Annotated in this window: 108 protein-coding genes, 1 pseudogene and 1 riboswitch (2 of these 110 running past the window's edge); of the genes and pseudogenes, 51 read left to right on the top strand and 58 right to left on the bottom strand. The window is 62.2% G+C overall.

Annotated features, from left to right (window positions below; all coding sequences use genetic code 11):
* Positions 1-723, bottom strand: partial view of a sulfite exporter TauE/SafE family protein gene (locus tag D7S89_RS18940; RefSeq protein ID WP_121279813.1) — the 5' portion only. It extends 27 nt beyond the left edge of the window; only the first 723 of its 750 coding nucleotides appear in the window; it begins with the start codon at positions 721-723; the stop codon falls past the left edge of the window.
* A gap of 338 nt (positions 724-1061) precedes the next feature.
* Between D7S89_RS18940 and D7S89_RS18935 the strand changes: the two genes are divergently transcribed.
* Entirely contained in the window at positions 1062-3140 is a 2079-nt protein-coding gene (locus D7S89_RS18935) for a putative bifunctional diguanylate cyclase/phosphodiesterase (RefSeq protein ID WP_121279810.1), read from the top strand.
* A 435-nt stretch (positions 3141-3575) separates the two neighbouring features.
* Positions 3576-4610 carry a helix-turn-helix domain-containing protein gene (locus tag D7S89_RS18930; RefSeq protein ID WP_245983061.1) on the top strand — a complete coding sequence of 345 codons (1035 nt, stop codon included), beginning with the start codon at positions 3576-3578 and terminating at the stop codon, positions 4608-4610.
* 81 nt (positions 4611-4691) lie between these two features.
* Here D7S89_RS18930 and D7S89_RS18925 read toward each other — a convergent pair whose 3' ends face one another.
* The 7 genes from D7S89_RS18925 to D7S89_RS18895 form a co-directional block, all read right to left on the bottom strand.
* Positions 4692-5078 (bottom strand): nuclear transport factor 2 family protein, encoded by a 387-nt coding sequence (locus tag D7S89_RS18925; RefSeq protein WP_245983060.1) that lies wholly within the window; start codon positions 5076-5078, stop codon positions 4692-4694.
* An 89-nt stretch (positions 5079-5167) separates the two neighbouring features.
* Positions 5168-5491, bottom strand: a complete 324-nt coding sequence (fdxA, locus tag D7S89_RS18920) for a ferredoxin FdxA (protein WP_121279804.1) — start codon at positions 5489-5491, stop codon at positions 5168-5170.
* Positions 5492-5518: 27 nt separating this feature from the next.
* On the bottom strand, positions 5519-6763 hold the full coding sequence (locus D7S89_RS18915; RefSeq protein ID WP_121279802.1) for an ATP-grasp domain-containing protein: 1245 nt from the start codon (positions 6761-6763) through the stop codon (positions 5519-5521).
* A 38-nt stretch (positions 6764-6801) separates the two neighbouring features.
* Entirely contained in the window at positions 6802-8124 is a 1323-nt protein-coding gene (locus D7S89_RS18910) for an ATP-grasp domain-containing protein (protein ID WP_121279801.1), read from the bottom strand.
* A gap of 2 nt (positions 8125-8126) precedes the next feature.
* On the bottom strand, positions 8127-9455 hold the full coding sequence (locus D7S89_RS18905; RefSeq protein WP_121279799.1) for an ATP-grasp domain-containing protein: 1329 nt from the start codon (positions 9453-9455) through the stop codon (positions 8127-8129).
* Between the two features lie 13 nt (positions 9456-9468).
* A complete protein-coding gene (locus D7S89_RS18900) occupies positions 9469-10221 on the bottom strand; it encodes a hypothetical protein (protein ID WP_121279797.1) in 753 nt (250 codons plus the stop codon).
* Positions 10222-10281: 60 nt separating this feature from the next.
* Positions 10282-10584, bottom strand: a complete 303-nt coding sequence (locus tag D7S89_RS18895) for a 2Fe-2S iron-sulfur cluster-binding protein (RefSeq protein WP_121279795.1) — start codon at positions 10582-10584, stop codon at positions 10282-10284.
* Positions 10585-10984: 400 nt separating this feature from the next.
* On the opposite strand from D7S89_RS18895, the gene D7S89_RS18890 reads away from it, so the two are divergent.
* The 4 genes from D7S89_RS18890 to D7S89_RS18875 all read left to right on the top strand — a co-directional run bounded on the left by D7S89_RS18890 (position 10985) and on the right by D7S89_RS18875 (position 15201).
* The gene (locus D7S89_RS18890; RefSeq protein WP_121279928.1) at positions 10985-11938 is read left to right on the top strand and encodes an iron-containing redox enzyme family protein; all 954 of its coding nucleotides are present in this window, start codon (positions 10985-10987) and stop codon (positions 11936-11938) included.
* Between the two features lie 77 nt (positions 11939-12015).
* Positions 12016-13251, top strand: a complete 1236-nt coding sequence (locus D7S89_RS18885; RefSeq protein WP_121279926.1) for an MFS transporter — start codon at positions 12016-12018, stop codon at positions 13249-13251.
* A 46-nt stretch (positions 13252-13297) separates the two neighbouring features.
* A complete protein-coding gene (locus tag D7S89_RS18880; RefSeq protein WP_121279793.1) occupies positions 13298-14689 on the top strand; it encodes a pyridoxal phosphate-dependent decarboxylase family protein in 1392 nt (463 codons plus the stop codon).
* A 5-nt stretch (positions 14690-14694) separates the two neighbouring features.
* Positions 14695-15201 carry a disulfide bond formation protein B gene (locus D7S89_RS18875; RefSeq protein ID WP_121279924.1) on the top strand — a complete coding sequence of 169 codons (507 nt, stop codon included), beginning with the start codon at positions 14695-14697 and terminating at the stop codon, positions 15199-15201.
* Positions 15202-15290: 89 nt separating this feature from the next.
* Here the strand turns inward: D7S89_RS18875 and argG are convergent, their stop codons facing one another.
* Complete coding sequence (gene argG / locus D7S89_RS18870) at positions 15291-16625, bottom strand: argininosuccinate synthase (RefSeq protein WP_121279789.1); 1335 nt, start codon at positions 16623-16625, stop codon at positions 15291-15293.
* Between the two features lie 309 nt (positions 16626-16934).
* The gene (locus D7S89_RS18865; RefSeq protein WP_121279787.1) at positions 16935-17468 is read right to left on the bottom strand and encodes a helix-turn-helix domain-containing protein; all 534 of its coding nucleotides are present in this window, start codon (positions 17466-17468) and stop codon (positions 16935-16937) included.
* 149 nt (positions 17469-17617) lie between these two features.
* Between D7S89_RS18865 and D7S89_RS18860 the strand changes: the two genes are divergently transcribed.
* The gene (locus tag D7S89_RS18860; protein WP_121279785.1) at positions 17618-18400 is read left to right on the top strand and encodes an aldolase; all 783 of its coding nucleotides are present in this window, start codon (positions 17618-17620) and stop codon (positions 18398-18400) included.
* Positions 18401-18463: 63 nt separating this feature from the next.
* Here the strand turns inward: D7S89_RS18860 and ada are convergent, their stop codons facing one another.
* Together ada and D7S89_RS18850 are read right to left on the bottom strand one after the other, a co-directional pair.
* On the bottom strand, positions 18464-19561 hold the full coding sequence (gene ada / locus D7S89_RS18855; RefSeq protein ID WP_121279783.1) for a bifunctional DNA-binding transcriptional regulator/O6-methylguanine-DNA methyltransferase Ada: 1098 nt from the start codon (positions 19559-19561) through the stop codon (positions 18464-18466).
* A 92-nt stretch (positions 19562-19653) separates the two neighbouring features.
* Positions 19654-22839 carry an efflux RND transporter permease subunit gene (locus D7S89_RS18850; RefSeq protein WP_121279922.1) on the bottom strand — a complete coding sequence of 1062 codons (3186 nt, stop codon included), beginning with the start codon at positions 22837-22839 and terminating at the stop codon, positions 19654-19656.
* 273 nt (positions 22840-23112) lie between these two features.
* On the opposite strand from D7S89_RS18850, the gene D7S89_RS18845 reads away from it, so the two are divergent.
* From D7S89_RS18845 to D7S89_RS18800, 9 genes are all read left to right on the top strand, one after another.
* Entirely contained in the window at positions 23113-24366 is a 1254-nt protein-coding gene (locus tag D7S89_RS18845) for an MFS transporter (protein WP_121279920.1), read from the top strand.
* A gap of 811 nt (positions 24367-25177) precedes the next feature.
* Positions 25178-26125, top strand: coding sequence for a VOC family protein (locus D7S89_RS18840; protein WP_121279781.1), 948 nt, complete (start codon positions 25178-25180; stop codon positions 26123-26125).
* A 70-nt stretch (positions 26126-26195) separates the two neighbouring features.
* Complete coding sequence (maiA, locus tag D7S89_RS18835; protein WP_121279779.1) at positions 26196-26828, top strand: maleylacetoacetate isomerase; 633 nt, start codon at positions 26196-26198, stop codon at positions 26826-26828.
* Positions 26829-27224: 396 nt separating this feature from the next.
* Complete coding sequence (locus D7S89_RS18825; protein ID WP_220702179.1) at positions 27225-28544, top strand: 3-dehydroquinate synthase II domain-containing protein; 1320 nt, start codon at positions 27225-27227, stop codon at positions 28542-28544.
* An 8-nt stretch (positions 28545-28552) separates the two neighbouring features.
* Positions 28553-29356, top strand: a complete 804-nt coding sequence (locus tag D7S89_RS18820) for a class I fructose-bisphosphate aldolase (RefSeq protein ID WP_121279775.1) — start codon at positions 28553-28555, stop codon at positions 29354-29356.
* Positions 29357-29416: 60 nt separating this feature from the next.
* Positions 29417-31936 carry an AMP-binding protein gene (locus D7S89_RS18815; protein WP_121279773.1) on the top strand — a complete coding sequence of 840 codons (2520 nt, stop codon included), beginning with the start codon at positions 29417-29419 and terminating at the stop codon, positions 31934-31936.
* Positions 31937-31962: 26 nt separating this feature from the next.
* On the top strand, positions 31963-32682 hold the full coding sequence (locus D7S89_RS18810) for a methyltransferase (RefSeq protein WP_121279771.1): 720 nt from the start codon (positions 31963-31965) through the stop codon (positions 32680-32682).
* Between the two features lie 36 nt (positions 32683-32718).
* On the top strand, positions 32719-34446 hold the full coding sequence (locus D7S89_RS18805; protein WP_121279916.1) for an FAD-dependent monooxygenase: 1728 nt from the start codon (positions 32719-32721) through the stop codon (positions 34444-34446).
* 112 nt (positions 34447-34558) lie between these two features.
* Positions 34559-35155 (top strand): flavin reductase family protein, encoded by a 597-nt coding sequence (locus D7S89_RS18800; RefSeq protein WP_121279769.1) that lies wholly within the window; start codon positions 34559-34561, stop codon positions 35153-35155.
* 266 nt (positions 35156-35421) lie between these two features.
* Here D7S89_RS18800 and D7S89_RS18795 read toward each other — a convergent pair whose 3' ends face one another.
* The 5 genes from D7S89_RS18795 to D7S89_RS18775 form a co-directional block, all read right to left on the bottom strand.
* Positions 35422-36621, bottom strand: a complete 1200-nt coding sequence (locus D7S89_RS18795; RefSeq protein WP_183085268.1) for an NHL repeat-containing protein — start codon at positions 36619-36621, stop codon at positions 35422-35424.
* Between the two features lie 214 nt (positions 36622-36835).
* Entirely contained in the window at positions 36836-37642 is an 807-nt protein-coding gene (locus D7S89_RS18790) for a PASTA domain-containing protein (protein WP_245983059.1), read from the bottom strand.
* Positions 37643-37854: 212 nt separating this feature from the next.
* Positions 37855-38160 (bottom strand): panthothenate synthetase, encoded by a 306-nt coding sequence (locus D7S89_RS18785; protein WP_121279765.1) that lies wholly within the window; start codon positions 38158-38160, stop codon positions 37855-37857.
* A gap of 99 nt (positions 38161-38259) precedes the next feature.
* A complete protein-coding gene (locus D7S89_RS18780; protein WP_121279763.1) occupies positions 38260-38520 on the bottom strand; it encodes a hypothetical protein in 261 nt (86 codons plus the stop codon).
* Positions 38521-38592: 72 nt separating this feature from the next.
* Positions 38593-38970, bottom strand: coding sequence for an ArsR/SmtB family transcription factor (locus D7S89_RS18775; protein WP_121279761.1), 378 nt, complete (start codon positions 38968-38970; stop codon positions 38593-38595).
* A gap of 77 nt (positions 38971-39047) precedes the next feature.
* Between D7S89_RS18775 and D7S89_RS18770 the strand changes: the two genes are divergently transcribed.
* Complete coding sequence (locus D7S89_RS18770) at positions 39048-40280, top strand: MFS transporter (protein WP_220702178.1); 1233 nt, start codon at positions 39048-39050, stop codon at positions 40278-40280.
* 7 nt (positions 40281-40287) lie between these two features.
* Here the strand turns inward: D7S89_RS18770 and D7S89_RS18765 are convergent, their stop codons facing one another.
* From D7S89_RS18765 to D7S89_RS18755, 3 genes are read right to left on the bottom strand one after another with little or no spacing between them, the layout of a single operon-like run.
* The gene (locus D7S89_RS18765) at positions 40288-40797 is read right to left on the bottom strand and encodes an ureidoglycolate lyase (protein WP_245983057.1); all 510 of its coding nucleotides are present in this window, start codon (positions 40795-40797) and stop codon (positions 40288-40290) included.
* 10 nt (positions 40798-40807) lie between these two features.
* Positions 40808-41824, bottom strand: coding sequence for an allantoicase (gene alc, locus D7S89_RS18760; RefSeq protein WP_121279756.1), 1017 nt, complete (start codon positions 41822-41824; stop codon positions 40808-40810).
* 60 nt (positions 41825-41884) lie between these two features.
* Positions 41885-43210: a C4-dicarboxylate transporter DctA gene (locus D7S89_RS18755; RefSeq protein WP_121279910.1), complete on the bottom strand. Its 1326-nt coding sequence runs from the start codon at positions 43208-43210 to the stop codon at positions 41885-41887.
* A 211-nt stretch (positions 43211-43421) separates the two neighbouring features.
* On the opposite strand from D7S89_RS18755, the gene D7S89_RS18750 reads away from it, so the two are divergent.
* Positions 43422-44126 (top strand): FadR/GntR family transcriptional regulator, encoded by a 705-nt coding sequence (locus D7S89_RS18750; RefSeq protein ID WP_121279754.1) that lies wholly within the window; start codon positions 43422-43424, stop codon positions 44124-44126.
* A 17-nt stretch (positions 44127-44143) separates the two neighbouring features.
* On the opposite strand, the gene D7S89_RS18745 is transcribed toward D7S89_RS18750, so the two are convergent.
* A complete protein-coding gene (locus tag D7S89_RS18745) occupies positions 44144-44920 on the bottom strand; it encodes an NAD(P)H-dependent oxidoreductase (protein WP_121279752.1) in 777 nt (258 codons plus the stop codon).
* A 90-nt stretch (positions 44921-45010) separates the two neighbouring features.
* On the opposite strand from D7S89_RS18745, the gene D7S89_RS18740 reads away from it, so the two are divergent.
* Entirely contained in the window at positions 45011-45904 is an 894-nt protein-coding gene (locus D7S89_RS18740) for a LysR family transcriptional regulator (RefSeq protein WP_121279750.1), read from the top strand.
* Positions 45905-45935: 31 nt separating this feature from the next.
* Here the strand turns inward: D7S89_RS18740 and D7S89_RS18735 are convergent, their stop codons facing one another.
* The 5 genes from D7S89_RS18735 to D7S89_RS18715 all read right to left on the bottom strand — a co-directional run bounded on the left by D7S89_RS18735 (position 45936) and on the right by D7S89_RS18715 (position 50932).
* Entirely contained in the window at positions 45936-46550 is a 615-nt protein-coding gene (locus tag D7S89_RS18735; RefSeq protein ID WP_121279748.1) for a DNA-3-methyladenine glycosylase I, read from the bottom strand.
* 24 nt (positions 46551-46574) lie between these two features.
* Entirely contained in the window at positions 46575-47165 is a 591-nt protein-coding gene (locus D7S89_RS18730) for a BPSL1445 family SYLF domain-containing lipoprotein (RefSeq protein WP_121279746.1), read from the bottom strand.
* A gap of 294 nt (positions 47166-47459) precedes the next feature.
* Positions 47460-48575, bottom strand: a complete 1116-nt coding sequence (locus D7S89_RS18725; RefSeq protein ID WP_245983056.1) for a chitosanase — start codon at positions 48573-48575, stop codon at positions 47460-47462.
* A gap of 363 nt (positions 48576-48938) precedes the next feature.
* On the bottom strand, positions 48939-49553 hold the full coding sequence (locus D7S89_RS18720; protein ID WP_121279744.1) for a pyridoxamine 5'-phosphate oxidase family protein: 615 nt from the start codon (positions 49551-49553) through the stop codon (positions 48939-48941).
* Positions 49554-49633: 80 nt separating this feature from the next.
* The gene (locus D7S89_RS18715) at positions 49634-50932 is read right to left on the bottom strand and encodes a serine hydrolase domain-containing protein (RefSeq protein WP_147426708.1); all 1299 of its coding nucleotides are present in this window, start codon (positions 50930-50932) and stop codon (positions 49634-49636) included.
* Between the two features lie 228 nt (positions 50933-51160).
* On the opposite strand from D7S89_RS18715, the gene D7S89_RS18710 reads away from it, so the two are divergent.
* A complete protein-coding gene (locus D7S89_RS18710) occupies positions 51161-51958 on the top strand; it encodes a PhzF family phenazine biosynthesis protein (RefSeq protein WP_121279740.1) in 798 nt (265 codons plus the stop codon).
* Positions 51959-52056: 98 nt separating this feature from the next.
* On the opposite strand, the gene D7S89_RS18705 is transcribed toward D7S89_RS18710, so the two are convergent.
* From D7S89_RS18705 to D7S89_RS18685, 5 genes are all read right to left on the bottom strand, one after another.
* Positions 52057-52497, bottom strand: coding sequence for an HIT family protein (locus D7S89_RS18705; RefSeq protein ID WP_121279738.1), 441 nt, complete (start codon positions 52495-52497; stop codon positions 52057-52059).
* Positions 52498-52560: 63 nt separating this feature from the next.
* On the bottom strand, positions 52561-53031 hold the full coding sequence (locus D7S89_RS18700; RefSeq protein ID WP_121279736.1) for a DUF2269 family protein: 471 nt from the start codon (positions 53029-53031) through the stop codon (positions 52561-52563).
* Positions 53028-54281 carry an SDR family oxidoreductase gene (locus tag D7S89_RS18695; protein ID WP_121279734.1) on the bottom strand — a complete coding sequence of 418 codons (1254 nt, stop codon included), beginning with the start codon at positions 54279-54281 and terminating at the stop codon, positions 53028-53030. The genes D7S89_RS18700 and D7S89_RS18695 overlap by 4 nt, the downstream gene beginning before the upstream one ends.
* A complete protein-coding gene (locus tag D7S89_RS18690) occupies positions 54278-54652 on the bottom strand; it encodes a hypothetical protein (protein WP_121279732.1) in 375 nt (124 codons plus the stop codon). The genes D7S89_RS18695 and D7S89_RS18690 overlap by 4 nt, the downstream gene beginning before the upstream one ends.
* Positions 54653-54738: 86 nt before the next feature.
* Positions 54739-55269 carry a GbsR/MarR family transcriptional regulator gene (locus D7S89_RS18685; RefSeq protein ID WP_121279730.1) on the bottom strand — a complete coding sequence of 177 codons (531 nt, stop codon included), beginning with the start codon at positions 55267-55269 and terminating at the stop codon, positions 54739-54741.
* 421 nt (positions 55270-55690) lie between these two features.
* Between D7S89_RS18685 and D7S89_RS18680 the strand changes: the two genes are divergently transcribed.
* From D7S89_RS18680 to D7S89_RS18655, 6 genes are all read left to right on the top strand, one after another.
* On the top strand, positions 55691-56323 hold the full coding sequence (locus D7S89_RS18680; protein WP_121279727.1) for a DUF1326 domain-containing protein: 633 nt from the start codon (positions 55691-55693) through the stop codon (positions 56321-56323).
* 89 nt (positions 56324-56412) lie between these two features.
* On the top strand, positions 56413-57198 hold the full coding sequence (locus tag D7S89_RS18675; protein ID WP_121279725.1) for a DUF2182 domain-containing protein: 786 nt from the start codon (positions 56413-56415) through the stop codon (positions 57196-57198).
* Between the two features lie 80 nt (positions 57199-57278).
* Positions 57279-57872 (top strand): DUF1326 domain-containing protein, encoded by a 594-nt coding sequence (locus D7S89_RS18670; protein ID WP_121279723.1) that lies wholly within the window; start codon positions 57279-57281, stop codon positions 57870-57872.
* Positions 57873-58042: 170 nt separating this feature from the next.
* Positions 58043-58435, top strand: a complete 393-nt coding sequence (locus D7S89_RS18665) for a hypothetical protein (protein ID WP_121279721.1) — start codon at positions 58043-58045, stop codon at positions 58433-58435.
* Between the two features lie 4 nt (positions 58436-58439).
* Complete coding sequence (locus D7S89_RS18660; RefSeq protein ID WP_121279719.1) at positions 58440-59594, top strand: hypothetical protein; 1155 nt, start codon at positions 58440-58442, stop codon at positions 59592-59594.
* 108 nt (positions 59595-59702) lie between these two features.
* A complete protein-coding gene (locus tag D7S89_RS18655) occupies positions 59703-60284 on the top strand; it encodes a YdeI/OmpD-associated family protein (protein WP_121279717.1) in 582 nt (193 codons plus the stop codon).
* 142 nt (positions 60285-60426) lie between these two features.
* Here D7S89_RS18655 and D7S89_RS18650 read toward each other — a convergent pair whose 3' ends face one another.
* The 6 genes from D7S89_RS18650 to glmS form a co-directional block, all read right to left on the bottom strand.
* Positions 60427-62406: a TonB-dependent receptor domain-containing protein gene (locus D7S89_RS18650; protein WP_121279715.1), complete on the bottom strand. Its 1980-nt coding sequence runs from the start codon at positions 62404-62406 to the stop codon at positions 60427-60429.
* A gap of 88 nt (positions 62407-62494) precedes the next feature.
* Positions 62495-62691: riboswitch (cobalamin riboswitch) on the bottom strand.
* 269 nt (positions 62692-62960) lie between these two features.
* Positions 62961-63626, bottom strand: a complete 666-nt coding sequence (locus tag D7S89_RS18645; RefSeq protein WP_183085267.1) for a hypothetical protein — start codon at positions 63624-63626, stop codon at positions 62961-62963.
* A gap of 440 nt (positions 63627-64066) precedes the next feature.
* Positions 64067-64291, bottom strand: coding sequence for a hypothetical protein (locus D7S89_RS18635; RefSeq protein ID WP_245983054.1), 225 nt, complete (start codon positions 64289-64291; stop codon positions 64067-64069).
* 15 nt (positions 64292-64306) lie between these two features.
* Positions 64307-65104, bottom strand: coding sequence for a hypothetical protein (locus tag D7S89_RS18630; RefSeq protein WP_121279711.1), 798 nt, complete (start codon positions 65102-65104; stop codon positions 64307-64309).
* A gap of 2 nt (positions 65105-65106) precedes the next feature.
* Positions 65107-65688 carry a PAAR domain-containing protein gene (locus tag D7S89_RS18625; protein WP_121279710.1) on the bottom strand — a complete coding sequence of 194 codons (582 nt, stop codon included), beginning with the start codon at positions 65686-65688 and terminating at the stop codon, positions 65107-65109.
* 105 nt (positions 65689-65793) lie between these two features.
* Positions 65794-67623: a glutamine--fructose-6-phosphate transaminase (isomerizing) gene (glmS, locus tag D7S89_RS18620; RefSeq protein WP_121279708.1), complete on the bottom strand. Its 1830-nt coding sequence runs from the start codon at positions 67621-67623 to the stop codon at positions 65794-65796.
* A 188-nt stretch (positions 67624-67811) separates the two neighbouring features.
* Between glmS and D7S89_RS18615 the strand changes: the two genes are divergently transcribed.
* Positions 67812-68297, top strand: coding sequence for an Lrp/AsnC family transcriptional regulator (locus D7S89_RS18615; RefSeq protein ID WP_121279706.1), 486 nt, complete (start codon positions 67812-67814; stop codon positions 68295-68297).
* Between the two features lie 78 nt (positions 68298-68375).
* On the opposite strand, the gene D7S89_RS18610 is transcribed toward D7S89_RS18615, so the two are convergent.
* The 3 genes from D7S89_RS18610 to D7S89_RS18600 all read right to left on the bottom strand — a co-directional run bounded on the left by D7S89_RS18610 (position 68376) and on the right by D7S89_RS18600 (position 70622).
* Positions 68376-69035 carry a glutathione S-transferase family protein gene (locus D7S89_RS18610; RefSeq protein WP_121279704.1) on the bottom strand — a complete coding sequence of 220 codons (660 nt, stop codon included), beginning with the start codon at positions 69033-69035 and terminating at the stop codon, positions 68376-68378.
* 141 nt (positions 69036-69176) lie between these two features.
* The gene (locus D7S89_RS18605) at positions 69177-69776 is read right to left on the bottom strand and encodes a TMEM175 family protein (protein ID WP_121279702.1); all 600 of its coding nucleotides are present in this window, start codon (positions 69774-69776) and stop codon (positions 69177-69179) included.
* 72 nt (positions 69777-69848) lie between these two features.
* On the bottom strand, positions 69849-70622 hold the full coding sequence (locus D7S89_RS18600) for an SDR family oxidoreductase (RefSeq protein WP_121279700.1): 774 nt from the start codon (positions 70620-70622) through the stop codon (positions 69849-69851).
* Positions 70623-70796: 174 nt separating this feature from the next.
* On the opposite strand from D7S89_RS18600, the gene D7S89_RS18595 reads away from it, so the two are divergent.
* Positions 70797-71705, top strand: a complete 909-nt coding sequence (locus tag D7S89_RS18595) for a hypothetical protein (protein WP_121279698.1) — start codon at positions 70797-70799, stop codon at positions 71703-71705.
* Between the two features lie 30 nt (positions 71706-71735).
* On the opposite strand, the gene D7S89_RS18590 is transcribed toward D7S89_RS18595, so the two are convergent.
* Both D7S89_RS18590 and D7S89_RS18585 read right to left on the bottom strand, forming a co-directional pair.
* Positions 71736-72734 carry a DedA family protein/thiosulfate sulfurtransferase GlpE gene (locus D7S89_RS18590; RefSeq protein ID WP_121279696.1) on the bottom strand — a complete coding sequence of 333 codons (999 nt, stop codon included), beginning with the start codon at positions 72732-72734 and terminating at the stop codon, positions 71736-71738.
* 165 nt (positions 72735-72899) lie between these two features.
* On the bottom strand, positions 72900-73307 hold the full coding sequence (locus tag D7S89_RS18585) for a DoxX family protein (RefSeq protein WP_121279694.1): 408 nt from the start codon (positions 73305-73307) through the stop codon (positions 72900-72902).
* A 183-nt stretch (positions 73308-73490) separates the two neighbouring features.
* On the opposite strand from D7S89_RS18585, the gene D7S89_RS18580 reads away from it, so the two are divergent.
* Entirely contained in the window at positions 73491-74366 is an 876-nt protein-coding gene (locus tag D7S89_RS18580; RefSeq protein ID WP_245983052.1) for a LysR family transcriptional regulator, read from the top strand.
* Positions 74367-74406: 40 nt separating this feature from the next.
* Here the strand turns inward: D7S89_RS18580 and D7S89_RS18575 are convergent, their stop codons facing one another.
* Positions 74407-75492, bottom strand: coding sequence for a tartrate dehydrogenase (locus D7S89_RS18575; RefSeq protein WP_121279690.1), 1086 nt, complete (start codon positions 75490-75492; stop codon positions 74407-74409).
* 779 nt (positions 75493-76271) lie between these two features.
* On the opposite strand from D7S89_RS18575, the gene D7S89_RS18570 reads away from it, so the two are divergent.
* From D7S89_RS18570 to D7S89_RS18525, 10 genes are all read left to right on the top strand, one after another.
* Positions 76272-76985 carry a hypothetical protein gene (locus D7S89_RS18570; protein WP_183085266.1) on the top strand — a complete coding sequence of 238 codons (714 nt, stop codon included), beginning with the start codon at positions 76272-76274 and terminating at the stop codon, positions 76983-76985.
* Positions 76986-77126: 141 nt separating this feature from the next.
* Positions 77127-78572, top strand: coding sequence for an NAD(P)/FAD-dependent oxidoreductase (locus D7S89_RS18565; RefSeq protein ID WP_121279688.1), 1446 nt, complete (start codon positions 77127-77129; stop codon positions 78570-78572).
* A 108-nt stretch (positions 78573-78680) separates the two neighbouring features.
* Complete coding sequence (locus tag D7S89_RS18560) at positions 78681-79925, top strand: cation:proton antiporter (protein WP_121279686.1); 1245 nt, start codon at positions 78681-78683, stop codon at positions 79923-79925.
* A gap of 38 nt (positions 79926-79963) precedes the next feature.
* Positions 79964-81001 carry a Rieske 2Fe-2S domain-containing protein gene (locus D7S89_RS18555; protein ID WP_245983049.1) on the top strand — a complete coding sequence of 346 codons (1038 nt, stop codon included), beginning with the start codon at positions 79964-79966 and terminating at the stop codon, positions 80999-81001.
* Positions 80994-82016, top strand: a complete 1023-nt coding sequence (locus D7S89_RS18550; protein WP_121279684.1) for an aromatic ring-hydroxylating oxygenase subunit alpha — start codon at positions 80994-80996, stop codon at positions 82014-82016. Before D7S89_RS18555 ends, D7S89_RS18550 begins: the two co-directional genes overlap by 8 nt.
* A 118-nt stretch (positions 82017-82134) precedes the next feature.
* Positions 82135-82905, top strand: coding sequence for an SDR family NAD(P)-dependent oxidoreductase (locus D7S89_RS18545; protein ID WP_121279682.1), 771 nt, complete (start codon positions 82135-82137; stop codon positions 82903-82905).
* Between the two features lie 250 nt (positions 82906-83155).
* Positions 83156-84244, top strand: a complete 1089-nt coding sequence (locus D7S89_RS18540) for a porin (protein ID WP_121279681.1) — start codon at positions 83156-83158, stop codon at positions 84242-84244.
* Positions 84245-84676: 432 nt separating this feature from the next.
* A complete protein-coding gene (locus tag D7S89_RS18535; protein ID WP_245983048.1) occupies positions 84677-88069 on the top strand; it encodes a bifunctional diguanylate cyclase/phosphodiesterase in 3393 nt (1130 codons plus the stop codon).
* Between the two features lie 15 nt (positions 88070-88084).
* On the top strand, positions 88085-89104 hold the full coding sequence (locus D7S89_RS27520) for a glycine-rich domain-containing protein (RefSeq protein ID WP_183085264.1): 1020 nt from the start codon (positions 88085-88087) through the stop codon (positions 89102-89104).
* 260 nt (positions 89105-89364) lie between these two features.
* Positions 89365-89670 carry a hypothetical protein gene (locus D7S89_RS18525; protein WP_183085271.1) on the top strand — a complete coding sequence of 102 codons (306 nt, stop codon included), beginning with the start codon at positions 89365-89367 and terminating at the stop codon, positions 89668-89670.
* Between the two features lie 2 nt (positions 89671-89672).
* Here the strand turns inward: D7S89_RS18525 and D7S89_RS18520 are convergent, their stop codons facing one another.
* The 6 genes from D7S89_RS18520 to D7S89_RS18495 form a co-directional block, all read right to left on the bottom strand.
* Positions 89673-90089, bottom strand: coding sequence for a response regulator (locus tag D7S89_RS18520; RefSeq protein ID WP_121279677.1), 417 nt, complete (start codon positions 90087-90089; stop codon positions 89673-89675).
* Positions 90090-90243: 154 nt separating this feature from the next.
* Entirely contained in the window at positions 90244-90891 is a 648-nt protein-coding gene (locus D7S89_RS18515) for a response regulator (RefSeq protein WP_121279675.1), read from the bottom strand.
* Positions 90888-93071, bottom strand: coding sequence for a PAS domain S-box protein (locus tag D7S89_RS18510; RefSeq protein WP_121279673.1), 2184 nt, complete (start codon positions 93069-93071; stop codon positions 90888-90890). Before D7S89_RS18510 ends, D7S89_RS18515 begins: the two co-directional genes overlap by 4 nt.
* Positions 93072-93450: 379 nt before the next feature.
* Entirely contained in the window at positions 93451-94056 is a 606-nt protein-coding gene (locus tag D7S89_RS18505) for a rhomboid family intramembrane serine protease (RefSeq protein ID WP_121279671.1), read from the bottom strand.
* Positions 94057-94316: 260 nt separating this feature from the next.
* Complete coding sequence (locus tag D7S89_RS18500; protein ID WP_121279669.1) at positions 94317-94517, bottom strand: hypothetical protein; 201 nt, start codon at positions 94515-94517, stop codon at positions 94317-94319.
* Positions 94518-94819: 302 nt separating this feature from the next.
* Positions 94820-95167: a hypothetical protein gene (locus tag D7S89_RS18495; RefSeq protein ID WP_121279667.1), complete on the bottom strand. Its 348-nt coding sequence runs from the start codon at positions 95165-95167 to the stop codon at positions 94820-94822.
* A 275-nt stretch (positions 95168-95442) separates the two neighbouring features.
* Here D7S89_RS18495 and D7S89_RS18490 point away from each other — a divergent pair, with 275 nt between their 5' ends.
* The gene (locus tag D7S89_RS18490) at positions 95443-95865 is read left to right on the top strand and encodes a hypothetical protein (RefSeq protein ID WP_147426707.1); all 423 of its coding nucleotides are present in this window, start codon (positions 95443-95445) and stop codon (positions 95863-95865) included.
* A gap of 163 nt (positions 95866-96028) precedes the next feature.
* On the top strand, positions 96029-97408 hold the full coding sequence (locus tag D7S89_RS18485) for a sigma-54 dependent transcriptional regulator (RefSeq protein ID WP_121279663.1): 1380 nt from the start codon (positions 96029-96031) through the stop codon (positions 97406-97408).
* Positions 97409-97561: 153 nt separating this feature from the next.
* Here D7S89_RS18485 and D7S89_RS18480 read toward each other — a convergent pair whose 3' ends face one another.
* Complete coding sequence (locus tag D7S89_RS18480) at positions 97562-98419, bottom strand: MipA/OmpV family protein (RefSeq protein WP_121279661.1); 858 nt, start codon at positions 98417-98419, stop codon at positions 97562-97564.
* A 233-nt stretch (positions 98420-98652) separates the two neighbouring features.
* Between D7S89_RS18480 and D7S89_RS18475 the strand changes: the two genes are divergently transcribed.
* The 3 genes and pseudogenes from D7S89_RS18475 (at position 98653) to ligD (ending at position 102876) form a co-directional block, all read left to right on the top strand.
* Positions 98653-99204 (top strand): hypothetical protein, encoded by a 552-nt coding sequence (locus D7S89_RS18475; protein WP_121279660.1) that lies wholly within the window; start codon positions 98653-98655, stop codon positions 99202-99204.
* Positions 99205-99449: 245 nt separating this feature from the next.
* Positions 99450-100265: pseudogene (gene ku, locus D7S89_RS18465) on the top strand (non-homologous end joining protein Ku); the annotation flags it as partial.
* Between the two features lie 40 nt (positions 100266-100305).
* On the top strand, positions 100306-102876 hold the full coding sequence (gene ligD, locus D7S89_RS18460; protein WP_121279657.1) for a DNA ligase D: 2571 nt from the start codon (positions 100306-100308) through the stop codon (positions 102874-102876).
* A 35-nt stretch (positions 102877-102911) separates the two neighbouring features.
* On the opposite strand, the gene D7S89_RS18455 is transcribed toward ligD, so the two are convergent.
* Complete coding sequence (locus D7S89_RS18455; RefSeq protein WP_147426706.1) at positions 102912-103775, bottom strand: helix-turn-helix transcriptional regulator; 864 nt, start codon at positions 103773-103775, stop codon at positions 102912-102914.
* Positions 103776-103946: 171 nt separating this feature from the next.
* On the opposite strand from D7S89_RS18455, the gene D7S89_RS18450 reads away from it, so the two are divergent.
* Positions 103947-104306: a carboxymuconolactone decarboxylase family protein gene (locus D7S89_RS18450; protein ID WP_121279652.1), complete on the top strand. Its 360-nt coding sequence runs from the start codon at positions 103947-103949 to the stop codon at positions 104304-104306.
* Positions 104307-104416: 110 nt separating this feature from the next.
* Complete coding sequence (locus D7S89_RS18445; RefSeq protein WP_245983045.1) at positions 104417-104848, top strand: hypothetical protein; 432 nt, start codon at positions 104417-104419, stop codon at positions 104846-104848.
* A gap of 158 nt (positions 104849-105006) precedes the next feature.
* Here D7S89_RS18445 and D7S89_RS18440 read toward each other — a convergent pair whose 3' ends face one another.
* On the bottom strand, positions 105007-105912 hold the full coding sequence (locus tag D7S89_RS18440; RefSeq protein WP_121279650.1) for an SDR family oxidoreductase: 906 nt from the start codon (positions 105910-105912) through the stop codon (positions 105007-105009).
* 245 nt (positions 105913-106157) lie between these two features.
* Here D7S89_RS18440 and D7S89_RS18435 point away from each other — a divergent pair, with 245 nt between their 5' ends.
* Positions 106158-106355, top strand: coding sequence for a hypothetical protein (locus D7S89_RS18435; protein ID WP_121279648.1), 198 nt, complete (start codon positions 106158-106160; stop codon positions 106353-106355).
* Between the two features lie 115 nt (positions 106356-106470).
* Here D7S89_RS18435 and phbB read toward each other — a convergent pair whose 3' ends face one another.
* Entirely contained in the window at positions 106471-107214 is a 744-nt protein-coding gene (phbB, locus tag D7S89_RS18430; RefSeq protein WP_121279647.1) for an acetoacetyl-CoA reductase, read from the bottom strand.
* Positions 107215-107301: 87 nt separating this feature from the next.
* On the bottom strand, positions 107302-107502 hold the full coding sequence (locus tag D7S89_RS18425) for a hypothetical protein (protein ID WP_121279645.1): 201 nt from the start codon (positions 107500-107502) through the stop codon (positions 107302-107304).
* Between the two features lie 664 nt (positions 107503-108166).
* On the opposite strand from D7S89_RS18425, the gene D7S89_RS27515 reads away from it, so the two are divergent.
* Positions 108167-108337 (top strand): hypothetical protein, encoded by a 171-nt coding sequence (locus D7S89_RS27515; RefSeq protein ID WP_183085263.1) that lies wholly within the window; start codon positions 108167-108169, stop codon positions 108335-108337.
* 113 nt (positions 108338-108450) lie between these two features.
* Here the strand turns inward: D7S89_RS27515 and D7S89_RS18420 are convergent, their stop codons facing one another.
* Entirely contained in the window at positions 108451-108798 is a 348-nt protein-coding gene (locus tag D7S89_RS18420) for a type II toxin-antitoxin system HicB family antitoxin (RefSeq protein ID WP_121279643.1), read from the bottom strand.
* Complete coding sequence (locus D7S89_RS18415; protein ID WP_121279641.1) at positions 108795-109046, bottom strand: type II toxin-antitoxin system HicA family toxin; 252 nt, start codon at positions 109044-109046, stop codon at positions 108795-108797. Before D7S89_RS18415 ends, D7S89_RS18420 begins: the two co-directional genes overlap by 4 nt.
* 178 nt (positions 109047-109224) lie before the next feature.
* On the opposite strand from D7S89_RS18415, the gene D7S89_RS18410 reads away from it, so the two are divergent.
* Entirely contained in the window at positions 109225-109686 is a 462-nt protein-coding gene (locus D7S89_RS18410) for an Lrp/AsnC family transcriptional regulator (protein ID WP_121279638.1), read from the top strand.
* A gap of 66 nt (positions 109687-109752) precedes the next feature.
* On the opposite strand, the gene D7S89_RS18405 is transcribed toward D7S89_RS18410, so the two are convergent.
* Positions 109753-110712: a chemotaxis protein CheV gene (locus D7S89_RS18405; RefSeq protein WP_121279636.1), complete on the bottom strand. Its 960-nt coding sequence runs from the start codon at positions 110710-110712 to the stop codon at positions 109753-109755.
* Positions 110713-110970: 258 nt separating this feature from the next.
* Here D7S89_RS18405 and D7S89_RS18400 point away from each other — a divergent pair, with 258 nt between their 5' ends.
* Both D7S89_RS18400 and D7S89_RS18395 read left to right on the top strand, forming a co-directional pair.
* Entirely contained in the window at positions 110971-112179 is a 1209-nt protein-coding gene (locus D7S89_RS18400; RefSeq protein ID WP_121279634.1) for a sensor domain-containing phosphodiesterase, read from the top strand.
* 125 nt (positions 112180-112304) lie between these two features.
* Complete coding sequence (locus tag D7S89_RS18395; RefSeq protein WP_121279632.1) at positions 112305-113264, top strand: MBL fold metallo-hydrolase; 960 nt, start codon at positions 112305-112307, stop codon at positions 113262-113264.
* A gap of 52 nt (positions 113265-113316) precedes the next feature.
* Here the strand turns inward: D7S89_RS18395 and D7S89_RS18390 are convergent, their stop codons facing one another.
* A protein-coding gene (locus D7S89_RS18390) for a DEAD/DEAH box helicase (protein ID WP_121279630.1) crosses the window boundary here: on the bottom strand, positions 113317-114071 show its end. Its footprint extends 3643 nt past the window's final position; 755 of the gene's 4398 nt are visible here — the last part of the coding sequence; the start codon falls outside the window, past its right edge — the gene reads right to left on this strand; its stop codon occupies positions 113317-113319.

The raw sequence follows: 114071 nt of genomic DNA, 5'->3' as shown, positions 1-114071 counted from the left end.
GGCGAGTAGTACGACAACGACGTTCAGCAACCTCTCCATCCACTCATCACCCTTTTTCAGCGCGTACCTTGCGCCTACCGAGGAGCCGATTAGCGTGCCGATCACCAGCGAAAGGCCAAACTGCCAGTTGATGATCTGACTGAAGCCGTAAACGCCAAGCGAGCCGAGTGAGATGACGAGGCCGCTAATCTTCCGAGTGCCGACTGATTCGCTGACGGTCTTGTTGAAGATCAAAATGAATACATACGTTGCGAGCTTGGCTTGGCCGCCGAAGAACCCGCCAACCATGCCGATGATGGCGAATAGGCTATAGCCGAACGCCGCGCGCCACTTCGAGACCGGCTCTTGAAACGGCTTGGGCTTCTTGGCAAACGAGAGGATCACCATCAGCAAGGTGAGGGTGCCAATCACCCTATGCAAGGTGATCGCATCGATCTTGAGCAGCACTGTCGCACCGCAAACGGACCCGACCAGGCCCAGGAGCGCGGCAGGGGCGGCAAGCTTGTAATCGACCTTCCCTTGCCGATGGAACTCGCGTACGCCAGCCACCATCGTGCCGACAGACGCGACGCGTGCCGACGCGATAGCCGACTGGGGCGTGATGCCTAGCCAAATCATGACCGGAACCGTCAGGAAGGCGCTGCCTCCGGTGTTGGTACCGATAAATCCGGTAAGCAGGCCAAGTGCGAACAGGAAGAGTGTCGTAGTGAGCTGGCTGTGCAATTTGAGCCGTCCATGGTTTCAGAATGGTCAATCGCGATCTTGGCGCTATCAGGGTCATGCCGGTCAACTGGAGTGGCGAACGAAGCCTGTCTGCGCCTGCTTCCAGCACAATCGAATACGCTTGCACTAGAACGAGTGGCGGCGTACTCGAGGCGCCCTCGACCCTGTAACGGACTGCAACGCCGAGCGGCATGTTGACAATTGGCACTCAATCTGCAACCTTTCGGTCGCTCAAGTCACCGGGTCTGGCCTCGAGGCTCAAATAGCAACCTTGTGACATTGCCGCAAACCTGGATAACACAATAACTTCTCGCTCATGAAGCAGGGGCGGAGAACCAATGCTAGTCGGCAATTACAACTTTCTTCTCGTCCTCCTCTCGTTGTTGGTGGCGATCCTGGCGTCGTATACGGCGCTGGACATGGCGGGCCGTGTCGCGACGGCGCGTGGCCAGGCGGTGCACTGGTGGCTCGCCGGCGGTGCTTCGGCCATGGGGCTCGGTATCTGGTCGATGCACTTCGTCGGCATGCTGGCCTTCCGCCTGCCGATTCCGTTGGGCTACGATCCACTGATCACCGCCGCCTCGCTGTTGATTGCCATTGCCTTGTCGGCCTTCGCGCTATGGCTGGTTTGCCAGAACAAGCTGCCGTGGCCTCGACTGGCGGGCGGGGCGCTGCTCATGGGCTCGGGCGTGGCGAGCATGCATTACACCGGCATGGCGGCCCTGCGCATGGCTCCCGGCATCGGGTACGATCCGCTGCTGTTCGGCCTATCCGTCCTCATCGCTATCCTCGCTTCGGGGGCGGCGCTATGGATCGCCTTCCGTCTGCGGCATCAACACGCCTATGTCCGGGCCATGCGCGCGGGCGCGGCCGTGGTGATGGGCTTCGCGATCGTCGGCATGCACTACACGGGCATGGCGGCTGCTCAGTTTCCGTTCGGTAGCGTCTGCGGTGCCGCACGCAACGGTGTCAGCGTCGAATGGCTGGCATTGGTCATCATCGTGGTGACGCTCGCGGTGCTGGCGATGGCCCTGATCATCTCGGTGCTCGACATGCGCATGGAAGCGCGCACGGCCGTGCTCGCCTCGTCGTTGGCCGAAGCCAACCAGGAGTTGGCCTATCTGGCACTGCACGACAATCTGACGAAGCTTTCGAACCGTGTGCTGCTCGAAGACCGGCTCAGCCAGGCGATCCGATCGGCCAGCCGCGATCAGGGCCGCTTCGCGTTGATGTTCATGGATCTCGATGGGTTCAAGGCGATCAACGATGCCTATGGCCATCACGTGGGCGACCGGCTGCTGGTCGAGGCGGCGCAGCGCATCGCGGCGAGCGTGCGGCAGCAGGACACGGTCGCGCGGATCGGCGGTGACGAGTTCGTCATCTTGGCCGACATCAACGAACCCGACGATGCCGGGACGCTGGCCGATGCCTTGCTGATGGCGATACGCGAGCCGTTCGTCGTAGATGGGCATGAGCTCAGGGTGTCGACCAGTGTCGGCATTGCGCTCTATCCCGACGACGGCGTCAGCCAGCACGATCTGCTCACCAATGCCGACGCGGCGATGTATCACGCCAAGGGAACGGGCCGGGATGCCTACTGCTTCTTCGAGGCGTCGATGAACGCCAACGTCCACAAGCAGATGCGGCTGGTGCAGGAACTGCGCCTGGCCTTGGAGCGACGTGAGCTGGTCTTGCATTACCAGCCCAAGTTCCAGGCACCCGATGGTCCCATGTTCGGTGTCGAGGCGCTGGTGCGCTGGCAGCATCCCGGACGTGGGCTGCTTTCGGCCAACGAGTTCATTCCACTGGCCGAGAAAACCGGCCTGATCGTGCCGCTAGGGGCGTGGGTACTGGACGAAGCGTGCCGGCAGCTGGCGCAATGGCGGTATGAGGGGCGCACGGAATGGACGGTCGCCGTCAACCTGTCGGCGCTCCAGTTCAGCCATACCTCGTTGATCGATACGGTGCGCAACACGCTCGCTCGGCATGGGATACCGCCGCAACGCTTGATTCTCGAAGTCACCGAATCGACCGCCATGCGCGATGCCGACGCCAGCTTGGCCATCTTGCAGCAACTGCACGAGATGGGGGTGCGCATCTCCATCGATGATTTCGGTACCGGCTATTCGAGCCTGCTGTACTTGAAGCGTTTGCCGGCCAGCGAGTTGAAAATCGATCGCGGATTCGTGCGCGAACTGACTCAGGAATCCGAGGACGCGGCGATCGTGGCTGCCATCGTGGCACTGGGCCGGGCGCTGGACCTGCGTATCGTGGCGGAGGGGGTGGAAACGATCGAGCAGCAAACCTTCCTCACCGAGCTTGGCTGCGACTCGTTGCAAGGTTATCTGCTGGGCCGGCCGATGACGGTGGAGGCACTGGCCGAGGCTATGGCGCAGGCTGACGCCGCAGGGCGCTGATAACGGGACCGAAGATTCCCCGAGGGTAAGAATTCGGCTTCGGTCCCGGGGTGGCACGACGATATTGTGCCGAATCGTACGCGCGTACTAGCCAGACACGCACGTCGGCTTCCGCCGCCGCGATTACCAGAAGCTGTTCGTAAATACCCCTCTTTCTCAGGGGATTAATCCGGAGTCGCATGCCAAGGAAGCGTGCCTGACCCGTGTCCAATACTCGGTTGTAATACAAAGTAAAACAAATCTGCGGCGTGAAATGCCCGTGCCATAAGGCTGTGAGTCAGCCCGTCGATATGTTTGATGAATATATTGATTAATGCATGATATGCATATGAGAAAATAATATTGTAAAAATTGTAAGGTGCACGGGGAATGCACATTCAGTCCGCATTACCTATTATAATTCGCAGAAGAACAGACGAACCCGAGGGCAATTGCGTGAGCAACACGACCCATCCCCCCTATCGTTTCTCTTTGACGGATTATTCGGCCGCCGACCGCCTCGACGCGTGGCGCGCGCAGTACACGCTCGCCGAATTTTCGATGGCGCAACAGATCGATCCTTCGATCGACTACCAGTTTGTCGGGTACACGCTCGGCAACATTTCGGTCGGCCAGTGGACCTATCGGCAGGAGCGGGTCGACACGGCGCCGCTGATTTACTCGCTGAACCGCTCTTCGTCGATCATTCGGCGCGACGGTTTCGACAACTACTCATTCAACCTGCGGCGCGCCGGCTGCGTTTTGGGTGATGTGGACGGCCGTTCGGTGGCCGTGCAGCCTGGAGAAATCCTCGTCATCGATCAGGCTCGGCCTTACCACCGCGAGATCAGGGCCGGCGACGCGATCACGCTGCTCGTGGCACGCGACATGTTGCCGAACACCCCGTCCTCGCTTCACGGGATGATTTTCAGCAGCGGCATGAGTCAGCTTCTAGAGGATTATCTTGCGAGTCTGCTCCGCAAGATCGACACGTTGACGCCATTGGAGGCGTTGCACGCCGAACAAGCGACATTGAATCTCGTGAATGCCATGCTGACCTCCGCGAACCAGGAAGCCGCGAACGCGCGTAACGACATCCTCTCGGCACTGTATGTGAAGATCAAGGAATACATCCGCTCCAATCTCGAATCGCCCGATCTGTCGCCGGACAATATCTGCAAGACGATCGGAATTTCGCGCTCGAGTTTGTATCGCTTGTTCGAACAGGATGGCGGCGTCGCGAACTACATCCGCAAGCTGCGGCTGCTCGCCATCCGGCGCGCGTTGGTGTCGCCGGTCAATCCGCGCCACCGGATCGGTGATCTCGCCTATCGCTACGGCTTCAACAGCAATACGCAATTGAGCCGTGCGTTCAAGCAGGAGTTCGGCCACGCGCCGAGCGAAACCCGCGAGCTCGCGGAAAGCGGGGTGGCGCTCTTCTTGCCGCAGTCCGATGCCGATTACAACGGCTGGCTTGCGCAAATGCGCTGAAAGAAAGCGCCGAAGGACGGCGCCGGAAGAAAAGGGTGACGGCCTGGCGGGCGCCAGGCCGAAAACGTGGACTACGGGCGGTCAGGCGAACGCAGCTTGGGCGGCCGCCGTGTCCTCGAAGATCCGGTAGTGGCGAATCACGCCGCCTTCGATTTGCGCAACTACCGCGAACTCGCTCTTGAACGTCCGACCGGTCTTGCGGACCCGGTGCTGCATGAAGCCGTAGGCAAACACGTAATCGTCCGCCTCGGCCCACTTTCTGATCTCGAACACCTCCGTTTCGAATTGCTCGCCCAGCGTGCCGAGCAGTCGCTCGACGCCTGCCTTGCCGACGAACCGACCGTAAATCGGTAGCGACTCCGGCCCTTGGGGCTCGAACACCGTCGCGTCGTCGACGAACTCGAGCGCGCCCGGCAAGTCGCGAGCGCCGACCTTCGAGAAGAACTGCTGCAGCGGATTGAGAGCCATGTAAACCTCCATGAATAAAGAATGGCGAAGCGGGATTGTCTAAACCGGCTCCCGCATGACGCCGGTATCGTCGCAAAAGCCGATTGCGGCTAGGCCTCCAGCAGCGCGAGCTTGCCGCCGACATCCGCCCAGCGCTCAGCATCGGTGGGGGGCGCCTTGCTGCGCGTGATGCTGGGCCAGGTCTTCGCGAGCTTCGCGTTCAGTGCCACGAACGCTTGCAGCTCGGGCGGCACCTCATCGCCGGGAAAAATCGCATTGACGGGGCATTCGCTGCGGCAGACGCCGCAGTCGATGCATTCGTTCGGATCGATGACGAGAAAGTTTTCGCCCTCGTGAAAGCAATCGACCGGGCACACTTCGACGCAATCGGTATAGCGACATTTGATGCAGTTTTCCGTGACGACATGGGCCATCTTCTGCTCCCGATGAAATAGTTGTGCTCAGGACGCAGCCGGTTCCGACACGCGCAGCGCGGCGGATGCGAACAGGAGTTCGATCCACAGGCGCGTCTCCTCCGGACTGCGCGTGCCGATGATTCCCGCGAGCGGGGCCTCGTGCGCCGAATACGTCACGTTCGAGGCTAGGGCGCGGCCGACCTCGAGTTCGTTCCACGCGAGCACCGCGGCGCTGGTCCGAAACGGTTCGGCGCCGTCGAAGCCCTGAAACGTGCCGCTGCGCAGGTGATGGCCCGGAAAGACGAACCAGCCGTGCCATAGCTGCTGCGAAAGCGGCGCGCGCGGCTGCACGTGCGCCGGCTGGCCGAGCAACAGGCGCAGCTCGGTGGACGGCAAGTGGATGCCGGTCGCGAGCTCGAACGTGGTCACCACGTCGGCGCCACCGACGCGGTTGCCCACTTCGAGGAACACGAGTTCGCCGTCGTGCTCGATCGCCTCGAGATGGAAGCTCCCGACGTCGATGCTCACCGCCGCGAGCACGCTTGCCACCCAACTGCGTGCCGCGTCGCTCAGGGGGAAATGAAACGATCCGAGCGGCTGCCCGGCCGCGTAACCGAGACAAGTGCCGACGTAACGGCTTGCCGTGACCGCCAGGATCTCGCCGCGTCCCACGACGCCGTCGAAATGCAGGATCGGCCCGTCGACGAACTCTTCGATCTCGAAATCGTCGATGCAAGGCGCATCGACGTCGAGCGCGGCCACCCCGGTCTTGCGGGCAGAGAGGGCATCGAACAGCGCGGCGGGGGTGTCGAACACGACGACGTCGGTGCTCGACGCGCCGCTGTGCGGCTTGAGCACCGTCGTCCCGCGCCACGGCGTGCTGCCGTGCGCATCGACCCAGGCGCGCAACGACAGAAAGCGCGGCGCGCGCAAGCCAGCGTCGACGACCGCCTGCTTCATCAGGACCTTGTCGCGCACGAGCATCACCTGCTCGACCGATTTGCCTTCGATGCCAAGCTTCGCGCGCAGCATCGCCGCATCGATGAGTTCGTACTCGGACAGCGAAATCACGATGTCGAAGTGATGCGGGTTCGCGTCGAGCCACGCGCAGGCTTCGTCGAACGCCGACGCTTTGCCGGACCGCTCCACCTCCACCCGGCGCAGGTGCGTCGGAATCGTGTCGAGTATTTCGCGCTTGCCGAAGTAGGTCACATCATGCTCGTCGTGATCGATGCCACGCTCGTATTCGATACGCGGATACGGCACGCGGTGCAGCACAAGAATATTCATCGCAGGTCTCCTGGCGTGAAGTGTTCAGCAGGCGGAACTCATGCCGCCGCGCGCGTTTCACATGCTGCGTCGAGCGCGGCCGGCCATTGGGCGCGCAGCGTTGCGACGACGTCGCGAATGTCGCCGTCGCCGGATTCGAGCGTGACGATCGCGAGCGCGACGAAATCGGCGTTGTCGCGTGCGATCGCATGGACGAACCGCCGCTCAGCGGCGAGCCACTCGAAGCCGCGCGCTTGCAACGCGCCGTCGCGCAGGCCGAGCGCGCGCGCGGTGGCCGCGATGGCATCGTCGAGCGGCTTCGCCCCGACGCGAACGTCCTGCGGCGAAAAAAGGCGATCTTGTGCGACGCCGAGCATCACGGCTGCCGCGAAGCGCTCCGGCTCGGGCAATTGGGCTGGCGGCGCGCTGCCGAACACCGAGTCGATCCACGTATGGAACAGGTCGATGCCGTACGCCCAACGTGCGAGCCACCATATCTTCATGCCCGCCGGACGACGGTTCGGTTCGACGACCGCCGCGCGCAGCCCGTCGTCGCTGAGCTTGATTTCGTTGTGGAACGGTCCGTCGCATTGCCCGACGAGAAGATTCGCCGCACGTCCGGCGCGCACGAGCGTGCGCTGCTCGTGTGCCTCGAGCCGCGACGGCAGAATCTGCGCGACCTCCACCGGATAGCGCCCGGTCGCGCTCACCTTCTCGGTGATGAATGACAGCGCGCCGATGCCGTCGAACGAGAACTCGCGCGCGTAGGGAATGAACGCCTCGCAGATCACCCCCCCATGCAGATACGGCGCGACCTCGCTGAACGCTGCGTCGAGACTGTCGCCGTCACGCACGACGACGACCCCGCGATTGTTGCCCTCGCACGATGGCTTGACGACGAAGCCGTCCGGGTGGTCCGCGCAAAAGCGCTGCAGATCGTCGACCGACTCGGCTTGTGCATAGTCCGGCACCATGACGCCCTGCGCCTCGAGTATTTCCCGCGTGCGATGCTCCGCGACGCGATACTCGTGCTTGCTGAACGCTCCCGCCGCGAGCGACGCGCAATCGACCGCGAGGTCGAGCCGTTCGAGCAGTTCGGCTCCGCTTTGCACGGCGTTGTCCGAGAACACGATGCCCGCGCGCAGACGTCCCGAGAACCGGGCGAGCCGCTCGAGCGCTGCTTCGACGAAGCCGTCGGCAAGCGGATCGAGGTCGATCACATGGTCGCAAATGCGTGCGACACGTTCGCTCGGAGCGGGGCGAATCAACACCGTCCCCGCACCGTAGCGCTCGCGTGCGTAGTGCGCCATATGAGCGACATCGTCGATACGGCTCAGGTTGTAATCGACAATCAGCAACAAACAAGATGGTTGGATTTTCATGGTCATGCCCCCAGTGCCGGCTCAGCAAGCCGGTAACGCACCTCAATCGCATCAGCCGACGCGGCCAGCATCGTGTCGAGCTCGGCATCACGTTCGACGCGGCTCATCGACCACAACAGCTGCCCGAGGAACACCTCACGCGAGGCCGGATCCACCTCGTCGCCGGCCTTCAGCAGGACCTGTGTGACGACGGGCGTGCGCGGCAGCGCCTTGAGGCTGATGTCTTCGATCAATCCGGGCGACGCGAAATAGACTCTGAAGAACGTTGCGTTCGTGCCCGGCGCGTCGCCCTGTTCGCCGTACGCGAGACGCGCGAGCTGTTCCGTCAGCTGGGCTTCGCGCTGCTCGAGCAGCACGCCGAGCCACAGCTCGAGCAGGTTGGCTTCGCTGTTCAGCGCTTTCACGCTCGGCGAAATCAGGCTGCCGCCGACGCGCGGATTGATTTCGATCAGGTCCCAGCGCTTGCCGTCGAAGCGTGCTTCGACGTGAAAACATCCCCAATCGAGCGACAGGTGCGCGAACACCGCCTCGAGCCACGCGATACCGGCCGTGCATTCGCTCGGGCTCAGCGACACGGGCGGGCTCGTGCAGCTGTCCTCGAGCACCGTGCCATTGGCCTCGGTCAGTTCGCATTTCTCATGAATCGCGACGACGAATCTGCGCCCTGCAGCGACCAGCACCTCGAAGCTGTATTCGGTGCCGCTCACGTACTCCTCGGCGATGAACTCGATGCGCGCACCGAGCGCCGACGCGTAGACGGTATCGGCCCGCGCCTCGTCGGCGATCGCCTCGAGCGAGGCCCACGTCGTCTGCGGCGTGAGCCGGAACGCACCGTATGACGCGATACCGAACATCGGCTTCACGAAATGCGCGCTGCCGCTTTCCTGCAACTGCCTCAGCACCGCGGGCGTGAGCGCATGGGCGGTACGGCTCGACAGGCCGGCCGCGCGCAGCGTGTTGCGCACTTGAAGCTTGTTGCGCAACGTCGCGACACGCGCGGGCAAGAGGTCGGCGACGCCGAGCAGCGCGTTCGCATGCGCCATCAACTCGCGATACCCCTCCCATACCGAAATGCAAGCGCGCACGCGCACACCCCTTGCTTGCAGCAGCGCCAACGCGCGCTCGACGTCTTGCGTCGACAATTCGTGCGCATCGGTCGCAAATGCGTCCGCTGCGAGCGCGCGCAGCGCGTCGATGCGATCGGCATGTTCCGGCAACGGTCGGGACGACAGCACATACGCTTGAAGCTGCCGCTGGCCGATGGCCGCGACGAGATCCTCGACGAACGAATAACCGCAATGACTCAGAATCAGGACGCCATCAGCCAGCATGTCGGCTCTCCGGTTAGGCCGCCGCTTTCAGCGTCGACTCGATCTTGTCTTCGTACAGCTCCTTGAAGTAGAGCGCGAGGACCGTCTGATGCTCGGACAGGTAGCGTTTGAGCGCTTCGACTTCATCCTTGTCGCGCAGCAGATAGCGGATCGCCGCCCAAACCTCGCCCGGGTGATCGTCGTTGATGTCGGTGTGCGAGTGCGAGATCTGGCCGCCGATGTTCTGCTCGCCGACCGAGTCCTTCAGCGCGGCGATCTTGCGCGGCTCGAGCTTCACGTTCACATACTCGACCAGGTACGAATACGCGACGACCCCCAGCGGCCCCTCGTGATCGAGCAGATACGAGAAATAGCCGGTCAACAGCTTGGTCGACAGGTACGGCTCCGTCGCGAGGAACGTCTCGCGCGACACGCCGGCGCGCTCGAGATCCTGAATGAAAAGATCGTCGTGCAGCATCTCTTCGCGTTCGTAGTTGGCCCAGATCTGAGCGGCTTCCGGGCTACGCTTCGCAATCTCGGCGAGCGCCTTCGATTCCGACACGCGAAGCAGACGAATGCGCCACGCGGTTTCGATGAGGTGACGACGGTAGTATTCGCTGTCGATCGTCTTGCCCTCGAGGTGCGCGGCGTACGGCACAGTCTCGTACCACGTGTCGATCTGGCGATCGATGAGCGCATCGATCTCGGCGCGCAGCTGGGCGGAAGCCGCTGCGTTCAGGAACGGCGTGCGGTTTTCCAGTCCCGCATTTTTAACACGGTTACTCATGAGGAGTCCTCTATATATAAGAGAGTGGGGAGACAGACAACAAGCGAAACGTTCTTTAGTTCAGTTGCTTGGCGCAGCGACTGCTTGCACGGTTGCCGCCCCGGTCAGACGGCACTGACAAGCGAGCCTGAAGCGCTGGTCCGGATAGCCCAGCCTGTGAAGGAAGGCGTCCTCGCTATCCTGGCGATTGCCCAGATTCGTGACGCCTTCCAGCACTTCGATGACACAGGCGCCACATGCGCCAGCCCTGCATCCGAACGGAATCGACTCCTGTCCGTGCAGTTCGAAATCGAGTTCCGTCAACGCGGCGTTATTGGGCAGCCATACTTCGATTCCCTGCGGCATCAGTGTGAGCCTGTGCATCGCTTCATCCCTCCATGTTCATATCAGTCACCACCTGGCAGCTTCGCCATCGCGGTGGCGGCACCGGTGTATCCGGTGTGTGTAATGTATGAAAACACCCGACTGAATCGTTAGCGTTTTTGTCCCAACCGACCAACGATGCGTTTCTGATTACATGACGGCCCGCCCTGTCCTCGCGCAGGCGAACGGCTGTGTAGGCCGTCGACTCGAAGAGGCCGCGCACGTGGGACGTACCGTCAAACCATTGAGACACCCGGGCTAACGACTCCGCGAGCCATTCAGTACATTTCGCCTCATCCTCAGCATGCTGGTCTGGACGCACAGTTGGACCACATGCTCGCGGTCATTCAACTGGTCTGGACCACGTAGTCTTTCCAATCCCTAGCCTGGAGTGATGAGCATGACCACGCAAGTCAACCTCGAAGCCACCTCGAACACCTTCCACTCGGCGCACGACGTCGAAACGGCGGACACGCCTCGCTGCAATACGCTCGAAGCGCAGAAGAAGCTGAATACGTTCTATCTGCGCGAGCTGGCGCCGCCGAGCGCGTACGACACGATTCCCCAGCGCGACGAATACGAGGAGATCCTGACGATCGAGAGCGAGTGGAATCTTCACGAAGAGTCGCGTCTCGACCTGTCCAATCTGCCGCAGAACGCCGCGCAGCTCGAAGAGTGGTACTACGAGCTGCGCCGCACGAACCGGGAGGCCGTTGCGCCGTTTTTCCGCTTTCTTGCCGAAGAGTCCTCGCTCGAGCAGCTCGCGTTCTACGTTTGCCTCGAGGCTCAGGTAGATGGCCGCTTCGACGACACGATCGCGCTTTCGCAGATCGGCATGCTCGGCGACATGAAGCTCGCCATCGCCGAGAACTTCTGGGACGAGATGGGCCTCGGCAATCTCGAAGGCATGCATACGCTGCTGTTCGGTAAAGCCGAGCCGCACTTCCGCCAGTATCTGACGCGCTTCGATTCGTCGATTCTTTCGTCGGCGCTCGCGTTGAAGAACGGCAATCTGCTCTCGATGTACGCGCTGCGCCGCTGGTACTGTGTCCGGTTGCTCGGCACGCTGACGCTGCTCGAGGACACCGTGCCGTACCGCTTCTCGAAGATGGTGAAGGGCATGCGTCGTCACAAGGTGCCCGAGCAAGTCATCGAGTACCACGTGCTGCATACGAAGATCGACGTGGTTCACGGCAACAGCCTCGTCAAGCGCGTGCTGCTGCCGCTCGCGACGCAGAATCCCGCCGCGATCCGCGACATCTGCATCGGTTGCCTGATCCGCTTCAACGTCGAGAAGGACTACTACGAAGGGGCGGGCGTGGTGATGGAGAACATGCGGCAGTCGCTCCAGTGATGACGGCGCGGGCTCGTCGCCCGCGCTCGTCGCCGCATCTCACTTCCCACCAAGCGATCACGCAACGAGACCTCATCATGAGCCTTGAGCACTTATCCGCGTTGGACCGCGCCTCGCAGACCAGCGCGGTCCAAGCCCGCGCGTCGCTGTCTTGGCCTGTCACGCTCCTGTTCGCCGTGACTGCCGGCTTCGCGGTCGCCAACGCCTATTACGCGCAACCGTTGCTCGACACGCTGGCCCGTCAGTTCGGCATCACGCGCGCCGCGGTTGGCAGCCTCATGACGGTGACGAACATCTGCTACGGCCTTGGACTGGTGCTGCTCGTTCCGCTCGGCGATTTGTGGGACCGGCGCAAGATGATCATCGGCCAGTCCGTCGCGGCTGCGCTCGCTCTGCTCGCGATTGCCACGGCCTCGAACGCGCAGGTGCTTTACGTCGGCATGGCGCTCATCGGCTTTCTCAGCGTGTTGACGCAGATTCTCGTGTCGTTGGCCGCAGGGCTTGCCGAACCTTCGCAGCGAGGGCACGTCGTCGGCACCGTGACGAGCGGCATCGTGCTCGGCATCCTGCTCGCGCGAACCTTCTCCGGAACGATTGCCGATCTCGCGGGCTGGCGCGCGGTCTATTTCACGTCGGCCGGCGCCACGTTCGTGCTCGCCTGCCTGCTGTTCCGCGCGCTGCCGCGTCATCGCTTGCCGCGCGTCGACACGTCGTATCCGCGGCTGATCACGTCGGTGTTTTCGCTGTTTGCGCAAGAGCCGGTGTTACGCGTGCGCGGCTTTCTGACGTTCCTGCATTTCGCAGCGGCTATGACGCTATGGACGCCGATGGTGCTGCCGCTCAGCGCGCCGCCGCTATCGTTGTCGCACACCGAAATCGGGTTGTTCGGCCTCGCGGGCGCAGCGGGTGCGCTCGGCGCGTCGCGCGCGGGTCGGCTCGCGGACCGCGGCTACGCGCAATGGACCTCGGGCATCGGCCTCGTGCTGATGCTCGCGTCCTGGCTGCCGACAGCGCTCGTCATGCATTCGCTCGCGGCGCTCGTGGTAGGCGTCGTCGCGTTCGACCTGGGCTTGCAGTCCGTACACGTCACCAATCAAAGCCTGATTTTCGCGGTGCGGCCCGAAGCGCGCAGTCGTTTGGCCGCTGCCTACATGCTGTTTTATTCCGCTGGCTGCGCGACCGGATCGATCGCGTCGACGTTCGTCTACGCTCGACTGGGTTGGACCGGCGTCTGCGCACTGGGCGCCACGATCAGCACGTGCGCTCTCCTGTTCTGGCTCGCCACGCTGCGTCCACGCGCGTCTAACGTGTAGCGCGGTTGGCCAGTCCTCTTTCCTCCACCTCGATAGCCTATAAAAAATGGACGCCAAACTCTCACATGACCTTGTCGGAATCGAAGGAGTACTGACGCGCACGCTCGATCACGCGCTCGATGTGCTTGACCGCATCGACGAGCGCCCGGCCGCGCTTGCGCCGACCCCCGTCACGCCCCAGCCGTTGCCGGAGCACGGACTCGGCTTCGATAGCGCGTTCGACGATTTCCAAAAGCGCTGGGCACCGGGATTCTCCGGCAGTGCAGGGGCGCGCTACCTCGGCTTCGTGACGGGCGGCGCGACGCCGGCCTCCATCGCCGGGGACTGGCTGACCAGTGTCTACGATCAGAATCCGACCGCGGGCATCGACAGCGCGGCGCCCGATCTCGAGCGCGAAACCATCGCGAGGCTGCGCGAGCTATTCGGGCTTTCCAATGCGCAGCAAGGCGTGTTCGTCAGCGGCGCGACGATGTCCAATCTCGTCGGCCTGGCGATCGGCCGCGAATGGCTCGGCGAAAACTGCCCGAACCGCGTCGATATTTCGGAGCACGGCGTCGGCATGCTGCCACCGATCCGAGTGCTGTCGGGCACGCCGCATTCGAGCATCTACAAAGCGCTGTCGGTGCTCGGGATCGGCCGTCGCGCCGTCCAGAAGATCGCGACGCTGAAAGAGCGTGAAGCCGTCGACCTCGATGCGCTCGAGACCGCGCTCGAGCGCTTCGAAGGCGAGCCGGTGATCGTCGTCGCGAACACGGGCACCGTCAACACGGTCGATTTCGACGCGCTGCCGGCCATCGTGGAACTCAAGTCGCGCTACTCGTTCTGGCTGCACGTCGATGCCGCGTTCGGCGCATTCGCCGCGCTCTCGCCCGATCATGCATCGCTCACGCGCGGTCTCGATGGTGCCGATTCGATCTGCATCGACCTGCACAAGTGGTTGAACGTGCCCTATGACGCGGCGGTGCAGTTCAGCCGCCGGCGCGACTTGCAGGTGCGCGTTTTTCAAAACAGTTCGGCGTATCTGGGCGTGCCCACCGACAACCCGGACTTCGTCCATCTGACGCCGGAAAACTCGCGCCGTCTGCGTGCGCTCTCGACGTGGTTTGCGCTCGCCGCTTATGGTCGCGACGGTCACGCCGAGATCGTCCGCCGCAACATCGCGCTCGCGCATCGGCTGGGCCGCATGATTGCGGAGCAGCCTGGCCTTAAGCTGCTCGCGCCCACCCGCCTCAACGTGGTCTGCTTCACGCTTGCCGAGCAACCCGACGAAGCGCGCATCGGTGCTTACATGCTCGCGGTGCGCGATCTGGGCGACGTTTTCATCACGACGACGGTCTACGCCGGCACATGGGGCCTGCGCGTGGCGTTTTGCAATTGGCGCACGGGCGAGCGGGACGTGGACCGCATCTTCCAATCGCTGGTCCGAGCACTGGGGTGATCGCCATGAACATACCAACTCAGCCCGTTGGGGAGCAACGAGGGACGTTGATCGCGATCGGCGTCGGTTGTGTTGCGGTGGTGGGCGGCGCGCTCTGGATTCAGCACGCGCTGCACGAAGATCCGTGTCCGCTCTGCATCATCCAGCGCTATCTGTTCCTGCTGGTTGCCGCGTTTTCGTTTGCGGCTGCTGGAGTCGGACGCCGCGTGCGGCTATGGCGTGCGCTGGCGCTGGTATCGGCGCTAGCCGGTGTGATCGTGGCTGGGCGGCACGTTTACGTGCAGTCCCATCCGGCATTCAGCTGCGGCTTCGATGCGCTGCAGCCGATCGTCGACAGTCTGCCTCCCGCGCACTGGCTGCCGGGCGTGTTCAAGGTCGCGGGGCTGTGCGAGACACCGTATCCGCCGATCCTGGGGTTGTCCTTGCCGATGTGGGCACTCGCGATATTCGCGGCATGTGCGCTGCTGCTCGTCTCGAGCATGGCTCAAGTTCGGGCGCAGCTCAGTAGTTGAGTTGAATCGATTGGCCCGCCGCCCTACGCGCGATGCGGACGCATTGACCATCAGCGTCCGCATCGTGCATGGGTCGCGGGCTTTCGACCTTACTCCGCGTCGTCCTTCAAGCTCGGCAGGGCCGACGATTCACCCGGCGTGAGCAGGCCGACCTGCGAGTAGATGCGCAGCTTGTCGCGCGTATCGGTGATGTCGAGGTTGCGCATCGTGAGCTGGCCGATACGGTCGCGCGGCGAGAACGTCGACGCCACCTTTTCCATCGACAGGCGCTCGGGGTGATACGTGAGATTCGGCGACTTCGTGCTCAGGATCGAGTAGTCGTTGCCGCGGCGCAGTTCGATCGTCACTTCGCCCGTGATCGCACGGGCGACCCAGCGTTGCGCCGTCTCGCGCAGCATGATCGCTTGCGGATCGAACCAACGGCCTTGGTACAGCAGGCGGCCGAGGCGTCGGCCGTTGTCGCGGTATTGCTCGATCGTGTCTTCGTTGTGGATGCCCGTCACGAGACGCTCGTAGGCGATGTGCAGCAGCGCCAGCCCCGGGGCTTCATAGATGCCGCGGCTCTTCGCTTCGATGATGCGGTTTTCGATCTGATCGCTCATGCCGAGGCCGTGACGGCCACCGATGCGGTTCGCTTCGAGCAGCAGTTCGACGGCATCGGTGAAGGCCACGCCGTTGAGGGCGGTCGGGCGGCCTTCCTCGAAGCGCACCGTCACTTCTTCCTTCGCGATCTGCACGTCGTCGCGCCAGAACGCGACGCCCATGATCGGATTGACGATCTTGATGCCGCTTTCGAGGCTTTCGAGGTCCTTTGCTTCATGCGTTGCGCCGAGCAGGTTCGAATCGGTCGAATAGGCCTTCTCGGCCGACATCTTGTATTCGAAGCCCGACTTGCGCATGAACTCCGACATTTCCGTGCGGCCGCCGAGTTCGTCGATGAACGCCTGGTCGAGCCACGGCTTGTAGATCTTGAGATCGGGGTTCACGAGCAGACCGTAGCGATAGAAACGCTCGATGTCGTTGCCCTTGTAGGTGCTGCCGTCGCCCCAGATGTTGACGCCGTCTTCCTTCATCGCGGCGACGAGCATCGTGCCCGTCACGGCACGGCCGATCGGCGTGGTGTTGAAGTAGGTGACGCCGGCCGTCGAGACGTGGAATGCGCCACATTGCAGCGCGGCGATGCCTTCGGCGACGAGCTGCGCGCGGCAGTCGATCAGTCGTGCACCTTCGGCGCCGTACTGGATCGCGCGCTTCGGGATCTGGTCGTAGTCGTCTTCGTCCGGTTGACCGAGGTTGGCCGTGTAGGCATAGGGGACGGCCCCCTTGAGCCGCATCCAATGCAGCGCGGCGCTGGTATCGAGGCCGCCGGAGAATGCGATGCCGACCTTCTGTCCGGCCGGAAGACTTTCAAGAATCGTGGACATGAGAATAAGTCGCTGAACTGAATTGACGTATTGGGAAAGCTGTGCCGAATGTGCGAGTTTAGCTGGGCGCGGGATCGCCGCCAGATCTGAGGGCTCGGCGACAGGTCGTGTCTGTCGGCGAACGATCGTTCGGGAAAGGGGGGTGTCCTTTGCCTTGGTGCTCAGATCAATGGCGCGCTGCGCCTCAGCCGGAGCGCTCGGTAATCCTGAACTATACCCGTTGTTACGCTGAGCACCGTGGAATCCGGAATCGCATGCCCCCAAAAGCGGGCCTGGCCCCGGTCCAATGCCCCGCTGTCATGTGTTCGGTCACTCTTCGTGGCTCACGACAACCAGAATCTCCGCCTGCGTCGCGCCCAGGCTGCGCGTGCGATGCGGGATCAGCGCATTGAAGTAGACGGAATCGCCGACCTTGAGTCGCACTGTTTCATTCGGAAACTCGATCTCGACTTGCCCTTTGTGCACGAACAGCAATTCCTCGCCCTCGTGCTCGCGGCCCCCCGACGCAGCGAACTCCTGCGGCGGGTAGACGATGAACGGCAGCATCTTTTTCGGGGCGACACTCGCCGCGATGCTCGCAAACGCATGCGTGCGGCCGGCGGGCGCGGCACGCCGATCGGCGGCGCGGGTGACGGTGATCAGGTCGGGATCTTGCGTGTCGGAGAACAGTTGCTCCACCTCCACATCGAGCGCCTTCGATAGCTTCAGCGCGACCGCGATCGACGGCACGCTGACGCCGCGCTCCACCTTCGACAGATAGCTTTTGGTCAGGCCGCTGGCTTCGGCCAGGACGTCTAGCGTCCAGCCTTTCTGCTTTCTCAGGAGTTTCAGACGAATCGTCATGGGCTTGCACGAGGCTTTCAGAAACACCGATTGTACTTTATGACACAACATGTCATATAATCCACGAGGTGTCTTGCTGGGGCCGCGCCAGCTCTGCGCATAGCGCATGACACACGCGCGCCACGTTCAATCATTTCGAGGGGAGGGGTATGGCTGACACATTGAGGATGCCAAAGGCGGCGCTCGTCGAACTGGCGACGCAGCGCCTCGAGGGCGAGGTTTGGGGCGAGGCGTGGTCCGCGCGGCAGAAGCTCGCGCTCACCTGCCGGATCCTGTTCGATGCGGGTCACGATTCGGGTCTGGCCGGACAGATCACCTGCCGCACCGATGCGCCGGGCACGTATTACACGCAGCGCCTGGGCCACGGCTTCGACGAGATCACGGCATCGAATCTGCTGAAGGTCGACGAGGATCTGGCCGTGGTCGAAGGCGAGGGCATTCCGAATCCGGCCAATCGCTTCCACACATGGATCTATCGCGAGCGTCCGGACGTGAACTGCATCATCCACACCCATCCGGCCCATGTCGCTGCACTGTCGATGCTCGAGGAGCCGCTCGTCGTCTCACATATGGACACCAGTCCGCTCTATGACGACTGCGCGTTCCTCAAGGACTGGCCGGGCATCCCCGTCGGAAACGAGGAAGGCGAGATCATCGCGAACGCGCTCGGCGACAAGCGAGCGATTCTGCTGTCGCACCATGGCCAGCTCGTCGTCGGCACGACGATCGAAGAGGCGTGCATCCTGGCGCATCTGATCGAACGTGCGGCACGGCTGCAATTGCTGGCGATGTCGGCGGGGACGATCAAGCCGATTCCACCCGAGCTCGCACGCGAAGCGCACGATTGGATCTCCACGCGCAAACGCGACGCGGCGGCATTTGCGTATTACGCGCGCCGCGCGTTACGCACGCATGCGGGTTGCCTCGACTGAGCGGCCGTTGGGGGGAGCGTGTACCGCACCGTGTGAAGGTGGCGAATCCCCCCGCTTACGCGCTTACGATACCTCCTCCTCCTCGCGCTTGAGCAATTCGCGCTTGCGCTCGACGCCCCAGCGATAGCCCGACAGGCTGCCGTCGCTTCGAATCACGCGATGGCAAGGTATCGCAACTGCGATAGTGTTCGCGCCGCACGCTTGCGCGACGGCGCGCACCGCCTTCGGCGCGCCGATGCGCGCCGCGATATCCCCGTACGTGACCGTTATGCCGGCAGGAATCGCACGCAGCGCTTCCCATACGCGCTGCTGGAACGCTGTGCCGCGCACATCGAGCGGCAGGTCGTGACCCAGCGACGGCGCCTCGATCAGGCCGATCACCCTGGCGACGAGCTGCTCGTAGGCGGCGTCGCCGCCGATCAGGTTGGCGCAGGGGAACTGATCCTGCAAATCCTTCAGTAGCGCGGCGGGATCGTCGCCCATCAGGATCGCGCAGACGCCGCGCTCGCTTTGCGCGACAAGGATCGAGCCGAGCGAACATTCGCCGATGGCGAAGTGGATGTCCGTGTCGACGCCGCCGGCCTTGAACGTCGACGGCGTCATGCCGAGCACGTTGTCGGCCGTCTCATAGAACCGGCTGTTCGAGTTGAATCCGGCGTCGTAGATCGCCTCGGTGACGGATTGACTTTCGGCGAGGAGGTCCCGGACTTTCTTCGCGCGATGCCCGATCGCATAGCGCTTCGGCGTCAGGCCCGTCACGGACTTGAACACGCGGTGGAAGTGGAACGGACTCAGGCCGGCCTCGCGCGCGAGCTCGTCGAGCTGCGGCGGGTTGGGCGCGTTTTCGATGAGCCTGCACGCCTGCGCGACGAGGCGCGCGTGATGCGCCGCCACGTTCGTCGGGGCCGCGGCCGCGCGCTTGCTGGGCCGATACCCGGCCGCCTCGGCCTGCTTCGGGCTATCGAAGAACACGACGTTCTCGGGCCTTGGCAGTCGCGACGGACTGCCCGGATGGCAGTAGACGCCCGTCGTCCGCACGCCGTAGACGAACGCGCCGTTCGCCGCCGGGTCGCGCGCGAGAATCATCGCCCAGCGTGGGTCGTGGGTGACGTCGTGCGTGCCGGCGGCAAGCACGGCATCCGGTTTGGAACGTGTTTTCATGTCGGGGTCACGCTCTACTCAAATGGCGTCGACGAGACTCTACGCGGCGGGCAAGACGGTCGCGCTCCGAGTCTTGCGGTCAAATTCGCCGTTCAAGCATCGGGGGCCGGCAGGCCGTAACCCGCCGAATCCTTCTGCGCGACGTGGATCTTACCGCCTGCGAGCAGACGCAGCACCACGTAGAACACCGGTGTCAGCATCAACCCGAACAGCGTGACGCCGAGCATGCCGAAGAACACCGCGACGCCCATCGCGTGGCGCATCTCGGAGCCCGCACCGCGCGATAGCACGAGCGGCACGACGCCCATGATGAACGCGATCGACGTCATGAGGATCGGGCGCAGCCGCAGCCGGCTCGCCTCGATCGCGGCTTCGAGCGTGCTCTTGCCGCCGTGTTCGAGTTCACGCGCGAACTCGACGATGAGGATCGCGTTCTTCGCCGAGAGGCCCACGAGCACCATCAGGCCGATCTGCGTGAAGATGTTGTTGTCCCCTTGCGTGAGCCATACGCCGGCCAGCGCGGACAAGATGCTCATCGGCACGATCAGGATCACGGCGAGCGGCAGCGTCAGGCTCTCGTACAACGCGGCCAGCACGAGGAACACGAGCAGCACGCTGATAGGAAACACCCAGAGCGCCGAGTCCCCCGCAATGATCTGCTGATAGGTCAGGTCGGTCCACTCGAACCTCACGCCGCGCGGCAGCGTCTGCGCGGCGACCCGCTCGATCGCCTCCTGTGCCTGTCCCGACGAGTAGCCCGGCGCCGGGCCGCCGTTGATGTCGGCCGCCGTGTAGCCGTTGTAGCGCACGACCATCTCCGGGCCGAACGTCGGCGTGACCTTGACGAGCGACGACAGCGGGACCATCTCGCCGGCCGCATTGCGGGTCTTCAATTGCAGGATGTCGTCAGGGCGCTGGCGGAATGGCGCATCGGCCTGCACACGCACCTGATAGACGCGGCCGAAGCGGTTGAAGTCGTTGACGTACAGCGAGCCCAGATAGACCTGCATCGTGTCGAATACGTCGGTGATGGGCACACCGAGCTGCTTGGCCTTCGTGCGGTCGAGCGCGACGTTCAGTTGCGGCACATTGATTTGGTAGCTCGTGAAGAGCGGCCCGAGCTCGGGCGTCTGCTGCGCGCGTTTGATGAAATCGCCCGTCGCATCGGCGAGCCGCGCGTAGCCGAGCGCACCACGATCCTCGATCTGCATCTTGAAGCCGCCCAGGTTGCCGAGGCCGTACACCGGCGGCGGAGGGAACACGACGATCCGCGCCCCCTTGATTTGGGAAAACTGCCGCTTGAGACTATCCGCGATATGCGCGGCGGACATCGCCTTGTCGCGCCGCTGATCGAACGGATTCAGCATCACGAACACGATCCCCGAGCTGGAGCTGTTGGTGAAGCCTGCGACGGACAGGCCCGCAAATTGCACCGCATTCGCGACACCAGGCTGTGCGAGGGCGATCGAACCCATGTCGTGAATCACTTTCTCGGTGCGGTCGAGCGATGCGCCGTTCGGCAATTGTGCGAGCGCGACGAGGTATTCCTTGTCCTGCGCCGGCACGAAACCGCTCGGGACGGCCTTCGAGACCAGCACGGTCGCGCCGACGAGCGCGAGATACACGCCGAGCATCAACGCCTTCCTCGACAGCACGAAGCGCACGCCGCGGCCATAGTCCTTCGCACCGCGGTGAAACACCTTGTCGAAGCGCCTGAAAAAGCCGCCGAGCGAGCGGTTCATCAGCCGTGTCAGCCAGTCTTCCTTTTCATCGTGTCCCCTCAGCAGCACCGCGCAAAGCGCTGGAGACAGCGTCAGCGAGTTGAACGCCGAGATCACCGTCGAGATCGCAATCGTCATCGCGAACTGCTTGTAGAACTGCCCGGTCAGACCTGACATGAATGCCAGCGGCACGAACACGGCAACCAGCGTCAGCGCGATCGCGATGATCGGTCCGCTCACCTCCTGCATCGCTTTGTAAGTCGACTCGCGCGCACTCATCCCGCTCTCGATGTTGCGCTCGACGTTCTCGACGACGACGATCGCGTCGTCGACGACGATCCCGATCGCGAGCACCATGCCGAACAGCGATAGCGCATTGATCGAATAGCCGAACAGGAAGAGGAGCGAGAACGTGCCGACGATCGACACGGGCACCGCGATCAACGGAATGATCGACGCGCGCCAGGTCTGGAGGAACACGATCACGACGATCACGACGAGCGCGATGGCCTCGAGTAGCGTATGCGCGACGGCCTTGATCGATGCGCGCACGAACTGCGTCGGGTCGTAGACGATCTTGTAGTCGACACCGTCCGGAAAGTCCTGCTTCAGATCCGCCATCGTCTTGCGCACTTCGTCGGAGATGGCGAGTGAATTCGCGCCCGGCAATTGATGAATGCCGATCACGATCGCGCGTTGATTGTCGAGGGAGGTCCTGAGGCTGTAATCGGAGGCGTCGAGCGAGATGCGCGCGATGTCGCGCAATCGTGTGACGCCGCCGTCCGGATTCGTCTTGACGATGATGTCGCCGAACTCCTCCTCGCTGTGCAAGCGGCCTTGCGCATTCACCGACAGTTGCAGCGGCGTGCCTGGCAGCGACGGCTGCGCGCCGATCACGCCCGCCGCGACCTGGATGTTCTGCTCGCGGATCGCCGTGACGACGTCGTTCGCGGACAGCCCGCGTTGGGCGACCTTTTGCGGATCGAGCCAGACGCGCATCGCGTAGTCGCCCGAGCCCCAGAGCAATGCTTCGGCGACGCCGTTGATCCGTGACAGCCGATCCCTCACGTTGAGCAACGCATAGTTGCGCAGGTACGTCATGTCATAACGGTTGTTCGGCGAGATCAGGTGCACGATCATCGTCAGCGTCGGCGAACTTTTCATCGTCGTGACGCCGAGCCGCTGCACATCTTCCGGCAGGCGCGGCAGCGCCTGGTTCACGCGGTTCTGCACGAGTTGCGTTGCCTTGTCGGGATCGGTGCCGAGCTTGAACGTGACGGTGATCGCCATGTTGCCGTCGCTGTTCGCTTGCGATTGCATGTACAGCATGTCCTCGACCCCGTTGATCTGCTCTTCGAGCGGCGAGGCAACGGTTTCGGCGATCACCTTCGGGTTGGCGCCCGGGTACTGCGCGCGCACGATAACCGAGGGCGGCACGACTTCCGGGTATTCGGAAATCGGCAACTGGAACATCGTGATCACGCCGGCCAGCAGAATGATGACCGATAGCACTCCGGCGAAGATCGGCCGGTCGATGAAGAATCTGGATATGTTCACGGGAGGCACCGACAGGTTGGAATCGGGCGCAAGACGCGAGCGCATGGCGGGGCCATTGGCCCAGCCGAGGGAGGTTACCCGGCGAACGAACTTCGATCGTCCCGATTCTTGCTGTCGAATTGAAGACGGCCCCAGGGCCGGCACTGCGAGACAGACCGGGGGGCGGGGGCCGGGCGCCGTCGACAAATTCAACAGCAATAAATGGAGTGTGAGGGGCAGGGAGTCGGCGTAGCCTCCGCTGATCCTGCGGACTAACCCATTTGAGGTGAATTGGTGAATCGCCTTCCCATCCAGTTTCGCCGTCTCGCGCTCTCGAATCTCGCCGCACAGTCGGCCGAACAGATCGGTCTTGCCGTGACGCCGCTGGTTGCCGTGCTCATACTGGGTGCGACCGCCAGTCAGACGGGCTTCCTGCAGACGGCGCAAACGCTGCCGTTTCTGCTGTTGTCGATCCCCTTCGGCGTATGGGCGGATCGCTATTCGCGCCGGAAAATCATGGTGATCGCCGAAGGCCTGCGCGCGTTGTCACTGACGATCGCGCTGCTGCTGCTCATCGGACACGCATTGACGCTGCCGCTCCTTGCCGTACTAGGCTTCCTCGGTGCATGCGGCACGGTGGCCTACAGCGTGTCTGCGCCCGCGGTCATACCGTCGCTGGTCAACCGCGAAGATCTGCCGAGAGCCAACGGCATCATAGAGTTCGCGCGCAGTGCGGCGTATGCGGGAGGACCCGCCGTCGGCGGGCTGCTGGTGGGCTGGATCGGCGGTAAATGGGCCTACGGCGGGGCGGCGATGCTGTCAGGCTACGCGATGTTGCTGCTGTCCACGTTGCAGAAGGAGCCGCCATCGACCGCGCCGCGCAGGCGGTTCGTAGCGGAGCTGCTCGACGGCGCGCGGTTCGTCTATGAGGATCGCCATTTGCGGCCCATGATCATTACGGCGATCTTCTTCAATATCGGCTTCTTCACGTTGCAGGCGATCTATGTGCCGTATGCGGTGCATCACCTGATGCTCAGCGCGCAACAGGTCGGGTTCACGTTTGCCGCCAATGGCATCGGCATGATGTGCGGTGCGTACTTCGCGTCGGCGATCACGAAGCGCGTCAGGTTTGGCGTCGTGATCGTAATCGGTCCGATCTGCGGGCTGATCGCGTCGTTGATCATGGTCGTTTCGATCTTCGAGCCGTCGTTCTGGCTCGCGGCACTGAGCTTCTTCCTGCTCGGCGTCGGACCGATCCTGTGGACCGTCGCCTCGACCACACTGAGGCAGGCGATCACGCCGTCGACGATGCTGGCACGCGTGTCGGCTATGAACGGCACCGCGACGTTCGGGGCCCGCCCGCTGGGCGCGTTGGTCGGGGCCGTCATCGCAGGCAGGTTCGGTATCAACGCCTGTGTTTGGGCCGCCGTCATCGGCTTTGCGATCCAGGCCATCGTGATTACGCTGTCCGTTGTGTCCAGGCTCGAACGCATTCCCGACGCGTCGTACGTCGAACGCGAACGCGCCCGCGCGCCGCAACCAAACTGAGCGGCCGAGGCCGCGCCCTTCCAGAAGACGGGAAGCAAGGGGCTGCTCACGGCCCTCGTCGAGGCACGCTCGAGGTTTCAGTGCGTGATTCTCGATGGGGCGGAGCGCGCCCCGACCGTCGACTTCCGACCTTCGTTCGGCACCGGCAAGGAAGCCGATAGGACGTGGCCATTCGGGCCATGTCCTATCGGCTTCGTCGCGTTCCGCTTGCGCACCAGTTCGTTGGGACCGTCGAGGCACCGCCTCGCGGTGGCCGCGCGATCATCCGTATGCGACACCCATCTCCCGATGCTTAATCATGATTGCCGCGCATTCCTCCGCGCGAAAATGCCTGTATTCATTCCTTATTGAAAAATTTTACTGATTCAATGCGTTTTTCTTGATGTTGGCGGTAGAAAAATCATAGTTGAACTGGTAGGAATGCGCATACCTACAAAAAATTGTTAATTGACAGCAAGGGTGAACCCAAACAGAATTTCCCTGCCCAAGCGATATGCAGGCGGGATAAGCAGAATCGCATGACGTGGTTCTGTTTTGAGTGCCATTGTCGAAAGTATACATACCAGGCCGTTTGATTCGAATCTGGCGTGGCGTGCGACCTATATGGGGCAATTTCGTGATTCGCGAAATTGTCATCGTTCGTGTCGGTGAATATCGATAGCACGAGCATTCCCATTTATTGAGCGTTGATTTCCGATTACCGGCGATATGTTCGGGCGATCGCGCTTGGTTACGCAAGCGTGATGGGGTAGAGCTGACGCCGTTCTGAGCATTGTCTTCGGTTGAGTTCTTTTATTTTTCTGGAGCTGCGATGGGACATAACATTCTCGGATTCCACCATGTGACCCTGAACGTCGGGTCGGCTCAGGAAGATTTTGATTTTCATACGAAATTGCTAGGGCTGAAGATTCTGAAGAAGACCGTGCTGTACGACGGTGATCTCCCGATTTATCACCTCTATTACGGTAATCACATCGGAAACGAGGGTACGGTTATTACGACATTGCCGTTTGGTAAGGCAGGCCTTTTCGGTAAAAAGGGAGCCGGCCAGGTCTCGGCAATCAGCTTGTCGGTGCCGGAGCATTCGTTGAATTTCTGGATCAATCGGCTCGAGTCATTCGGTGTTCCGGCACTCGAGTACGAGAAATTCGGCGGCCGGCGTGTCAAATTCAATCACCCGTGTGGAATCGGATACGAGTTCGTCGGCGTGACGCGCGTCGGTGGGCAGTCTTATTCGAACGGTGTCGTTCCGGCTGAGTGTGAAATTATCGATATCGATGGGATCACGATCGATACGCACGATGTCGACAATTTCGGCGATTTTCTGTCGAATTGCTGGGAGGGCGCGGCGGTGGGGAAGGATGGCAGCCATTACCGTTACAAATTCGGTGACGGCGAGCAATTCCGGTTCGTCGACTTCGAAAAAACGAATGCCAACCCGGGTTCCTGGACCTTCGGTCAAGGCACCGTCCACCACTGCGCATTCGCGGTGAATACGATGCAAACGCAGAACGAAATCAAGTCGCGACTGGTCGGATACGGCTTCGTCGACGTCTCCGAAGTGAAGGACCGCGGCTATTTCGATTCGATCTACGTGAGAACGCCGAGTGGCGTGCTGTTCGAAATTGCCGTGTCAAAGGCGGAAGGCTTTCTGATCGACGAGCCCTACGAGAAGCTCGGTACGACCCTGATGATACCCAGCCAGTTCGAAAGCAGGAGGCAGGACATCTTGAGCACGCTGGAGAGCCTGACTGTCTAGTCCCGCAACACCCGGAACTATCCGGGACAAGCGTCGACGAGACACAAACACCCGCAATACCGAGGATGAGATGCAACTTTATAACTTCTGTATGAGCTCGACGTCGTATCGGGTTCGGCTCGCGCTGTCGCTGAAGAAAATCGATTACGAATATATCCCGGTCGATCTCCGGACCGGAAAGAACTGGGCGGCCGATTTCCGGGAGATCAATTTCGCGGCCGGCGTCCCGGTGTTGGTGGACAAGGACGTCGTCCTCACGCAGTCGCTGGCGATCATCGACTATCTCGATCACGCCTATCCGACCCCGCGGCTCATCCCGAGTGAGTCGTTGCAAAGGGCGAGGGTGCTGGAGGCGTCTTACGCGATCGCCTGCGATATCCATCCGATCGACAACTTGCGGGTCCTCAATTATCTGCGCAAGGACCTCGGCATCGACGAGTCGAAGGTCACGCAATGGTACGCGCACTGGGTGGCGTCAGGACTATCGGCGCTCGAGAAGCTGCTCGGGCGTTACGGTTCCGGGCCCTTCTGCTTCGGGGAATCGGCCACGCTGGCCGATTGCTGCCTCGTTCCGCAAGTCGCGAACGCGTTGCGCAACAAGTGCGACGTCGATGCGTATCCGAGGGTCATGGCGGTCTATTCGCACGCCATGGCCGATCCGGATTTCAAGCGCGCCAGCCCGGAGTTGCAGCCGGATTTCTGACGCCCGCGATCCACCGTTCATCGGCGCAGTCGGAGGAGATTCGCTCATGGCGGAAAAAGCAAACGTTCGCTGGGAAATCAGATTGTTCGATGAGGCGCGTATTCCGACTCGGAAGGGGTATGTCTTCTTCTGCAGCGGTACGAGTTACCTCTGTTACCCGAGCGAATCGGTCGATGTATGTCCCGATTGCCTGGAGTCGGCGATCGTCGCGGTACGCCAATACGTGCGGAAGAAGCCGCCCCGTGTTTTGTACGTGAGGTGTTGTAGGACGGTCCACACGGCGCTGGCACTCGAGCCGGTGTCCGAGGGATTGGTGACCGTCTGAATGTCCGGTGTGCGGCGCGGCTGCGGCCAAGTCGAGATCGATGCACACAACCATCAATCAGGAGAAAACGCGTGAGCAACGTCAATGTCGTAACGAAGAGCAAGGAAGCACCGGTGGTGCGAGAAGAGGCGCCGTCGCAATTCGAGACACCGGAAACCGTATCGAAGCGCACCTCGGTCAAGCTGGCCAACGTCCGGACGAGCGGTCAGTCGAAGCGCGCCACGCTCGACGGTCAGCTGATCTGGTTCGACACCACCCAGCTTGCGAAGAAGCAGCCCGACGACAGCATGTTCGTGCGCGTCATCAATTCGCTCTACAGCGGCATCGTGGTGTACATGGACAACGTCGAGCGCCTGCTGCCGGCGATTCCCGATCGCATGCAGGTCGTGCTGAAGCTGCGCGACGCGGCAGAGCTGAAGGCGTTTCGCGAGAGCCCGCAGTTCGCGGCGTTCAAGACGGCGGACGGCAAGCGCAACCGCAGCGTCGCGTATCACGACGCGCTCGTCCTGAGCCAGTTGGGCGAGGAAGGTTTCATCACCTGCTACACGAGCTACGTGGACGATCGCGAAAGCTTGCTGGGCTCGATCAATGAAGGCCTGAACTTCAACTATCTGTGGATCCTGTTCCGCGACCCCACGAACATTCCGCTCGAACTCGTGATTGCGTCGCTGCAGTCGACGGGCACGATCCTGATGAAAGAGGTCAAGGATCCCGCCAACGTCGACGACGCGATCGTGTCGTACGGCGTGATGGAGTATGGCGCGGAAGGGGTGATCTTCTCGCCGCGCGATCACCATCTGATGAGCTCGTTCCTCGACCGCATGTCGCAGGCGGAGAACCCCAACCTGCCGATACAGGTCGGCACCGTCGTCGAGAGCCGGCCGGTGGGCATGGGCTATCGCGCCTGCATCGATACCGCGACGCTGTTCGAGCCGGATGAAGGGATGCTGGTCGGCAGCACGTCGCAAGGCGGGTTGCTGTGCTGCCCTGAAGTGTTCTTCCTGCCGTACATGGAGCTGCGCCCGTTCCGCGTGAACGCAGCCGCCATGCATTCGTACGTCTTCAACACCGAGAACCGCACCGACTACATGAGCGAACTGAAGGCGGGCTCGCCGGTGATGATCGTGAATTCGAAGGGGCGCGTGCGGCGCGCGGCGGTCGGTCGCGTCAAGATCGAGCAACGGCCGCTGCGGCTCATCGAGGTCGAGTTCGCGGGTGGCGAGCGCGTGAACATCCTGATGCAGGACGACTGGCACGTGCGGGTGTTCTCCGACGCGGCCAAGCCGCTGAACATTTCCGAGCTGAAGCCGGGCGACAAGGTGCTTGGCTATGTGACGGAGCCGGGTCGGCATGTGGGGATCAAGATCAACGAAACGATTCTCGAGAAATAGGAGGCGTCATGGGCTACGTCGGCAGGAAATTGAGAGAGCGTCGAATCCTGTTCCCGGAATCGCAACGCGGGCTGATCGTGCCGGTGGACCATGGTTTGACGCTGGGGCCGATCGCGGGCATGCAGGCGACGGATGACTTCGAGGGCTGGATCGGAACCGACCACATCAGCGCGGTGCTTGGACACAAGGGGCTGATCGAACGGCTGATCCTGCGCGACATGCTGCACCCGTCGACGGGCGTCATCGTGCACCTGAACGGCATGGCGAATCTGTCGAGCGACGGAGACACCAAGGTCATGGTGTCGAACGTCGAGGCGGCGTTGCGGCTGGGCGCGGATGCCGTATCGATCCAGGTCAATTTCACGGCGGATAACTTCGCACACAACTTCACGATGCTCGGCGCGGTGACGGATGCCGCACACGCGGCAGGGCTGCCGGTTCTGACGATGCTGTACGACAAGGTGAAGTCGCCGACGCCGGCTGAACGGATCGCACGGCTGAGCCATCTCGTGCGGGTCGTCGCGGAGCTCGGCTCGGATGCGGTGAAGCTGGCGTTTCCGGAGTTTGAGAGCGAGGTGCCCGCGTTGGTGGCCCGTCATAGCCGTGACATCCGTATTTTCTTCGCGGGCGGCGATAAGGCCAGCGAGGAATCACTGGTGGCGATGACGCGTGCGGCGATCCTGAGCGGTGCGAGCGGCCTTTGCATTGGCCGCAACGTCTTTCAGCATCCCAGACCGCTCGCGCTGCTCGAGCGACTTTCGGCGTGCGTGAAGGGCGAAGTCGAGCTCGCCGAGGAACTGGACGCGGTTTAAGAGTGATCAATGCGCTGTGGCCCCGCACGAGGCGGCGGGCACAGCGCCGGAGAACGATAGATGGAATCGACGAAACATCAACAGGCGGGTGCTGCCCGATCCGATTACACGCTGTCGCCGCTGTGGGCCGACGTGTTTCCGTCGGGCCTGCTCACGGAGCTGAACGCGAATCCGTTCCTGACGGCTTGCCGCAACGGGACGATCGGCACGGATCAGTTGCGCGGTTTCCTGATCCAGCATCGCTACTATTCGCAGTACTTCACGCGCTACTTGTGCTCGCTGATGGGCAGCCTGCCCGAGCAGGACGAGTTCAAGGCGTTGTCACACAACCTCGCGGAAGAGCTGTCGGGCGACGATACGGATCAGATCTCGCACGCGGAGCTGTATCGCCAGGCGATGGACGAGATGTCGGCGGTGCCGGGCAGCCGTCCGATGCTGGCAAGTACGCGAGCGCTGATCGACACGATGTTCCGCTATTGCCGCGGGGGGGATCCGCTCGATGGTCTGGCCGCCCTGTGTCTTGGCGCGGAGGCGATCGTGCCGATCATCTATGGCCCCGTCCTCGACGCGCTGCGGCGTGCGAATGCGCCGGAGCGGGCGCAGCGCTTCTTCCAGATCCACGTCGAAGAGGACGAGCAGCATGCGATCGTGATGCGCGAAATCATCGATCGCATGGTGGCGGAGCGGCCGTACCGGCGCCCGCGTGTGATCGCCGTCGGCGAAGAGATGGTGAGGCTGCGGATGGCGATGCTCGCCGATCTGCTGTCGCACGGCGCAGGGGCCGCGCCCGTGCAAGTCGGCACGCCTGCACGCGACGACGCAGCGGCGCGCGCGCACGATGCGCCGGCGGTCGATAGCGCGATGCTGCCGGCCGATGCGCTCGCCGCATTGCGCGCCGACGCGTCGCTCGGCAGCGCCAATTTCCTGGATCTGTGCTTCGCGCTCAGCACGGCGAAGGAGGTCGAGTTCCTGCATCTGGACAAGCCGGTGCGCTATGCGGACGGCACGACGGTTCACTCGTTCAGTCTCGACACGCTGCAGACTTACCGGAAGGCGCTGGCCGAGTGGTACGTGCAGTTGGGCGTCGAGCAGGATGGCGTCGTCGCGGTGTGCGTCGAGGACGGCATCGCGCCGTTCCTCCACTATCTCGCGGTGACGAGCCTGGGCGCGACGATCGCGCTGATCAATCCGGGGATGCCGGCGGAAGTCGGCGCGGCGTACATGCGCGAGAACGGCTTCGGCAGGTTGGTGGTCGACGCGCACACGTTGGCTTCGAGCGCGTTCGTTCAGCAGTGGAAGGTGCTCAATGAGGAGCAGGGCATCGTCGACGTGACGTCGGCACCCTTGCGCCGGGATGCGCAAGTGCCCGGCTGGTGGCCGCTGGCGCCGCAGGATTCGACGCTCGTGATGCTGAGCCATACGTCGGGCACGACGGGTGTGCCGAAGGCCGTGCGGTTCGAGCACCGCCAGTTCTTCATGGGCAAGCGGGCCCGCATCGGGCGTTTCGCCGAGGGCCCGGACGAGCGGCTGCTGACTGCGTTGCCGCAATCGCACTCGGCCGCCATCAGCCATCTCGAGACCGCGGTGCTGCATGGCATTCCGACTTATGTGCTCGGCACGCAGGAAGGTGACGCGGTGCGCGAGGCGATCCGTGCGTTCGCGCCGACGACCGTGGTGGCGTTTCCGAAGAGCTACATGCTGCTCGTCGAAGGCGGCGTGGTGGAGAACGAGTTCGCGTCGGTACGGCGTTGGTTCAGCATGGGCGATGCCGCACATCAGAGCCATACGCGCCGCCTGCTGACGGGCGCGCCGCACTCGCGCTTCATCGACGCGTTCGGCAGCTCGGAGCTGGGGATGGCGCTCTTTCGCAGCGAATCGACGGCGGATGCGATCGCGCCGCAGCGCTCGATCGGCCGTCCGGTGGACATCGCCGTCGCCAAGATCCTCGACCCCGAGACCGGCGACGAAGTGCAGCCTGGCCAGATAGGTCTGCTGGCGGTGCGCTCGCCCACGGTGACGTCCGGCTATTGGAACCAGCCGGCCCGCACCGCGAGTGCATGGCGCGGCGGGTACTTCCTGACGGGCGACGTGGCGTACTGCAAGGACGGCGATTTCTATCAGATCGATCGCGAGGTGGACGTGGTGGCGTCGCCGGCGGGCCCGCTGCACACCCTGCTGCTCGAGGAGATCGCGCAGCAGGTGCCGGGGGTCTGCGACGTCGCGGTGGTCGGTGTCGAGGGTGACGACGCGAGTGATCCGTTGCTGCTCGCGCTCGTGCTGCCGGAACGTCAGACGGAGGAAAGTGCCGAAACGGTCGCGGCGCGCGTGCTGGACGCGCTGCGCGGCGCGCTCGAGGCACGCGGCCAGGCGCTGGCGGACGACGCAATCGCGGTCGCCGTGGTGCGCAGCCTGTCGTTTCTGCCGCTGGGTGCGACCGGCAAGGTACTCAAGCGCCTGCTGCGGCACTCGGCGCCGTCGATTCTGCGGCAGATGTCCAATGACGGCGGCGACGTGCTGCATCTGGCGCGGCGCACGGCGACGTCAAGCGGTCCCCAGGTACCGGCCGGCGCTGACCTTTGAGCACGCATCCCCAATCTGGAGAGCAGATGAGCGATCACATCTACGAATCCGACGCGATCGCGTCGGTGCGACAGCGGCTCGCCGTCGCGGAAGCGGAACAGTTGTCTGAGTACACGTGCATGGGGCGGCGCTTCGTTGTCCATCCCGACGTGTTCCCGCCGACGCACTTTCAATCGACGGGCCTCTTCACGCAACACCTGCCCTACCCGAGCGGCGGCGCGTTCCTGGAAATCGGTTGCGGCGCGGGCGTGACGGCGGTGACGGCGGCGCTGTCGGGCTGTCGGCCCGTCGTCGCCTCGGATATCAGTGAGGCGGCGGTGCAAAACACGCGTGCGAACGCGGCGCTGCATGGCGTGGAGGATATCGTGTCGGCGCGCCACGGCGACCTGTTCGACGTGCTGAATCCAGGCGAGCGGTTCGACGCGATCTTCTGGAATTCGAACTTCGTGTTCGTGCCGGAAGACTACGTGTTCGACAAGACGATTCTCCACGCGTTTTGCGATGCGGGGTATGCCGCGCACCGGCGATTCCTGCGCGAGGCACCGAACTATCTCGCGCCGGGTGGCCGGCTGTTGATCGGGTTCAGCAGCCAGGGGGACGACAGCGCGCTCACGGCGTTGCTGGCCGAGTACGGCTATACCTCGACGACCGTAGCGTCGGCGTTTGGCCAGGGTGTGGGCGCGCATCGCTACGACATCCTGCAACTGCTGCCGGGTGCGCCCGGCGACGCGACGCGTACCGCGTAGCGAGATCCGGGAGCGACACGCGTGAATGCGACATACGTGAACACTTCGTCTGTGGCGATCGTCGGCGGCGGTCCGGTCGGGCTCATGCTCGCGTTTTTCCTCGACCGGCACGGGGTGCCGGTCGTGATCTACAACACCGAGCAAGAGAGCCGGTGGCACCCGAAGGGCAGCACGCACAACTCGCGGACGATGGAGCACTATCGCCGCGTGGGGATTGCCGATGCGGTGCGCGAGCTCGGATTGCCGGCCGACCACCCACGCGATATCACGTATTTCACGCGGTTGGCCGGTTGGGAGCTGGCGCGCCTGTCCATGCCGTCCGAGCGACAGCGGATGCGGGACGTGCTCGCCGCTCCCGATACCGACCAGGTGCCCGAGCCGTTGCTGCGCGCGAACCAGATGTATGTAGAGCGTCACATGCTGAAGCACGCGAAGACGTGCGGCAACATCACGCTGCGTTTCGGCTGGCGCGTCACCGAGTTCGAGCAGGACGATGAGGGCGTGACGCTCACGGCGGTGGCTGCCGACGGGTCGGGGGCGTCCGAGCAGCGGCGCGTGGCGTACATGGTCGGATGCGACGGCGGGCCGAGCTTCGTGCGCCGCAAGCTCGGCATCGCCTATCAAGGCCCGGGCGGCGCGAGCGACCGGTTTCTCGGCGGCAGGATGATCTCGAGCTATGTGCGCGTTCCGGCGCTGCACCGCGATTTTCTCGCCGAGCGCAAGGCGTGGATGTACAACGTCATGGCGCCCGGAGCGCGGATGCTGCTGATCAGCCTCGACGGCGCCGACGAGTTTTTGCTGATGTCGCAGGCGCCGGACGGGGAGCGGATGCCGGACGACGCGTCCGTGATCCGGCGGATACAGGAGGGCGTGGGTCGACCCGTCGACGTCGAGGTGCTCGCGCACGCGCCTTGGCAAGGCGGCGTGGCACTGGTGGCAGAGCGGTTTGCGCAGGGGCGCGTGTATCTGGCCGGCGATGCCATCCATCTGTTCTCGCCTACAGGCGGGTTCGGGATGAACACGGGGATCGACGGCGCAGCGAACCTCGCGTGGAAACTCGCGGCGGCGGTGCAAGGCTGGGCGGGCGAGTCGTTGCTGGCGTCGTACGAAGTGGAGCGGCGTCCAATCGCGCATCGGAACACGGCCGCTGCGCGTTTCCTTACGCAGCGCGTCGGCGGGCTCGAAGTGCCGGAGGAGATCGAGGCGGACGACGAGCGTGGCGAGGCGGCGCGCCGGCAGCTGGGCGACGCGCTACAGGTGTTCCGCAGCCAGTTCGCGTCGTTGGGCGTGGAACTGGGGGGGCGCTACAACGGCTCGCCGATTGTCTGGGAGGACGGCGAGCCACCTGCCGACGATCCGCTCGAGTACCGACCGAGCAGCGTGCCGGGCGGCCGACTCCCGCATTTGTGGGTGAGGCGGGACGACGGCGGACGGTCATCGGTGTTCGACCTGCTCGGTAAGGGTTTCACGTTGCTGCGTGTCGTGACGGACCAGGCCGATGAACGGGACGGCAATGCCTTCGGCGTCGCTCGTCTGGTCGCGGCGGCCGATGCGCGAGGAATTCCGCTAGCGGTTGTCGAGGTGAAGGCGGAGGCGGCGCTTGCGCTCTATGAGCGTCGTCTGATCCTCGTGCGTCCTGACCAACATGTCGCGTGGCGCGGCGATCGGTTGCCGCCCGACGCGGGTGCAGTGCTCGATCGTGTGGTGGGACGCGAGGCGAGGCAGGTTCGCCACGAGCCGGAAAGCGCGAACGCGGGGGACTGAGCGTCCGCGGCTATCGCGCTCGCCCTATGGGCGATGACATTTCACAACGGCCTTAAATATCGCACCGTGCGCGACCCATAAAATTCGTGACGTTGAAGCTCACGAGACAACAATGAAAACAAGGGTCGCCAACTTGCCTGTGCTGTACTTCGGAACGCCTGTCGCACTCGTCTCCAGCGTCAATCCGGACGGCACCACCAACTTGAGCCCGATCTCCTCCTACTGGGCGCTGTCGGATACGCTCGTACTCGGGCTCTCAACCACAGGGCAATGCTTTGGCAACCTGAGCCGATGTCCCGAGATCGTGCTGAATCTGCCGGATGCATCGCTATGGGCGAACGTCGAAAGCATCGCGGCAACGACGGGTGCCGAGATCGTACCTGACGACAAGAAGCGGATGGGTTACCGCTTCGAACACAACAAATTTCAACGCGCGGGTCTGACTGCAAAGGCAAGCGAATCTGTAATCGCTTCGCGAGTGGCCGAGTGCCCGATTCAGATCGAAGCGCGGTTGACTCGCATGCACGCCATTGGCAGCGACGAAGACGAGATGGTCGCCGCAGAGTGCAAGGCTACGCGTGTTCACGTGCATGCCGACCTTCTGACGTCGGCTGGGCGAGTCGAGCTAGACCGCTGGCGGCCGTTGTATTACGTGTTCAGGCATTACTACACGCTGGGTGCATACCTCGGCAAGACCTTTCGTGCATAGCGGAGCAAGAGCGGCGAAACCATCAGTGGGGAATAAGCCGCTCGTACCGCACGTTTAGCCCATATGGCATCCACCGTTCGATGGGCATGCATACAGCGCTGACTGTCGAGCCCTGATCGGCTAAAACAGTCAGTATAACGAATCAAAAAAAGACGGTGAGTGGCGGCGATCCGCTAGGCTTTCCAAAGGGATGGCGCCGACTGTGCGAAGCGAGTGTTGCAACTCCGCACCTGGGCGCCATCATCCTCACGAAACGTCAGTTTTCTTCATTGGCTGTTATCGTCGCCGGTGCTAAGCGGGCGCAACGTCCACACAGTTGCCGTATTCGTGTTGTCATTGACCGCGGCGAACTGCACCTGCCCACTACTGCTGAGTCCGAATGCGAGGCCGAATGCAGCGCCCGTCGCGGGATCGACCTGCATCTGAGCGATGAAGCGTCCGTCAGGCGTGAATTCGACAATCTCGCTCGCTTGCTGCGGGTTGGGGTTGACCGCGTCGCCGTTTGCCGTGACGAGATGTCCATTCGGTGCGAGCGCTAACGCGAGCGGTCCACGAAGGTGTGCGTTGTCCTGATAGATCAGCCTTCCCTTGCCTCCGTCGTGAGTTAGCGAAGCGGCGCCGTAAATCGCAAACACCGCATTGTCACCGGTCGAAGCGACGTAGAGCACATCATGCTGCGCATCGTAGGCGAGTCCCGTTGGGCCGACGACGAGCGCCGCGGGATCGGTTCGGAACGTGTAGCCGGACGCGATGATGTGCGAGCTCGGCAATAGTGTCGCGCCGCCGCTTCCGATGCTGAGGTCGATCCTCGCCACGGTGCCGTTCAACACGTTCGACACGAATGCCGTGACGTGCGACCCGTTATCGATGAGCACCGTCATATCCCAGGGGCCATCCAGCAGAGTGGAATCCTGCAATTCAGTGACGAGTCCACCTTGCGGGTTGATCACGAGCAAAGAGCCGGGGGGCGCGACGACCGTGACGTTTTGTTGGTTGGTCGTGGTCGGGACATTGCCGGCCAGCACAAAGCCGCTCTTGAGCACGGTCAGTGCGGTCGTGAGTCCGTGTCCGGGACTAGCCTGGAAAAAGGTGATGGGGCTGCCATCGGTGACGAGCTTGACGATGGTCGTCCCGGTGCCCTGCACGTTCGAACTGGCGTTGAAGTTGGACACCACCACGTCCCCGGGCTTCAGCGTGCTCCACGCTGGCACGCCGCTAGGCACGAAGGCGATGCCGTACGGATTGAGGTCGCCGTTGGTGGGGACCGTCGAGGCAACCGTGGACGAGGGTGGAAGAATCGTCCCAGCGCCCGCCCATGTGGAACCCAACGACAGCGCAAGCAGACCGACTGCGCATGCCGCATGGCGCAAGCCACGGGCGGCCGCATGAAAGGCCCGTTTGGATTTCGTCAGCGAGGCGACTAGGGGAGGCGGGTCGAGAGAAGACACATGACGCGAGGTTTTCATGATTGGTCACTCCGTTTCGCGAAAGAACAGCCCGCTGGTCGATCGACACAGTCAACGGGCGTCGCGCTGCACCCGCATCTCTTGCAACGTGGGTGATCGCTTCGCGTAAACGGACCTGCGCGCTTTTTATTCCTTCGCCGTCGCGCGTGCTTGGCGGACGGCGCCATGCGCCTGCCACCGATTCACGTGAAGAATGCGTTTGCTGAACACCGGCTCATTTCGCACGGCACTTCACGTCGTAGCCGACGATGGTGTCATCGTTTCCGCGTTCCCGATCTTCTCCTATCGTCGTCACTCTCAGGATTCCGCTCGGGCCGTTGTAATTGAACCAGCAATCGCCCAGCCCGGTACCGGAACACGTTTCCGCTTCGACGATGCCGTGCTTCGCCAAATCGGCTGCCCCATCGAATTCGCCCCATGCCTCTGCGGGACGCTTCGGTTTCCATCCCCGAGCGATCAGGATCTTGCGTGCGTCCTTGATCGATTTGCCGTAGACGTTGGGGACGACCGCACGACCATTGCAGAACGTGCGCTCGGCCGCCACGCGGGTCAATCGAAACCCACCATTCACCTCATGCAGTTCACCGATCGGCGCGCCTACTCCATCCCCAGCCGAGATCATCAGTGCACCGCTTTCGAGCAGCTCGACGTTGCCTAGCTGCAGTTCGGCGGCCCGACCTGTATAAGCGAGCGCGATCAAGCCGGCCCTACCGAACACAGCGAGACGACCATTGCGCGTGAAGCACATGCCGCTGGTGCCGGGCTCAAATCCACTTGCGAACGTAACGACCTGGTACTGCCCGAGCTGCGCCTCCGAGGTCACGATCCAACCGCGGCCAGCAACCAACTTGGCGGCCGCCGACACGGGGGAGGATCCCTTGCAGTACTCGTCGGGTGAACCGCTTTCCGGCGAACGAGGCAGGTTGGCCAGTGCAGTCAACGTCGCGCCTGGAATGTCGGATGCCGTATTCGGCGTTGCAGCTGGCGCGGCACTCGCGAATGCCGTAAACGCCAAGGTCACCGCGATCCATCTGGTGAGGCAAACGCTTTTTGTAATGGGGTATTGGGTCAAGCGTAAGGGCTCCTTCGTGACGGCGAATCTATAAAATTTGCATCGTCAGTATAGGCAATGGCTGTCGAATGTTTTCTCCGGCAACATATTGATGATTTAACCGCACCAGTTTTCAGCATCGCGGGAAAGCCGCGTGGCGCACAAGCCCACGCGGCCCAGCACTATTTCCATTTCGCGCCGAGCGCTTCGAGTCCTGCTTTCTTGAGGTCGTCAGCGAGCATCACGATGCGAAATTCGCAGTCGGCGTTGAACTTCAGGAACCACGGCTCAGCCAAAGCGGGCACGCGTGATGGATCGTCGAGGTCCACGATGAGGACAGCACCGCGCCAGCCGCTCTGCTCCGTGAAGTACGCGGCCTCCGGTTTCGTGTCTTCGAGGATTTGCGTCAGCACTGCGCCGATCGTGCCGTCACGCACAAATGCGTTGAACGGCTCGTGGGGAATTCGTATGTTCACAAGCATGCGCATGTCTTCGTCTCCTTCATGGGCGGCCCAAAGGGGCCCTTGAAGCATAGAAGCTCGTCCATGCGTTGTTTGTTGACCAGCGCGCACTAGTGCACGTCGCCTTCAATCCTCTCCATATCCGTCCACCGCCTTGCGCTCGCGTCGCTCTTCGTTGGCACGACGCGCACGCCGGCGTTGACGCGACAGAACGGCGATCACCTCGCCGGTGCTGGCACCGGCGGGGATCTCGTTGCGGATGACGTTCGCCACCATCGGCAATCCCGAACGGTGCCGGCGCAGGGCCTTGGCAATGGCCGTACGGCACTCCTGCCCGTGGCATTCCCATTCGTCACGCATCTTTCCGCAGTAACGGCACTTGTCCATGGCGGACATTCTACTCAGCCCGTGCAAAGGCGTCGTGACACCTCGACTTGGGCCTTCATCGGACGGCCTTCGTCACGCCTCGTTGGGCGCTTCCCATTGCACCACCAGGTCGAGCAGACCCGGAAAGCGCTCGTTGAGGTCTTCGGTGCGCACTCGGCTGCGCCGTTCGAGCCCGTATTGCCGCTGACGAAGCACACCGGCTTCGCGCAGCGCCTTGAAGTGATGCGTCAGCGACGACTTGGGGCGATCGAAGCCGAACCAGCTGCAGGGATGGTCGTATGCCTCCGATTCGAGCATCAGCATGCGCACGATCGTCAGACGCAGCGGATCAGCCAGCGCCGCGAAGATTTCCTCCAGCCGCAGGTCCGCAACGGCCGGCTCAGCCAGCGGCTCGGGAAGGTCGGCGGGCTTGAGGTCGGCCGCCTGATTGGAGTGGCTTTGTCGTTTCATGCCCGAGACTATAGCAGCATGTACGAGTTTTTTCGAACTAGTGTAAAGTACGAAAAAACTCGTACAAGGAGAGGTCGATGTCCGAAGTCGCCGCAATGCCATCCGTAGCGTCATCCGTCCAGGCGCCAGCGCGCATCTCGCCCGACATGTGGCGAGCGGCGTGGACGGTTACCGCCGTCTTCATGTTGTCGAATTCGCCCACGCCGCTATACATGGTGTGGCAGCGTGCGCTCGGGTTCTCGTCGGGCACGCTGACGGTCATCTTCGCGCTGTACATCGCGGGGCTGCTGGGTACGCTGCTAATAGCGGGCCAACTGTCGGACCGCTATGGCCGCAAGCCTGTGCTGTTGCCTGGCATCCTCGCCGCCCTTATCGCCTGCGCGTTATTCGCCAGCGCATCGTCGATTGCCATGCTTGCCATTGCCCGGTTGCTGACCGGTGTCGCAGTGGGCGTGATCGTGTCGGCAGGCATGGCGTCGGTAGGCGACCTGGGCGGAGTCGAACGCCGTCGACAAGCGGCGTTGCTCGCGTCGGTGGCGATGGTGCTCGGCGCGGGACTCGGGCCTTTGTTGGCCGGCAGCGCGGCACAATGGCTCCCCCATCCCATCGTGCCGGTATTCGGCATCGAGTGGCTGATCTTGCTGAGCGCTTTCGTGATCGCGTGGCGGTTGCCACTCAGCAGGGCGGCAAGCACACAGCGGAGTGCCGCTGCGCGTCTGCATCTGCCTTCGGTGCCGGCGCAGAATCGGCGCCATGTAGCGGCCGGCATCGGCGTGTTCGGGCCTGGGATCACGGCAACGTCGTTCGTGCTGGCGCTGGGGCCGTCGCTGTTGGCCCGTTTGCTCGAAGTGCGCAGCCCGATGTTGGCGGGCGGCATGGCGTGCGCGATGTTTCTGACGGCGACAGGCGTTCAGTTCGCCGTCCGGCGTTGGTCGATACGCACGCTGTTCGTCGCCGGCACGACGGCGACGGTGCTCTCGATGATGGCCTTGTGTGCGGCCGTGCATGCCTCGTCGGCGGTGCTGCTGGTGATTGCCGCGCTATTCGCGGGTGCTGGCCAAGGGCTGGGGCAACTGGGCGGGCTCACGTTGATCGGCCTGCATGTGCCCGACACACGCCGGGCCGAAGCAAACGCGATCATGAACATGGGCGGCTATGTACCGGCAGGGCTGTTGCCCGTCATGACCGGCTACGTGATCGACTTCTTCGGCTTCGCCACGGGTGCGACGGCGTTCGCCCTTGCGTTGGCACTGATCGCGATCGTTGCGGGCTATCTGGTCTTTCGATCGTTGCAGCGCAGTGGCGACTGACGCACAGTCAGGTCGTCACCACTTCGTCGAACGCCAGTCGATAAGGCGTAGCCAGCTCGATCTCGTCACAATTGGGCTGGCTGCCGCCGCGATCGATGACGATGAAGTCGCTCGTGCGATCGAGCGAGATCAACGGGTGATGCCAAACGCCACGCGCATAGTTGACGCCGACGAATCCTTGCACGCTGAATGCTTGCATGCGCCGTTCGTCGAACGGCCCCGCGGGCGCGACGACGACCAGATAGCGAACGTCGCCAAGCGGAATGAACGCCTGGCTGCCGAGCGGGTGGCGTTCCATCATCGACACGTCGAACGGCAACGCGCGTGGCTGGCCGCGGAACACGTTGACGAGCGGGCGTCCGCCTTCAGCGTCCACGTCGATCCTGGCCAGATCGTGGAAGCGCTCGGTCGTGCCGCCATTGATCGGGAAGTGGCGTGCGCCGTCGAGCGTGATGACGTCGCCGAACGGCGCGAACGCATCGCGAGTGAGTGGTCGAACCTGGAGGACGTTGCTCACGATTGCCTCGTTACGCGGGTTCGCCCCACAGACGCAAGCGCGAGACGCCGCCGTCGGGGTAGATGTTGAATCGTACGTGTGTGACGACGCCGAGCGAGGCGAGCTCCTTGTCATAGAAGTGCTGGTTATCCATCCGTAGCGGCAGCTCGGGCAGCAGCACGGGCCAGAACATCGATTGCGTGATCAGCGATTCGTCCGTGCCGCCGACGACGCGCGCCGCTTGTAACGAGCAGCGATCGGGATAGTTGCCTTTGAAGAACGCCGTATCGACTTCAACCTTGCGGATGACGCCGGGTTGCGCGAGTGCGATGATCGACCAATCGTTGCCGGGCTCGCGGCGACGGCGTGTTTCCCAGCCGTCGCCCATGTTCGCACCGCGGCCTGGCATCAGCAGGTTCGATGCGAGGCCGAAGTGCTGGTTGTTCGCAGCGACGACATAGGCGCCGTTGATCGCCGCGGCGAAGTCGACGAGCTGGTTGCTGGCCGTCGCCGTATTCGACGCGTCGAGCGAAGGCCTGCCGTAGACGCGCAACCGTGCCACGCCGCCGTCAGGAAACAACGTGATGCGGATATGCGAAAACGCACGCCGATCGTCGACGGCGATGTAGTGATGCTGATTCCCCTGCAACGCGGTGGGCGGCACGAGCATTTGCCACTGCGCATCGTCGGGCGGCAGTTCGCCATCGGCGTTGCATGCTTCGATCGACGCGGCCGGCGGGTAGTTGCCCGTGAAGTGGCTCGTGTCGATGTCGACGCCTTCGATCGTGCCGCGGCGGGCCAGCTTCACGATGCACCAGTCCTGGCCCGTCGTGCGCTTGCGGCGAGTTTCCCAGCCGTCCATCCACTTGCCGTGGTCGTCGTATTTGCCAGGGATGAAGACGGCCGGCTGCGGCTCGAGCATGCGCTCCTTCGGAGCGAAAAACTCGTCACTGGCGGCAACGGCCTTTGCACCGAGACGCGCATCGGCGAGGTTCAGGCAACGACGGGTGAAGGCGGGGGCATTGGGATCGAGAGTCGGGATGGCCATGATCGATGATTCGGAATGCGAAGGGTTGCTCGTGATGAGGCGGCGCCGGCCGCCTCGACGTCAAACAGCGGGCGCACCGTGAGCCGGCACGTCGATATGCGGTACGGCGACTTCGGGCACGTAGCGCAGCTCGGGATCCTGGTTCAGCACACGACGCGCACGCGCGTAATCGATGTCTCGCTCCCAGGCGGCGATGACCACCGTCGCGACGCAGTTACCGATCAGGTTCGTGATCGCACGTGCGATGCCGACGAACCAGTCGACCGGAAGGATCAGCACGAGCCCGAGTACCGGAATCGCGGGGATGGCCGACAGCGTCGCGGCCAGAATCACGATCGCCGAGCCCGGGATGCCGTGGGCGCCCTTGGACGTCACGAGCGAGACGAGCAGCACCACGACGAGATCGTGCAGCGACAGCGGCGTGTTGGTGGCTTGCGCGATGAACAGCACGGCGAGCGTGAGGTAGATCGAGAAGCCGTCGAGGTTGAACGAGTAGCCCGTCGGGATCACGAGACCGACCGTCGAATCCTTGATGCCCATCCATTCGAGCTTGCGCATGATCTGCGGCAGCACGGCATCGGACGACGCCGTGCCGAGCACGATCACGAGTTCCTCGCGCAGATAGCGGACGAGCTTGAAGAGGTTGAAGCCGGCAAGGCGCATGACGACGCCGAGCACGACGACCACGAACAGCGCGCAGCTCACATAGAAGATCAGCACGAGCAGGCTCAGTTGCTTGAGCGAAGCCACGCCATAGGTACCCGTCGTGAAGGCAATGGCGCCGAGCACGCCGAGCGGTGCGAGCTTGATGATGAAGCCCATCACGCGGAAGAACACCTGTGCGAGCTCGTCGATCAGCGAGTTCACGCGCCTGGCCTTGTCACCGAGCAACGATAGGGCCGAGCCGAACAGGACCGCGAAGACGAGCACTTGCAGGATGTCGCCTTTCACGAAGGCGTCGAAAGCCGTGTCGGGGATGATCTTGAGCAGGAAGCCGGCCACATCCTTCAGGCTCTTGGCGTGCTCGGAGTAGGTCGCCAACGCCGTGGCATCGAGCGTATGAACGTCGACGTTCATGCCGGCACCGGGCTTCAGGACGGCGGCGAGCACGGCGCCGATCAACAGCGCGATCGAGGTCATCACCTCGAAGTACATCACGGCCTTGCCGCCCACGCGCCCGACTTTCTTGAGGTTGCCGGCGCTGGCCATGCCGCTGACGACGACACAGAAGACGATCGGCGCGATCACCATCTTGATCAGCTTGAGAAAGCCGTCCCCGAGCGGCCGCAGCGACTGACCAAAGTGCGGGAATAGCGCACCGATCAGGATCCCGGCCACAAGCGCAACCATCACACGGCCGAACAGCGAATTCATGAATCTGAACACGGCTTCCTCCAATGGCGTTGGCGGTAATCGTCTGGTCTAACTGGTAAGACCACGAGACTTATGACAAAGATTAGAAAGCCGATATGACATCGTCAAGAAAGGTTTGGGTAGTGGTTTACCTTTACTTTCAGGGAGCAGGCGGGTAGGCGTCAGCGTGACCGGGCAGGGCGGCGCTACAATTTTGGTCCGACCAGTGGATGGGTGACCGACGATGAGAAGCAACACGCAGACGGTGACGGAAGCGGCTACCGAGACGATCCGTGAGCGCATCGAACGGGGCGACTATCCGGTGGGCAGTGCGCTGCCGGCTCAGCGGCAACTGTCGGAGGAGCTTGATATCAGCCGCGCGGCGCTGCGCGAGGCGTTATCGACGCTCGAAGCGCTCGGCATGCTGACGATTCGCGCTGGCAAGGGCGTATACGTACAGAGCGCGCAGGCCGTCAACGGGCAGGCGTGGCGGTTTGCCGAGCAATCGTCGTTGCCCGATACCTACCAGGTGCGCTACGCGCTCGAGGGTTTTGCAGCGCGTATGGCGGCGCTGGCGATGACCGACGACGTGATCGATGCGCTCGAAGAGAACATGGCGGCGCTACGACAAGCGTTGGCCGAAGGCGACCTCGATACGGCGTCGCAACTCGATTTTGCCTTTCACATGCGCATCATCGGCGTGGCCGGTAATGGCGCGATCGAGGCGATTCTGCGCAGCAGCAGCGAGATCATGAAGGAGAGCCAGCGCTTGCCGTTCTATCGCCGCGACCTGTTGCAACTGACCTATCAGGAGCATCGCGCGATTCTCGATGCGTTGAAGGCGCGCGACTGCGAGGCGGCGGGGCGCAGCATCGAAGCGCATATCACGGCTGCCGCGCAGCGGGCCGGGGTGTATTTTCCGACGCCGCCGCGGGGTGAGAAGCGTTAGGCGGCACACCTCGGCTGCTACTCCACATGCGCCGCATATCCGTACCGGCCGGGGGCGATCTCGTCGCGTAACGTCAGTTCGGGAATCGTATAGTCGCCGGTATTCTGCCGGCGGAACGGGATCGGCGCCGTGTTCCAGAGATCGTCCAGGCGTTGGCCGAGTGCTTCGCAAGTGCTCGAGAAGCGGGCCTCGTCCATGCGGCCCGTGCGGTGGACCACGAACGGCGGCAATACCTCGAAGCCAGGGTAGTACAGCATGCCGTGCTGGATCGGGAACAGAATATCGTTGATCGGCCCGTTGATGCCGCGCGGGCTGTAATGCGACTCCCATCCACCGGTCGTCACGACCAGCATGGCTCGCTTGCCGGCCATCGAGCCTTCCCCATAGCGGTCGCCCCAATGCCTATCTGAATGCTCGCCCACGCCGTAGGCGAATCCATAGGCGTAGACCCGCTCCACCCAGCCCTTGAGGATCGCGGGCATCGAGAACCACCACAAAGGAAACTGAAGGATGACCGCATCGGCCCATCGCAGCTTGTCCTGCTCGCGCGCGATGTCCGGGCTCTGTGTGCCGCGCTCGAACGCATGCTTCGATTCGAGCGACGGATTGAAGCGCGCATCGGCGTGGCGATCCGTGCTGTCGCTGGGGTCGAGCGCCGCCTTCCAGTTCATGGCGTACAAGTCCGATACCTGGACGGTGTGTCCTGCGTCTTTCAAGCGTTGGACAGCGAAGTCCTTGAGTGCACCGTTCAACGACTTGGGTTCCGGGTGCGCGTAGACGAGAAGAATGTTCATGGGAGGGGCCCGATTGGTTTGAGAGACGAGAATAGGCTAGGCCCTTGTCAGGTATATTAGAAATGAATTTCTGATATTCCAGGTATTGCAATGGATAATTTGAGGCGGCTCGATCTCAACCTCCTCGTGACGCTCGATGCGTTGCTCGCAGAACACAACGTGACGCGGGCCGCGGAGCGCTTGCATCTTTCTCAACCTACGGTAAGCGTGCAACTGGCCAAGCTTCGGGATGTCCTCGGCGATCCATTGCTGTTGCCCGGGCCGCGCGGCATGCGTCCGACGGCGCGCGCCGAAGCGCTGCGCGAACCGTTGCGGCACGCGCTGGAAGGGTTGGCGCAGGCCGTCGCGCCGGTGAGCCCGTTCGATCCGGCCAAGGCTACGCACGCTTGGCGCGTGGCGGCATCCGACTACAGCGAATCGACGATCGTGCTGCCCGCGTTGAGCGGTCTGCGCGCCGTCGCTCCGGGTACCAGGCTGGCCGTGCTGGGGATCATTCCGTCACGCATCGAGAAGCAGGCCGAACAGGGCGAGATCGATCTGGCGTTTCACACGACCGAGGGAGCGCCGCCAGGGCTGCGCCGGCGTGCGCTCTTTACGGAGCGCTACATACTCGTCGGCCGAGCCGGGCATCCTCGCTTGAAGAGACGGCCTACGCTCGCGCAGTTCTGCAGTCTCGACCACGTGATCGTCTCGCCCGACGGCGGCGGATTTTACGGTGTGACGGACGATGTGCTCGCACGAGCAGGACTCACGCGCAACGTTGTACTGTCCGTGCCGCATTTTCTGTTTGTCATGTCGGCGGTCGCGAGCACGGACCTCGTGGCGATGCTGCCTTCGCGCTTGGCGCACAACGTCGGCGCGTTGCGGGTCGTGGAGCCGCCAGTCGAAGTGCCAGGCTACGAGATGTCGATGCTCTGGCACGAGCGCGTGCATCGCGATCCGGCACATCGATGGTTGCGTGACCATATCGCTGGGGCGGTGTGAGCTGAGCGGCTCACAGGTGGTGGGACGTCCGTTACTGTCCCGGTCGCTTGAAGGCTTTGCGCGCGCGTTCGACTTTGGCGCGAATCACGCAGTCATGCATATGGTCGTTGACGAGGCCCATCGCCTGCATGAACGCGTAGACCGTGGTCGGTCCGACGAACTTCCATCCGAGCTTCTTGAGGTCCTTCGACAACGCGATCGACACTTCCGGTGTCGCTACCTCATGCGGGGGCGTAGCAGCGGGTCTGTTGACCGGCTCGTAGCGCCAGAGGAAGGCGGCTAACGAGCCTTCCTGCTTGACCAGTTCCTGCGCGCGCAACGCGTTGTTGATCACGGCTTCGATTTTCCCTCGGTGGCGAACGATGCCGGCATCCTGCAGCAGACGCTCGACATCGCGCTCGGTAAAGCGCGCGATCCGGTCGAAGTCGAAATCGTGAAAGGCCACGCGAAAGTTCTCACGCTTGGTGAGAATCGTGCGCCAGCTGAGCCCCGATTGAAAACCCTCGAGGCACAGCTTTTCGAACAGGCGATGATCGTCACTGACCGGAAAGCCCCATTCGACGTCATGGTAGCGGAGATAGTCGGGTGCCGCCGTACACCAGCTACAGCGCAGTTTTCCATCGGGGCCTACGATCGTCGTGCTCATGTCCTTTCCTGGGTAGCTTGCAGATTACAACACGAGGCGCGAAATCTTCGTCCCTTCCAGCGACACGCCTGCCATCAGCCCTGCGTTGGTCAGCACGAATGCCTCGACGGGGCTCGTGGCCGTCGACGTATCGACGTTGCCATTTGCACCGATGCGCAGCACGGCGACGGTTGCGTTGACCCCGGCGGCCCAGCCCTGGCTCTGTATGAAGTCATCGAGGGCGGGCTGCGTCATGAACAGCATGACGACGGCCTTCGACTGCGCGCCGATCTGCAGACCGAACGAAGCGGCCGTCACGCTGTAGTAGCCGTTCGTTTGTCCGCCGACGCGCAGCGCACCCTGTCCATATTGGGCACCGAACCAGAAGCCAGCCTCGATCACGGACGGGAAGACCAGCACGCCGCGCGCGCCGTCTACCATTTCGCGCGAGCCCTTCACGGTCGAGAATAGACGCGTGAGCGTGGCATTGACATCTGCATCGAGCGACTGGCGCCGCCCAGCACTGCCCTCGGGTGTCGAGCTCGACGCAGGCGGTGTGGTCGTGCAGCCGGCAAGCGATAAGCCGCCGGATGCGAGCACAGCACTGGTCATTGCGATGAATTGGCGGCGTTGCATGCATTCTCCTGTAAGGCAAGGCTTCGGCGTACGAAGCGGATACGGGCAGCGCGTGCTGTTGCGTGGTGGGTACGCGCTGTTATGCAGCAGACAGTATGAGTGGGGTGTGAGTTCCTGATGCGCGACGCGGATGTCCGGAAGTCGATCTCGACGTATGTGGCAAATACACACGCGCTCAGGAAGTTGGGATTGCGAAATTTTTCGCTTTTTCGTGTGCTGCGACGCCGGATTGCACGTGTAGAGGGCACTCGCCGGGATGGACCGGCGAGCGCAGAGGAGAGAGCGGATAACGCCTTAATGCATGGTCCAGTCGGTGACCTTGACGATTTCGGCGTCGCAATTCTTCAGATCGGTGATGCCTTCGTTCATCAACGTGCTCCATTCCTTCACGCGATGCTTGCCATTGGGCGGCTGGTTGTAGTCGTGTGTGTCGACGATCTTGGTGCGTTGTGCGTAGAAGGTGGTCATAAAGGTTTTTTCATCCGAGCTGTCGCCGGAGCGCGAGAGCAGTCCCTCGAGCGAGCCTGAGTCGCCGGTGGCGCCCTGGTTCAGGGCCGTGTCGACGAACGAGCCGATGGTCAACGCGCTATCGAAGCCCCTTTGCTGCGCCTGCTGGACGCTGTACGAGATATAGACGTCGTAGAAGGTGCGCCACATGGCTTCGCGCCACGAGGCATCGCTCTGCAACCCGTTGATCTTTCCGCAGAATACTTTCGCGCTGTCGCTGATCTTCAGGATGGAGCCGGACATGCGGCCATGCACGCCAATGCGCGACAGTCCGCCCTCGACGGACGGATTGCTCGCGCCGCTGACCGCATCGTATTCCTTGAACAGCGCTGGCCCGTCGGGACCGTCGTCGTTGGGGCCGCCGGTGGTCGCACCGAAGATGCCGATCGTATAGCCGCGATCGTCGTGAATGTTTTCGCAGTAGCCGTAGTACTTGGTCCAATCGAGCGAGTCCTGCTCGGGTTTATTGATCAGCTTCATGATGTTGTCCCACTGTTCGCCGTCGAGCCCGGTATGGCTTGTCAGGAACTTCAACGTAGCGGGGGAGAAGTTGCTATCGTGGTCCCGCGTCTGCGCGGTGAGGGAGGCAGGCTTGCAAGCCGCACCGGAAATCCATGGCTGACCGCTGTTGGCTTCGCCGCTGCTCGTCGATGGGGCGTTGCCCTGGGTCCAGTAGGCGGCGGTGTAGTTTCTGCCATCGACGCTCACGACGTTGCCGTTCGTGTAGATATGAGTGGCCGACCAAGGCGAGTTGCAGATTTCGATAGCGGAGCCGCTTGGGCGGGCATCCGCATTCGCTTTCGTGATGTGAGCCGAAACATTGCCTGATGCGCACAGCAAAGCGTAGGTCGTCGCGCACATCAATGAGAACTTCAACTTCTTTACCCGCATGAATCTCAACATGGCATTCTCCAAAGTGATTTAAGGTGAATATGCAAAGCAGCGGTTGAGCAGCATTGATTCGCGTATCTGAAATGCATGCGATAGCGAATCGACCAGCGTGAGTCATGATTTCGAGCAGCGTATCGGCTGCGCGAAAAGCGGGCGAGGGCTTCGCGAAGAAATGGACGATAAAAGGCAGTGACTTACGAATCATGCGCTTCGCTTGAGGTGTGGCTGCGGGTGGCCCTGATGCGGACGACCGCTATCGAGAAAGACCTGTCCGAAACGGTCTTTCTCGCGCTCAATGCGAAGTGAGGATTTCAACGTCTGCTGGTTCTCGCCGGTCACTCTTCATCCGGCCCGGCGAAGTCTTGGTCAGCCCGGTCAATACAAACTTGCGTTAACGCGCTCTGGCAATTCGCGGTCGTATGTCACCGCATCAAATGCATTGCCCACCAGACGTTTGAGCATGGCACCGGGGCTAGGCAGGCTGCTGCGTTCGATGTGTTTTGCCGGATCCCAAAGGCTGGAGCGGACAAGTGCCTTCGAGCAGTGAAAGTACACCGCATCGATCCTGACGACGATGACCGTGCGCGGTAGTTTGCCTGTCATCTCGAATGGGGCGAGAAGTTTAGGGTCGACTGTGATTTCAGCGCGCCCATTGACACGAAGAGTTTCATCCACGCCTGGAACCAAAAACAACAGCGATACTCGAGGGTCCGAAACGATGTTCCGTAAGTTATCGAGCCTGTTGTTGCCGGGACGATCAGGGATGGCCACGGTTCGCTCATCGATAATTTCAACGAAGCCGGCGAGATCGCCTCGAGGAGAGCAATCGGTGCCACCGGCGCCCACCGACGCCAGCACGACTAGAGGCGAAGCCTTCACAAAGGCTTGATAGTCTTCGTTCAGGAAATCGATCTCCTTCCCCAGCGATCGATCGCTTGGCTTTCCGTATATTTCCTCCAGTTGCGCGACGCTTCTGATTGCGTATGTCATACAGAACGCTCCTTTGTGAAGTTATATGGCTTCGTCATGAAAGCCGCACGGACTATCGACCTGCTCACCACGTGCTTCATCTAGCTAATCGGCAAGCCATTCGCAGCGGAGTCGCTACCGTACTGCTTAACCAAGACTCGCCAAAGCGCGCGAAGTTCTGCTTCCCCCGGTGAACCGATAGCCTTCGTGCGGACGGCAGTGTGCACCAGCACGAGCCCGGACTCAGGATCGACGAAGATGCGTTGCCCATAGACGCCTTCTAGCGCAAACATTCTGCGCGATCCGGGCAGCAGCCAGACCTGATACCCGTACCCGCCGGGGTGCTCTCCTTTGCCCATCGCAAGAAAGGAACCGGGACTTGCAGGTTGGGTGGCATCCTGGACCCACTGCTTCGGGATGATCTGGCGACCGTTGAAGGCACCGTCATGCGCTAGTAGTAATCCAAAGCGCGCATAGTCTCTCAACGTGGCATTGAAGCAGCAGGATGCGATTTCTTGACCCGTGTCGTCGATGATCCAGCGCGCATCGGCTTCGGCTCCCATCGGTTGCCAGATGCGAGTCTGCAAATACTCGGAAAGACTCATCCCGGTCGCATGGGTCAAAACAAGGCCCAGCGTTTCGGTATCGAGGCTCGCATAGCTGAACACGGTATCCGGTTCCGCGAGTCGTTTATTAAAGCGCTTTACCGTAGCGATTGGTCCGGGGCCGGTGGGGGAAAGCAGCAAATCATGGAGCTGCGCGTTGTCGTCGGAATGGATGTAGCTTTGTTCGAACGCAATCCCAGAGGCCATGTGTAGCAATGCGCGGATCGACACCGTTCCGATCTCGGTGTGTTGGAGCTCGGGCACATAGGTCTGAACGGCGTCGTCGATCGAGCGTATTTTGTGCTCTTCAACAGCGATACCGACCAACATCGAAACGAACGTCTTCGCCATCGACTCGGACATGAAACGTTGCTCGTCGTTACGTCCGTATTGGTAGTGCTCGAAGAGGATTGAATTGCCCTTCGCGATCAGCAGGCCGGTTGTCGGATTGCGGGCCAGATAGTCCTGTATCGTCAGATCCCGGTTGTCGTATCGATAACTGGCGCGTATTTCTGTGGTTGCTCGCTCGAGTACCGACGCCGTATTGGCGCGCGCTACAAGATGGGACGGATGCAAACTGTCATAGTGAGAGTAGTTCCCAACCATGTAGGGCTGGCGCCGTGCTGGCAAGCCGACCGGGTAGCCTAATGTTTTTCCGTATGAGAACGCATCCGGCCCAGTGTCGGAAAAGACCGGATGCGCGCCCCCTGCATCTTCCGGGAAGGCTGGCATCGATGGAACGGTGAGCGCGACAGCGACAGGTAACGCACAGGCTAAGCGGCGAAAGGAATGCAAGGTAATTCTCCTTCGTGACGGGATGCTCGCTCGACTCAGGTGAGTCAGTCAATCCCCACGTAATCGCAAGTGAATCGAAGGTGTTGCCCTCGAATGGATGTATCACGGCCCTCCGCCTGTCACTTTCGTTTCGCTTCCCAAAAAAGTGTGTATGTTCGTAGCGGCCAGGGCTCGATAGGATAGTCGTTTCAACTGAAAACGACGACTCGTCGCGGACAAGGCCTTGCCATGAAGCTGCCAATCTATCAAATAGATGCATTCACAAGCGATGTATTCAAGGGCAATTACGCGGCGGTGGTTCCACTCGAGGCGTGGCTACCGGTGTCTCTGATGCAGGCCATCGCCGCCGAGAACAACTTGTCTGAAACGGCTTTCTTCGCGCCCAATGCGAACGGAGGTTTCGACATTCGCTGGTTTTCGCCGATCACAGAAATCGCTTTCTGCGGACATGCAACGCTCGCGAGCGCATTCGTGTTGTTCAAACTCTTTCCTGAACGCGAACTGATCGAGTTCCATGCACCAGAGGTTGGTTCGTTCGGCGTCTGCCGTCGGCCGAACGGTCTGATCGAGATGGATTTCCCGCTGCGCAATGCTGAACCGGTCGGCGAGATATCCGACGAGCTAGCACACGGCCTTTCGATCCGACCCAGGGAAGTCTTGGTCAGCCAACAGGCCTTCATCGCGCTATATGACAGTGAGCAGGATGTGCGCGCCGTCGTGCCCGATCTTGCGCTGATCGCACGGCTTGCGCCGCGCGACGTGGTGGTCACCGCTCGCGGCGAGCACCACGATTTCGTTTCACGTTACTTCTGGCCGGCCAATGGCGGTGACGAAGACCCGGTGACGGGTTCGATTCACGCGACGCTTGCACCGCTATGGGCAGCGCGGCTCGGCAAGAAGACGTTGTTGGCGCTGCAGGCTTCCCGACGCAGCGGTGTACTGCATTGCGAAGTTGAAGCGGAGCGGGTTCGCGTTTCTGGTTATGCCGTTCAGTATCTCGAGGGAACGATCGAGTTACCCGACTGATACCCGCTCCCGCGCAGATCCTGAAGCTGCGCGCGTGGACGCTACGCGGGTGACAGGCGTCCACGCTGCTGATCTTCAGCTTTGGCGGGAGCGACCGTTCAAGCTTCTAGGTCAGTGGTCTGTAGGTATTGCCGCGCTGCGCGGACAAACTCACTGATATCGGTATCCGAATACTTCAGGCTTTCATGGTTGGACCATATCCAACTCACGATTTCAGCGCCGTTGAGTCCGGGTGTGACCGCGGAGGGATGGCAGTATCGTTGTGCAATCTCAGCTGTGCGTGGTACCACATGGAAATGTATCGTTTGGGTCGACTCGCCGAAGCGCAAGAAGTACACACGCTCAGCGTTCAATAGAGCCGCAAGCACTTGTTCTGCAACACGAAAACATGCCACCAGGTCGGCATCAGCATCGACCGGGAGATCGGCAAACTGCGTGACGGGAGATAAGGCCTCGAGGATCAGGTAACCCGGCAAACGATAGCTAGTCGCCTGGACCAACTTGTAGAACTTCGAGCGATATAGTTCGAACGTGTCCATCTTTTCTGCGTAGATAGGAAAGTGGCTAGATTGTGATCGAGTCGAAAAGTCTGCCTCGGGCACCTAGGTCGGCTTACACACCATCAAGAAGTAGACCGACACCATAGCCAAAAACGCAGGGTAGCCCAGTCGTTCCCACGCCTTGGCGTATCTCCAATACTGGTCGGGCAGAGTCGAAGCACCGCACGCCTGAGCGGTCTGAGCCATTTTCGCCAACCGAATCTGCAGCCAGACAACCGGCAGCCAACACACGCCCGCAAGCACGTACAGAGCGGCAGACGCAACGATCCATTTGCTATTCAACGGCCATCCAGCGATATGCGCTAACCAAAGGCCGGACGCCGGTTGAAACAATACCGCAGGTGTCGTGAACCACCAGTCGGCACGCACCACGAGGCGAGATACGGCGGCAATGACGGGAACTGATTGTGTGCGGTTTGCGAAATAGAGGTAAAACGCCGTTCCGAAGCCCGTGCCGACAAGCAACACCGAGGAAATGATGTGCAGTGCCTTGATCGCGAGATAGACGTTCATGGGCGCGCCTCCTCGCTAAACAGAACGAGCAGAATGGCGAGGATCGGCAAGTTCTTGAGAATCGCGCCGAACGGGTCCGAGATCACCTCTGGAATAAAGATCGCAACGATCGTCGAGTACATGGTGATCAGCAAACCTTGTGCTATCCAAAGACGCCGACCCGGCCGAAAGATCGTGGCTAACCCGAAAGCGAAATCCAGCGTCGCAGCAAGATAAAGCGCCACGATGGCCGCTGCTCCATGCAGATGAACCCTCGCTAGCAGCGCAAGGCTTTCTGAACGGGGATGGAAAAATGCGCTAACAAAGGCGCTCCCTATCCATACGACTGCCAAGGCGCTCCTCAACATGCACGGCCGCCAGGCTTCGAGTGCTTCGCGGCGCAACGACGCTGCGTTTTCCCTCATAAACGCTTGGATACCGCGAGGGAGCCGACCGAGGACTGCCGATGTCTGCGCTACGTCGCTCGTATTTCCGGCCTTCAGCATTCGCCACGTATCGCGATTGAGCATCGAACCGGGTACGCGGTTGAGTAGCGCGGCACCCGCATCGATCGCAATGGCCGGAATGCTGACACGCAACGGGGACGTCAGCCCCAGCGATTTCCGATAGATGGCCAGCATCTCGCGGTATTCGACTTGCTCGGCACCTACAACTTCGATCGATTGGTAATCGGCCTCGGCTGTATCCAACAGTCGGACAACCACTTCGGCCAGATCGTCGATATGGATCGGCCGCAAAAGTTGATGACCACCTGCCGGGAGAAAGTGGACCGGCACGCTTGCGAGCATCCGGAAAAAGGTAGCTGACGCTCCGCGCGGGCCATACACAAGAGCAGGCCTCACAATATGATGGCTCACTGGCAACGTCTGCAAATACGCGTCCGCCGCACACTTGCTCGTGAAATAGGGCGTGTCACCTTCCTGTGCACCGAGTGCGGATATCTGGATCACCCGCTTCACTCCCACACGGGAGCAGGCTTCAAAAAGCGCAATCGGGCCACGCCGATGGACAGCGTCGAAGGTCTGATTACCGCGCTCAACCAGTATGCCTACCGCGTTGACCACGGCATCAATGCCTTTGAGCCTCGCGCGCCATTGCTCGGGATCGACGTCCGTTGTGTAGTCGATCGCAATATCGTCCGCCTTCTCTGCGCACCGCACACCTTTCACGACACGATGTCCGCTACGTTCGAGCCACGTGCATAGCGCACTTCCGATGAAGCCATGAGCTCCGCATACAAGAACGTTCATGCGGCAGCCTCCTGAGCACGCCTGGAGATTGGCTCGCGAGGAATGTATCGGCTAACTACACCGGCTACCGAGCCAACCGCGACGATGGCGCCAATCAAGGTGCTGACGAGTGTTTGGCGCAGCACGAGTTCCTGACAGACGATGTCGTTCGCCAAACACGTCAGCGGACTCCGGGCGGCCAAGAGAACGAGCGCAAGCGGAGCAATAACCATCAGCACGGCGGAAACGCGGACCCAGAATTCAGCGCGATCGGTCGTCCCGCATATGTCGGTCAACAACCGCATCGTGACTTCTCGCAGGTAGCGCGTCACGACCAGCCCTACCAAAGCGGGGCTGGCAAACCGGAATGCAAGCAGCAAAGCAATGCTCATCTCGTATCCTTGAGTTACTGTAATTTCTGTATAGACAGAAATATATGGGTTAAAAAAAGCGGACCATCAAGTCCGCACCTGCCGACTTAGGGCGATTTGCGCCTGACTACCCGGCTGATCTTCGCGCCAAGGCCAAGCGTCTTCATGAGCGTGTCGGGCTTGAGGCGCAGCATCTCATCAGACCAGGTCGTCAACGTCTCGATAAATTGCAAGGTGTCGCGAATACGCTGTTCGGTCTCACGACTCTCGCTGGCCATGTCGGGATTCATCAGGCTGTCCCGCAGCATCGTGAGCGTCGGATCGATTTCGCGTTGGCGTCGTCCTTCCACAATGAGTTTGAACAGTTCCCAAACGTCCGTCGACGTCTCGAAGTGATCCCGTCGGTCACCCCTGACATGAACCACTTTCGCGAGTCGCCATGCCTGGAGTTCTTTCAGGCTCGTGCTGACATTCGAGCGCGCGACACCCAGCGTGTCGGCGATCTCGTCAGCGGCGACGGGGCGGCCGAGCAGATAGAGCAGGGCATGAATCTGGGCCACGGTGCGATTGACGCCCCAGCGCGAACCCATTTCGCCCCAATGAAGAATGAATCGCTCAGCGATCGGTGTAAGTTCCATGGGACGAACTCTATGAAATTCAGTTATTTCTGTCAAGACAGAAATAACTGAAGCGTGACACCTTGATGAACAGGCGCGCCGCCGGGGCACTTCATGTCCGGCGCGGCAGCCATCGCACCGGACGGTTGATGAATGGCTCCAAGACGCGCTGCGCAACGTAAAACACTTAAAGAAAACGCGCAATTTGCAGGGGCTAGAGGTCGATGCATACGGCTTCTGAGCCACCACCGAAGCGGCTGGATTTTGCATGGTGTGGCATCTAATCTTGATGACACTCCTTCCGCGATAGCCGTCATGGACGGATCTGGACGGGCTCATCAGAGCGGGTAGGTCTCATGCCGAGAGGTCTACATTGCGGTCCACCTCCCGACGTGCTGGTCCAACGATTGGCTCCGGTCCGCACGCGAAGGAGGAAAGAATCATGGGAAGCTCGACCAGGACCCATTGGCGAATGGAAGGGGAAGAGGTGGCGAGCTGCAACTGTGCGTGGGGCTGTCCATGTCAGTTCAACGCGCTGCCTACCGCGGGGCACTGCGAAGCGGTCATCGGCTACGAAATCCGTGCTGGCGAGTACGGCACGATTCGTCTCGATGGTCTGCGCTTCGTTCAGATCGTGCGCTGGCCCGGCGCAATCCACGAAGGGAACGGCACCAGGCAGTGGGTCATCGACGAGAAAGCGTCGCCCGCGCAGCGGGAAGCCTTGACGGCGATCCAGAGCGGCAAGGAAGGCGGAACGTATTTTGAAATTTTCGCGTCCGTGTGCCCGCATACATTCGACCCGGTGTTCGCCGCCATTGAGCTGGAGATTGATCGCGGGCGTCGTACTGGTGCACTCCGTGTTCCCGGCATTGCCGAGTTCGACGTCGAGCCGATCAAGAACCCGGTCACGGGCGAGGAGCATCGCGCGCGCATCGAACTGCCGAACGGCTTCGAGTACAAGGTGGCCGAGATGGGTAACGTGGCACGCATGGACGTCTCCACGCCGGAGCCGCTCGTCATGCATCACCAGAATACCTACGCTCAGCTCAATGAGTTCGACTGGGTCAATGCCTGAGTGCTGCGGGAAGCGCCCAATCCTTCTCGTCGCCTGCATGACCTGCGCCGGTCATCGATAGCTGCACGAGCGGCCACGAAGAGAACGTCATGTCCCACCCTCGCGCTTCGGACAAATCCGACAGGCTGATTACCGTTGGATGGGCCGCCTTGGCGAGGCGGGAGAACCTTTTTCCTGGCGCGGTGCTTCTGCTGGTGACTGCGGCGAGTTGGACCTACACCGTCCAGCAGGGGCGTGCGATGGATGAGATGGGCATGGCTGGGCAAATGGACAGCCGCATCGCTTTCTTTCTGCTGGCCTGGGCCGTGATGATGGTAGCGATGATGCTCCCGGCCATCCTGCCTCTGATATTGCTCTATCGGATCACTGCTCGCGAGCGCACGGCCCGTTCCGGTGCGTGGTCGGGAATGGTTGCGCTGATCATGGGCTACGTGGTGCTTTGGACTGCGACTGGGTTGCCGGTGTACGCATATCAACAAATCATCGGCCACGTGAGCCTGGGCGGGAGCATTGGCCCCGGCTTGCTGTTGATCGCGGGAGGCGTCTATCAGTTCACGACGCTAAAGCGCAGTTGTCACATGCGGTGTAGCAACCCGCTGTTCTTCCTTTTGCGGCACTGGCGGCCGGGCGCGCGCGGCGCTTTGCGCCTCGGTGTGCTACATGCGATCGACTGCATCGGATGCTGCGCCGGCCTGATGGTCGCATTGGTCGCGCTCGGCGCAATGAATATGGCGTGGATGTCCACGGCGGCGATCCTCATTTTCATCGAAAAGACCTTGCCCGGCGGACACCGCGTGGCGTGGCCCCTAGGTGTGGCGCTCATCGGGGGCGGACTCGTGGTGCTGGCGACACCCTGGTTAGGGAGTGTCCTATAGCCGGCAAGGATGGGTGTGACATGGCGCGCGAACGCGTGCCATGTCGCGTTTTACAACCAGCGAACACAAGGAGGCGTGCTATGGCTTGGCATATTGTGGGGACCTACTATGCGCCATGCAGCTGCAAGGTTGGCTGCCCTTGCGTCTTCGGCGAGATGGAAGGCGATCAAGTCTGGTGCTCGGGTGGACAGTGGGTTCATATAGGCAGTGGAGATGTCGATGGCGTAGACGTCGGGAGCACCAAGCTCGCTTGGGTGGCTGATTGGCCTAAAGGCTTTCTGGGTGGTCTGGGCGTCGGGCGCATCTACTTCGATTCCTCGGTGTCGGCCGAGCAGCGGGCCGTGCTCGAACCTTTGTTCAAGGGCCAGCTGGGGGGCGTGTATGGCGTTGTCGGGCAACTGGTCAAGACATGGCTACCGACTCAGGAGGCGCCGTTCGATATCCAGAGTGGCCCAGATGAGACGCGAATCACGGTTGGGAAAATTGGTGTGGCGGTCGCTAAACCGCTGCGCGGTGTCTCCGGTGAACCGACGCGCCTGTTGCATGGTGCAGCTACCTTTCGCGACAACATCGGGCTTGCCAATGGCAAGGGCACATGGTGGCGCGACCCTGACCTGCGCCAATGGGATAGCCTCGGGCATGCGGAAATTACGGAGTTTGATTGGAGTGCATAACGGCTAGCGAAGAGTGAAACGGTCGTTCGGCGGTGGGGCGTGTCCAGTGACGTAGGAGTTCGGTTCGAGAGATAGCGAAACAGCTTAGCGCTGCCTAGAATTCAACATATGTTCCGACGTATGTCACTGGGGACGCGAGAACGCGTCTAGCCCGGTCGCGGGGAAGCGCTATGGACCTGTCGATTTTGATGAGGGTGCAGGTTTTGTCCGAGGACGAAACCCAGTTGGTATATCTCGCTGATTCATTGCGCGACCAATTCCAGGTATTTAGCCCGATCGTAGGCTTGGAATCGTCGTCGTTTTTAAGCGGACCGCTGGGCCGTGACGCGGGCTTGTATCTTGTATTAAAAGCGTATGAGGCACCGGTTTTGGCTCAGAGCCTCTATTCGTGGCTAACGGAGCATAAAACCGGCGTCGTCCTCAGCAATGAAGACCAAGCCGTAGAGCTGACAGAAGGCCTGGGTTTCGTAGGGGTGGTCGAGAATATTCAGCTGATGTTGCCTGGCGAACCGGGGCAGAAGCCGACGCGACTACCGGACCCGCCGGATCCCGACGACGACTAGCGACATGTTCAGCGGTCTTTCCAAACTGGCTGACAAGTCCTTTGTGCTGGGTTTTTTCCTGCCCGCACTCGTGGGCACGGTCGTGTTCCTATGGTTGAACCGCGACATCGAGCCGTTCAAAACGCTGCTCACGGAGGCCGCCGAAGACAAGACATTTTCGAACCTGACGGTCATGCTGCTGTCGGTGTGGACGCTTGCGGTGCTGCTGATGGCCGGCAATCACTGGATGTATCGCGTGCTCGAAGGCTACGTTTGGCCACTGAAGCAATCGTGGCTTCGTCAGCGGCAGTTAGCGCGTCGGAAACAGCAGAGGCAGGCGGCGAGGGTTGCCTCGGCGGCTATATCGAGCGCCGGGAGCGCGTCCAAAGTCTTGGTCGTGGGAACGACCCGTGCCGACGGGGTGCAGTCGCGCGCGGCACTCGAATTCAGCTATCTGCGGCTTAGGCGAAAATTGGCACTGGAGTACCCGGATCAGCGGGAACTGGTGCTGCCGACCCGCTTCGGGAACGTACTTCGCGCATTCGAGATGTATGCGGGCAACGTGTACGGTGTCGAAAGCATTCATGCTTGGCCAAGACTCCTCGCCGTGGTGCCCAAGAATTATCAGGAGACGTTGGCCGATGCACGGGCACCGGTCGACTTTTTCGTGAGTCTCGTGTTTGTCTCGTTTCTGCTGGGGGTGATCGCATTTGCTCGGTGCGTCGCTGACTTTCTGAGTGGGTTTTACGGTGGACAGCTTTGGGTGTTTGTTGGCGTTTGCACGATGGCGTTTATCGTGAGCCGGCTTTGCTATTTGGCTGCGGTGTCGACGGCTATCGCTTGGGGGGAAGTGGTCAAGAGCGCCTTCGACTTGTATCTACCCGCACTCGCGACGGCGCTTGGGTATACGCTGCCCTCCACGGCCAAGGAGCGGCGTCGGTTTTGGGAAGACCTCGCCAATCAGTTTCAATTCAATGCGCCGCTGGACCCATCTCGGTGGTCGTCCGCAGCAAAGGAGCAGGCCAATGCCGAAGGCACGGAGGTGGAGCCTTCCGCAGATGAGGGTGAGGATACGCCTGATGGCGGAAACGGCGAAGAGCTCGAGGCGGCTGGTGATCAGTCTGCCGACACGGCCAAGACAGAGCCGAAAATGACCGCAGCGCCGGCTGTACCGAAGTAGGTGAATTGCTTGGTCAGCACATGCCGACATAGCGTTATCGGCGTTAGACTTGCTCCCTGGTTAGTCGAAAACTTCTATCTCGAGTCATCGTCTTGGAGGGGGCAAGGAATGAATCCTAAGGTCGACGCGTATCTGGGCAATGTAAAAGCATGGCGCGAAGAGTTTGAGGCGTTGAGAGAGATCGTCCTTGACTGTCAATTGACCGAAGAGTTGAAGTGGGGCGTTCCTTGCTACACGTTTCAGGATGGAAACGTAGTTTTGATGCATGGGTTCAAGGAGTACTGTGCGCTGCTGTTTTTTAAGGGTGCTTTGTTAAAGGACGCCAAGAGTATTCTGATCGCGCAAACGGAGAATGTGCAGTCGGCGCGCCAGGTGAGGTTCACGAGCGTTCGGGAAATAGTCGAGATGGAATCCATCTTGAAGTCCTATCTCCATGAGGCTATCGAGGTGGAGAAGGCCGGTTTGAAGGTGCCTTTCAAAAAGACGGAAGAATTTGCGATCCCGGAGGAATTTCGAAGGAAATTGGATGAGGTCTCTGCCTTGAGGGCTGCGTTTGATGAATTGACCCCAGGGAGGCAAAGGGCCTACCTTCTTTATTTTTCCGAGCCCAAGCAATCCAAAACGCGGGAGTCGAGGGTTGAGAAGTGCATGCAGAAAATCCTCGATGGACAGGGACTCAATGATCGATGAGTTCGATGGCAACGCCTGAAGCCCGCGAACGGGCTTGCATTGTCCGCATCCGATGGATCTCCTGAACGGCAATCGTGGGCCGTCGTGACGACGGCCCACCCGTGATGTGTCCGGACTCAGGAGCGCGACACTGTCTTGTCGTTCAGAACGTATATGCGAGCTTGCCGAAGGCCGTACGTCCCAACGAGTTGTAGCCGTACGCGGTCATGTACTGCCGGTCGAAGACGTTCGACAGGTTCGCCGACACGGTGAGATGCGCATTGACCTTGTACGTCGCGCGCAGGCTGACCGTCGTATAGGACGGGAGATAAATCGTGTTGATCTGATCGTCGAAGGTCGGTCCACCATACAGCACGGAGAGTCCGGTGCTGAGCGCGTGCAACTGGAACTCATCCCACGTGTGATCGACGCGCAGGCTAGCTGTCTGGCGCGGACGGCGATTGAGCCAGGTCTGGTCGGTGACGTCCTGCGGATTCAGGATGCCCACGGCAATTCTGACGGACGTGGTCTTGGCGAGCGTGCCCTTGTACGAGAGGTCGATGCCTTGAATGTGCGCCCGCCCGATGTTGTCCGGTGCGAACGTCGCCGCGTTGTACGCAATCAGATCATGCACTCGCGTATCGTAAATCGCCGCGGAAAACGTGCCGAATGCGGTGGATGCGTCGAGTGCCGCCTCAACCGTATCGCTGCGCTCGGGCCGCAGGTTCGGGTTGCCGTACTGTGGGTAGTACAGGTCGTTGAACGTCGGCAGGCGGAACGCGTTGCCATACGACAGCCGCGCCGTGTAGACCGGTGTGATCGCATAAGAGAGCGCGACGTTACCCGTGTTGACCGTCCGGCCTTGGACAATCTCGTGGCGCCCGGCGAGGAACATCGTGAACGCGCCCAGCGTGGCCGCCTGATGGAGCGACACCGCCGAATCGTTGCGCGTCGGCACGCCCGTCGGGATGTCGACAGGCAAGAACGCTTGTTCGCGCGAAAAGTCGTACGCGAGCTTCGTCTCGCCCGACAGCGGCAGGCCAAACAGCTTGAGTCCACGTTCCTGATGCGTCAGCGAGGTCGACGTGCTGAGGCGCGTCGAGTCGATTTCATCGGTCGGAAACGTCGGGGAGACAGCGTAGTAGAACTGATGGTCGTTCGCATAGCCGATCGACTGGTCGAACTGGGTGTCCGGGGTAATGTCCCAATGAAACGCCACACCTGTCGTCAGCTGGTGATCGAGCTGCCAGTCGTCCCCGTCGATGTTGTCGTAGGAAAGATTGGACCGATGGTAAAGCGCGAACGTGGAGATCGACCAATTGCCATGGGCATAGCCGAGCCGCGCATCGATGTTCTGCGCGTGATAGGGGTTGCGGCCATCCTCGTGGCCGAACGCATACGGCTGGGTCGCATCGATGCCGGCCGTGTTGTAGTCGTGCAATCCGAGCGAGTACGTGAGTCCGGCAAGGGCGGAAAGCGGCCCCGTCGAAGGCACGGTGCCGGAGGTACGGACCTGCGTGTCGAAGGTCTTGTTCGAGCCGCCTCCGAACGAGATCGAGGTCTGGTTGGGCTGATTCGACGCATGGCGCGTGAAGAGCTGCACCACGCCGCCCACTGCGTCCGCGCCGAACGACGCGGCGGCCGGCCCCGAAATCACCTCGACGCGGTCGAAGGCCTCGGTCGGTAGATCCGCCCACTCGGCGATGCCCGTTGTGGCGGAGCCGACGCGGATGCCGTCGATGAACACGGCGACCTGCTGGGCCGACGAGCCTCGGATGCTGACAGAAGACGCGGCGCCTGGGCCACCGCTTTGCGACACGGTGATGCCGGGCAGCGTGGCCAGCACGTCTGTGATGCTGGGGGACGCGGGCGACAGGCGGTCGAGATCCTGGCGCGTGAGCACATGAGTCGTCGCATAGCGCTGATCGAACGACTGCGGCAGATGCTGGGTATCGCCGATGACGAGGATGTTCGGCAGCGTGGTTTCGGCGACGGGCAGCGCAGCGCTAGTTTGCGCGGAGACCGAATCGTCCGCGGCGTGGGCGATGGGCGCACCGAGCGAGACGGCGAGCGTAGCGCAGACGCCGGCGGCGCTACGACGAAAGGCGCCCTGAGAGGGCGCCGCTTTCACAACGATGGACATGACAGAACCTGAGATCGGGGCTGTCCTTGCAACATGCGACCGCATCATGCGGCGCTAGCGCATCGGGACACCCCGCCCGGCACGGCTGCTTGGACCTCGGTTGATGGCAGGTCTCCTGGCTCGCAGGTCATCGTCCGATGCCGACCTTCCCAGTTTCCCAGTGGTCATGAGTGGCCCGGACTCGCCGCTTACAGTTGCGGGGGCAGCCGCAGACTCGAAGCATCGACGCTTCTACTGCGTTCCCTTTTGATCCCTTTGATGGGAACCATCAGCGCGGGAGGGTAACGATTCTTGTGTGCTGTCGTCAATCTTCTTGAAGCCGTCCGCGACGCCGCTAGCGGCGCACCTTCGGTGCTTCGCAGGCCGAATCGCGGGTAAGCTCGACAAATGCTTGAAGCCTGTTCCGACGACCAGTGCGATATGCGCGCTCTCACCGATGGGTGTCGCGTGCAAACAACGGCGGGCGGTTTCATCGCCACCATCGCGAACCGGGCCACAAGGTGGCATGCCCCGGCCACATGGCGCATGTTTGCAACGGGCTGCGCCAACCCCGGTTAGTCGGTATTAGCGGTTGGGATGGCCGGTTCACTGGTTGACACCGACGCACTTGCCGGTGCCGCCGCCGCGTCGGCGCTGGCGGCGGTCGCGTTAGACGCCGCCGCTACAGCTGCCTGCGCCTTGGTTGCACGGTCATGCTCGAGCGCGGTGATTGCCTTAAGAAGTTCCTTGGCGTTCCCGTCGTGCTCAGCCACGCGCTCGATGCGTTGCATTACTTGCGGCAACCACTTCGGTTTGTACTCGGGCTTGATGGTGTCTGGGTCGTCGAAGTGGAAGTCTGTGCCACCACCGAGGGCGCCGAAATTGCGCTCCACTGCGTCGACGAGGAAAACCGTCTCGTCTTCTTTCCCCGGACACGTCTTCGTGTCCAAGATGACAGCGTGTCCGGCCGTATGCTCGAGGTCCGGCGAAAGTATTTCTTCCTCCTGGCCGCGGCGCACGGTTTCGGGCCAGTCGCGCACGTACGGGACGATGAGGCCGGTGTAATGGCACTTCGAGTCTGCCTTGTACCACTGAGGATGAAAGCCGACGACTTCTACCATTTCCCGTTCCTCGGGGGCTTTGTGAAGTGGGTAAGTCTGGTCCGGCCACAGGATGATGCTTCCGACCAGTGCGCCCGCGATGTAGATGGCGTGCGCCGTTCCAAAAATGATGTCAAACATGGTTTAGCTTTCGCAATGAGCGGATACGCCCGCCTCAATTATTGAGTGCACTCCAGCGGAAGCACATTCTGCTTCGGGCACCATCGGGTTCGGTAGAGATCGCTCATAGACTGTGACGCTGTCCGCGTCTTCCATGGAGAACCCAGAGGCTATCATGCAGTAGAGCGGTCCGTTGATGCCTCGAGCGTGGCTCAGCAAGTTGAAGTCGTGCAATGCGACGACTTTCCAAGTGTTGTTAGCGTCGGTCCGTGGTACTTGTTTCGTAGATAGGCATAAGATTCCGCGAGGACGCGTGCAACAAAGACCACAGGTCTGCACGTGTCGCCCGAGCCAACCCACACGGGCTCAATGAAGAGCTCCGTATCTAGGAACCGTTTGCGCACCCCAAGCCAAAGCGACATCGGCGCGATGTATTGCTTTTTCACGTCGATGACCTTCATTTAGCGGCGTACCAATAGGTAAGCAATGAAGGTACCGATGAGCACCGCCCCTGCGCCGTAGAATACTGGCTTGTTTCGGAGGACATCGAGCTTGGACACAGGAGGTTTGTTCTCCCCGTCGAGGTCCCAGTAGTCGATGCCCGGGTCATCCGTGATATTGATGATAATTAACACGGCGGCACCGACGAAGAGCACGAAAAGAACTATGAATATTGGCGTCGACATTTTTCGGCGTTCCGCTTAGTCGTTCATCCAGTGCATGAACACAGGCAGTTCTTCCTGGTACATGTCGTTTCCGGCTTCGGCTGCCATTCCTCCCAGGTTACTCCCGATGAGCACCAGCGCGACAGCGCACGCGGGCTCAGCGGGGCCGCAAACGAATGAAACAGCGAGCCCTGCGAGGCTTCCACCAATCATGCCGCCTGCGATGATGCTCCCCTGTCGTGCGGCCTCTTTCACTTTGTCCCTGGCGCCAATGACCTCGCCGGTCGCGATGATAGCCGTGAATAGGATGGCGACTCGGGCGCTGACTTGCAATCGGCGGACCTTGGCTGAGACATCGGCGTTGGCACCGCCGGCTTTCTTCAGCACCGTGTAGTAGACAGCATTACGCTCTTCAGTCGTCAGCACATCGAAGTTCTTACCGAACTGAGCCTGAGCGTACTTGTTCAGGTAGTAGTCGAATCCTCTGGATTTGAGCTTCAGTGCCTCGGCCTTCGCGACTCCGACGGCGGACGTGTACTTTCGATACTCGACGAAGAGCTTGTCGCGCAGTTGGCTGCAATATTCCGCACCCTCTTTCACGGTCATGTTGCCGTTGGCAACTTCCTGCCTCACCTGGTCGGATATTTCGCTGATGTGCTTGCTATATTGCTGGCGAACCTTGTCGTCGCTGATTGCGTTGACGGCGAAGGTCGTGGCGATTGCTTCGTAGTCCGCGATGGCTGCTTCCAGCAGACCACTCTTGATGTCATGAACCTGCTGGGTGTTGAACGAGCCGCTGGCGACCGTGTTCTTGCTTGCTGTCGTATCCGCCATGTTTACCCCGCCATCGCCATCAGAATGTTGCCCATCGCCGACTGGCCGCTCGTCCGACCGCCGTCGAGCACGACATCGACCCGCCGGCACGCGGAGGCGTTGGGGCGATCAAAATGGACTTTGTTGTCGGCGTCGAAGACGCCTTCTTCAACGGAGCCATCGGCGAAGTGGGCGCGGCAATGCAGGCCTTCGCAACTGCCTGCATCGCTCAGCGAGAATCGAATCCAGTGCTCGCCTGCCGGCTCGTCGGCCAAGTAGTTGCCCGCGGGTCCGTAGCCCATGCTCGCCAGTTCGTGGCTTTCGAAGCTCTCGTACATATTGGACTGAGAGGGAAGCATTACGGGTGGCGAGCTACACTTGCATACGCAGATGTCTCCTTCCAGGGCGGGCTCTTTACCCATCATCGAACCGGGCCGGCGCGGACCCTTCGCGGCAATGTGACCCACAGATTTGCAGGCTGGACAAACGACCTGCGCCCCTATGAAGGTGAGTTCGGTGCCGTAATGGGTTGTCTTCGGTATGCCTTCTGCTACAGTTCCGCCGACCGACGATTTATCGCCGATTTTCAGATAGCTACGTCTCATTCTGCTGAGGCCCTCGGTAGTTTTTTGTATATTGAGGGGCGAATAGATAGCACGAGCGTCACGCGCCTTGCAAGAAGGCGGCCGGAATCGAAGAGGCAGCCCCCCTCACTCCACCGTCACCGACTTGGCCAAATTCCTGGGCTTATCGATATCGGTCCCCCTCGCGAGCGCGGCATGATAAGCGAGCAACTGCATCGGAAGCGTATGCAGGATCGGCGAAAGCGGCCCATAGTGCTCCACGAGCCTGATCACCTCGATCCCCGGCGCTGGCGACAACCCACAATCCACATCCGCAAACACGAACAGCTTCCCGCCGCGCGCGTTGACCTCATGCATGTTCGACCTAAGCTTCTCGAGTAGTCGGTCATTAGGCGCGACCGCCACCACCGGCATCTCTGCGCTGACCAACGCCAACGGCCCATGCTTGAGCTCACCGGCCGCATAAGCTTCGGCGTGGATATACGAGATCTCCTTCATTTTCAGCGCCCCTTCGAGCGCAACGGGATAATGCATTCCTCGCCCGACGAACAGTATGTTCTCCTTACGAGTCAGAACCTCGGACCAAGCGATGATGCTAGGTTCGAGCGCAAGCACCTTGCTCATCGCATCGGGAAGATGGCGCAATGCCCGCAAGTGCTCCTTCTCCTCCTCATCGGTCAGCTTCCCGCGCACCTGAGCCAACGACAACGTAAGCAGAAACAACGCAACGAGCTGCGTAGTAAACGCCTTGGTCGAGGCGACGCCAATCTCAATCCCGGCCCTAGTGATGAAGTGCAACGCACACTCACGCACGAGCGCACTCGTGGCCACATTGCAGATCGCGAGCGTCTTCGCCATCCCCATCTGCTTAGCCACCTCGACAGCACCCAGCACATCAGCCGTCTCACCACTCTGCGACACAGCAACAACCAACGTGTTTTCGCTGAGCACAGCGTCGCGATACCGAAACTCGCTAGCGATCTCAACCTGCACCGGCAGCCGGGCGATGCTCTCGATCCAATACTTCGCGGTCAACGCCGCATGAAAGCTGCCCCCACACGCAAGCAGCAACACCGAATCGACGGCATTGAACACGCGCCATGCGGTGTCGCCGAACAACTCCGGCATGATCGAGTCGATGCCCTGCAAGGTGTCGGCAACCGCACGCGGCTGCTCGAAGATCTCCTTCTGCATGTAATAGCGGTACGGCCCGAGATCAGCGGCACCGCTATGAGCCGAAACCGTACGCACCGCCCGCTCGACACGCTGCCCGTTGCCGTCGACGATCCAATACCGATGCAACTGCACATCGACGACATCGCCGTTTTCTAGGTAAGCAATCTGGTCGGTGATATTCGATAGCGCGATCGCATCCGAGGCGAGAAAGTTCTCGCCTTCGCCCACGCCAACAACAAGTGGGCTGCCGTTGCGCGCACCGACGAGCCGATGCGGCTCATCCCGGCACAGCACCGCAATAGCGAAGCTGCCACGCAAACGCGCAACGGCCGCACGCACAGCTTCAAACAGATCGCCGTCATACAGGTGATCGACGAGATGAGCGATCACCTCACTATCGGTCTGACTCGCGAACACATACCCATGCCCTTGCAACTCGGCCCGCAGCGCTTCGTAGTTTTCAATGATGCCGTTGTGCGAAGCGGCGATCCGCGGGCGCTCATCACTAGGCGAGAAGTGCGGATGCGCATTCGCCGTAACAGGCTCGCCATGCGTAGCCCACCGCGTATGCGCAATGCCCGTATAACCGGCCAGTTCGCGTTGCGCGATCTCGGTCTGCAATGCCGCCACCCGATCGACGCTGCGTGCACGCACGAGCATGCGGTTTTGGTGTACCGTCACGCCGCACGAGTCGTAGCCTCGATATTCGAGGCGTTTCAGCCCGTTGACGAGATCAGGCAGGACGTTTCGTTGAGCGACCGCACCGACGATTCCACACATATCCGCACACTCCGTTGAAGAGCCCGTTTCGTTCAGGCGTTGGATGCGATAGTACGGTCGGTGCGATGTAATTTTCTTTCGAATTTTCGCTCGAAATGAAATCGAGATATCATCGCCGTGGGACATGAAATATTCTTTCATCATCGACCCGACAATTACTCCAATAATCGAGACAACAGAGACAAGCGATGAGCATCCACTTAGACGAGCTCGATCTCCGGATCCTGCGCGTCCTGCAATACGATTCGTCGATTTCGAATGCCGAGCTGGCCGAGCGTGTGCTCGCGTCGGCTCCCACGTGCATGCGACGCGTGCGCCGGCTCAAGGAGGCGGGCGTCATTCAGCGGGAAATCGCGTTGGTCGATCACCGCAAGGTGGGCATGAGCGTGACGGCAATCATCGAGGTCAGCCTCGATCGTCAGGCGGCCGAGGATTTCGAAGCGTTTGAGGGCTATATCTGCGCCGAGTCTGCGGTCACGCAGTGCTATCGGGTCTCGCCAGGCCCGGATTTCGTCGTCATGGCCGATCTCTCCGATATGAGCGCCTACGATGAATTCGCGCGGCGCCTCTTCACGAACTCGTCGAACGTCCGCAACGTGCGCACGTTCTTCTCGACGCATCGCGCGAAATTCGAAGCCAATGCGCCGATCGAAGCCGCACGGCGCGCAAGCTAAAGCTAGGGACGCGAGCGACCGCGCCGGCGAAAGCGTCGAATCACGCGAATCGCCAGCGCGGAAGATGCCTGCATTGAGTTAGTCGCGATCCGGTGCCCCGAGCGGGAACAGGTGTCGATACGGGCGCGCTTCATCCACCGCACGCGCGAACGACGGCCGTGCAAGCAGTCGCTGCCGGTAGGCGATCACGTTCGTCAACGACGCGTCGATGCGATGCGTCCAGTCGGCGTAGAACAGGAACGGCGCGGCACCGCAGTCGGCGAGGCTGAACGTATCGCCGGCCGCCCACTCGCGTCCGGCCATCGTCTTGTCGAGCCAGGCATAGGAGGTCTCGAGCATTGCGCGCGCGTCGGCCACGCCGCGGACATCGTGCTCGCCTTCCGGCCGAAACGTGTCGAACACGATCTTTTGTACCGGCGTGGAGACGTAATTGTCGAAGAAACGATCCATCGTGCGCACGTGCAGCGCGGCGCGCGGATCGGATGGCAGCAACCGGACCGGCCCCGGATGGTAGAGGCCCAGGTATTCGATGATGATGCTGGCCTCCATGATTGTGCGGTCGCCATCGACGAGCACTGGAAAGCGCTTGTGCGGCCAGAGCTTGGCAAGCGTCGTCATCGCGTCGGGGTTCTCGGGCGTCAGCAGGCACCATTCGAACGGCGTGGCGTTCTCGTAGAGTGCGGTCAGGGCCTTCTGGCAGTAGGAGGAAAACGGGTGGGCAAAAAGCTTCAGCGTCATTGTCAGCACCTTGAAAGAAAAGGGCGCACGCCTGGCGCGCGCAAAACGGACTGCTCGACATGACGACGAATGGGGCCCACCGAAATCGACATCCCGACGATCGACGCAGACTAGGTCCTACAACCTGGACCGTGCAAATCGTCATTGCTGCCGCTTGCTTTGCGCTTCGGCCAGCGCGCGCTCCATGCGGCGATCGGGCACGATCCAGAACAGCGCGACGATGGCAAACAGCAGGATGCCGACGGTGGGCCAGCCTAGCCCGGCAGCACCCAGGCCGCCGAAGTACAACACGACCGAGAGCTTAAGTTTCGCGTCGCCGCGCACGGCCCGGGCAAGCAAGCTATCGGCGCCGTGGTGCTCGATAAGACACGTCTGCAACAGATACCACGCCACTGCGCATGCGAGCAGGTCGAAGCCGTAAAGCATCGTCGGCCAGCGCGCGAAATGGTTCTCGCCCATCCAGCCCGTCGTGAATGGCAGCAACGACAGCCAGAACAGCAGATGCAGGTTCGTCCACAGGATCCCGCCGTTCACGCTGCGGACGACCTGCAGCATATGGTGATGATTGTTCCAGTAGATGCCGACGTAGATGAAGCTGAGCACGTAGCTGATCCACGTCGACCACAACGGCGCCAGCACCGAAAGGTCCTGCCCGTGCGGGACTTTCAGCTCGAGCACCATGATGGTGATGATGACCGCCATCACGCCATCACTGAACGCTTCCAATCGATTTTTTTCCATATGCTCGGTCTGCCTCGGGACAGCGGTTGTTATAAGGGGCGTTCATGAAGAGCGGGCCCGCTCGCCGCAGGTTTACTTGGTCGTATAGCCGCCGTTGGCGAGAATCGTCTGCCCGGTGATCCACCAGCCGTCGGTGACAAGGTATTGCACGAGCGTGACGATGTCGTGCGGGTCGGTCAAGCCTGTGCGCGTGAATGGGCTGAGGGCCGCGGCTGTCTGGTGATAGCGCGTCGAGTCGGGCGTCTCCTGGCCGTAGAAGAACGGCGTTTCCATCGGCCCCGGCGCGACCGCCGTCACCGAGATGCCGCGCTCGCCGAACTCCTTCGCCGCCGCGCGCGTGAAGTGCTCGACGGGTGCCTTGCTGCCCGCATAGATGGCGTAAAGACCCGTGAACGCCCCCAGCAGCGAGGTGACCACCGTGCACAGCTTGCCGCCGTCCACGAGCTTCTTGCCGGCCTCCTGCATGAAGAAGAACGCGGCTTTCGAGTTGATCGCGAAGCTTTTGTCGTAGTCGTCTTCTGTGACGTCGGCCATCGGCTTCTTGACGATCATGCCGGTCGTGTTGATGGCGATGTCGACGCGGCCGAACGCGGCAATCGTTTCGTCGAATAGCCGCGTGACTTCGCTGACTTTCGTGAGGTCACCCTGAATGGCCAGCGCTTTTGCACCGGCTGCTTCGACGGCGGCCACCGTTTCCTGCGCGGCACCACGCGTGGCATCGCTGTTGTAGTGCACGGCGATCGCGCCCGCGCCGTTGGCGGCGTAATGCCGGGCCATCGCGCCGCCGAGGTTCTTGGCGCCGCCGCCGATGACGATCACTTTGTCCTGAAGAGTGGTTGCGCTCATTTGGCCGCTCCTTGGCAGTAGATGAGGGTGACTGAAGACTAGTCGCTCGACCGTAATCCATAAACTGCCGACGATTGGCGAGCCGCGCGAGCCGCGTGCATCGCGAGACGGTTGCGTGCACGCGCGCTTGGCGGCAGACTGCGCCATCGTCTATTGCATGGGGTCTGCCGCGTCATGTCGATTCAGGTTCGTTATACGCAAGGTAATAAGGACAGCGTCTGCCCGATAGGGAGGTCGTCATTCGAACCCACGCGCTTCGCCGAGCAATTCGAGACTTGGTCGCCGGATTGGGACAAGCCGGTGATCGTGTCGCACGGGACCAAGCTCAAGCACGATGAGCTCGAAATCGGCAAGCAGGCGTATCGCGACGGCAAGCCGGACTTCAAAAACGGCGATACGGTGCTCTTGTTCGAAGAGGCCCAGCACTACATCGCGTTGGAGGCCGACTTCTTTACGCGTCTGTTGTTCACGGAGGCGCAATGGTTGAATCGCCGTGTGAAGCTGGGAGCACTCGAGGAAATGTCGATTGCCGATGCGTTGAGGACGCGTCGCTCACCCGGCGACGCCTTCTGGGTCGAGGCCGGGCTGCCCGGCGTGCCGCTGGCGATCGGCGTCAACGCGTCGATTCGTGCCGACAACGATACCTGGGAACTATTGGCTCACAAGCAGGGCAAGGCGCAAGGCGGAATGGGCGATACCGTTGGACCGCCCGTTTCGGGAGGTATCACGCTCGATATCGAGATGCCACCTGAGGGCCGCTCGCTAACGCTCGACACGTTCGTCAAGGCATGCATGCAGTCGGTCGCCGAGCGCGAACTGGAAGGCAAGGCGCTCGTTCCCCCCTTGGTGCGTCGCGCTGCATGGCTCGACAAGGCGCGCGGCTATAAACCCGAGATCAACTTTCTTTCGATGGTGCCCGCGGTTAAGCATGGCCGCTACGAGCAGGTCATCTGCAAGGAGCATGCGGGGTGCATCACGCTCGACGGGCACCTCGACAAGCAAAGCTGTTTGGTCGACGAGGCCTACGCGGAGTTCAAGTCGTTGGCGTTCAACGCGCAGGCATGGTGCTTGTGGTCAAAGTGAACGCCGTCTGTCGAGGCAATCGACCGGTCGTTACGCCGCGCTGGCCGCGGGCGGCACGTTAGCCTGCGCGTCGGCGCCGCTCGACGCAGTGGGTAGCGCGATGACGGGGCGTCCACTGTCGCGCCACGCGTCGATCCCGCCCAGCAGCGGCAGCACGTCGGAGAAGCCGGCCTGGGTCAACTGCGTGGCCATCCATGCGGCGGACACTTCGTTCGGGCACGAACAGTAGACCACGAGCTTCTGATTGCGCTGATACGTGGCGACGATGTCGGCGAGATCGTGTTCGTCGACGAACCGTGCACCCGGAATCGCGTACGGATCGATCTGGCGTGTTTCCTTCGAGCGGATGTCGAAGATGACCGGAGCGTTATCACGCTGCATCAAGGCTTCGAGTTCGTCGATGGCGATGCGCGCCGTCGCGAGTTGCTTCGTCAGCGAGCGACGTCGCATCCATCGATACCCTGCGTAGAGCACCGCCAGTGCGGCTATGACGATCAGGCTCGCGCGCCCGAGCCGGCTTGCGCCGGCCAGCACCATGTCGATCTGCGGGGCAAGCAGCACGCCGACGATCAGGCCGAGACCGGCCCATACGGCTGCGCCGACGCCGTCATGCGCGAGAAACGTGCGATACGGTGTGCGCAACGCGCCGGCCATCGGCACCGACAGAATCGACAAGCCCGGCACGAGCTTCGCGACCATCAGCACGCGCACGCCCCAGCGGCCGAAGAAGCGCTCGGTCTTGCGCACACACGTATCGCGCGAGAGCGACAGCCTGCACAGCGTGCTCAGCGTGACATGACCATACAGGCGCCCGGCCAGGAACCACACGCTATCGCCGATCAGCGTGCCGCAGACGGCGAGCAGTAGCACCGACGCCAGCTGGGTGCCGATCGCCACCGGATGCAGCGCCGCCATCGCGCCGAACAGCACAAGCGAAGGCATGGCGGGCACCGGCAGGCCGAGCGAGGCCGCGAGTGCGTTGGCGAATACGAGTACCGGCCCGTAACGGACGACGAGGTCGTGAAGCATCGGCGCGACTTTTCTAATGGATGGATTGCAGGTTCAGGGAGGGCCGCGCTTCTCGCGCGTCATGCGCGAATTATGCCGCTATCGGCGTGCGCATGGGAGACACGCCGATGAAACACTCTGTTGAAGGGCTGCAACGCGCCTTGTATGACGAAGTCCTTTCTCTTGCTATTTCGTGCGCACGGCGGGACGCAGTGCATAGGCGCCGTCGCCGAGCAGAAACAGGACGACGAGTGCCGTGGCCCAGAAGGCCGGATATTCCCAGCCGCCGCCCTTGTTCGTGAACATCCAGCCATTCGCGCCGTGGACCATCACGACCGTGCCGAGCATTTCGGCTGCGAGCGGCACGGCCACCCACGGAGCGTAGATGCCGAGAATCAGCGCGAGTCCGCCGAACAGCTCGAGCGCGACCGTCAGATAGGCGGCGATGGCCGGCAGCCCCAACGAGGCGAAGTAGCCGACGAAGCCCGGCAGTGTGAACACGAAGAGTTTGAGGCCGACGTGTGCGAGAAACAGGATGCCGAGGCTCACGCGGAGCAGAAGGGCGGCAAAAGGAGCGGTGTGGTTGTTGATCATTTCGTAGCGTCGAACGATGAAAACAGAGGAGTCGATAACGAGCAAAGCGGCGGCGATGCCGGTCAGGGCATGCCGCCGCTCCGCTTGAGCGAACGATACGAAAGTCGGTTGTGCCGATCAACTCGACTATGATTGATCCATCATTTACTCCTGGTTGACGATCGGATGGATACGCTGACGAGCATGAAGGTTTTTCGCCTGGCCGTGGAATTGAAGAGCTTTGCGGCCGCGGCGCGTCGGCTCGACATGTCGCCGGCGATGGCGAGCAAGCACGTCATGCACCTCGAACAGCGTCTCGGCACGCTGCTGCTCAATCGCACGAGCCGTCATTTGAGCCTGACGGAGGCGGGAGCGGTGTACTTCGATCACGCGCGACAGATGCTCGACGACCTCGAAGATGTCGAATCGGTCGTCACCAAGGCCACGGTTGCACCGAGCGGTATCTTGCGGATCAGCGTACCCGTGTGGATGGTCAATCCCGATTTCATCGGACTACTGAACGATTACCGCGCGCGCTATCCAGATGTGCGGCTCGACGTCGATTTGTCAGGACGCTTCGTCAATCTCGTCGAGGAAGGATTCGATCTTGCGCTTCGTGTGACGAATCCGCTGGGCCTCGGCCAGACCTTGATCGCCAAGCCGATCGCTCCGGTGACGTTCCATGTCGTCGGTTCTCCGGACTATCTGCGCCGCGCAGGCCGTCCGACGCGAGTAGCCGAGCTCGCGGGCCACGCGATGCTCGGCTACTCGCTGCTGCCTGCCGGCACCGCCATAGAGGTGAAGGGGCCATACGGCGAAGAGGCGGTGAAGTTCGAGCCGGTTCTGCTCAGCAACAACGAATCGTTGCTCCGGCTCGCCGCGCTGGAAGGCATGGGCTTGGCGATACTGCCGAGGTGCCAGATCTCTCGCGACCTCGAAGCAGGGCGGCTCGAAGCGGTACTGACCGAGTACCGCGTCTTCGATGCTCACTTGTTCGGCGTCTATCAAAGCCGAAAATACCTCTCGTCGAAAGTCCGTACGTTTCTCGACTTCATAGGCGAAGACTCGCGTTTCAAGTAAGTCGCAAGCGCGGACCCTTAAAGCGCGGCGTCCGTCGTCACTAACCGGCGATGCGCTCCGCAATGGCCCGGCCGATTTCGGTCGTGCTCGCCTTGCCCCCGAGGTCGGCCGTGTGCGGGCCTTGCTTCAGCGTCGCTTCGATCGCGGCAAGGATCGCGTCGTGCGCGGCTCGCTCGGCGCCCGCTCCGTGCCCGAGAAAGTCGAGCATCATCGCCGCCGACCAGATCATCGCAATCGGATTGGCAACGTTCTTGCCTGCAATATCGGGGGCGGAGCCGTGCACGGGTTCGAACAGCGACGGGAAGCGTCGCTCGGGATCGAGGTTCGCCGACGGCGCCAGCCCGATGGTGCCCGTGCAGGCGGGACCGAGGTCCGAGAGGATGTCGCCGAACAGGTTCGTGGCGACCACGACATCGAAGCGATCGGGGCTCAGCACGAAGCGTGCGCACAGGATGTCGATGTGCTGCTTGTCCCATGCGACATCGGGATATTGCGCGGCGATGCGGGTGGCGCAGTTGTCCCACCAGGGCATGCTGATGGCGATGCCGTTGCTTTTCGTGGCGACCGTCAGCGTCTTTCGCGCGCGACGCTGGGCGAGGTCGAAGGCGAACTTGAGCACGCGCTCGCTGCCGTGGCGCGTGAAGATCGACTCCTGGACGACGAACTCACGCTCGGTGCCCTCGAACATCACGCCGCCTACCGACGAGTACTCGCCCTCGGTGTTCTCTCGCACGATCCAGAAATCGATGTCGCCCGCGCGGCGGCCCGCGAGCGGCGACGGCACGCCGTCGAACAGGCGTGCCGGACGCAAGTTGACGTACTGGTCGAACTCGCGGCGAAATTTCAGCAGCGATCCCCACAGCGAGATGTGGTCGGGAACGGTCGCGGGCCAGCCCACGGCGCCGAACAGGATCGCGTCGCAGCGCTCGAGCTGCGCTTTCCAGTCGTCGGGCATCATCTGGCCGTGCCGCGCGTAGTAGGCACAGCTTGCCCATTCGATGTACTCGTACTCGAGGCCGATGCCGAAACGCTTGCAGGCGGCATCGAGCGCGCGCAGGCCTTCCGGCATGACCTCCACGCCGATTCCGTCGCCAGGAATCACGGCGATGCGGTAGTTGCTGCTCATTCGAATGCTCCTTTGGCGGCGTGATGCCGCTTGCGCTTGTCCGTTCGAGCGATTTTAGCCGCATGTGTCGTGTTGCCGGGCATGCACCGGTAATTTCTATGGGCGAATGCTGATCGTCTCGGTAAAACTTCCAATAATTCTTGGGTGGTTGTTATTTGGTGAGTAATTTTTTGAGATTTTAGATATACCCGGATCGGGTGGTGAATAAATGTTGAATCGTTGACGTTTTAACGATTCGATTTGGTTGGTGTGTCCCCTCTTTCGAGGTGTAGGTGGTAGTGTGAAATGCGTGGGTTGCGTAGGATTTTTGCTAAACAGCGAAGATTGACGGTGTAACGTTTCATCAATCGATTGATGTGCGGCTCCCCTACCAAAAAAGGCGGGCACCGATCGATTCATTATGCTTTGACAAGATTTGATTTTTAGCTAGACTGAATTCGCTGACACGGCAATGACTGCACGAAGGTCGTGTCAAAAATCGGAAGCGCAGGGTGTGAGAGAGACTGAGCTTGCCTCAGCTTTGTTGCTTTTCGTGGATCGAATTCGTTTCGGCAGGTCGCGAGACGAATCGAGGAGCTTTTAACGTGTGAACGGTGGAGCAGACGCCGTCGCATTCATCATCTTCCCGGCTTTTTCTTGACCGAGCGTGAGTTGCGCGCCGCGCACAGCTGGGCTTTTCGTACCTATCGATTTGATCTTGCAGAAAAGGGTGCCGTCGCGGCAGGCGGGGCCTATGTCTTATCCGTTCGTCCCACAATCAACCAAAAGGAATTGCTGCCATGAAACAGATCTTCGATCGCATTCGTGTCGAAAAAGCTGCTCTTTTGAGTCACCCGGTATTTGCGCAGCTCGAAGACATTTCCGTGCCGCAGATCAAAGAACTGATGCGCATTTGGTCGCCGCTGCTGATTCACCTCGCCATGACGTTCCGCGATATTAACAAGATGTACTACCACTACGAAAATCCTGGTGATCAATTGGAGCGCGCCATAAATGCGCACGTCAATGTGGATGCGGAACACTGGGGCATGATGGTCTCGGATATCAAGATCCTGGGCGTCAACGACAAGGCTCACGACTGCGAGAGCGCCATCCGTGTCATCTGGGACGACCTCGGTTTCACGGTGCGCAAGTACATGTATTCGCTGATTTCGCGTGCACGCCGTTGTGGCGAGTGCCCGCTGTTGAAGATGGCGTCGATGGAGGCCGGCGAAGCCACGTCGAAGGTGTTCTTTACGACCTCGCGCCGCCTCGCTGCGATGTACGAGGCCGACACCGGCAACACCCTGCGCTACCTCGGCGCCGAGCACATCGACAGCGAAGTCGACAACTCGATCGACTCGTCGGTATTCCTCGATCAGCACCTTTCCGACGAGAAGCGCATGGAGGCGGTGAGCATCGTCGACGACCACTTCGCGAGCTTCCGAGAATTCCTCGATCACAAGTACGAGATCAACAAGATCGCACTGGGCGAGTTCCAGGCAGCCGCGTAACGCGGGTGGCCGGCGCAATGCCGGTTTCGGTAGGGCGAGGTCTGCCGTCAAGCGTAGGCATCGCCAGAAAGCATTCGTTTTCGGCCCGCATGCTGCCTGTTTCGCGGCGCGGGCTGTCCTAGCCAGCCAATAGGAGGCAGTATGTCTTTACCGCGTTACACGAAGGTTCTCGTCATCGGCGGCGGGCCCGCAGGCGCTACCACGGCCGGTTTTCTGGCACGTGAGGGCGTCGAAGTCACCGTTCTCGATCGCGAAGTGTTTCCGCGCTATCACATAGGCGAGTCGCTGCTGCCGTCGTGCCTGGAGATCGTCGGTCTCATGGGCGCGCGCAAACTGTTCGACAGCTATGGCTTCCAACGCAAGCCAGGTGCGTACTTCAACTGGAAGGGCGAGACGTGGACGCTCGACTTCGGCGAGCTGGGCGGATCGTATCGCTACAGCTATCAAGTGCGCCGTGAAGATTTCGATTATCTGCTGCTGAGTCATGCGCGCACGATGGGCGCGAAGGTGCACGAGGGCGTGACCGTGCGCGAGCTGCAATTCGAAGACGGCCGCCCGCGCCGTGCCGTGTGCAGTGTGAAGGGCAGCGAGTCGCTGCAGACGATCGAGTTCGACTACCTCGTCGATGCGTCGGGCCGCAACGGTGTCATGGCAACGGGCTACCTCGAGAACCGCAAGTTCCACGACATCTTCCGCAACATCGCCGCGTGGGGCTATTGGAAGAACGCGAACTGGCCCAAGGATTGCGCCGAAGGGGCGATTCTCGTGGCCTCGGTTCCCGACGGCTGGTGGTGGGGTATCCCGCTTTCCGACGGCACGGTCAGCGTCGGCTTGGTCCAGCACCGCGATGCGTTTACGCAAGCGCGCCGCAACAATTCGCTGGAGCAGCTCTACGAGAACGCGCTGGCGATGAGCCCGCTGATGACGGATCTCGTGAAAGGCGCGGAATTGGTTTCGCCGATCAAGACGGAACAGGACTACTCGTATGCGAGCGAAGCGTTCCAGGGCAAGGGCTTCTTCCTTGCCGGCGACTCGGCCTGCTTCCTCGATCCGCTGCTCTCGACGGGCGTGCACTTGGCCATGTACAGCGGCATGCTGTCGGCCGCATCGATCGCGAGCATCTTGCGCGGAGAGGTGACGGAAGAAGAGGCGTGCGCCTACTACGAAAGCAGCTACCGTCAGGCCTATGTGCGGTTCGTGATCTTCGTGCAGACGTTCTACGAAGCGCACGGCAAGCTCGGCTACTGGAGCAAGGCCGACGAGCTCAGTCACTACACGCTCAAGGCCGGCGACCTCCATCGCGCATTCCTGAATCTGGTTTCGGGCCTCGAGGACATCGCCGATGTCGAGCAGGTCACTTCCCACCTGATGGGCGAGATGGCGCGTCGCGTCGACGAGAACCTGTCGATGCGCAAGGACAAGTCGCAGCTCGGCGACAAGATTGGATCGAAGGAAGCCGAAGACAACGCGCGCTTCTTCGACGCCATCGAAGGCTTGCCTTGCTTGTCGGAAGACATGGCGCTCGAAGGGCTGTACGTGTCGACGAAGCCGCGGCTCGGACTGCGCCGCGTGGCCGTCACGGTCTGAGCAACGGAGAAAGCAGCGGGCGGCGTACGTCGCCCGCTGCACGCTCCGATCGTCCTTGCGCTCGATCGGAGCGGCAGATCAACGGCATCACGAACGGCGACCCTACCCATGAGCAACTGGATGCTTCAGCTGTGTATCGTCATCGTCGCGACGTCCGTCTGCGGCGCGTTCGCGCACCGCCTCGGTCAAGGCAAGGTCATCGGCGAACTGCTGGCCGGCTTGCTGCTGGGTCCGTCGATGCTGGGAGCCATCGGCGGTGCCGGCTATCAGGCGCTGTTCAGCCCCGCATCGACGTCGATCGTTTCGCATCTGGGCGAGCTCGGTCTCGTCTTTCTCATGTTCCAGACGGGCGCCCACATCGTCGGCGATATGCCGAGGACACGGTCGGCATCGTTTGCGCCGTTTCTGATCGCGGCGCTTGGCATGATCTGCCCGTTCGCAATCGGTTGCGCGATCGCGGCACTGGCCGATACGGCTTTTGCACCGCGCGTGCCGCGCCTCGCGAGCATCCTTTTTTGCGGGATCGCCCTGTCGGTGTCGGCCTTGCCCGTCATGGCCCGCATCATCGAGGAGGCCGGCATCGCGCATCGTGCCAGTGCCAAGTTGTCGCTTCTCGCGGCGACGGTGACCGATGCCGTGGGCTGGATCATGCTGGCGAGCGTCGGCGCCATTGCGACATCCGGCTTCTCGCCAAGCTCGATGTTGCACAACCTGCTGCTGCTTGCCGTGTTCTTTGCGGTTTCGATCACCGTCGTACGGTTTGCCGTGCACCGGCTGCTCGATGCCGTGCGTCGTTCGGGCAGCAGCTCGGCGCTCCTGATCTGCGCACTTTGCTATCTGCTGCTGTCCTCATGGGTGGCGACGACGCTCGGTTTCCACAGCGCATTCGGTGCGTTGATCGCAGCCGTGAACATGTCGGCGCGGCGCGATCTGCGGCAGTTGTGGAGTCGGCGTTTCGCGGGCCTGGCCGAACTCGTGCTGACGCCGCTGTTCTTCGTCAGCGTCGGCATTCAAGCTTCGATTTCCGCTTTGCACTCGCCCACGCTGTGGGGATGGTTGCTGCTATTCCTCGTGGGCGGCGTGGCCGGCAAGTTCGGCGGGTGCTACGCAGCCGCGCGGCTGTGCCGTATCGAGCCGGAAGAAGCGCGCATGGTCGCGGCATTGATGAACAGCCGCGGCACGGTCGAGTTGCTCGTGCTCAGCATCGGTTTGCAGCTGCACTTGATCCCGGCATCGCTCTATACGGTGCTGCTCATCGCGACACTCGCGATGACCGCGCTCAGCGCACGCTGGGCGCACAAGTGGACGCGGGAGGAACGGCGCGACGTGCGTCATGCGGTGACCGCCAGCTAGCGTGACATTCGCTCAATCACGATCACGAGGGAAAACGGATGAACATGTCGAACGAATCGTGCGAGCCGATCGCGAATCTGCTCGTGCGTCGCGCCGATGCGCGCTGGTGGCCGGTGGCGCTGTCGGAACAGGTCAGCAGCAAGGTGCCGCTCGGTGTGATGTGCGACGGCGAGCCCGTCGTGCTGTATCGCGATGCGACCGGTGCCGTGCGTGCGCTCGAGGATCGATGCCGGCATCGGCGCGCGCCGCTGTCGCTGGGCCGCATTACCTCCGACGGGCAGTTGCAATGCGGCTATCACGGATGGACTTACGACGGGATCACGGGCATCTGCGTGACGATTCCTAATCTGTCGACCAGCGAACGCGTGCCGTCGCACTATGCGGCGCGTGCCTACAGCGTGCTCGAACGCGACGGGTTCGTGCTGATCCGCGCCCAATCTGCTGGTGATGACGAGCCGATCGGTCTCGCTGCGGTGCCGGCTGCCTGCTCGCAACATTTTTCGGGATCGGTGACGGTGGGCCTGTCCCATGAGCAGTATGTGGCCGCGCTTGTCGATGATCCCGAACTGCTGATGCACATCGCGGGGCTGCGCATCACGAACTACGTGAGTGCCGATCCTGCGCCGCACGGCACATTGGTCAGCATGGAGCGTGGCGTGGTGTGGGCGTCGCGCAAGCGCAATCATCGCTTCGTCACGCAATACCCGTGGTCGCTCAGCGTAGCCGCAATGGCGCGCGGCGCGCTGACGACGATCGAGCTTTACACGAGCGAGGAAGAACTCGCGCTCTGGGCCGCGATCGGCATCACACCTGCCGCGCGTGGCACGACGGCCGTGCTGTGGCGTGGCGGCGTACTGGCGACGGCCGGTGGGCTCGATGCGGTCCGCTTCAGGCTTGGCGCGAAGCTGGGGCGCAGGCCGTTCGAGATGCGCGCGCAGATCGATGCGCACGCGCTTGCAAGACTCGACGTAGCTTCGTCGCGTGATTGGCGGCAGCTGCTGCGCGCGAACGAACCGGCCCGTGACGCACAGGTGAGCGAAATGATGGCAAAGGACATGGGGACGATCGATGGCTAAGCTCGAGCTCGATGAAGCCGCCACCGCGCAGCGGTATCTGGAGCGCGAGTGGATCCCGAACCGGTTCGACCTGCGCGATGCGTGGCTGCCCGTCGCGCACGGGCACGAGGTCGACGAGTCCGTCGCGCGACGGCAGGTCCAATCCGAACCATGCTACCTGTGGCGCGTGAAAGGGCGGTTGCGCGCGTCGAAGCGTCGTCCTGACGGGCCCGTGCGCGCAAACATCCGCGATGACGGTTCGCACGACTATCCGGTGCTCGAACGCTACGGCTACGTGTGGGTGTGGTACGGCGACCCCGAACACGCGAGCGATACGTTGGTGCCCGATGTGCCGTATCTGCCGTACGACGGCGGGCTGCCGCCCTACATGCACGGCACGGTGCGGTTCGACTGCTGCTCGGCCTTGTTGATCGAGAATCTGCTCGATCTCACGCACGCCGATTTCCTGCACGCCGATGTGCTCGGCGACGAGCGTGCCGACGAAGACCGCATCGAGGTGCAGTACACGTCCGAGACCGTCACGATGATCCGCACCTGCAAGAACAAGACGGTCGCGCCGATCATGCGCTGGTTCGGTGGCGTGCGGTCGCGGTTTCAGGATGTGCGCGCCGTCATTCACGTGCACGTGCGCAGCTCGGTCGCGCTCGCGTATGGCCGCTATACGCCCGGCGTCGACCTGAAGCTGTTTCATCCATGCGTGTCCGAGTCGCGCGACCGCTGCCGCCTGAACTTCGCGATCAATTCGACGTCGGCACCCGTGCCACTGCGCTTTCTGATGCCGAAGACGCCATACATCGTCGGCCCGCAGGACAACGTGATGGTCGGCCCGCAAAGCGGCCGCTATGCGGAGGCCGCCGGCCGACGCGATCTGTTCTCGCGCTTCGACGGGGCCGGCGCGCGCTATCGCTTCCTGTTGCAACAGATCGCCAAGCGTCAGGATGCGGGCGACTTCTCGTATGCCGCCGATGCGAACCCGGGGCGCGACGTGCGTGCGCTGCTCGGTATGCCGGCTTAGGACCTGTTATCAGCGTGAACAGGCCCTTGGGTGCCCCAACGCGCCACTGCTCGGAGAGGAAGAGGGAGCAGTCGGCGCCTTCGTTTAACGCAAGTTGATAGGAGGAGCGGAGCGAGGTATGCAAAAAAGACTGCAAGAAAAAATCGCATTGGTGACAGGTATCGGGGGCGGCATCGGCAAGGGCTGTGCGCTGCGCTTCGCGAGTGAAGGTGCAACGGTGATCGGCTGCGACATCGATGCGGCAATGGCCGCGACTACGCGCGACGAAGCCAAGGCACAGGGCCTGACGATCGACGTCGTCGCACCATGCGACCTGACGCGGGAGGCCGACGTCAAGCGTTACGTCGATTATGCGGGCGAACGCTACGGCCGCATCGACGCGCTCGTCAATGCGGCCGCCGCGGCGCCGCATACGGCGTCGCTCGCCGAGATGGACTACGAAAGTCAGTGGTCGCCGACGCTGTCGGGCGAGGTCGACGTCGTGTTCCTGGCTTGCCATCATGCGTGGCCGTATCTGTGCAAGAGCCCGAACGCATCGATCGTCAACTTCGCTTCGGTAGCGGCGTTTCGCGCGTCGACGGTGTTCGGCATGACCGCGCACTGCGCCGCGAAGGGTGCGGTGCTCGCGATGACGCGCCAACTGGCCGTCGAAGGCGCGCCGACGATCCGTGCCAACACGATTTCGCCGGGCCTCATCATGACGCCGGCTACCGAACGCGCGTTTGCCGATGACGACAAGGCGCGCGAGCGCATGTTCGCGCGCATTCCGCTCAAGCGCTTCGGCACGCCCGACGACATTGCGTGGTGTGCGGTGTTTCTCGCGTCGGACGAGTCGAACTGGATCACGGGCGCGAATTTCCCCGTCGACGGTGGGATTTTGATGTGCTGATCGTTTTCGCGTGAGCAGGCATGCATCGGGGTTTTTGCCCCGATGCCCGATGCGCATGAGTGACGCACGGATGGCGCGTTCCTTTCCTCTTTCAGTGCTCCCTTTCCGATTTAATTAGCTGAACATTTCATTTACAAAGCGAGACGTACCCCATTCCGTCTGATGGTTTACCTATGCTTCTCCCAAGGCGTGGCGGCCGGGCCAACGGCCCCACTTCGTTCGCGATTGGCAACGACCTAGGGGGAAAACCATGAATCGATGGATCGGTTGCGCGGTGTTGTGCGGTTTGGCGAACGTGGCATCTGCTCAGAGCAGCGTCCAGCTGTACGGCATCGTCGACGACGCTCTGTCATACATCTCGAACGAAGCGGGCGGGCGAGCCTGGGCGCAATCGGCGGGGGTGGGGCAATCGAATCGATGGGGCCTGCGTGGCGACGAGGATCTCGGCGGCGGCTATCACGCCGTGTTTCGCCTCGAAAACGGGTTCACGATCAACGATGGGCGCTTTTCGCAAGGCGGCCTCGAATTCGGCCGCATGGCGTTCGTCGGCATCTCGAGCGATCGATGGGGCACGCTGACGTTGGGGCGCCAGTACGATTTCACGACGACGAACCTGACCGAATTCTCGGCCGGCACCGTGACGCCATCGGTCTTCGCTTTCCATCTCGGCGACTTGGATCGGCTGGGCGCGGAGCGCATCGACAATTCGGTGCGCTACGTCACGCCCGAATTCGCGGGCCTGCAACTTGGCGGGCTCTATTCGTTCGGCGGCCAAGCGGGCAATTTCGTCGCCAACAGCGCGGCAGGGTTCGGCGCTTCGTATAAAAACGGGCCATTCCATGCCGGCGCGGCCTATGTCGAAATCCACAACTACACGCAGGCCTTCGGCATCGGCACGGCTGTGCTTGGCAAATCGCTCGTGAGCGCGGCGTCGCAAGGTCTGCTGTCGCCGTTTCAGACCTTCGACAAGCTGACGGAATGGGGCCTGGGAGCCGGCTATCAACTCGGGCCGGCGAATTTGCATGGCGTGTTCACTTCGGTCGACCTCAAGCAGGGCGGCGCGAGCTCGACGCTGCGCACGGGCGAGGGTGGCGTGAAATATTCGCTCAATTACGCGTTGTCGCTGGCGGCCAGCTATGCCTACTCGAAGCTCGGCAGCACGCATTGGAGCGAGGTCGTGGCGGGTACCGATTACTTGTTGTCCAAGCGGACCGATATTTATCTGAACGCCGTCTATCTGCGTGCGTCGGGCAATACGCGGGCGCAATTGTTCTTGCTGCCCGCTTCGAGTTCGAATGCCCAAACGATCGTTTCACTAGGGATCCGACACCTGTTTTAGGGTCTTGTGGAGTAGGGGTTTTTCCCTGTGATATTCATTTATTTGATCTGAATTAAATTTTCCTCTGATTAGGAGGATAGCTTACGGGTTAATTTCGATAGGGTTTCCGACTGTTGAAATGAAGCCGTTAAACGTTATTCTTCTGACAAAACACTGCGGCACATAAGCAGAAGAACAAAGCCATTCTCAGAGCCCTACCGGGGCGTTCGGGAGGCCGTGCTTCATTTCCAGCCCATTTCCATGGGGTGCTTTACCAGCAATCGGTAAAGGTTTCGCTAAAAGCACGGTAATTGCTTAATCGACAGACGAATGCGTCGCTGGAGAACGCGGCTGCGTCGTGCTTGCCCGGCACGCATGCGAAGCGCTCCCCAGTGCACGGGAAGTTTCACGGGTGCGCAACGCAGTGTCATACGGCACTGCCAGGGGAAAGCTATGCGCAGGACATTCGAACGTATGCGGCGCTTTTGCCGCAACCAGTACGCAACAGGGTTTGCCGTTGCGGTGCTGGTGCTCGGCGTGGCCGCGGCGTTCGCAGTCTATTCGCTGAGCAAGGGCCTCGTCGACCACGAAGCCAGCCTGCGCTTCGACAACGATTCGCGCAGCGTCGAGCAGCAAATCGCGACGCGCGTGCGCCTCTATTCGGACGTGCTGGTGACGATGCGTGCACTGTTCGCCGAAGACTCGGCGGTCGAACGCGACGAGTTTCGCGAATTCGTCAAAGGGCTCGATCTGCCGAACCGCTATCCGGGCTTTCAGGCCCTCAGCTATGGGGCCTATGTGCGCAATGCCGACCTGCCGGCATTCGTCGCCAAGCAGAATCGAGATCCGATGCTGCGCGCGGCGGGCGTGAGGTTCGTGATTCGCCCGCCCGGCCCGCGGCCCGACTACAACGTCGTGACGTACGTCGAGCCGTTGCAGGAAAACCTCGTTTCTCTCGGCATCGACATGAGCGCGGATCTGCAGCGCCGCCATGCACTCGAAGTGTCGGGCGCATCGGGGCAGGCGATCAGCAGCGGACGGACGCTGTTTGCGAATCGCGGCGCGCAGTACGTCGGGATCGCGATGCGTTTGCCCGTCTACCGGCATGGCATGCCCACCGGGACGACTGAAGAGCGGCAACGCGCGTACGTGGGCTCAGTCGGTGCCGGCATCCGCATCAAGGACATGATGTCGGGTCTGCTCGGCGCCGAGACGTTGCGCGTGATCAAGTTCAGGATCTATGACGCGGGCAACATGCGCACGCCGGCGATTTCACCTTCGCCGTCCACGTTATTGTTCGACAGCATCGAAGGTCCGCCGATCGCGGGCTCCACCGCAGCGAAGACCAGCGGTAGCGCTGTAGTGAATGCGGCGGACGACATCCAACGCCATGCCAGCGTGAAGCCGTTGCAGCGCGTCGCGACGCAGTTGTTCGCAGGGCGCCGCTGGACCATCGTTTTCACGGCCTATCCGGACGACCTGGTCGGCTCGCAAGGCTACTTGCCAGACGTCGCGCTCGGGACCGGGCTCATCATCAGTGCGCTGCTCTCGGGGTTGACCTATGCGCTGTCGAGCTCGCGAGCCAGGGCGGTCAAGCTGGCCGACGCGATCACGTTCGATCTGCGCTCCAGCGAAATGGCGCGTGCCGAAGCGCAGCGCATCGCCCATCTGGGCGACTGGCGCGCGGACCTCAATGCGAACACCACTCACCTGTCGGGCGAGATGGCGCGGCTGATCGGCTGGCGCCGGTCCGTGTCGCCATCGGTGAAGGTCCTCGTGCACACCATCGACGCCGCCGATCGCCACATGTTGATCGAGCACGTGAAGCACACGCTCGAGACGCACGAACCGTTCGAACTCGAATGCCGCTACCGTTCGCGGCGCGGCCGGCGCGGCTGGATGCGCGTGGTCGGCCAGGCGCAGGGCGCGACGGGCTCGCGCGTGCTGCGCGGCACGGCGCTCGAGATCACGAAGCAAAAGTCGGTCGAGCGCGTGCGCGAACTCGAGCATGCCTTCACGCTGCAGCTCGCGACGGCCGCCAACGAATTCGACATTTTCCAGCAGCTAGTCGGGTCGCTGACGAGGGGCATGGACTGGGACGCCGGCGCGTTCTGGCCGACCCAGGAAGGCTTGAAGCAGCTGCTTTGCGCGGCCTATTGCGCTCATGCCGTCGATCTCGAGCCGTGGCTGCTGTCGCGCGTGCGTGGGATGTCGAAACAAGAGGACCTGTCGCCCGAACCGACTTGGCGTGTCGGCCGGCATGTGGCCGGGCTGTCGACCGCACGCTGGCTGGCCGAGGCGCATATCGTCACCACGTTCTCGTTTCCGCTGCGCATCGGTTCGGTGGTGCTCGGCACCGCTGAATTCTATTCGCGCGAGCGGCGTCACCTCGAGCAGCATGCGCTGGCGATGGCCCGCTCGATTACGAGCCAGATGAGCCACTTCCTGCAACGCCGTCAAGCCGAGGACAACCTGCACTTCCTGGCGACGCACGACGCGCTGACCGGGTTGCCGAACCGGCTCATGTTCAAGGAGCACCTCGAAAGCTCGCTGGTGCGCGCCGATGAGGACGGCACCGCGCTCAACGTGTTGTTCATCGATCTGGACCGCTTCAAGGACATCAACGATTCGATGGGCCACAACACCGGCGATCAGTTGTTGCGTGCCGTAGCAGAACGCTTGAGCGACGAAGTGAAGGACGCCGACATGATCGCGCGTCTGGGCGGCGATGAATTCATCGTGCTCGTGAAGCAGCGCAACGAACGTGGCATCAACGTGCTGCATACGATCGACGCCATTCAGGGCGCGCTCGCCCAGCCGTTCGTCGTGAATGGCATGCAGATGCAGGTGAGTGCGAGCATCGGCGTGAGCTCGTTCCCAGGCGACGGCGAAGATGCGCAAACGCTGCTCAAGCATGCCGACATCGCGATGTACGGGGCGAAGCAGCGCGGCAAGAACACGTATCAGATGTATCTGCGGCAGATGAGCATGTCGCTGCAACGGCGTGTCGAGATGGAGGCACAACTGCGGCATGCGATCGAGAACCGCGAGTTCACGCTCTTCTATCAGCCGCGCATCGAGTTGAGCACGAATCATTGCACAGGTGTCGAGGCGCTGATTCGCTGGAACAACCCGCAGCTGGGCTTGGTCATGCCGTCGGACTTCATTCCGCTGGCCGAAGAGACGGGCGCCATCGTGCCGATCGGCGAATGGGTGCTGCGCGAAGCCTGCCGCCAGGCCGCGGAGTGGCGCGCGAATGGGTTGTCGATTCACGTGGCCGTCAATCTGTCGGCACGTCAGTTCGCCGATCCGCACCTGCACGAGAGCATCATCGAAGCGCTCGAGGACGCGCGCCTGCCGGGCGAGCTGCTCGAGCTCGAGCTGACCGAAAGCATGGTCATGCGCCATCCGGAGCAGGCCGCGCGCTGGCTCACGAGCGTGAAGAAGACCGGCGTTCGCCTGTCGATCGACGACTTCGGCACGGGCTACTCGTCGCTCGCCTACCTCAATCGTTTCCCGATCGATCTCGTGAAGATCGATCGCTCGTTCATCCGCAACGTGCCGGACAGCCATAGCGATACGCAGATCACGAGCGCCGTGATCGCGCTGGGACACAGCCTCGGTTTGACCGTCATCGCCGAGGGTGCGGAAACGCAGGCGCAGATCGACTTTTTACGCCGGGAAGGCTGCGACGAAGTGCAAGGGTACTTCTTCAGCCGCCCGATCCCGGCCGACGACGTGTGGGGTTTCCTCGGACGTCCGTTGCAAACCGGCACCGGCAGTGCGCCGATGCCGACTACGAAAAGCGTGCGGGGCACAGGCTCTGACCGCTCATACCATAGCTGAAAGGGAGAGACCACCATGAAAAACCAAACGCGTGATGTTGCCGGCATGTGGAACGCCATCGACGAACTCGACTTCGAGCGCATCCAGGACAAGCTGTTGCATCGGCATCACGGTGCGATGACGCGCGAAGCGGTCGCGCATGCGGAAGCCGGTTACCGTCAGTTCCTGAAGCTCGCCGCCAAGCATCCGGAAACGCCCGTGGTGCCTAGCGAGGAGGTGGATGAGTTCTGGCATATGCACATCCTCGACACGCAGCGCTATGGTGCCGATTGCGAACGCATCTTCGGTCACATGCTGCATCACGATCCGTATGTCGGCATCGACGGTCCCGAGGACGAAGCTCGTCTTCATGCGCTGGCTGCAGTCAGCAATGCGTTGGCTGCGAGTGAATTCGGCGAGGCCGATGCGTTGGGCAAGGCGTATTGCGTGCGGCCGTTGGTGCAGGAAGCGTCGGCTGCCTATTGTGTACGTCCGCTGACGGAGGAAGCTTCGGCCGCGTATTGCGTGCGGCCACTGGTCAAGGAAGCCTCTGCCGCCTACTGTGTCGTGAGTACTGCCCCGAGCGACCCCGCCTACTGCGTGGTGAGTGCTGCGCCGAGCAAGGCCGCTTACTGCGTGACGAGCGCTGCCCCGAGCAAGGCTGCTTACTGCGTGACGAGCGCTGCCCCGAGCAAGGCTGCTTACTGCGTGACGAGTGCTGCCCCGAGCAAGGCTGCGTACTGCGTGACGAGCGCTGCGCCGAGCAAGGCTGCTTACTGCGTGACGAGCGCTGCGCCGAGCAAGGCCGCTTACTGCGTGACGAGCGCCGCGCCGAGCAAGGCCGCTTACTGCGTGACGAGCGCTGCGCCGAGCAAGGCCGCTTACTGCGTAACGAGCGCCGCGCCGAGCAAGGCCGCGTACTGCGTAACGAGCACCGCGCCGAGCAACCCCGCCTACTGTGTTGTGAGCACCGCTCCGAGCCACCCTGCCTACTGCGTCGTGAGTACCGCTCCGGCTGACTCCGCCGCATCCACCGCTCGCGTCCTGCACGCCTGACCTGGCTAGCCCTCACTGGGCACGCGGGGCATCGATTACGCGTCGATGCCCCGCGTTCGTCGATCAAACCAACCTTCAGATGAAGCGCCACGGCGCAGTGCGGCCGTGTATGCGACGACGTCGCACTCCGTTGATACAGGTCAACGTGTCCATGCCCAACCGCGCGAAGATGCGATCAGCGGCAAGGGCCATGAGGCATACCGCCAATCGAATAACCGATGTGGGCGCACGGGGGCGGGAGATGGCAAATGGGAATCGGCATGCAGATCGTGTACTTCGGGTTTGCCGGGGCTGCGCCGATAGAGGCCGAAGCTGCGGTACAACTGCTGCGCCTCGAGCGCTTCGCTACCAGTATTAGCGGCTGCCATCTGGCGATCGAAGCGATGGACGATGCACGGGGGCGTCGCTACGACGCACGACTCGATCTCATCACGCGCAACAACGATCTGGTGCCGATGCCGCACTTCACGAACGCGGACCCGGAAGCGGCCGTGCGCGCCGCCTTCGATTGCGCCGAGCGCGCACTCACGAACAGCCGCGGCGATGCCGCGCAATTACTGCATTAGGGTCAGGCTGGGCCTTCGCGCGTAATTTTCTTCTCGTGTGCAAGCTGCGCGATGGTGTCCATCGCTAGATCGAATTCCGTCGTCTTGTCGAAGAAGTAGTCGGCGCCTGCGCTGAAGCTCGCATTGCGGAAGTGCGGCGTCGAATAATTCGTGAGCACGATCGTGACGATCGGATCGGTGCGGTTCTTCAGCGCCTCGAGGAGGTGGATGCCATGGCTGTCGGTCAGGCGCAAATCGAGCACGATCGCTTCGGGATCGCTTTCCTCGATGCCGCTCAGGGCCGTCTCGACGTCTTCCGCTTCGCCGACGATGCACGCGTTGCCCGACGGCGGTTCGATGCGCGCGGCCAGTCGTTCGCGTACGAGGAGCGAGTCTTCGACGACGAAGACTCTCAGTGGTGGGCAGGTGGTCGGATCCATGAATAGAGTATCGACTTTGATCGGCCGAAAGAAAAGTGGCGCCGTAGGAAGATACGGTAGGCATTCGGGAAGTGCCGTGTAGGGCGTTTCCTACGCGTTTTCGCATCGACCCGCTACACGGCCGGCGCGCGTCCTCGACGTAGACGCGCAGCGCTCAGATCCCTTCGTTGTCGTCGAACAGCTTGTGCTGAATCGCATAACGTACCAGCGCCGCTTCATGCGGCATCTGCATTTTTTCGAGGATGCGCGTTTTGTAGGTGCTCACCGTCTTGGCACTCACGCAAAGTTCGTGCGCGATTTCGGTGATCGTCTGGCCGGCCGCGATGCGCCGGAAGACGTCGAATTCGCGATCCGACAGCCGCTGATGGGGCAGCATGTCAGTCGGCTCGTTCAGGCTTTGCGCCAGCCGCTCGGCCATCGACAGGCTCACATAGACGCCGCCCGCCGATACCTTGGTGACGGCCGTGACCAGTTCGGTGCTCGCGCTTTCCTTGGTCAGATAGCCCGACGCACCGGCCTTGAACGCACGTACCGCATATTGCTGTTCGGCATGCATCGTCAGCACGAGAATGCGCAGCGATGGTTTCTCGTCCTTGATCTGCTTGACGAGCTCGACGCCGTTGCGGCCCGGCATCGACAGATCGAGCACCAGCACGTCGGCCGGCGTTGCCCGCACGAGGGCGATCGTCGTCGGCCCGTCGTAAGCTTCTCCGACGACTTCGAAGCCGCTGGTACCTTGGAGAATGTGGCGCAGACCATCGCGTACGAGCGTATGGTCGTCGGCCAGGAGGACTTTGGTCATGGCAGGGCCTCTTCCTGTTGTATGGCGGCCAGCGGGAATACGACGGTGATCGCGAACCCGTGCTTGACCGCGGTCTCGATGGACACCGAGCCGCCCAGGATATGCGCCCGTTCCCGAATCCCGAGCAAGCCGAACGACTTCTCCCCGTGTGCGTCGAGCGCGCCGGGCTCGGCCGCCCCGCGACCGTTGTCGGCGATCGACAGCTTGCACTGCGCTCCTTCTACGACAAGTGTCAGCGTAACGCGTGTCGCGTCGGCGTGCCGAGCGACGTTGGTCAGCGCTTCCTGGGCGATGCGAAAGAGGGCAGTGGCGGCGTTGCGCGAGAACATCACGTCGCCAGGCTCGATGCGGCGCTCGACCTCGATGCCGTAGCGTGTCCTGAAATCGTTGACGAGCCAGTCGATCGCCGGGAGCAGCCCCAGATCGTCGAGCATGACGGGCCGCAGGTCGGCCGCGATGCGCCGCGCGGAAGCCACCGTCGTGTCGATGATGCGACGCATGCCGCGCAGTTGCGCGAGGACGTCCGGCGATGCCGATTCGTTCGCGCCGAGCGAGAGCTCGATCGACGATAGATCGATCTTCAGCGCCGTAAGCTGCTGCCCGAGGTCGTCATGCAGTTCGCGTGCAATGCGCGTCTTCTCCTCTTCACGCACGTTTTGCAGATTGGCCGACAGCTTGCGCAGCGCCTCGCGCGATTTCTTGAGATCGTCGTCGGCTTTCATGCGCTCGGTCACGTCGCGCAGCATCACCGTGTAGAACTTGCGTGTGCCGTCGCCGTCGGGTGTCTGCGAGATCGATGCCTCCACCGGGAACTCCTCGCCGTCGGCGCGTAGCCCGGCCAGCACCCGCTGGCCCCCCATTTTCCGCTCCGAGACGCCGGTCGCACCGAATTGCTCGACGTGCTTGCTGTGCGCTTGCCGGTAGCGTTCGGGGATGAAGCGATCGAGCGGCTGGCCGATCGCGTCCATCGCCGAACAGCGGAAGATGCGCTCGGCCATCGGATTGAAGATGACGATGCGTTGAGCGTCGTCGATCGTGATGATGGCTTCCGACGACGAACGGATGATCGTCATCATGCGTGCTTCGTTCAGCGTGGAGAGCGAACGCGCGAGCCCCGCTTCGGTAAGGGGCGTGCCACGCCGACGTGCGAATGCAAACGCGGCGCCGCTCGCGATCAGGGCAGCCACGCACCCGGCGGCCAGCGTCGCGCTGCTGCCGAAGTCGGCAGCAGCCGTGAGCGACGGGTCGCTCGTCGCATAGGTCAGCGAGAAGGTCTCGCCGCCGAAGCGCAGCGTCTCGGTGCGATGGAAACGCGACTGCTCGGTTCCTTCGTTGCTCGTGCCACCGGGCGGATACAGCACGACGGACGGCGTACCGCCTGTCACGTGCAGCTCCATGCGCGGCGCACGCGCGGCCACGCTGGCGAATAGGTAATCGGTGTCGAGCCGCGCGAATACGAAGCCGGCCAGAGCGGCGCGCCGGGCGGGGGGCAACGCCGGAGGCGGCGTATTGCGGTAGACGGGCAGATAGAGGTCGACGCGCGCGCGGGTTGCGCTTTCACCGGCGTCGGCTTCGTGGGACTCCTGCCGGACGGCGGTCGCGATCTGCGCCGTGTCGGCCGCACGCAGCAACGCCGCGCGTGTCTCGGCACGTACGCCGAGATCCTGTCCATCAAGCGTTTCGCTGTGCTGCGGCCAGGTCAGCATGATGTGCGCGAGCGGTACGGCCGCGCCGGTGCCAGTGCCGGCGTTGGCGCCGCTACTCGCGGGCACGTCGGCGAGGTTGGCCGTCAGCGCGGCATAGCCGAGCGAACGCACGGAGGGCGGCGTATCGTCGAGCGCCTGGCGCGCAATGTAGCGATCCCACGCATCGGCCGAGGACAGGTCGCCCGGCGCGGTCGGCTGCGCCGCCACGAACCCGCCCGCACCGCGCAGAATCTGCGTGCACAGCACGAGTTCGCGTCGAATCTCGGCGCTGGTACGCACGGTGCGCACTTCGAACGTCGATTCGGCCTCATCGAGCAGGTGCGCGCGCACGAGCAGTGATGCCGCTGCCGTGGCAACGAGTACGACCGCCGCTGTCGCTGCCGCGGCAAGCGCGGGGCCTCGAAGAAACGTCGCTCCGGCCCGCGCACGGGCGGACAGGGCGGCAGGGGGAGACGAATTACCGGAAGCGGTCATGCGTATCCTGCCGTCGTGGAGGTTTTCCGTCGCCCCTTACCTTGCGTGAGGCAACCGGAAACGGCGGTACCGACTTGCCGCGATACCGAGCTTGGGGCGATTGTGCTCGCTTCGGACCGTGCTGCCAATGCTCGGATGAATAGGGAATGATATTGGCCGTATCGATGCCGTTTGCATATCGACAGACGCGTATGAGCACAGCTCCGTCGATACGGCTGCACGAAAGAAAAGACGCCCGTGCGGAGACGGGCGTACGAAGGCGCGCAGGCAGTCTGCCTGTGCGTTGCGGAGACGTCGGTCGGGTGACCGTGTGACTGCGTGACGTTGACTCAAGTTGACTCGAGTCTAGCCAGTGCATAACCGGGCGGATTGATACAGATCAATCGACGTGTCGTCTCGACGCTCGAGCTCGCCAGTACCAATAAGCGAGGCACACGAGCGCGCCGAGCATGCCACCCAGGTGAGCGAAGTGCGCGACGCCGGCTTGCGTGCCGCTCACGCCAAGCGCGAGCTCGAGGATCGCGTAGCCCGTAGCGAATATCCAGGCGGGCATCGGGATCGGCGGAAACAGCAGCACGACGCGGCGGCGCGGAAACAGCACGGCGTAGGTCAGCAGCAGCCCGAACACGCCGGCCGAGGCGCCGACGGTCGGATAGCCGAGCGGCCGTGAGACGGCCAGCACGAGCAATTGCATGAGCGCGCCGGCGACGACGCTCGCGACATAGAGCATCGCGAGCCGCGCGCGGCCCAACGCGAGTTCGATTTCGCGCCCGAACATGTACAGGCCCAGCATGTTGAACAGCAGATGAGGCGTGTTCGCGTGCAGCAGGCTGTAACTGACGATTTGCCAGACATGAAACGGCGGCGCGCCGGCGACGCTTGCGGAGGCCGGCGGCCACAGCGCGAACACATTGATGATGCGCTCGAAGTCGCCCAGTTCGAGCACGAACGCGACGACGTTCAATGCGACGAGGAAAAGCGTCATGGACGATCAGCGGCACGGGGCCGCGGGTAACTACCGTGCTTCGGTTCAGATTAGACGCGCCGATCGAGCGAGCGTTTGACCAACGTCAGAGAGGCGTGCGCCGCGCCGCGTAGCGTGACGCCGCGCTGATTGTTCGTGCCGGGGCGTCGCGCATACCGGGCTGCGATATTCCACACGCGGGAACAGGGCGAGGTCACTGGAAGGGTCGAGGTGTGCATGGTCAGGATGAAGGCGTGGTGAGCGTGATTGAGCGACCTTCATCAGGCCGTGGCGCTTTCGGGGCGATCGGCGCGCAATGCGTCGACGAAGCGCAGGAATGCGTTCAGTGATCCAGCGACGCTTTGATATTTCTCGCGGCCGATCTGGCCGTCGAGCGTGACGAGCAAGCCGGCATCACGCGCCAGGTCGAGGATGTCGTCGACGTTGCCGATCTTCGTGTTGTTCGATGCAGAGTTCGACATGGCGGTGCTCCGAATGTGCATTGCAGGGCGGCGAGACGCTGGGCAGTTCGGAGGCCGTTTCGCCGATCGGTTATCCGATGGCTTCAGTATCGGCGGAGCACCGCGTATTGGAAATCAGCCCACACTGAACCTCGCGTAAGGCATCGAGCGATGCTGTCGGCGTTCGCCTACAAGGGGATAGCGGGGGTGGCGCCTTCACACAGCGCACTGCAACACGGGAGGGCGAGCGCGTCTGGGGCTGACGATCGACTGGCTTGGAGGGCGGCGATGCAAGCGCGCCGTCAACGATGGATAGCGGAATGTCAGAACGCGACTTGCAGCAGGTAATCGAAGGCGAGCACGAGGAACGAGCACAGTACACCGAGCGATACATTGGCGAGGCGCTGCTCGAGATCGGGATCACGACCGACCCACGCGATCGCTAGAAATACGCCCTCCGCCGCCACTTGCACGATGAACGTCGCGAGCATCATCGTGAATTCGTATCCGGTTTGGCTGTAGTTCTTGAAGTCGGTGCCTTGCAGCGCGATCCACGAGCCGAGCCGATACACCTCGTATGCCAGCAACAACAAGGGAAAGATGTAGCTCGCGATGTAGGTCGGTGCGGTGGCATGCCGCCATTCGGGGTGAAGGCGATGAATGTGCTGCATGGTGGCCCCCTTCTCGTTGTGCGTTCGGTCGTGTGCGATGTCAATGTAATGAACGACCGGTGTGGAGATTTGACCTGGATCAATTGAACGAGTGCCAGCTCGAGCGCGAGGGGGGAGGCCTGTCGGCGGCACGAAAGCCGCGTCGTCAAGCAATTGAAAAAATCACGTACGACGATTTGACAATCGTCAAATACTTGCAGCTTCCCTCTGGAATACTGATTCGAAACCGCCTCGTCGAAGGCGGCACGCAACAAGACCATCAGGGAGACATGTCCGTGAGCGATTCGAGTTTGTTGTGCCTCGTGCCGCCCGCAAAGCCACCCGAAACGCGGGCGAGCGGCGCGGCGAAGTTCTGTTTTCGCTATGTTCATCCACGCAGGCCGGCGCGCTTCTACGACGTGTCGATCGCGTTCCCGGATGCGCATACTCCCTTGCGTTATCGCCTCGACATTCGCGATGCCGGGCAAGTCGCAGGGCATATGCCGCCCGCGTCGACATCGCCATTGTCGTCGGGGCACCTGAACGTGTGGCAGCTCCAGGCCGCTGTCCGTTTGTTGCCGCTGGTCGCGCATATTGTCGAGCACGATGCGGGCAAGCCCATTGCTGGTCGCACGCTCTACACGGGCTGGTGTTCTTCGGCGTTGCACAAACGCGGGGAGCCGTTGGTGGCCGAAACGCCTGCTTTGATGTCGGCGTAATCCCGCGCGGGCCTGGACGTCCGGGCTGCTTATGCGAAATCGAGTCGCATCGTTGCGGTGCAATGCGAATGAGGGATGGGAATTCAGTTGTGATCGATTATTGTAGGGAAGAGGAGCGGTTCCTCAGCGAAGCTCGATACGACGATTGCCATCCGAAACGGCCATGCTATCCAGCTCCCCTTTGCTCGTTTATGTCACTACGGTGCCCGACGCGGCACTGATCGCACACCTGCGCGCAGCAGGGTGGGCGGTCGAGGTCGTGGCTCAGCCGAATCGTGCTGGGGCGGTCGCCAAGCAATGGCCGAAGTCCGCGGGGCTCATCGATCTGGGCAGCGTGGATGCGGGCGATTGGCGGGTCGTCGAAACGCTGCTGCAAACCTCGAGAATCAACTGGGTAGCGGCCGTCAAGGCAGGGCAGATGACTGACGAGAGTGTGCGTCGCCTTATCGGTCTGTACTGTTTCGACTACGTGACACTGCCGACGGAGCCTGCGCGCATCGCGGCGATTCTGGGTCATGCGCGCGGCATGTCGGCGCTGAACGATGAGATGCAACGGGCAGAAGGGGGCACGACCGGCGACGCGCACATGATTGGCGATTGCGAGGCCATGCAGCGGCTTTTTCGCATGGTTCGCAAGGTCGCGGCGACGGACGCGCCGGTATTTATTGCCGGCGAATCGGGCACGGGCAAGGAGCTGACCGCCCAAGCCATTCATGAGCGCTCGCCTCGACGCAAGGCGCCGTTCGTTGCGATCAACTGCGGCGCGATTCCGCCGCACTTGTTGCAATCGGAGCTGTTCGGCTATGAGCGCGGTGCGTTCACGGGTGCGCATCAACGCAAGATCGGCCGTGTCGAAGCGGCGGACGGCGGCACGTTGTTTCTCGACGAAATCGGCGATCTGCCGCTCGAGAGCCAGGCGAGCCTGTTGCGCTTTTTGCAGGAGGGCAAGATCGAACGGCTTGGTGGACACGAGTCGATCGCCGTAGACGTGCGCGTGATTTCGGCCACGCACGTCGATCTCGAAGGCGCGATGGATGACGCGCGGTTTCGCGCGGACCTGTTCCATCGCCTATGCGTGCTGCGCGTGGACGAACCGCCGTTGCGCGCACGCGGCAAGGACATCGAGCTGCTTGCGCATCACATGCTGCACAAATACAAGAGCGACAGCGCACGCAAGATTCGCGGCTTCGCCGCGTCGGGGATCGAGGCAATGCACGAGTACACATGGCCCGGCAATGTGCGCGAGCTGATCAATCGCGTGCGGCGCGCCATCGTGATGGCAGAGGGCAAGCTGATCGGCGCCGAGGACCTCGGCCTTCAACCTGCGAGCGCGCAGCCCGGCATGACGCTGGTCGAAGCACGCGAGGCGGCGGAAAAGAAAGTGATCGAGACCGCGTTGCTGCGGCATGGCGATCGCATCAACGAGGCGGCGGCCGAGCTCGGCGTATCGCGCTCGACGCTGTACCGGCTGATGGTTCGCTATGGATTGCGCGACGCGAACGGTGAATCGGAGTTACCGCATGCCGATGATTTGTCGGCTTGACGACGATGGGCATCCAAATGAAAAACGGACCGCGTCGCGGTCCGCCAGAATTGGGAAGCCGGGTGGAACAATCGCCCATCGCACCGATGTCTCAGCGCTCCCGACTACGTAGCGGATCCTACGTGTTGGCAGCGGGCTGCGCAAGCACCCTCGTCAGAAATCGTAGTCGATGGACAAGTCGAACACGCCCGACCCGCGCGTCTGCGTGATCGGGCTATGCGCGGCCGAGCCGACGAGCTGCTGGAATGCCGCATCGGCCGACAGCAGCCAATGCTTGCGGATCTCCCAGTCGGCGCTGACGCCGATGCCGACCGACTTGATACCGGCCGACGCGTGATAGGTCGAGAGCCCCGAGCGAGCCGATGCCGCCGGGCTCACGCCGAACCAACTATTCATGTAGCGCGAATCGGCTGCCGTCATCGTCGGACCGACGAACCACGAGAACTTCTCGGAGCTGCCCGGCATCGGCATGTACGCGCCGAGGTCGCCGATCCAGCCGTTGTCGCCGCCGAAGCTGCGACGCACGTCGGCGCGCACGACCAGCGGGAACGACTTCGACACCACATACTCGCCGGATAGGCGCAGCAGCGGTGCCGGGTTGATGTTGGGCAGGCCGTGCAGATGATCGAGATCGTCGGCCGAGCGGCGCCCGATATCGTAGGCCGCGCCGAGTGCGACCCGCCAGTTCGGCCCGGTCAGCACGTTGGCGCCGAGGCCTTCGCCGGTTGAAAAAAAGAAGCGATCGCGGTAGCGAATGTCGATGGCCGCGCCGGTCTGGGTCGCGTAGCTGTCGGCGCCGTCGTAACGCGGTTGAAAAGCGACCGTCGGTCCCACCCGAATGCGCCAGGTCGGCAGATTCGGCTCGAACATCTGCTCGAGCAGGATGCCCGACGAGTATTGCCACTCGGCGAGCGGCGACGGCGTCTGGGCCGCCGCGGGCCCGGGTATCAGCGCGGCAGCGGCAAGCGCGCCTGCGCACAGGTGACGCGGTGATGCGATCGAGATCGCCATGGCGTGTTTTTTCCTTGGTGCTTGGTCTTTTGTTTATATCGAATACCGCGTGTGCCAATCGTGCCAGAACCGGAAGCAATTCGCATGCCGTTTTTGCAGGGGGCACGCGTTCGCAACGAGTCGAGTCCGGCATTGCCGAGTCTTGCCACGCACGGCATCGCGTGATGAAATCGCGCCGACCTTCCGACTGCCGTTCCTGATTGATCGCGTCGTATTAAAACAACGGGGGACGTATGAAACGCGTGCTGCGATGGAGTGCAGGGGCTGTATCGATCGCGTTGGCGAGCGCAGGCGCGAGCGCGTGGGCCGACAGCGGGCGCCTGAACCGCGGCAACGATCCGTTTTTCGAAGTCTCGCAGGCAATCGCGGCCTGCCCCACACCGCTCGGGCCGCTCGAGACCGAAGACGAGTGGCGCAGGCAATCGCATTGGCGTGTCGAGCGCGGCAACAGCTGCTGGTGGGAAGGCCGTTGCCGGCTATCCAACGGCTACCTGTACGACAAGGAAATCGACGAGGCCGTGCACCGGCGCCTGAACAACATCGAGCCAGCCACGCACTGGCAGCACCGCACGACGCTGTGGCTCGTGCTGCAACGCCGCTTCGTCTACGTCATGGGATGCGTGGCGCCGGATTTCGACAAGCACACATTCCTGGCCGAGCTCGCGAAGACGGCCGACGTCGAGCGTGTCATCGATGAAACGACGACCGACCCTGCTTCGAACGCGCTGCCCTACCGAACGCTGGCCGATCCTGACAAGTTGCCCGTCGAACGCGGCGACGACTGAGCGACCATTTCCGCTTATCGGGCTCGCCGGCATCGCAGCGGACGCCACCCGGAACGCAAAAATACTATCCTTTATTTTCCTGGTGATCTTCCTCGCGACGATGTCGGTCGGTGCATGCCGATGACGTCGCGCAGGCACCCGCCGCCTGCGCCCACGGGCCGAGGCGCGTGACGCTGCCGAGCCGGTTTGTCGCGTACCTCGCGCTGCTTGCGCGTAGTGTTCGCGGACCACGCAAAGGAGCCATCATGTCACGCGTGATATGGAAAGGAGCGATCAGCTTCGGCCTCGTCAACGTGCCGGTGCAGCTGTATCCGGCCACGCGTCTCGAGCGCACGAGCTTCAATCTGCTCGACAAGGATACGGCCGACCCGATCGGCTACAAGCAGATCAACAAACGCACGGGCCAGGAAGTCAGCCGCGAGAACGTCGCGCGCGGCTTCGAATACGAAAAGGGCCACTACGTTCTGCTCAGCGACGAGGAGATTCGCGCGGCGAGCCCCGAGTCGACGCAGACCGTCGACATCCTTGCGTTCGTCGAGGCGTACTCCGTTTCGTTTCTCTACCTCGATACGCCCTATTACCTCGTGCCGGAGCGCCAGGGCAAGAAAGCTTATGTCTTGCTGCGTGAGGCGCTCGTCAAGACCGGCAAGATCGGCATTGCCAATGTCGTGCTGCACAACAAGCAGCATTTGGCTGCGCTGATTCCGGCTGGCCCCCTGCTTGCGCTGAACACGTTGCGGTGGGCCGGCGAAGTGCTGCCCTGCGACGATCTCGCGGTGCCCCCCGACGATGCGAAGCAGTCCGGCATCACGGCACGCGAAATCGACATGGCGGTCAAGCTGATCGAGGAGATGAGCGGGCCCTGGAATCCTGCTGAGTATCACGATACGTTCCGCGACGACATCCTCGCGCTCGTCGACCGCAAGATTCACGAGGGCAAGACGCGTGAAATCAGCGACACCGCAAAGGTGCCGGCCAGGACGCGGGCGACGGCCGACGTCGTCGATTTGTCGGAGTTGCTCAAGCGCAGCCTCGGGCGAGGCAAAGGCAAGCATGTCGCTTGAGCGGATCGATAAAGCGCGGAACTGAATCGGCATCGACATGGCGGGCAGGCTCGACAAGAAGCGTCGTTTCGACGCGACGCCAGAACCGTCCGGCGAGCGGCCTATGGGCGACGACCATGCTTTGTCGTACGTGATTCAAGAACACCACGCGCGCCGTTTGCATTACGACTTCCGGCTCGAGCTTGACGGCACGCTGCACTCGTGGGCCGTGCCGAAGGGGCCTTGCCTCGATCCGTCGGTCAAGCGGCTCGCCGTGCATGTCGAGGACCATCCGCTCGAGTACGGCACGTTCGAAGGCGAGATTCCCGAAGGCAACTATGGCGCGGGTACCGTCATCGTTTGGGACCGCGGCACGTGGGAGCCGGTCGGCGGGGTCGCGCAGGCTCGCGAGGGCTACGAGGCAGGGCGGCTCAAGTTCACGCTCAACGGCGAAAAGCTGCACGGGCGATGGGCGCTCGTTCGCAGCAGCATGCATGGCAGCTGCGACAAGGAGCAATGGCTGCTGATCAAGGAGCGCGACGAGGAGGCACGCAGCGCAAGCGAATACGACGTGGTCGCGGCGCAGCCCGGCAGTGTGCTGGCCGATCGCGGCAAACGCAAACCCCCGGACATCGTCGCGACACGCACCAGCGAATCGTTGCGCGTGCTGGCTGCGTCGCCGTCTATCGAGGGCGCGGTGAAGGCGCCGTTGCCCGTGTCGGTCAAGCCCCAGCTCGCGACGCTCGTCGATACCGCACCGCGCAGCGACGAATGGTCGTATGAAGTGAAATTCGACGGCTACCGCGTGCTTGCGCGCATCGACCACGCTGCTACCCAGCCTGTGCGTATCTTCACGCGTAACGGTCTCGACTGGTCGGCGAAGTTTCTCGAGCAGAGCCAGGCGTTCGCGACGCTCGACGTGCACACAGCGTGGATCGACGGCGAGGCCGTCGTATTCGGGGCGCGCGGCGTGCCGAGCTTTCAGGCTCTCCAAAACGCGCTCGATGCGAATCGGTCGCGGGACATCGTCGTGTTCGTGTTCGATTTGCTCTACCTGAACGGCTATGACTTGCGCGGCGTGCCGCTCGTGCAACGGCGGGCGTTGCTGCGCGCATTGATGGAGCCGGTTGCGCAGGACACGTTGCGCTTTTCCGAAGACTTCATGGTCGATGCCGACGCGCTGCTGCAAAGTGCCGGCGAGATGGGGCTCGAAGGCATCATCGGCAAACGGCGTGACAGCCGCTATACGTCGACGCGCAGTGGGGCATGGGTCAAGCTGCGTTGCCGGCGCCGGCAGGAATTCGTGATCGGCGGCTATAGCGATCCCTCGGGCAGCCGGGTGGGGTTCGGCGCGCTGCTGCTGGGCGTGTATGACGGACACGGCGCGCTGAAATACGCAGGGCGCGTGGGCACGGGTTTCGATACGGCGACGTTGCGCGCGTTGCGCAAAGCGCTCAATGCACTCGAGACGCAGGCGATGCCGTTCGCGACGATGCCAGCCGCGCGCGGCCACGCGCGTTCGCACTGGGTCCGGCCCGAGCTCGTGGCCGAATGCAGCTTTGCCGAGTGGACCAGCGAGGGCAGCGTGCGTCAGGCTTCGTTTATCGGCTGGCGGCGTGACAAGCCCGCGAGCGAGATCGTGCGAGAGGCGCCGCGCAATGCAGACGAGGTAGAGTCGACTGAACCTGAGCCGGCAAAGCCCTCGAACCTCCGTGATCGAGCTGGAGATATCTTTTCCGGCATCCGCATTACGCATCCTGACCGTCTGATCGACAAGACCACGGGCTTGCACAAACTCGATCTCGTTCGCTACTTCGAATGGGTGGCGCCGTGGATGCTACCGCACGTGAAAGGGCGACCAATAGCGCTCACACGTGCACCCGACGGGATCGATGGCGAGCTGTTCTTTCAGAAGCACAGCAATCGGTTGTCGATTCCGTACGTCACGATGTACAAGGATCTCGATCCTGGCCACGCGCCGCTGATGACGGTCGATAGCGAGCAGGCGTTAGTCAGCGTCGCCCAGATGGGTACGATCGAGCTCCATACCTGGAACGCCTTGGCGTCCAATATCGACAAGCCCGATCGCATCGTCTTCGATCTCGATCCTGATCCGAGCCTCGGCTGGCAGCGCATGATCGAGGCTGCCCAGCTCATGCGTTCGCTGCTCGACGAACTGGGGCTGCAATCCTGGTGCAAGACGAGCGGCGGCAAAGGGTTGCATGTGGTCGTGCCGCTTGCGAAGCACGCGAGCTGGGCGCAAGCGAAGGCGTTCGCGCAAGCCGCGGCACAGCACATGGCCGATACGCTGCCCGAGCGCTTCAGCGCGAAGATGGGGGCGCAAAACCGGCAAGGTCGCATCTTCATCGACTATCTGCGTAACAACCGCGGCGCGAGCACAGTGGCGGCTTACTCGCCGCGTGCGCGACCAGGGCTTGGCGTATCGGTGCCGTTGTCGTGGGAGGAAGTCGACGCGACGACAGGTGGGGCGCAGTGGACCGTCGAGAACGTTCACCAACGGCTCGACGCGCTGCGAGCGGACCCATGGGCCGACTATGCGAGCACGCGGCAACGCATCACGCGCGAGATGCGCATGCGTCTCGGCATGCGTGACGGCAACGGGGAGTGAACGGGGAGCCGCATGCGTGCGGCTATCGTTACGTATCAGCGCGGCATGCGTGCCGCCGACGCGAAACGTCCCGGCGTGATGCCGAACAAGCGCTTGAACGCACGATTGAACGCCGCTTCCGAGTCGTAGCCGACCCAGTCGGCCACGCGTGCGGCTGTCGCGTCGCCGCGCGCGAGCCACTGCGCTGCACGATGCATGCGCAGTTCGGTCAAGAGCCGTGCCGGTGTCGGGGCGCCGTGCTTGTCGGTGAGCCGCGCGAGCGTCGCGCGCGAGACGTGGCCGAGCGCGGCCAGTTGTTCGGCGGTCCAGTCTCGCTCGGGTTCGTCGAGCAAGGCGACAGCGATTCGCTCTAGCGCTGGGTGCGCCGCCATCGCCAGCAGGCCCGCGGCAACCGGTGCCGCTTCCAGCCACGTGCGCAGAATCAACGTGAAGATGGCCGAGCTCAGGTCGCCGACGATACCCGCGGTGCCGGCCCGCTCGCTCAGCGTCTCGTTCTCCATCATGTCGAGCACGCCGGCGAGCCACGCGAATTCGGCGCGGTCTTGCGTATCGATGACGAATTGCTCGGGCATGCCGGCTAGCAGCACACTCTCGCGCAGCGGCGCTGTGGCGAACGTGCCGCACAGAATGCGCACGACACTATTGCGCTGTCGCGGTAACGGCAGCAGCCGATGGTGCGCGCCGTGCGGCACCACGACGATCTCGCCCGTGGTCAGTCGCGTGCGTGTTCCTGTGGCGACGAGCTCGAAATCGCATGCGCCTTCGACGACCACATGGTACGGAATCACGCCGGGCGGACTCTGCGGGCAATCCTCCACCCAGCCCTTCGATGACGGGCACAACGGCAGCAGATTTCCGCGTACGCGGACGAAGGCAGTCAGGCGGCTCAGTAGATCCATGTCGAGACGATCGAGCAAGACGTTGCGGAAATCCGGCAATTATGGCGGCTTCGGCGTCGTTACAGTGGAGCCGTCGACGATGCCTGAGGCCATGACGTAGCGTAAAGCGCTACGAAGCGGCACAGACAGGGCACGGTCGCGTTTTCCATTCACTTTTCCGGAGTCGCTCTCATGTTTTCCGATTGGACCAATACCTCATCCCACGTCAAGCGCTCGTTCGGCGCGCTCGGCAAGGCCCACCCGAAGATGCTCGCCGCCTATCAATCGCTAGGCGCCGCGGCAGCCGAGGGCAATGCGCTCGATGCGAAGACGCGCGAGCTGATCTCGCTGGCGGTCGCCGTGACGACGCGCTGCGATGGCTGTATCAGCGTGCATGCGCAAGCGGCTGTCGCGAACGGTGCTACCGAGGCGGAAGTCGCGCAGGCACTCGCGACTGCCATCGCGCTCAATGCGGGTGCGGCTTACGTTTATTCGCTGCATGCGCTCGAAGCCGTGCAAGCGTTTGAACCGAGCGATGCGGCGCAAGGGTGATGCGCTGGCGAGGGGCACGAAGAGGGCGGCGCGCGGCGATGCTGCGTGTCCCCCTGTCTAACCTGACAGCTGCGTTTTTGTAAGCGCTGGCTAGTATTCGAATGGCCCGCATGGCGACGAAACGGTTCGAGCGCGGCACCGACACCGGCAGGTATGGCTCAGTAGTGCATCGACTGGAGATCGACATGAACATCGACGGAAAGTACGTCTCTGAGGACCGCAACTTCATATTGACCATCACCAATAGCAACGGAAGCGGCACGTTCGACGGGACCTACGTGTCGAAGTACACGCCGCGCGGCGAGCAAACGTTCAAGGTGACCGGACGCTGGTACTACGTCGTTAACGAAACGGCTCCTTTGAGCCTCGGCTTTACGGCGTTCGTACGGCCGGACGGCTGGCCGTATGTGATCGAGGACGCTTGGACCGGCGTGCTCTCGCAAGTCGGAAAGCTCTACATGACGGGCGTGCGCTCGTATCTGCCAAACGGCGGAACGGCCGTGCTGTCTTCGCTGGGGACTTTCGATTTCTACGCACAATAACGGCGTTTCGATTCGACGCAGTTTGTTGCGGGGGCCGGATCTTCCGGCCCCCGCTTCGCTATTGCCCTCGCATTGCATCGGATACCCCATCCGACGTGATGACAGCGATCGACGCTTTCACCCCTTGAGGGGTTGGCTCGTCGCGCAGCCTGGTGTCTTTAGGAATACCGCTGCGGGTGCTTGCGCGCGAGCAGCGCAAGCAATGCGAGCGCGATTGCTGCACCGAATGCCGCGCTGCGATGCGTGTCGAGCCATAGCGACGCACTCGTCGTTTTTGCCTCGGCATCGGACAAGCGGCGCATGCGATGCGTTCCCGAGAGATGCTCCGCGACTGCCCTGATCGGCACCCCCCCGGCTTGTAGCTCGTGCCTTGCGTGGGTCGCAGCCCGGACGATCGCATGGGCGGCTGCCTCCGGCTGGTAGAAAGGCACCACGGGGCATGGTGTGACGGACGTGCGTGCTGCAGTCCAGTCGAACTGCGACGCGTTGACGGGCGGCATTTGCACCATAGTCACACGGACACGGCTTCGTTCGTGCAACAGTTCACGGCGTAGCGCATCGGTAAAGCCGCGGATCGCATGGGTGGCGCCATAGGAGGCTGAGCGCCGCGCGATGGTGTGGTACGCGAGGGCCGAGCCCACTTGCACGATGACGCCGCGGTTGCGCATGCTCATCCGCTTTAGCGCTGCCATCGTGCCCCACACGTAGCTCAGATAAGTGGCTTCCGCGACACGGGCGAACTCGGCTGGCGTCATGCGGGCCACAGGTGGGAACATCACGGCCATCGCGTGGTTGATCCAGACGTCGATAGGGCCCAGCGTTTCCTCGATTTGCCGCGCGGCGGTTTCGACGGCATCGGCCGCGCTGGCGTCGAGCGCGATCGACAACGCGGCTACGCCCAGTGCGCGTGCGGCGCTTGCGGTCGCTTCGAGTGTCTGCACATCGCGCGCGAGCAGCGCGACGTCGGCACCCAGGCGCGCGAACGCGAGCGCCGTTGCGCGGCCGACTCCTGTACTGGCACCGGTAATGACGACCACCTTCCGTAAGCGACGCGAGCGTGGCATACGAGTCTCCTTGCAACGCGATTGTCGCTTTGACGAGGGTAGGGGAAGCATGCCTGACGCTTGCGCCTGCTTATGTCTGCTTTCGCGCGTTGCAAGGGGCATGTCGAGGCATGCCGCTCTGTCTCTGTATCGAGGGATGGGTACCGGTATTTCGTCAAAGGCTGTTTGAGCGCTGGACAAGCCGGAAACGCAGATCCAACATAGCCAAGTCGGATCGTTTTCGAATGTGGCTAAGGGAGGGCGTGATGTCGAAGAAAACGCACAAGCACGACAGCAAACCTGACAAAGGCAACGAGGCGAGCAAACACGAGGAGGACCTCATCGACGAGTCGGTCGAGGATACCTTCCCCGCGAGCGATCCGCCGGCCGTAGGCGGCACGACCAGGATCGAGCCGCAAAAGGATCACGCCAAAGAGCACCACAAGAAGAACCACAAACACTGAGGCGGCCGACGGCAACCCGTCCGTCCCTTCGGTTGGGGACGGACCGACGGGCCGGTAGACGTGGCGCGACCGCCGTGGCGCTTTCGTTTGCGCGCCCGGCGGCAACGCGTGTGCGTTACTGCAAGTGCTGACCGCCGTTGATCGAGATGTTCGCTCCCGTCACGAAGCCCGCTTCGTCCGAGCACAGATAGGCGATGAGAGCGGCGACTTCCTCTGGCTGACCGAGCCTGCCGACGGGAATATCGGGCAGGATCTTGGTGTTCATGATTTCGTCGGGCACGGCCGTCACCATGCGCGTCGCGATGAAGCCCGGCGAGACCGTGTTGACCGTAACGCCCTTGCGAGCGACTTCCAGCGCGAGCGATTTCGTGAAGCCGTGCATGCCCGCCTTCGCTGCGGCGTAGTTCGTTTGTCCGAAGCCTCCCTTGCTGCCGATGACCGAAGAGATGTTGACGATGCGGCCCCAACTGCGCGTGGTCATGTCTTCATACCACTGCTTGGTCATGTTGAACACCGAGTCGAGATCGGTGCGCAGCACGGCATCCCAGCCCGTCTTGTCGAGCTTCTTGAAGCTCGCATCGCGCGTGATGCCAGCGTTATTGATCAGGATGTCGACGGGACCGATGTCACTGCGGATCTGCGCCGCGCAGCGCTCGCACGACGCGTAATCGGCCACATCCACCGGGAAAGCGCGAAACTGCCGGCCCTCGGCTTCCATCCGGCCGAGCCAGGTGTCGGCGCTCGTGTTGCTCGGTGAGTAGGTCACCAGCACCATGTGGCCGGCATCGTACAAGCGCATGCTGATCGCTTCGCCGATGCCACCCATGCCGCCCGTAACAAGTGCAATCTTTCTAGCCATCTTGTGTTCTCCCGTTTGTGATCGTTGGATGAAGGGGGAAGGCTCGAGCGGCAGACACCGCGCGCGCGGGCAGTGCCGCGCCGCCCGTTACCCGCATCGCAGACGCGAGCAGGCTTCGAGAACGGAGTGACCGTTTTCGGTGATGCGTGGACGCGTCCCGCGCTCGGCTTGCTCCAGCGCTACCAGTTCGCGCTCGAGCAGCGTGTCGAGTTCTGCGCGGTCGGCTTCGATCTGGTCGGGGGCGTCCCGCACCAGTATGAGCGTGGCGAATTCGTGAGGGCTCAACATGCTCAAACTCCCAAATAAACGTAGACGGTCGATCTGTTCAGCAATCCCGAAAGCGGATCGGGACCGGTTCACTCTTTCCAAACCGGGTATCAATTACATCGTCGACAAAAGGACGTTGAACATTCGGAAAGTATTCCGACAACCGATTTACGAAAAGCATGAGACCCCTATGCCGATTCCATGAGACGATAAAAACGTTTTCACGTATTTATTGCGGCCGAATGTCGGGCAGGTATTAATTGCGCGTGAAGATCCCACGGTTACGACCGAGACGGTAATTGTTTCGGTTGGCGCGTTTTTGGCGCCCAACTTCGTGGGATTCGAGGTGCTGCCAATACTAATACCGTCCGCAGCGGTTCGCAATATGGGAAAGGTATCTTTTCGCCCGTACCCGTTAGTCTTGTTGGGTAAGGCGGAGGCGGGCCTTGGAGGGGTGGTTTGTGAACATTGTGTTTCAAATTGATAACACTGGTTTCATTGCTTTGTAATCTTAATGTTAGATGGGCGGGGTGTGAGGAATATGCTAAATGAACGGTATTAATTCGTTTCTTCACACATTATGCGTCGCTGGTTGAGATGCCAGCCGGGCAGCGCGGTGTTGCACCGCGGCACGGTCTGGATATTGCTGAGGTGACAAGCATTCGCCCTGCAATGGAGGAATGCCATGCAAGAAGCCAGTACCCCGAAGAATCATGCTCACGAAGCGTCGCTCGACGTGCTCGGCGTCGGCGAGAGCCCGTGCGGTGCCTGCCACGGCACGGGCATGGTGGAGGGGCAGCGTTGCACGGTGTGCGGTGGCACCGGCCGGGTGTTTCAGTGCATTGAGGGGGGCTGATCGACACCTCTTCCTCGCACGCCTGATCGCTAATCGCGTGCACCGGGAGTGTTGGCCGCCAGTATGCTGCTCGCACGCGCGTGCGAGCAGCGGGAACGGATCGTTTGGCTGTGCTAAGCGGCTCGACGACGGTGCGCTGCGCGTGCCAGCACCTCGTCGGCCCATTGATTGATGCTCTTGCCGGCCGCTGCGGCGGCGATACCGACGGCCGCGTGCACTTCGGGGCGGATGCGCAGCATGAGCTTGCCTGAGGCAGGCTTTTCGGGCGCGCGGCCCGTCTTTGCGCAGTCTTCGAGATAGTGATCGACGGCGCGATGGAAATCATCGGTGAGCTCGGCGACCGACTCGCCATGAAAGCTGATGCGATCGGACACGCCGAGCACGTGTCCGACGAAGATGTTGTCGCGCGGATCGTATTCGATCCGCGCCAGATATCCGTTGTAGTTCATGACGTTCATCACTCGACTCCTAGTTCGCTAAACCATGCGCGCAGGGCTTCGACCTGGTACTTCTTCGCATCCTTGCCTGGGTGTGGGCGATGCAAATACCGTCGAATGCCGCTGAGCTCGAAAGCCACGCGCGAGCCCGCGCCTTCCCTCACCTGTCCGCCGAGGCCGATCACGAGCGCTTCGATGTCGGCGAACACGATGCTGCCGTGCGTGGGCAGGTGAAATATCGCTTCAAGCGTTCTGGCATGCTTGCTTTTCATGGCACCCTGCGATAGCGAAAGATGATATCAAAATCGATCCCTCGATGCTATCGTCATGTGCTATCAAAAAACAGCTGACCGAAAGGCTATGGGTGCGTGCCTATGACGCTCCACGACGCCCTCGAGGGCCCCGCTTGCGCTACCATCCGTGCCATTGCATCAGCGCTGTGATCCGACGATGAATCTTGACAAGACCGACCGTGCGATTCTGATGGCCGTGCAGGCCGACGGCCGTATGACGAACGCGAGCCTGGCCGAAGCGGTAGGCCTTAGCGAAACGCCGTGCGCACGGCGCCTGAAGCGGCTCGAGCAGGAGGGGTATATCGAGGGCTACCGTGCGGTGCTGTCGAAGCCGGCGGTTGAGATCGGTGTAACGGCGTTTGCGCTCGTGCGCTTCGGCGTGCACGACAGGCGGCTTTCCGACCAGTTCGAGCGGGAGATCCAGGCAGTGCCGCGCATCGTGTCGTGTCACAACGTCTCAGGCAGCGCCGACTATTTGTTGCACGTGGTCGCGCGCGATCTCGAAGACTATGGAAATTTCGTGCGCGACGTGCTGCGCGCGCTGCCGGGCGTGACGTCGGTCGAATCGGTGCTGTCGCTGCGCGAAGTTAAACGCGACGCGGGCCTGCCGCTGCTTTAGGCAAGCAGGGCTGGCCAGCAAGAGAGCGCTGCGAGCGCAGCGCCGGTCAGGTAAAGCGTCAGGCCGTCAGGCGACGAGCGCCTGGCGGATCGCCGAGGCGAGGTCGCCGGCCTGGAACTTCGCGACGTAGCCGGTGGCGCCGGCATTCTTCACGTGCGCTTCATTGGCCGTGCCCGTCAGCGAGGAGTGGATGATGACGGGGATGTCGCGCATGCGGTCGTCGGCCTTGATCTGGCGCGTCAGCATGAAGCCGTCCATCTCGGGCATTTCGAGATCGGTCAGCACGAGCGCGATCTTGTCGCGTGTGCGCACGCCTTCCTCCTGAGCTTCACGCGCGATGCGCACGAGCGTATCCCAAGCTTCTTGGCCCGTCTTCGTGATGATGTATTCGGCGCCGAGGGCACTCAGGCTCTGTTCGATCAGCTTGCGGGCGAAGCCCGAGTCGTCGGCGGCGAGGATCTTCGCACCCGGCTTGATCTTGACGTTCGTACCGACTTCGGCTGGATCGACACTCGGATGCTGGGCCGGGAACACGTCGCGCAGCACCTGTTCGACGTCCACGACCTGCGCGAGCCGCGAATCGCCGGTGTTGCCGTCGATGCGCGCAATGCTCGTGACCGAGCTGCCGCCGGCCGACGTTTCAGCCGATAGCACCTGATTCCATTCGAGCCGCACGATGTCGTCGACTTCCTCGACCGCGAAGGCCTGCGTCGAGCGTGCAAATTCGGTGACGAGCAGGATGTTCAGGCCGCGGGACGGGTTGCACCCCATGACTTTCGGCAGATCGATGACAGGGATGATCTGGCCGCGGATATCGACCGCGCCGATCATGTGGTCGGACGCGCCGGCGATCGGCGTGATCGTCGGCATGGTCATGATTTCGCGGACCTTGAACACATTGATGCCGTAGAGTTCGTGCGCGTCGTCGTTGCCAGGGGCCGCACCGAGTCGAAACAGCAGGAGTTCGAACTTATTCGAGCTGGTCAGATTGGTGCGTTCGTCGATCGAGTGTTGATCTGCGGCCATCGAAAGTCCTTCCTCTTTAAGTTGCACCCCTGCGGTGGTTGCACCGCGCTTGGCCCGGTGGACACGTGCAGGGGCTGTAACGATTGATAACGGCCGCGACATGCGAAAGTTGATAGGCGTGCGCGTTTCTCCGTACGAACAACTGTTAAGTTGTCGCAAGAATCTGACGATATATAGTGCAATGCGTAAGAAGAATGCAGTCCCCAAGCTGCCGCGTGGCTGCGACACTTCGCCCGACCCAGACGATTCCAGGTTCCCATGAGCGACACGCACGTGCGCGATTTGCCGCAGATCGAAAGTGCCTTTCAGCCCATTCTGTCGCTCGCGCACGGTATCCCCGTCGGATATGAGGCGCTGCTCAGAGCCAGGCACGACGGCGCCTCATGTGCGCCGGAGGCTGCGTTTTCCGTTGCCCGCCGTCTTGGCCGCTACGGGGAATACGAGCGCGCGTGCGCATTGCATCACGTGCGGCGCTTCGACACGTTCGCCGCGGCCGATAGCGTCCTGTTCATCAACCTGCATCCGGACGTGCTAGTGGACCCTGAGCACGGGCCGGGCCTCGCGCAAGACATTCTGACGACCGGCGTGTCGCCGTCGCGCATCGTCATCGAAATCCTCGAAGCGCAGCAGGAAACGACGGCCGTGCTGGCCGATGCGGTCGCGCGTCTGCGCGAGCACGGTTTCCTGATCGCGCTCGACGATTTCGGCGCCGGGCTCACGAACCTCGGGCGAGTCTGGGATCTGTGCCCCGATGTGGTCAAGCTCGACCGCGAGCTCATCTGCAAGGCGGCCTCCAGCTACCGCAATTCGCGCAGCCTGTTGCGTCTCGTCGATTTGTTGCATGACATCGGCACGTTTATCGTCGTCGAAGGTGTCGAAACGAAGGAGCAGGCGTTGCTGAGCGTCGACTGCGATGCCGACTTCGCACAGGGGTACTACTTCGCGCGGCCGTCCGTCGACGTCGAGCAGGTCGACGCCAGCCTGCCTTCCCCGCGTGTGCTCGCGGGACGGCTTGCCACTGGGCGCCGGCTGCGGCGCGTGGCCGATCTCGAGGAGCTCGAGCCTTATCGCCGTGCCTTCGGACGCATGAAGGAGGCGTTTTGCCAGGGCGATGACATGGCCGCCTGCGCCGCGCATTTTCTGCCGCTGGACTGGGCGCTGCGCGTGTTCGTGCTCGACGAGCACGGCGTGCAGGTCGGCGAGAACATCGAGTCCGACCGGTATGCCCAGTGGCATCGCACCACGTTTCCGCTGCTCGAGCGGCGTCTCGGCGCAAACTGGTCCAAGCGTGCGTACTTTCGCAACTCGCTCGTGCACTCAGGGCAGATCGTCGTCAGCGATCCGTACATGTCGTCGAGTTCGACGAATCTGTGTGTCACGCTATCGGTGCATGTGCGCACGGGCGGACGTGCCTACGTGCTATGCGCGGACGTGCTGTTCGAAGGCTTGAGCCAACTGCTTCAGTAAGTCGATCTTCGTGCTCCAGGCAGGCTCGTGCGCGCTATTGGATAATGAGTGCGCATGCGCCGGCCATGTGCGCCCGATCGGCCGGTGTCCGCTCCCATCCGAAGAGAATTGAGGAAGACACCATCATGACAAAAGCATTCGCGTCCCAGGCGGACCTCGAAGCGAAGAAAATCACGTTTACGCAGCTTTCTGAAAACACCTATGCCTATACGGCTGAAGGCGACCCGAACTCGGGCGTCGTGATCGGCGACGACAGCGTGCTGATCGTCGATACCACGGCAACGCCAGCGATGGCGCAGGACCTCATTGCCAAGATCCGTAGCGTGACCGACAAGCCGATCAAGCACGTGGTGCTGTCGCACTACCATGCCGTGCGCGTGCTCGGCGCTTCGGCCTATGTGGCCGAGGGCGCGCAGCATGTGATCGCGAGCCGCGGCACGTACGAAATGATCACTGAGCGCGGCGAGGCCGATATGAAATCGGAGATCGAGCGCTTTCCGCGCCTGTTCGCGGGCGTCGAAACGGTGCCGGGCCTGACCTGGCCGACGCTCGTGTTCGAGCGCGAACTCACGCTGTTTCTCGGCAAGCTCGAAGTGAAGATCCTGCATCTCGGCGCGGGCCATACGAAGGGCGATACGATCGTCTGGGTGCCGTCGCAGAAGGTGCTGTTTTCCGGCGATCTCGTCGAATACGATGCGGCTTGCTATTGCGGCGATGCGCAGCTCGAGGAATGGCCCGCCACGCTCGAAGCGCTGCGCGCACTCGGCGCGCAAGCGCTCGTGCCGGGACGCGGGCCGGCACTCATCGGGGCCGAGCAGGTCAAGCGTGGGCTCGATTACACGAAGGATTTCGTCACGACGTTGTATGCCCAAGCGGAGGAGGCCGTCGCACGCAAGCTCGATCTGAAGGCGGCGATGGCACTCACACGCGAGGCGATGGATCCGAAGTTCGCGCAAGTGTTTATCTATGAGCACTGCCTGCCGTTCGATGTCACGCGTGCGTACGACGAGGCGAGCGGCATCAAGCATCCCCGTATCTGGACGGCCGAACGCGACCAGCAGATGTGGGCCGCGTTGCAGGAGTGAGGGAGTCCGTCAAAACGGATGAAGCAATGGCGCGCCGGTCAAACGAGTATTCTCAGGGCCGGTGCGCCAAACGCAGGCGCGCCTGTTCGCGCGCATCGGGATCGAGTTCGGGCCCATAGTGGAACTGGCCTGCAACGAGTGTTGCGACAGGCAGGCCATCGCGCAACACGATGCGGTTGCTCGCGAGGGCTGGCACCTTATCGCCGGGTAGCAGCGTACCGACAAGATTGAGCGGATCGGCCGCGCAAATGCACACCATCTGTCCGGTCGGCGGTTGCTTGCGGATGTCGCGCAACATCGCGACGGCTTCGGGCAGCGCGAATTGCTCGCCCGACAGGCCGTTCACGAAGCGTCCGCCCCGGACCTGTCCACGGGCCTCGAGCCGTTGCAGTACGCGTAGCAGTTCGCGCCAGCGCGGCAGCCAGGTGGCTTCACGTTCGAGCAGTTGCCAGAAGATCACGCCGTAACGCCGCAGCAATGCCAGCGCGGTATGTTCGAGCACGTCGAGCGGGGTGCCAGGTGAAGCGTTGGCCGCAGGCACATTGGCATCGCCTTCGGGACGAGCGAACGAGCGCCGTACCAAGGCCCAGCGTCCGGCGTCGTCCATGCCGCCGATGAACGCGCCGCGATGCGCATAGCGGCTTGCCATGCGTGTGCTCGTGCGCCGCGCGCGCTGACGCACCGCGGCCGGTTTGATCAGCGCGCGCAGGCCCGCGAAGCTGTCGGCATTGACGAGGCCCGTGGCGACGAGCTCGCCGAGCGCGGTTTCGAGTTCGACCGGCAGCAGATGCACGTCGCCGACGAGTT

The sequence above is a fragment of the Trinickia fusca genome (genome assembly GCF_003628145.1).
Taxonomy (GTDB): Bacteria; Pseudomonadota; Gammaproteobacteria; order Burkholderiales; family Burkholderiaceae; genus Trinickia; species Trinickia fusca.
This window is presented reverse-complemented; position numbering and strand designations above follow the sequence as displayed.

Excerpts from the sequence above, each read along its gene's own strand:
- D7S89_RS18545 (WP_121279682.1), top strand. The coding sequence starts at position 82,135 with ATGCAAAAAAGACTGCAAGAAAAAATCGCATTGGTGACAGGTATCGGG.
- D7S89_RS18570 (WP_183085266.1), top strand. The coding sequence starts at position 76,272 with ATGAAACAGATCTTCGATCGCATTCGTGTCGAAAAAGCTGCTCTTTTG.
- D7S89_RS18875 (WP_121279924.1), top strand. The coding sequence starts at position 14,695 with ATGAACATACCAACTCAGCCCGTTGGGGAGCAACGAGGGACGTTGATC.
- D7S89_RS18555 (WP_245983049.1), top strand. The coding sequence starts at position 79,964 with ATGAACATGTCGAACGAATCGTGCGAGCCGATCGCGAATCTGCTCGTG.
- D7S89_RS18605 (WP_121279702.1), bottom strand. The coding sequence starts at position 69,776 with ATGGAAAAAAATCGATTGGAAGCGTTCAGTGATGGCGTGATGGCGGTC.
- D7S89_RS18590 (WP_121279696.1), bottom strand. The coding sequence starts at position 72,734 with ATGCTTCACGACCTCGTCGTCCGTTACGGGCCGGTACTCGTATTCGCC.
- D7S89_RS18455 (WP_147426706.1), bottom strand. The coding sequence starts at position 103,775 with ATGGATCTACTGAGCCGCCTGACTGCCTTCGTCCGCGTACGCGGAAAT.
- D7S89_RS18635 (WP_245983054.1), bottom strand. The coding sequence starts at position 64,291 with ATGTCGACGCCAATATTCATAGTTCTTTTCGTGCTCTTCGTCGGTGCC.
- D7S89_RS27520 (WP_183085264.1), top strand. The coding sequence starts at position 88,085 with ATGAAAAACCAAACGCGTGATGTTGCCGGCATGTGGAACGCCATCGAC.
- D7S89_RS18670 (WP_121279723.1), top strand. The coding sequence starts at position 57,279 with ATGGCTTGGCATATTGTGGGGACCTACTATGCGCCATGCAGCTGCAAG.
- D7S89_RS18625 (WP_121279710.1), bottom strand. The coding sequence starts at position 65,688 with ATGAGACGTAGCTATCTGAAAATCGGCGATAAATCGTCGGTCGGCGGA.
- D7S89_RS18740 (WP_121279750.1), top strand. The coding sequence starts at position 45,011 with ATGGATAATTTGAGGCGGCTCGATCTCAACCTCCTCGTGACGCTCGAT.
- D7S89_RS18775 (WP_121279761.1), bottom strand. The coding sequence starts at position 38,970 with ATGAAACGACAAAGCCACTCCAATCAGGCGGCCGACCTCAAGCCCGCC.
- D7S89_RS18395 (WP_121279632.1), top strand. The coding sequence starts at position 112,305 with ATGACAAAAGCATTCGCGTCCCAGGCGGACCTCGAAGCGAAGAAAATC.
- D7S89_RS18675 (WP_121279725.1), top strand. The coding sequence starts at position 56,413 with ATGTCCCACCCTCGCGCTTCGGACAAATCCGACAGGCTGATTACCGTT.
- D7S89_RS18750 (WP_121279754.1), top strand. The coding sequence starts at position 43,422 with ATGAGAAGCAACACGCAGACGGTGACGGAAGCGGCTACCGAGACGATC.
- D7S89_RS18650 (WP_121279715.1), bottom strand. The coding sequence starts at position 62,406 with ATGTCCATCGTTGTGAAAGCGGCGCCCTCTCAGGGCGCCTTTCGTCGT.
- D7S89_RS18905 (WP_121279799.1), bottom strand. The coding sequence starts at position 9,455 with ATGCTGGCTGATGGCGTCCTGATTCTGAGTCATTGCGGTTATTCGTTC.
- D7S89_RS18745 (WP_121279752.1), bottom strand. The coding sequence starts at position 44,920 with ATGAACATTCTTCTCGTCTACGCGCACCCGGAACCCAAGTCGTTGAAC.
- D7S89_RS18580 (WP_245983052.1), top strand. The coding sequence starts at position 73,491 with ATGAAGGTTTTTCGCCTGGCCGTGGAATTGAAGAGCTTTGCGGCCGCG.
- D7S89_RS18400 (WP_121279634.1), top strand. The coding sequence starts at position 110,971 with ATGAGCGACACGCACGTGCGCGATTTGCCGCAGATCGAAAGTGCCTTT.
- D7S89_RS18735 (WP_121279748.1), bottom strand. The coding sequence starts at position 46,550 with ATGAGCACGACGATCGTAGGCCCCGATGGAAAACTGCGCTGTAGCTGG.
- D7S89_RS18445 (WP_245983045.1), top strand. The coding sequence starts at position 104,417 with ATGGCGACGAAACGGTTCGAGCGCGGCACCGACACCGGCAGGTATGGC.
- D7S89_RS18595 (WP_121279698.1), top strand. The coding sequence starts at position 70,797 with ATGTCGATTCAGGTTCGTTATACGCAAGGTAATAAGGACAGCGTCTGC.
- D7S89_RS18685 (WP_121279730.1), bottom strand. The coding sequence starts at position 55,269 with ATGGAACTTACACCGATCGCTGAGCGATTCATTCTTCATTGGGGCGAA.
- D7S89_RS18890 (WP_121279928.1), top strand. The coding sequence starts at position 10,985 with ATGACCACGCAAGTCAACCTCGAAGCCACCTCGAACACCTTCCACTCG.
- D7S89_RS18450 (WP_121279652.1), top strand. The coding sequence starts at position 103,947 with ATGTTTTCCGATTGGACCAATACCTCATCCCACGTCAAGCGCTCGTTC.
- D7S89_RS18600 (WP_121279700.1), bottom strand. The coding sequence starts at position 70,622 with ATGAGCGCAACCACTCTTCAGGACAAAGTGATCGTCATCGGCGGCGGC.
- D7S89_RS18645 (WP_183085267.1), bottom strand. The coding sequence starts at position 63,626 with ATGTTTGACATCATTTTTGGAACGGCGCACGCCATCTACATCGCGGGC.
- D7S89_RS18660 (WP_121279719.1), top strand. The coding sequence starts at position 58,440 with ATGTTCAGCGGTCTTTCCAAACTGGCTGACAAGTCCTTTGTGCTGGGT.
- D7S89_RS18695 (WP_121279734.1), bottom strand. The coding sequence starts at position 54,281 with ATGAACGTTCTTGTATGCGGAGCTCATGGCTTCATCGGAAGTGCGCTA.
- fdxA (WP_121279804.1), bottom strand. The coding sequence starts at position 5,491 with ATGGCCCATGTCGTCACGGAAAACTGCATCAAATGTCGCTATACCGAT.
- D7S89_RS18565 (WP_121279688.1), top strand. The coding sequence starts at position 77,127 with ATGTCTTTACCGCGTTACACGAAGGTTCTCGTCATCGGCGGCGGGCCC.
- argG (WP_121279789.1), bottom strand. The coding sequence starts at position 16,625 with ATGTCCACGATTCTTGAAAGTCTTCCGGCCGGACAGAAGGTCGGCATC.
- D7S89_RS18895 (WP_121279795.1), bottom strand. The coding sequence starts at position 10,584 with ATGCACAGGCTCACACTGATGCCGCAGGGAATCGAAGTATGGCTGCCC.
- D7S89_RS18730 (WP_121279746.1), bottom strand. The coding sequence starts at position 47,165 with ATGCAACGCCGCCAATTCATCGCAATGACCAGTGCTGTGCTCGCATCC.
- D7S89_RS18495 (WP_121279667.1), bottom strand. The coding sequence starts at position 95,167 with ATGCAGCACATTCATCGCCTTCACCCCGAATGGCGGCATGCCACCGCA.
- D7S89_RS18815 (WP_121279773.1), top strand. The coding sequence starts at position 29,417 with ATGGAATCGACGAAACATCAACAGGCGGGTGCTGCCCGATCCGATTAC.
- D7S89_RS18415 (WP_121279641.1), bottom strand. The coding sequence starts at position 109,046 with ATGAAAAGCAAGCATGCCAGAACGCTTGAAGCGATATTTCACCTGCCC.
- D7S89_RS18780 (WP_121279763.1), bottom strand. The coding sequence starts at position 38,520 with ATGGACAAGTGCCGTTACTGCGGAAAGATGCGTGACGAATGGGAATGC.
- D7S89_RS18655 (WP_121279717.1), top strand. The coding sequence starts at position 59,703 with ATGAATCCTAAGGTCGACGCGTATCTGGGCAATGTAAAAGCATGGCGC.
- ligD (WP_121279657.1), top strand. The coding sequence starts at position 100,306 with ATGGCGGGCAGGCTCGACAAGAAGCGTCGTTTCGACGCGACGCCAGAA.
- D7S89_RS18885 (WP_121279926.1), top strand. The coding sequence starts at position 12,016 with ATGAGCCTTGAGCACTTATCCGCGTTGGACCGCGCCTCGCAGACCAGC.
- D7S89_RS18925 (WP_245983060.1), bottom strand. The coding sequence starts at position 5,078 with ATGGCTCTCAATCCGCTGCAGCAGTTCTTCTCGAAGGTCGGCGCTCGC.
- maiA (WP_121279779.1), top strand. The coding sequence starts at position 26,196 with ATGCAACTTTATAACTTCTGTATGAGCTCGACGTCGTATCGGGTTCGG.
- D7S89_RS18630 (WP_121279711.1), bottom strand. The coding sequence starts at position 65,104 with ATGGCGGATACGACAGCAAGCAAGAACACGGTCGCCAGCGGCTCGTTC.
- D7S89_RS18720 (WP_121279744.1), bottom strand. The coding sequence starts at position 49,553 with ATGACATACGCAATCAGAAGCGTCGCGCAACTGGAGGAAATATACGGA.
- D7S89_RS18480 (WP_121279661.1), bottom strand. The coding sequence starts at position 98,419 with ATGGCGATCTCGATCGCATCACCGCGTCACCTGTGCGCAGGCGCGCTT.
- D7S89_RS18425 (WP_121279645.1), bottom strand. The coding sequence starts at position 107,502 with ATGTTGAGCCCTCACGAATTCGCCACGCTCATACTGGTGCGGGACGCC.
- D7S89_RS18785 (WP_121279765.1), bottom strand. The coding sequence starts at position 38,160 with ATGCGCATGCTTGTGAACATACGAATTCCCCACGAGCCGTTCAACGCA.
- D7S89_RS18540 (WP_121279681.1), top strand. The coding sequence starts at position 83,156 with ATGAATCGATGGATCGGTTGCGCGGTGTTGTGCGGTTTGGCGAACGTG.
- D7S89_RS18615 (WP_121279706.1), top strand. The coding sequence starts at position 67,812 with ATGAGCATCCACTTAGACGAGCTCGATCTCCGGATCCTGCGCGTCCTG.
- D7S89_RS18550 (WP_121279684.1), top strand. The coding sequence starts at position 80,994 with ATGGCTAAGCTCGAGCTCGATGAAGCCGCCACCGCGCAGCGGTATCTG.
- D7S89_RS18515 (WP_121279675.1), bottom strand. The coding sequence starts at position 90,891 with ATGACCAAAGTCCTCCTGGCCGACGACCATACGCTCGTACGCGATGGT.
- D7S89_RS18610 (WP_121279704.1), bottom strand. The coding sequence starts at position 69,035 with ATGACGCTGAAGCTTTTTGCCCACCCGTTTTCCTCCTACTGCCAGAAG.
- D7S89_RS18500 (WP_121279669.1), bottom strand. The coding sequence starts at position 94,517 with ATGTCGAACTCTGCATCGAACAACACGAAGATCGGCAACGTCGACGAC.
- D7S89_RS18795 (WP_183085268.1), bottom strand. The coding sequence starts at position 36,621 with ATGAAAACCTCGCGTCATGTGTCTTCTCTCGACCCGCCTCCCCTAGTC.
- D7S89_RS18560 (WP_121279686.1), top strand. The coding sequence starts at position 78,681 with ATGAGCAACTGGATGCTTCAGCTGTGTATCGTCATCGTCGCGACGTCC.
- D7S89_RS18840 (WP_121279781.1), top strand. The coding sequence starts at position 25,178 with ATGGGACATAACATTCTCGGATTCCACCATGTGACCCTGAACGTCGGG.
- D7S89_RS18535 (WP_245983048.1), top strand. The coding sequence starts at position 84,677 with ATGCGCAGGACATTCGAACGTATGCGGCGCTTTTGCCGCAACCAGTAC.
- phbB (WP_121279647.1), bottom strand. The coding sequence starts at position 107,214 with ATGGCTAGAAAGATTGCACTTGTTACGGGCGGCATGGGTGGCATCGGC.
- glmS (WP_121279708.1), bottom strand. The coding sequence starts at position 67,623 with ATGTGTGGAATCGTCGGTGCGGTCGCTCAACGAAACGTCCTGCCTGAT.
- D7S89_RS18865 (WP_121279787.1), bottom strand. The coding sequence starts at position 17,468 with ATGACGATTCGTCTGAAACTCCTGAGAAAGCAGAAAGGCTGGACGCTA.
- D7S89_RS18710 (WP_121279740.1), top strand. The coding sequence starts at position 51,161 with ATGAAGCTGCCAATCTATCAAATAGATGCATTCACAAGCGATGTATTC.
- D7S89_RS18935 (WP_121279810.1), top strand. The coding sequence starts at position 1,062 with ATGCTAGTCGGCAATTACAACTTTCTTCTCGTCCTCCTCTCGTTGTTG.
- D7S89_RS18525 (WP_183085271.1), top strand. The coding sequence starts at position 89,365 with ATGCAGATCGTGTACTTCGGGTTTGCCGGGGCTGCGCCGATAGAGGCC.
- D7S89_RS18800 (WP_121279769.1), top strand. The coding sequence starts at position 34,559 with ATGAAAACAAGGGTCGCCAACTTGCCTGTGCTGTACTTCGGAACGCCT.
- D7S89_RS18410 (WP_121279638.1), top strand. The coding sequence starts at position 109,225 with ATGAATCTTGACAAGACCGACCGTGCGATTCTGATGGCCGTGCAGGCC.
- D7S89_RS18770 (WP_220702178.1), top strand. The coding sequence starts at position 39,048 with ATGTCCGAAGTCGCCGCAATGCCATCCGTAGCGTCATCCGTCCAGGCG.
- D7S89_RS18440 (WP_121279650.1), bottom strand. The coding sequence starts at position 105,912 with ATGCCACGCTCGCGTCGCTTACGGAAGGTGGTCGTCATTACCGGTGCC.
- D7S89_RS18820 (WP_121279775.1), top strand. The coding sequence starts at position 28,553 with ATGGGCTACGTCGGCAGGAAATTGAGAGAGCGTCGAATCCTGTTCCCG.
- D7S89_RS18520 (WP_121279677.1), bottom strand. The coding sequence starts at position 90,089 with ATGGATCCGACCACCTGCCCACCACTGAGAGTCTTCGTCGTCGAAGAC.
- D7S89_RS18475 (WP_121279660.1), top strand. The coding sequence starts at position 98,653 with ATGAAACGCGTGCTGCGATGGAGTGCAGGGGCTGTATCGATCGCGTTG.
- D7S89_RS18665 (WP_121279721.1), top strand. The coding sequence starts at position 58,043 with ATGGACCTGTCGATTTTGATGAGGGTGCAGGTTTTGTCCGAGGACGAA.
- D7S89_RS18405 (WP_121279636.1), bottom strand. The coding sequence starts at position 110,712 with ATGGCCGCAGATCAACACTCGATCGACGAACGCACCAATCTGACCAGC.
- D7S89_RS18485 (WP_121279663.1), top strand. The coding sequence starts at position 96,029 with ATGCTATCCAGCTCCCCTTTGCTCGTTTATGTCACTACGGTGCCCGAC.
- D7S89_RS18880 (WP_121279793.1), top strand. The coding sequence starts at position 13,298 with ATGGACGCCAAACTCTCACATGACCTTGTCGGAATCGAAGGAGTACTG.
- D7S89_RS18505 (WP_121279671.1), bottom strand. The coding sequence starts at position 94,056 with ATGACGCTTTTCCTCGTCGCATTGAACGTCGTCGCGTTCGTGCTCGAA.
- D7S89_RS18585 (WP_121279694.1), bottom strand. The coding sequence starts at position 73,307 with ATGATCAACAACCACACCGCTCCTTTTGCCGCCCTTCTGCTCCGCGTG.
- D7S89_RS18575 (WP_121279690.1), bottom strand. The coding sequence starts at position 75,492 with ATGAGCAGCAACTACCGCATCGCCGTGATTCCTGGCGACGGAATCGGC.
- D7S89_RS18690 (WP_121279732.1), bottom strand. The coding sequence starts at position 54,652 with ATGAGCATTGCTTTGCTGCTTGCATTCCGGTTTGCCAGCCCCGCTTTG.
- D7S89_RS27515 (WP_183085263.1), top strand. The coding sequence starts at position 108,167 with ATGCAAGAAGCCAGTACCCCGAAGAATCATGCTCACGAAGCGTCGCTC.
- D7S89_RS18705 (WP_121279738.1), bottom strand. The coding sequence starts at position 52,497 with ATGGACACGTTCGAACTATATCGCTCGAAGTTCTACAAGTTGGTCCAG.
- D7S89_RS18435 (WP_121279648.1), top strand. The coding sequence starts at position 106,158 with ATGTCGAAGAAAACGCACAAGCACGACAGCAAACCTGACAAAGGCAAC.
- D7S89_RS18700 (WP_121279736.1), bottom strand. The coding sequence starts at position 53,031 with ATGAACGTCTATCTCGCGATCAAGGCACTGCACATCATTTCCTCGGTG.
- D7S89_RS18915 (WP_121279802.1), bottom strand. The coding sequence starts at position 6,763 with ATGAATATTCTTGTGCTGCACCGCGTGCCGTATCCGCGTATCGAATAC.
- D7S89_RS18680 (WP_121279727.1), top strand. The coding sequence starts at position 55,691 with ATGGGAAGCTCGACCAGGACCCATTGGCGAATGGAAGGGGAAGAGGTG.
- D7S89_RS18910 (WP_121279801.1), bottom strand. The coding sequence starts at position 8,124 with ATGAAAATCCAACCATCTTGTTTGTTGCTGATTGTCGATTACAACCTG.
- D7S89_RS18725 (WP_245983056.1), bottom strand. The coding sequence starts at position 48,575 with ATGTTGAGATTCATGCGGGTAAAGAAGTTGAAGTTCTCATTGATGTGC.
- D7S89_RS18860 (WP_121279785.1), top strand. The coding sequence starts at position 17,618 with ATGGCTGACACATTGAGGATGCCAAAGGCGGCGCTCGTCGAACTGGCG.
- D7S89_RS18900 (WP_121279797.1), bottom strand. The coding sequence starts at position 10,221 with ATGAGTAACCGTGTTAAAAATGCGGGACTGGAAAACCGCACGCCGTTC.
- alc (WP_121279756.1), bottom strand. The coding sequence starts at position 41,824 with ATGGCCATCCCGACTCTCGATCCCAATGCCCCCGCCTTCACCCGTCGT.
- D7S89_RS18510 (WP_121279673.1), bottom strand. The coding sequence starts at position 93,071 with ATGACCGCTTCCGGTAATTCGTCTCCCCCTGCCGCCCTGTCCGCCCGT.
- D7S89_RS18810 (WP_121279771.1), top strand. The coding sequence starts at position 31,963 with ATGAGCGATCACATCTACGAATCCGACGCGATCGCGTCGGTGCGACAG.
- ada (WP_121279783.1), bottom strand. The coding sequence starts at position 19,561 with ATGAAAACACGTTCCAAACCGGATGCCGTGCTTGCCGCCGGCACGCAC.